Annotated in this window: 110 protein-coding genes, 2 tRNA genes and 6 pseudogenes (1 of these 118 running past the window's edge); 71 read left to right on the forward strand and 47 right to left on the reverse strand. The window is 71.8% G+C overall.

Translation table 11 applies throughout. The features are described from left to right. Positions 1 to 158 precede the first annotated feature (158 nt). From cofC to ACFYXS_RS31665, 3 genes are all read left to right on the forward strand, one after another. On the forward strand, positions 159 to 872 hold the full coding sequence (gene cofC, locus ACFYXS_RS31655) for a 2-phospho-L-lactate guanylyltransferase (protein WP_389254392.1): 714 nt from the start codon (positions 159 to 161) through the stop codon (positions 870 to 872). Continuing rightward, positions 859 to 1,569: an NADPH-dependent F420 reductase gene (gene npdG, locus ACFYXS_RS31660; RefSeq protein ID WP_389254394.1), complete on the forward strand. Its 711-nt coding sequence runs from the start codon at positions 859 to 861 to the stop codon at positions 1,567 to 1,569. Before cofC ends, npdG begins: the two co-directional genes overlap by 14 nt. Positions 1,570 to 1,664: 95 nt before the next feature. Beyond that, positions 1,665 to 2,075 (forward strand): SRPBCC family protein, encoded by a 411-nt coding sequence (locus ACFYXS_RS31665; RefSeq protein WP_389254396.1) that lies wholly within the window; start codon positions 1,665 to 1,667, stop codon positions 2,073 to 2,075. 57 nt (positions 2,076 to 2,132) lie between these two features. Here ACFYXS_RS31665 and ACFYXS_RS31670 read toward each other — a convergent pair whose 3' ends face one another. After that, a complete protein-coding gene (locus ACFYXS_RS31670) occupies positions 2,133 to 2,552 on the reverse strand; it encodes a winged helix-turn-helix transcriptional regulator (RefSeq protein ID WP_389254398.1) in 420 nt (139 codons plus the stop codon). 235 nt (positions 2,553 to 2,787) lie between these two features. Between ACFYXS_RS31670 and ACFYXS_RS31675 the strand changes: the two genes are divergently transcribed. The 3 genes from ACFYXS_RS31675 to ACFYXS_RS31685 all read left to right on the forward strand — a co-directional run bounded on the left by ACFYXS_RS31675 (position 2,788) and on the right by ACFYXS_RS31685 (position 5,105). Further along, positions 2,788 to 3,687, forward strand: coding sequence for an LLM class F420-dependent oxidoreductase (locus ACFYXS_RS31675; RefSeq protein WP_389254400.1), 900 nt, complete (start codon positions 2,788 to 2,790; stop codon positions 3,685 to 3,687). Further along, the gene (locus tag ACFYXS_RS31680) at positions 3,684 to 4,310 is read left to right on the forward strand and encodes a DUF309 domain-containing protein (protein ID WP_389254402.1); all 627 of its coding nucleotides are present in this window, start codon (positions 3,684 to 3,686) and stop codon (positions 4,308 to 4,310) included. Before ACFYXS_RS31675 ends, ACFYXS_RS31680 begins: the two co-directional genes overlap by 4 nt. Positions 4,311 to 4,439: 129 nt before the next feature. After that, positions 4,440 to 5,105, forward strand: coding sequence for a GntR family transcriptional regulator (locus tag ACFYXS_RS31685; RefSeq protein WP_389254741.1), 666 nt, complete (start codon positions 4,440 to 4,442; stop codon positions 5,103 to 5,105). A gap of 58 nt (positions 5,106 to 5,163) precedes the next feature. Here the strand turns inward: ACFYXS_RS31685 and ACFYXS_RS31690 are convergent, their stop codons facing one another. Then, positions 5,164 to 6,177: an NAD(P)-dependent oxidoreductase gene (locus ACFYXS_RS31690; protein ID WP_389254404.1), complete on the reverse strand. Its 1,014-nt coding sequence runs from the start codon at positions 6,175 to 6,177 to the stop codon at positions 5,164 to 5,166. Continuing rightward, positions 6,120 to 6,521, reverse strand: a complete 402-nt coding sequence (locus ACFYXS_RS31695) for a hypothetical protein (protein WP_389254406.1) — start codon at positions 6,519 to 6,521, stop codon at positions 6,120 to 6,122. Before ACFYXS_RS31695 ends, ACFYXS_RS31690 begins: the two co-directional genes overlap by 58 nt. Before the next feature lie 93 nt (positions 6,522 to 6,614). Here ACFYXS_RS31695 and ACFYXS_RS31700 point away from each other — a divergent pair, with 93 nt between their 5' ends. The 3 genes from ACFYXS_RS31700 to ACFYXS_RS31710 all read left to right on the forward strand — a co-directional run bounded on the left by ACFYXS_RS31700 (position 6,615) and on the right by ACFYXS_RS31710 (position 10,129). Continuing rightward, entirely contained in the window at positions 6,615 to 8,075 is a 1,461-nt protein-coding gene (locus ACFYXS_RS31700) for a PLP-dependent aminotransferase family protein (RefSeq protein ID WP_389254408.1), read from the forward strand. A 300-nt stretch (positions 8,076 to 8,375) separates the two neighbouring features. Then, positions 8,376 to 9,188 (forward strand): thioesterase family protein, encoded by an 813-nt coding sequence (locus ACFYXS_RS31705; protein ID WP_389254410.1) that lies wholly within the window; start codon positions 8,376 to 8,378, stop codon positions 9,186 to 9,188. Further along, on the forward strand, positions 9,185 to 10,129 hold the full coding sequence (locus ACFYXS_RS31710; RefSeq protein WP_389254412.1) for a patatin family protein: 945 nt from the start codon (positions 9,185 to 9,187) through the stop codon (positions 10,127 to 10,129). Before ACFYXS_RS31705 ends, ACFYXS_RS31710 begins: the two co-directional genes overlap by 4 nt. Before the next feature lie 25 nt (positions 10,130 to 10,154). Here the strand turns inward: ACFYXS_RS31710 and ACFYXS_RS31715 are convergent, their stop codons facing one another. Continuing rightward, the gene (locus ACFYXS_RS31715; protein ID WP_389254415.1) at positions 10,155 to 10,643 is read right to left on the reverse strand and encodes a hypothetical protein; all 489 of its coding nucleotides are present in this window, start codon (positions 10,641 to 10,643) and stop codon (positions 10,155 to 10,157) included. Positions 10,644 to 10,704: 61 nt separating this feature from the next. Then, a complete protein-coding gene (gene mca / locus ACFYXS_RS31720; RefSeq protein ID WP_389254416.1) occupies positions 10,705 to 11,586 on the reverse strand; it encodes a mycothiol conjugate amidase Mca in 882 nt (293 codons plus the stop codon). 205 nt (positions 11,587 to 11,791) lie between these two features. Between mca and ACFYXS_RS31725 the strand changes: the two genes are divergently transcribed. Then, positions 11,792 to 12,739, forward strand: coding sequence for an ornithine cyclodeaminase family protein (locus tag ACFYXS_RS31725; protein WP_389254418.1), 948 nt, complete (start codon positions 11,792 to 11,794; stop codon positions 12,737 to 12,739). A gap of 184 nt (positions 12,740 to 12,923) precedes the next feature. On the opposite strand, the gene ACFYXS_RS31730 is transcribed toward ACFYXS_RS31725, so the two are convergent. Then, positions 12,924 to 13,412 carry a MarR family winged helix-turn-helix transcriptional regulator gene (locus ACFYXS_RS31730; protein ID WP_389254420.1) on the reverse strand — a complete coding sequence of 163 codons (489 nt, stop codon included), beginning with the start codon at positions 13,410 to 13,412 and terminating at the stop codon, positions 12,924 to 12,926. Positions 13,413 to 13,551: 139 nt separating this feature from the next. On the opposite strand from ACFYXS_RS31730, the gene ACFYXS_RS31735 reads away from it, so the two are divergent. Next, positions 13,552 to 14,115: an NADPH-dependent FMN reductase gene (locus ACFYXS_RS31735; RefSeq protein WP_389254422.1), complete on the forward strand. Its 564-nt coding sequence runs from the start codon at positions 13,552 to 13,554 to the stop codon at positions 14,113 to 14,115. Between the two features lie 102 nt (positions 14,116 to 14,217). Here the strand turns inward: ACFYXS_RS31735 and ACFYXS_RS31740 are convergent, their stop codons facing one another. The 7 genes from ACFYXS_RS31740 to ACFYXS_RS31770 form a co-directional block, all read right to left on the reverse strand. Further along, the gene (locus ACFYXS_RS31740) at positions 14,218 to 14,832 is read right to left on the reverse strand and encodes a TetR family transcriptional regulator (protein WP_389254424.1); all 615 of its coding nucleotides are present in this window, start codon (positions 14,830 to 14,832) and stop codon (positions 14,218 to 14,220) included. After that, the gene (locus ACFYXS_RS31745; RefSeq protein WP_389254426.1) at positions 14,829 to 16,322 is read right to left on the reverse strand and encodes an MFS transporter; all 1,494 of its coding nucleotides are present in this window, start codon (positions 16,320 to 16,322) and stop codon (positions 14,829 to 14,831) included. The genes ACFYXS_RS31740 and ACFYXS_RS31745 overlap by 4 nt, the downstream gene beginning before the upstream one ends. Positions 16,323 to 16,514: 192 nt before the next feature. Continuing rightward, entirely contained in the window at positions 16,515 to 17,420 is a 906-nt protein-coding gene (locus tag ACFYXS_RS31750) for an SDR family oxidoreductase (protein ID WP_389254429.1), read from the reverse strand. Between the two features lie 129 nt (positions 17,421 to 17,549). Further along, positions 17,550 to 18,356, reverse strand: coding sequence for a phosphatase PAP2 family protein (locus tag ACFYXS_RS31755; RefSeq protein ID WP_389254431.1), 807 nt, complete (start codon positions 18,354 to 18,356; stop codon positions 17,550 to 17,552). Positions 18,357 to 18,390: 34 nt separating this feature from the next. Further along, positions 18,391 to 19,344 carry a YihY/virulence factor BrkB family protein gene (locus ACFYXS_RS31760; protein WP_389254433.1) on the reverse strand — a complete coding sequence of 318 codons (954 nt, stop codon included), beginning with the start codon at positions 19,342 to 19,344 and terminating at the stop codon, positions 18,391 to 18,393. Positions 19,345 to 19,378: 34 nt separating this feature from the next. Continuing rightward, positions 19,379 to 21,115, reverse strand: coding sequence for a diacylglycerol kinase family protein (locus ACFYXS_RS31765; protein ID WP_389254435.1), 1,737 nt, complete (start codon positions 21,113 to 21,115; stop codon positions 19,379 to 19,381). Positions 21,116 to 21,396: 281 nt separating this feature from the next. After that, entirely contained in the window at positions 21,397 to 22,905 is a 1,509-nt protein-coding gene (locus tag ACFYXS_RS31770) for an FGGY-family carbohydrate kinase (protein ID WP_389254437.1), read from the reverse strand. Between the two features lie 147 nt (positions 22,906 to 23,052). Between ACFYXS_RS31770 and ACFYXS_RS31775 the strand changes: the two genes are divergently transcribed. From ACFYXS_RS31775 to ACFYXS_RS31790, 4 genes are all read left to right on the forward strand, one after another. Continuing rightward, positions 23,053 to 23,493, forward strand: a complete 441-nt coding sequence (locus ACFYXS_RS31775; protein ID WP_389254439.1) for a MarR family winged helix-turn-helix transcriptional regulator — start codon at positions 23,053 to 23,055, stop codon at positions 23,491 to 23,493. Positions 23,494 to 23,625: 132 nt separating this feature from the next. Continuing rightward, entirely contained in the window at positions 23,626 to 25,302 is a 1,677-nt protein-coding gene (locus tag ACFYXS_RS31780) for an MFS transporter (RefSeq protein WP_389254743.1), read from the forward strand. Positions 25,303 to 25,358: 56 nt separating this feature from the next. After that, positions 25,359 to 25,928, forward strand: coding sequence for an isochorismatase family cysteine hydrolase (locus ACFYXS_RS31785; protein WP_389254441.1), 570 nt, complete (start codon positions 25,359 to 25,361; stop codon positions 25,926 to 25,928). Beyond that, complete coding sequence (locus tag ACFYXS_RS31790; RefSeq protein ID WP_389254443.1) at positions 25,925 to 26,497, forward strand: YbhB/YbcL family Raf kinase inhibitor-like protein; 573 nt, start codon at positions 25,925 to 25,927, stop codon at positions 26,495 to 26,497. Before ACFYXS_RS31785 ends, ACFYXS_RS31790 begins: the two co-directional genes overlap by 4 nt. An 86-nt stretch (positions 26,498 to 26,583) precedes the next feature. On the opposite strand, the gene ACFYXS_RS31795 is transcribed toward ACFYXS_RS31790, so the two are convergent. Continuing rightward, positions 26,584 to 27,186 (reverse strand): cadmium resistance transporter, encoded by a 603-nt coding sequence (locus ACFYXS_RS31795; protein ID WP_389254445.1) that lies wholly within the window; start codon positions 27,184 to 27,186, stop codon positions 26,584 to 26,586. 272 nt (positions 27,187 to 27,458) lie between these two features. On the opposite strand from ACFYXS_RS31795, the gene ACFYXS_RS31800 reads away from it, so the two are divergent. The 4 genes from ACFYXS_RS31800 (at position 27,459) to ACFYXS_RS31815 (ending at position 30,639) form a co-directional block, all read left to right on the forward strand. Beyond that, positions 27,459 to 27,734, forward strand: coding sequence for a hypothetical protein (locus ACFYXS_RS31800; RefSeq protein ID WP_389254447.1), 276 nt, complete (start codon positions 27,459 to 27,461; stop codon positions 27,732 to 27,734). 310 nt (positions 27,735 to 28,044) lie between these two features. Then, entirely contained in the window at positions 28,045 to 28,494 is a 450-nt protein-coding gene (locus ACFYXS_RS31805) for an NAD(P)H-dependent oxidoreductase (RefSeq protein ID WP_389254449.1), read from the forward strand. Between the two features lie 469 nt (positions 28,495 to 28,963). Next, entirely contained in the window at positions 28,964 to 29,977 is a 1,014-nt protein-coding gene (locus ACFYXS_RS31810) for a pyridoxal-phosphate dependent enzyme (protein WP_389254451.1), read from the forward strand. A gap of 317 nt (positions 29,978 to 30,294) precedes the next feature. After that, positions 30,295 to 30,639, forward strand: coding sequence for a hypothetical protein (locus ACFYXS_RS31815; RefSeq protein ID WP_389254773.1), 345 nt, complete (start codon positions 30,295 to 30,297; stop codon positions 30,637 to 30,639). A 281-nt stretch (positions 30,640 to 30,920) separates the two neighbouring features. Here ACFYXS_RS31815 and ACFYXS_RS31820 read toward each other — a convergent pair. The 4 genes and pseudogenes from ACFYXS_RS31820 to ACFYXS_RS31835 form a co-directional block, all read right to left on the reverse strand. Then, positions 30,921 to 31,111: pseudogene (locus tag ACFYXS_RS31820) on the reverse strand (NADPH-dependent oxidoreductase); the annotation flags it as partial. A 92-nt stretch (positions 31,112 to 31,203) separates the two neighbouring features. Next, positions 31,204 to 31,434, reverse strand: coding sequence for a hypothetical protein (locus ACFYXS_RS31825; protein WP_389254454.1), 231 nt, complete (start codon positions 31,432 to 31,434; stop codon positions 31,204 to 31,206). 282 nt (positions 31,435 to 31,716) lie between these two features. Further along, complete coding sequence (locus ACFYXS_RS31830; RefSeq protein WP_389254456.1) at positions 31,717 to 32,247, reverse strand: YceI family protein; 531 nt, start codon at positions 32,245 to 32,247, stop codon at positions 31,717 to 31,719. A gap of 310 nt (positions 32,248 to 32,557) precedes the next feature. Then, positions 32,558 to 33,472, reverse strand: a complete 915-nt coding sequence (locus tag ACFYXS_RS31835) for an NADP-dependent oxidoreductase (RefSeq protein WP_389254458.1) — start codon at positions 33,470 to 33,472, stop codon at positions 32,558 to 32,560. 169 nt (positions 33,473 to 33,641) lie between these two features. Between ACFYXS_RS31835 and ACFYXS_RS31840 the strand changes: the two genes are divergently transcribed. The 6 genes from ACFYXS_RS31840 (at position 33,642) to ACFYXS_RS31865 (ending at position 40,279) form a co-directional block, all read left to right on the forward strand. Then, positions 33,642 to 34,964 (forward strand): LuxR C-terminal-related transcriptional regulator, encoded by a 1,323-nt coding sequence (locus tag ACFYXS_RS31840; protein WP_389254460.1) that lies wholly within the window; start codon positions 33,642 to 33,644, stop codon positions 34,962 to 34,964. Positions 34,965 to 35,076: 112 nt separating this feature from the next. Further along, positions 35,077 to 35,262 (forward strand): CsbD family protein, encoded by a 186-nt coding sequence (locus tag ACFYXS_RS31845; protein WP_389254462.1) that lies wholly within the window; start codon positions 35,077 to 35,079, stop codon positions 35,260 to 35,262. A 290-nt stretch (positions 35,263 to 35,552) separates the two neighbouring features. Then, positions 35,553 to 36,713, forward strand: coding sequence for a polyprenyl synthetase family protein (locus ACFYXS_RS31850; RefSeq protein WP_389254746.1), 1,161 nt, complete (start codon positions 35,553 to 35,555; stop codon positions 36,711 to 36,713). A gap of 46 nt (positions 36,714 to 36,759) precedes the next feature. Next, positions 36,760 to 38,277 carry a phytoene desaturase family protein gene (gene crtI / locus ACFYXS_RS31855; RefSeq protein ID WP_389254464.1) on the forward strand — a complete coding sequence of 506 codons (1,518 nt, stop codon included), beginning with the start codon at positions 36,760 to 36,762 and terminating at the stop codon, positions 38,275 to 38,277. Next, entirely contained in the window at positions 38,274 to 39,269 is a 996-nt protein-coding gene (locus ACFYXS_RS31860) for a phytoene/squalene synthase family protein (RefSeq protein ID WP_389254466.1), read from the forward strand. The genes crtI and ACFYXS_RS31860 overlap by 4 nt, the downstream gene beginning before the upstream one ends. Then, positions 39,266 to 40,279: a DUF5914 domain-containing protein gene (locus ACFYXS_RS31865; RefSeq protein ID WP_389254468.1), complete on the forward strand. Its 1,014-nt coding sequence runs from the start codon at positions 39,266 to 39,268 to the stop codon at positions 40,277 to 40,279. Before ACFYXS_RS31860 ends, ACFYXS_RS31865 begins: the two co-directional genes overlap by 4 nt. Positions 40,280 to 40,341: 62 nt before the next feature. Here the strand turns inward: ACFYXS_RS31865 and ACFYXS_RS31870 are convergent, their stop codons facing one another. Both ACFYXS_RS31870 and ACFYXS_RS31875 read right to left on the reverse strand, forming a co-directional pair. Beyond that, positions 40,342 to 41,910 carry an FAD-dependent oxidoreductase gene (locus ACFYXS_RS31870; protein WP_389254470.1) on the reverse strand — a complete coding sequence of 523 codons (1,569 nt, stop codon included), beginning with the start codon at positions 41,908 to 41,910 and terminating at the stop codon, positions 40,342 to 40,344. Then, a complete protein-coding gene (locus tag ACFYXS_RS31875) occupies positions 41,901 to 43,121 on the reverse strand; it encodes a lycopene cyclase family protein (RefSeq protein WP_389254472.1) in 1,221 nt (406 codons plus the stop codon). Before ACFYXS_RS31875 ends, ACFYXS_RS31870 begins: the two co-directional genes overlap by 10 nt. 185 nt (positions 43,122 to 43,306) lie before the next feature. On the opposite strand from ACFYXS_RS31875, the gene ACFYXS_RS31880 reads away from it, so the two are divergent. Beyond that, entirely contained in the window at positions 43,307 to 44,038 is a 732-nt protein-coding gene (locus ACFYXS_RS31880; protein ID WP_389254474.1) for a class I SAM-dependent methyltransferase, read from the forward strand. 126 nt (positions 44,039 to 44,164) lie between these two features. On the opposite strand, the gene ACFYXS_RS31885 is transcribed toward ACFYXS_RS31880, so the two are convergent. From ACFYXS_RS31885 to ACFYXS_RS31895, 3 genes are all read right to left on the reverse strand, one after another. Further along, on the reverse strand, positions 44,165 to 44,410 hold the full coding sequence (locus ACFYXS_RS31885) for a hypothetical protein (RefSeq protein WP_389254476.1): 246 nt from the start codon (positions 44,408 to 44,410) through the stop codon (positions 44,165 to 44,167). A 135-nt stretch (positions 44,411 to 44,545) separates the two neighbouring features. Beyond that, positions 44,546 to 44,749 (reverse strand): cold-shock protein, encoded by a 204-nt coding sequence (locus tag ACFYXS_RS31890; protein WP_389254478.1) that lies wholly within the window; start codon positions 44,747 to 44,749, stop codon positions 44,546 to 44,548. Between the two features lie 219 nt (positions 44,750 to 44,968). After that, the gene (locus tag ACFYXS_RS31895; RefSeq protein ID WP_389254480.1) at positions 44,969 to 45,628 is read right to left on the reverse strand and encodes an HAD family hydrolase; all 660 of its coding nucleotides are present in this window, start codon (positions 45,626 to 45,628) and stop codon (positions 44,969 to 44,971) included. Positions 45,629 to 46,016: 388 nt separating this feature from the next. On the opposite strand from ACFYXS_RS31895, the gene ACFYXS_RS31900 reads away from it, so the two are divergent. Then, positions 46,017 to 46,883 carry a SigB/SigF/SigG family RNA polymerase sigma factor gene (locus ACFYXS_RS31900; RefSeq protein WP_389254748.1) on the forward strand — a complete coding sequence of 289 codons (867 nt, stop codon included), beginning with the start codon at positions 46,017 to 46,019 and terminating at the stop codon, positions 46,881 to 46,883. 49 nt (positions 46,884 to 46,932) lie between these two features. On the opposite strand, the gene ACFYXS_RS31905 is transcribed toward ACFYXS_RS31900, so the two are convergent. The 3 genes and pseudogenes from ACFYXS_RS31905 to ACFYXS_RS31915 all read right to left on the reverse strand — a co-directional run bounded on the left by ACFYXS_RS31905 (position 46,933) and on the right by ACFYXS_RS31915 (position 50,414). Then, on the reverse strand, positions 46,933 to 48,117 hold the full coding sequence (locus ACFYXS_RS31905) for a PP2C family protein-serine/threonine phosphatase (protein WP_389254482.1): 1,185 nt from the start codon (positions 48,115 to 48,117) through the stop codon (positions 46,933 to 46,935). Positions 48,118 to 48,308: 191 nt separating this feature from the next. Next, positions 48,309 to 49,932: pseudogene (locus ACFYXS_RS31910) on the reverse strand (phytoene desaturase family protein). 26 nt (positions 49,933 to 49,958) lie between these two features. After that, positions 49,959 to 50,414 carry an SRPBCC family protein gene (locus ACFYXS_RS31915; RefSeq protein ID WP_389254484.1) on the reverse strand — a complete coding sequence of 152 codons (456 nt, stop codon included), beginning with the start codon at positions 50,412 to 50,414 and terminating at the stop codon, positions 49,959 to 49,961. A gap of 117 nt (positions 50,415 to 50,531) precedes the next feature. Here ACFYXS_RS31915 and ACFYXS_RS31920 point away from each other — a divergent pair, with 117 nt between their 5' ends. From ACFYXS_RS31920 to ACFYXS_RS31935, 4 genes are all read left to right on the forward strand, one after another. Further along, positions 50,532 to 51,398 (forward strand): SDR family oxidoreductase, encoded by an 867-nt coding sequence (locus ACFYXS_RS31920; RefSeq protein WP_389254486.1) that lies wholly within the window; start codon positions 50,532 to 50,534, stop codon positions 51,396 to 51,398. Positions 51,399 to 51,524: 126 nt separating this feature from the next. Beyond that, complete coding sequence (locus tag ACFYXS_RS31925; RefSeq protein ID WP_389254488.1) at positions 51,525 to 52,715, forward strand: zinc-dependent alcohol dehydrogenase; 1,191 nt, start codon at positions 51,525 to 51,527, stop codon at positions 52,713 to 52,715. A 280-nt stretch (positions 52,716 to 52,995) separates the two neighbouring features. After that, positions 52,996 to 53,556 (forward strand): hemerythrin domain-containing protein, encoded by a 561-nt coding sequence (locus tag ACFYXS_RS31930; RefSeq protein ID WP_389254490.1) that lies wholly within the window; start codon positions 52,996 to 52,998, stop codon positions 53,554 to 53,556. A gap of 90 nt (positions 53,557 to 53,646) precedes the next feature. Continuing rightward, positions 53,647 to 53,949: a carotenoid oxygenase family protein gene (locus ACFYXS_RS31935; RefSeq protein WP_389254750.1), complete on the forward strand. Its 303-nt coding sequence runs from the start codon at positions 53,647 to 53,649 to the stop codon at positions 53,947 to 53,949. A 166-nt stretch (positions 53,950 to 54,115) separates the two neighbouring features. Here ACFYXS_RS31935 and ACFYXS_RS31940 read toward each other — a convergent pair whose 3' ends face one another. After that, positions 54,116 to 55,318, reverse strand: coding sequence for an MFS transporter (locus ACFYXS_RS31940; protein ID WP_389254492.1), 1,203 nt, complete (start codon positions 55,316 to 55,318; stop codon positions 54,116 to 54,118). A gap of 47 nt (positions 55,319 to 55,365) precedes the next feature. Between ACFYXS_RS31940 and ACFYXS_RS31945 the strand changes: the two genes are divergently transcribed. After that, entirely contained in the window at positions 55,366 to 56,772 is a 1,407-nt protein-coding gene (locus tag ACFYXS_RS31945; RefSeq protein WP_389254494.1) for a PLP-dependent aminotransferase family protein, read from the forward strand. 424 nt (positions 56,773 to 57,196) lie between these two features. Here ACFYXS_RS31945 and ACFYXS_RS31950 read toward each other — a convergent pair whose 3' ends face one another. From ACFYXS_RS31950 to ACFYXS_RS31960, 3 genes are read right to left on the reverse strand one after another with little or no spacing between them, the layout of a single operon-like run. After that, positions 57,197 to 57,559 carry a hypothetical protein gene (locus tag ACFYXS_RS31950; protein WP_389254496.1) on the reverse strand — a complete coding sequence of 121 codons (363 nt, stop codon included), beginning with the start codon at positions 57,557 to 57,559 and terminating at the stop codon, positions 57,197 to 57,199. Further along, positions 57,556 to 58,245 carry a hypothetical protein gene (locus ACFYXS_RS31955; RefSeq protein ID WP_389254498.1) on the reverse strand — a complete coding sequence of 230 codons (690 nt, stop codon included), beginning with the start codon at positions 58,243 to 58,245 and terminating at the stop codon, positions 57,556 to 57,558. Before ACFYXS_RS31955 ends, ACFYXS_RS31950 begins: the two co-directional genes overlap by 4 nt. Beyond that, positions 58,236 to 58,829, reverse strand: coding sequence for an RNA polymerase sigma factor (locus ACFYXS_RS31960; RefSeq protein ID WP_389254500.1), 594 nt, complete (start codon positions 58,827 to 58,829; stop codon positions 58,236 to 58,238). The genes ACFYXS_RS31955 and ACFYXS_RS31960 overlap by 10 nt, the downstream gene beginning before the upstream one ends. Positions 58,830 to 59,056: 227 nt before the next feature. Here ACFYXS_RS31960 and ACFYXS_RS31965 point away from each other — a divergent pair, with 227 nt between their 5' ends. The 6 genes and pseudogenes from ACFYXS_RS31965 to ACFYXS_RS31990 all read left to right on the forward strand — a co-directional run. Further along, positions 59,057 to 59,542 (forward strand): Asp23/Gls24 family envelope stress response protein, encoded by a 486-nt coding sequence (locus ACFYXS_RS31965; protein WP_389254753.1) that lies wholly within the window; start codon positions 59,057 to 59,059, stop codon positions 59,540 to 59,542. Between the two features lie 88 nt (positions 59,543 to 59,630). Continuing rightward, positions 59,631 to 59,810: pseudogene (locus ACFYXS_RS31970) on the forward strand (hypothetical protein); the annotation flags it as partial. Between the two features lie 113 nt (positions 59,811 to 59,923). Further along, complete coding sequence (locus ACFYXS_RS31975) at positions 59,924 to 60,325, forward strand: Asp23/Gls24 family envelope stress response protein (RefSeq protein ID WP_389254502.1); 402 nt, start codon at positions 59,924 to 59,926, stop codon at positions 60,323 to 60,325. A gap of 286 nt (positions 60,326 to 60,611) precedes the next feature. Then, positions 60,612 to 61,079: a DUF6286 domain-containing protein gene (locus ACFYXS_RS31980; RefSeq protein WP_389254504.1), complete on the forward strand. Its 468-nt coding sequence runs from the start codon at positions 60,612 to 60,614 to the stop codon at positions 61,077 to 61,079. Positions 61,080 to 61,117: 38 nt separating this feature from the next. Further along, the gene (locus tag ACFYXS_RS31985) at positions 61,118 to 61,729 is read left to right on the forward strand and encodes an alkaline shock response membrane anchor protein AmaP (protein WP_389254506.1); all 612 of its coding nucleotides are present in this window, start codon (positions 61,118 to 61,120) and stop codon (positions 61,727 to 61,729) included. Positions 61,730 to 61,842: 113 nt separating this feature from the next. Continuing rightward, positions 61,843 to 61,926 (forward strand): annotated as a pseudogene (locus ACFYXS_RS31990) (DUF6131 family protein); the annotation flags it as partial. A gap of 594 nt (positions 61,927 to 62,520) precedes the next feature. On the opposite strand, the gene ACFYXS_RS31995 reads toward ACFYXS_RS31990, so the two are convergent. Next, entirely contained in the window at positions 62,521 to 63,528 is a 1,008-nt protein-coding gene (locus ACFYXS_RS31995; protein ID WP_389254508.1) for a serine protein kinase RIO, read from the reverse strand. 408 nt (positions 63,529 to 63,936) lie between these two features. Continuing rightward, entirely contained in the window at positions 63,937 to 64,794 is an 858-nt protein-coding gene (locus ACFYXS_RS32000; protein ID WP_389254755.1) for a SigB/SigF/SigG family RNA polymerase sigma factor, read from the reverse strand. A 254-nt stretch (positions 64,795 to 65,048) separates the two neighbouring features. On the opposite strand from ACFYXS_RS32000, the gene ACFYXS_RS32005 reads away from it, so the two are divergent. The 8 genes and pseudogenes from ACFYXS_RS32005 to ACFYXS_RS32040 all read left to right on the forward strand — a co-directional run bounded on the left by ACFYXS_RS32005 (position 65,049) and on the right by ACFYXS_RS32040 (position 69,803). Next, positions 65,049 to 65,492: a hypothetical protein gene (locus tag ACFYXS_RS32005; protein ID WP_389254510.1), complete on the forward strand. Its 444-nt coding sequence runs from the start codon at positions 65,049 to 65,051 to the stop codon at positions 65,490 to 65,492. 505 nt (positions 65,493 to 65,997) lie between these two features. After that, positions 65,998 to 66,411, forward strand: a complete 414-nt coding sequence (locus tag ACFYXS_RS32010) for a hypothetical protein (RefSeq protein ID WP_389254757.1) — start codon at positions 65,998 to 66,000, stop codon at positions 66,409 to 66,411. 63 nt (positions 66,412 to 66,474) lie between these two features. Continuing rightward, positions 66,475 to 66,657, forward strand: a pseudogene (locus ACFYXS_RS32015) (alpha/beta fold hydrolase); the annotation flags it as partial. Beyond that, on the forward strand, positions 66,657 to 67,928 hold the full coding sequence (locus ACFYXS_RS32020) for a PP2C family protein-serine/threonine phosphatase (protein WP_389254759.1): 1,272 nt from the start codon (positions 66,657 to 66,659) through the stop codon (positions 67,926 to 67,928). The pseudogene ACFYXS_RS32015 and the gene ACFYXS_RS32020, both read left to right, overlap by 1 nt. Continuing rightward, complete coding sequence (locus ACFYXS_RS32025; RefSeq protein ID WP_389254512.1) at positions 67,925 to 68,284, forward strand: STAS domain-containing protein; 360 nt, start codon at positions 67,925 to 67,927, stop codon at positions 68,282 to 68,284. Before ACFYXS_RS32020 ends, ACFYXS_RS32025 begins: the two co-directional genes overlap by 4 nt. A gap of 295 nt (positions 68,285 to 68,579) precedes the next feature. Then, a pseudogene (locus tag ACFYXS_RS32030) lies at positions 68,580 to 68,890 on the forward strand (DUF4097 family beta strand repeat-containing protein); the annotation flags it as partial. 97 nt (positions 68,891 to 68,987) lie between these two features. Continuing rightward, the gene (locus ACFYXS_RS32035) at positions 68,988 to 69,398 is read left to right on the forward strand and encodes an alpha/beta fold hydrolase (RefSeq protein WP_389254514.1); all 411 of its coding nucleotides are present in this window, start codon (positions 68,988 to 68,990) and stop codon (positions 69,396 to 69,398) included. Positions 69,399 to 69,410: 12 nt separating this feature from the next. Further along, positions 69,411 to 69,803, forward strand: coding sequence for a hypothetical protein (locus ACFYXS_RS32040; RefSeq protein ID WP_389254516.1), 393 nt, complete (start codon positions 69,411 to 69,413; stop codon positions 69,801 to 69,803). A 114-nt stretch (positions 69,804 to 69,917) separates the two neighbouring features. Here the strand turns inward: ACFYXS_RS32040 and ACFYXS_RS32045 are convergent, their stop codons facing one another. Continuing rightward, positions 69,918 to 70,121, reverse strand: a complete 204-nt coding sequence (locus ACFYXS_RS32045; protein WP_389254478.1) for a cold-shock protein — start codon at positions 70,119 to 70,121, stop codon at positions 69,918 to 69,920. Positions 70,122 to 70,388: 267 nt separating this feature from the next. Here ACFYXS_RS32045 and ACFYXS_RS32050 point away from each other — a divergent pair, with 267 nt between their 5' ends. Continuing rightward, positions 70,389 to 71,564 carry a serpin family protein gene (locus ACFYXS_RS32050; RefSeq protein WP_389254518.1) on the forward strand — a complete coding sequence of 392 codons (1,176 nt, stop codon included), beginning with the start codon at positions 70,389 to 70,391 and terminating at the stop codon, positions 71,562 to 71,564. A 68-nt stretch (positions 71,565 to 71,632) separates the two neighbouring features. Here ACFYXS_RS32050 and ACFYXS_RS32055 read toward each other — a convergent pair whose 3' ends face one another. Beyond that, entirely contained in the window at positions 71,633 to 72,148 is a 516-nt protein-coding gene (locus tag ACFYXS_RS32055; RefSeq protein WP_389254520.1) for a GNAT family N-acetyltransferase, read from the reverse strand. A 193-nt stretch (positions 72,149 to 72,341) separates the two neighbouring features. On the opposite strand from ACFYXS_RS32055, the gene ACFYXS_RS32060 reads away from it, so the two are divergent. The 4 genes from ACFYXS_RS32060 (at position 72,342) to ACFYXS_RS32075 (ending at position 76,031) form a co-directional block, all read left to right on the forward strand. Beyond that, positions 72,342 to 74,483 carry a PQQ-binding-like beta-propeller repeat protein gene (locus ACFYXS_RS32060; protein ID WP_389254522.1) on the forward strand — a complete coding sequence of 714 codons (2,142 nt, stop codon included), beginning with the start codon at positions 72,342 to 72,344 and terminating at the stop codon, positions 74,481 to 74,483. A gap of 103 nt (positions 74,484 to 74,586) precedes the next feature. Then, positions 74,587 to 74,958 (forward strand): alcohol dehydrogenase catalytic domain-containing protein, encoded by a 372-nt coding sequence (locus ACFYXS_RS32065; protein ID WP_389254524.1) that lies wholly within the window; start codon positions 74,587 to 74,589, stop codon positions 74,956 to 74,958. Continuing rightward, positions 74,955 to 75,488, forward strand: coding sequence for a GNAT family N-acetyltransferase (locus ACFYXS_RS32070; protein WP_389254526.1), 534 nt, complete (start codon positions 74,955 to 74,957; stop codon positions 75,486 to 75,488). Before ACFYXS_RS32065 ends, ACFYXS_RS32070 begins: the two co-directional genes overlap by 4 nt. Positions 75,489 to 75,644: 156 nt before the next feature. Continuing rightward, positions 75,645 to 76,031, forward strand: coding sequence for a nuclear transport factor 2 family protein (locus tag ACFYXS_RS32075; RefSeq protein ID WP_389254528.1), 387 nt, complete (start codon positions 75,645 to 75,647; stop codon positions 76,029 to 76,031). Between the two features lie 28 nt (positions 76,032 to 76,059). Here ACFYXS_RS32075 and ACFYXS_RS32080 read toward each other — a convergent pair whose 3' ends face one another. Further along, a complete protein-coding gene (locus tag ACFYXS_RS32080; RefSeq protein WP_389254530.1) occupies positions 76,060 to 76,749 on the reverse strand; it encodes a DUF6082 family protein in 690 nt (229 codons plus the stop codon). Between the two features lie 234 nt (positions 76,750 to 76,983). Between ACFYXS_RS32080 and ACFYXS_RS32085 the strand changes: the two genes are divergently transcribed. Beyond that, the gene (locus tag ACFYXS_RS32085; RefSeq protein WP_389254532.1) at positions 76,984 to 80,070 is read left to right on the forward strand and encodes a discoidin domain-containing protein; all 3,087 of its coding nucleotides are present in this window, start codon (positions 76,984 to 76,986) and stop codon (positions 80,068 to 80,070) included. Positions 80,071 to 80,160: 90 nt separating this feature from the next. Here the strand turns inward: ACFYXS_RS32085 and ACFYXS_RS32090 are convergent, their stop codons facing one another. After that, complete coding sequence (locus ACFYXS_RS32090; protein ID WP_389254534.1) at positions 80,161 to 80,988, reverse strand: SDR family oxidoreductase; 828 nt, start codon at positions 80,986 to 80,988, stop codon at positions 80,161 to 80,163. A 193-nt stretch (positions 80,989 to 81,181) separates the two neighbouring features. Between ACFYXS_RS32090 and ACFYXS_RS32095 the strand changes: the two genes are divergently transcribed. Beyond that, on the forward strand, positions 81,182 to 82,081 hold the full coding sequence (locus ACFYXS_RS32095; protein ID WP_389254536.1) for a helix-turn-helix domain-containing protein: 900 nt from the start codon (positions 81,182 to 81,184) through the stop codon (positions 82,079 to 82,081). 40 nt (positions 82,082 to 82,121) lie between these two features. Here the strand turns inward: ACFYXS_RS32095 and ACFYXS_RS32100 are convergent, their stop codons facing one another. Both ACFYXS_RS32100 and ACFYXS_RS32105 read right to left on the reverse strand, forming a co-directional pair. Next, positions 82,122 to 82,889 (reverse strand): SDR family oxidoreductase, encoded by a 768-nt coding sequence (locus ACFYXS_RS32100; protein WP_389254538.1) that lies wholly within the window; start codon positions 82,887 to 82,889, stop codon positions 82,122 to 82,124. 71 nt (positions 82,890 to 82,960) lie between these two features. Then, on the reverse strand, positions 82,961 to 83,869 hold the full coding sequence (locus ACFYXS_RS32105) for an NmrA family NAD(P)-binding protein (protein ID WP_389254541.1): 909 nt from the start codon (positions 83,867 to 83,869) through the stop codon (positions 82,961 to 82,963). Positions 83,870 to 84,025: 156 nt separating this feature from the next. Here ACFYXS_RS32105 and ACFYXS_RS32110 point away from each other — a divergent pair, with 156 nt between their 5' ends. Beyond that, entirely contained in the window at positions 84,026 to 84,616 is a 591-nt protein-coding gene (locus ACFYXS_RS32110; RefSeq protein WP_389254543.1) for a winged helix-turn-helix transcriptional regulator, read from the forward strand. Here ACFYXS_RS32110 and ACFYXS_RS32115 read toward each other — a convergent pair. Both ACFYXS_RS32115 and ACFYXS_RS32120 read right to left on the reverse strand, forming a co-directional pair. Further along, positions 84,610 to 85,491, reverse strand: a complete 882-nt coding sequence (locus ACFYXS_RS32115; protein WP_389254545.1) for an aldo/keto reductase — start codon at positions 85,489 to 85,491, stop codon at positions 84,610 to 84,612. The two genes, ACFYXS_RS32110 and ACFYXS_RS32115, sit on opposite strands and share 7 nt — an antisense overlap. Next, on the reverse strand, positions 85,488 to 86,045 hold the full coding sequence (locus ACFYXS_RS32120) for a MarR family winged helix-turn-helix transcriptional regulator (RefSeq protein WP_389254547.1): 558 nt from the start codon (positions 86,043 to 86,045) through the stop codon (positions 85,488 to 85,490). Before ACFYXS_RS32120 ends, ACFYXS_RS32115 begins: the two co-directional genes overlap by 4 nt. 126 nt (positions 86,046 to 86,171) lie before the next feature. Here ACFYXS_RS32120 and ACFYXS_RS32125 point away from each other — a divergent pair, with 126 nt between their 5' ends. The 4 genes from ACFYXS_RS32125 (at position 86,172) to ACFYXS_RS32140 (ending at position 89,281) form a co-directional block, all read left to right on the forward strand. Beyond that, positions 86,172 to 87,101 (forward strand): NADP-dependent oxidoreductase, encoded by a 930-nt coding sequence (locus ACFYXS_RS32125; RefSeq protein WP_389254549.1) that lies wholly within the window; start codon positions 86,172 to 86,174, stop codon positions 87,099 to 87,101. Between the two features lie 195 nt (positions 87,102 to 87,296). Then, positions 87,297 to 87,998, forward strand: coding sequence for a hypothetical protein (locus ACFYXS_RS32130; RefSeq protein WP_389254551.1), 702 nt, complete (start codon positions 87,297 to 87,299; stop codon positions 87,996 to 87,998). Between the two features lie 194 nt (positions 87,999 to 88,192). Then, positions 88,193 to 88,681, forward strand: coding sequence for a hypothetical protein (locus tag ACFYXS_RS32135; protein ID WP_389254553.1), 489 nt, complete (start codon positions 88,193 to 88,195; stop codon positions 88,679 to 88,681). Positions 88,682 to 88,783: 102 nt separating this feature from the next. Then, the gene (locus tag ACFYXS_RS32140) at positions 88,784 to 89,281 is read left to right on the forward strand and encodes a signal peptidase II (protein ID WP_389254762.1); all 498 of its coding nucleotides are present in this window, start codon (positions 88,784 to 88,786) and stop codon (positions 89,279 to 89,281) included. Between the two features lie 45 nt (positions 89,282 to 89,326). Here ACFYXS_RS32140 and ACFYXS_RS32145 read toward each other — a convergent pair whose 3' ends face one another. Both ACFYXS_RS32145 and ACFYXS_RS32150 read right to left on the reverse strand, forming a co-directional pair. After that, complete coding sequence (locus tag ACFYXS_RS32145; protein WP_389254555.1) at positions 89,327 to 89,890, reverse strand: TetR family transcriptional regulator; 564 nt, start codon at positions 89,888 to 89,890, stop codon at positions 89,327 to 89,329. Further along, positions 89,887 to 91,389, reverse strand: coding sequence for an MFS transporter (locus ACFYXS_RS32150; RefSeq protein WP_389254557.1), 1,503 nt, complete (start codon positions 91,387 to 91,389; stop codon positions 89,887 to 89,889). The genes ACFYXS_RS32145 and ACFYXS_RS32150 overlap by 4 nt, the downstream gene beginning before the upstream one ends. A gap of 167 nt (positions 91,390 to 91,556) precedes the next feature. Here ACFYXS_RS32150 and ACFYXS_RS32155 point away from each other — a divergent pair, with 167 nt between their 5' ends. Both ACFYXS_RS32155 and ACFYXS_RS32160 read left to right on the forward strand, forming a co-directional pair. Continuing rightward, positions 91,557 to 92,117 carry a hypothetical protein gene (locus ACFYXS_RS32155; RefSeq protein ID WP_389254559.1) on the forward strand — a complete coding sequence of 187 codons (561 nt, stop codon included), beginning with the start codon at positions 91,557 to 91,559 and terminating at the stop codon, positions 92,115 to 92,117. A 105-nt stretch (positions 92,118 to 92,222) separates the two neighbouring features. After that, positions 92,223 to 92,750, forward strand: a complete 528-nt coding sequence (locus tag ACFYXS_RS32160; RefSeq protein WP_389254561.1) for a GNAT family N-acetyltransferase — start codon at positions 92,223 to 92,225, stop codon at positions 92,748 to 92,750. Between the two features lie 213 nt (positions 92,751 to 92,963). Here ACFYXS_RS32160 and ACFYXS_RS32165 read toward each other — a convergent pair whose 3' ends face one another. Continuing rightward, positions 92,964 to 93,980, reverse strand: coding sequence for a multicopper oxidase domain-containing protein (locus ACFYXS_RS32165; protein WP_389254764.1), 1,017 nt, complete (start codon positions 93,978 to 93,980; stop codon positions 92,964 to 92,966). Positions 93,981 to 94,180: 200 nt separating this feature from the next. Between ACFYXS_RS32165 and ACFYXS_RS32170 the strand changes: the two genes are divergently transcribed. Next, the gene (locus tag ACFYXS_RS32170; protein ID WP_389254563.1) at positions 94,181 to 96,661 is read left to right on the forward strand and encodes a ThuA domain-containing protein; all 2,481 of its coding nucleotides are present in this window, start codon (positions 94,181 to 94,183) and stop codon (positions 96,659 to 96,661) included. A 47-nt stretch (positions 96,662 to 96,708) separates the two neighbouring features. Further along, positions 96,709 to 98,874 carry an OmpL47-type beta-barrel domain-containing protein gene (locus ACFYXS_RS32175; RefSeq protein WP_389254767.1) on the forward strand — a complete coding sequence of 722 codons (2,166 nt, stop codon included), beginning with the start codon at positions 96,709 to 96,711 and terminating at the stop codon, positions 98,872 to 98,874. 192 nt (positions 98,875 to 99,066) lie between these two features. On the opposite strand, the gene ACFYXS_RS32180 is transcribed toward ACFYXS_RS32175, so the two are convergent. Then, on the reverse strand, positions 99,067 to 99,444 hold the full coding sequence (locus ACFYXS_RS32180; protein WP_389254565.1) for a nuclear transport factor 2 family protein: 378 nt from the start codon (positions 99,442 to 99,444) through the stop codon (positions 99,067 to 99,069). A 203-nt stretch (positions 99,445 to 99,647) separates the two neighbouring features. Here ACFYXS_RS32180 and ribB point away from each other — a divergent pair, with 203 nt between their 5' ends. The 5 genes from ribB (at position 99,648) to ACFYXS_RS32205 (ending at position 102,108) form a co-directional block, all read left to right on the forward strand. After that, positions 99,648 to 100,304 carry a 3,4-dihydroxy-2-butanone-4-phosphate synthase gene (ribB, locus tag ACFYXS_RS32185; RefSeq protein WP_389254567.1) on the forward strand — a complete coding sequence of 219 codons (657 nt, stop codon included), beginning with the start codon at positions 99,648 to 99,650 and terminating at the stop codon, positions 100,302 to 100,304. Positions 100,305 to 100,308: 4 nt separating this feature from the next. Further along, complete coding sequence (locus tag ACFYXS_RS32190; RefSeq protein ID WP_389254569.1) at positions 100,309 to 101,001, forward strand: HAD family hydrolase; 693 nt, start codon at positions 100,309 to 100,311, stop codon at positions 100,999 to 101,001. A 136-nt stretch (positions 101,002 to 101,137) separates the two neighbouring features. Beyond that, a complete protein-coding gene (locus ACFYXS_RS32195) occupies positions 101,138 to 101,557 on the forward strand; it encodes a GNAT family N-acetyltransferase (RefSeq protein ID WP_389254572.1) in 420 nt (139 codons plus the stop codon). Positions 101,558 to 101,640: 83 nt separating this feature from the next. Beyond that, positions 101,641 to 101,715: transfer RNA gene (locus tag ACFYXS_RS32200), tRNA-Met, on the forward strand. A 99-nt stretch (positions 101,716 to 101,814) separates the two neighbouring features. After that, the gene (locus ACFYXS_RS32205) at positions 101,815 to 102,108 is read left to right on the forward strand and encodes a hypothetical protein (protein ID WP_389254574.1); all 294 of its coding nucleotides are present in this window, start codon (positions 101,815 to 101,817) and stop codon (positions 102,106 to 102,108) included. Positions 102,109 to 102,121: 13 nt separating this feature from the next. Here ACFYXS_RS32205 and ACFYXS_RS32210 read toward each other — a convergent pair whose 3' ends face one another. Further along, complete coding sequence (locus ACFYXS_RS32210; RefSeq protein ID WP_389254769.1) at positions 102,122 to 104,332, reverse strand: HelD family protein; 2,211 nt, start codon at positions 104,330 to 104,332, stop codon at positions 102,122 to 102,124. 253 nt (positions 104,333 to 104,585) lie between these two features. Between ACFYXS_RS32210 and ACFYXS_RS32215 the strand changes: the two genes are divergently transcribed. Together ACFYXS_RS32215 and ACFYXS_RS32220 are read left to right on the forward strand one after the other, a co-directional pair. Continuing rightward, positions 104,586 to 104,657, forward strand: a tRNA-Glu gene (locus ACFYXS_RS32215). Between the two features lie 3 nt (positions 104,658 to 104,660). Then, the gene (locus ACFYXS_RS32220; protein ID WP_389254576.1) at positions 104,661 to 106,949 is read left to right on the forward strand and encodes a hypothetical protein; all 2,289 of its coding nucleotides are present in this window, start codon (positions 104,661 to 104,663) and stop codon (positions 106,947 to 106,949) included. 85 nt (positions 106,950 to 107,034) lie between these two features. On the opposite strand, the gene ACFYXS_RS32225 is transcribed toward ACFYXS_RS32220, so the two are convergent. After that, positions 107,035 to 108,273: a hypothetical protein gene (locus ACFYXS_RS32225; RefSeq protein WP_389254578.1), complete on the reverse strand. Its 1,239-nt coding sequence runs from the start codon at positions 108,271 to 108,273 to the stop codon at positions 107,035 to 107,037. 137 nt (positions 108,274 to 108,410) lie between these two features. Here ACFYXS_RS32225 and ACFYXS_RS32230 point away from each other — a divergent pair, with 137 nt between their 5' ends. After that, complete coding sequence (locus tag ACFYXS_RS32230; RefSeq protein WP_389254580.1) at positions 108,411 to 109,220, forward strand: hypothetical protein; 810 nt, start codon at positions 108,411 to 108,413, stop codon at positions 109,218 to 109,220. A gap of 52 nt (positions 109,221 to 109,272) precedes the next feature. Next, positions 109,273 to 110,034 carry an SMI1/KNR4 family protein gene (locus ACFYXS_RS32235; protein ID WP_389254582.1) on the forward strand — a complete coding sequence of 254 codons (762 nt, stop codon included), beginning with the start codon at positions 109,273 to 109,275 and terminating at the stop codon, positions 110,032 to 110,034. A 69-nt stretch (positions 110,035 to 110,103) separates the two neighbouring features. On the opposite strand, the gene ACFYXS_RS32240 is transcribed toward ACFYXS_RS32235, so the two are convergent. After that, positions 110,104 to 110,624: the 3' portion of an alpha/beta fold hydrolase gene (locus ACFYXS_RS32240; protein WP_389254585.1), read on the reverse strand. The gene runs 367 nt beyond the window's last position; only the last 521 of its 888 coding nucleotides appear in the window; its start codon lies beyond the right edge, outside the window — the gene reads right to left on this strand; it ends in the stop codon at positions 110,104 to 110,106.

A 110,624-nucleotide genomic window follows, 5' to 3' on the forward strand; every position in this document is an offset into this window, starting at 1 on the left:
CCCGCCCGCCAGCGCACCACCACCTACGGCGAGGTCCCCGCCGAACGCATCACCACCGGCCTCGCCTCCGACGGCCACCTCCCCGAACTCCTGCCCCTGGCCGAGACCGACTCCGTGACCCCGCACGCCGGTCATGCGGCCACCGCAACGGCCTCGCGGTGAGTTCCATCGCGCCACCCGCCTGGACTCTCGTGCTGCCGGTCAAACCCTTCACGCAGGCCAAGAGCCGCCTTGCCACTCGGCACGGCATCCGCCGCAGCGACCTTGCCCGTGCCTTCTTCGAGGACACTCTGGGGGCTGTACGCACGACCACCGGCGTCGGTTCCGTCCTGGTGGTGACAGCCGACCGGCAGGCGGCGGCGATCGCGCGATCCGCCGGTGCCCTGACCGTGCCCGACGAGCCGCAGGCGGGGCTCAACGCGGCCATCCGCACAGCGGTCCGCCACGCGCAGCACATGGGCGCGGACGGCCCCATCGCGGTCCTGACCTGCGACCTGCCCGCGCTGCGCGGGGCCGAACTGGCCGAGGTGCTGGACGCTGCCGCCGGACACGCGCGGGCGTTCCTCGCCGACCACACGCGCCGCGGCACCACCCTGCTCGCCGCGGCACACCCGCGGTGGCTGGAACCGTCCTTCGAAGGAGGCTCCCGCGACCGCCATCTCGCAGCGGGAGCGTTCGAGATCACCGATCCGCAGGTGCCAGGCGCCCGGCTGGACGTGGACACCCTCGACGACCTCCGGCGTGCCCGGCAGCTCGGCCTCGGCCGGCACACCCGCGCCGTCCTCGGACAGACCGGCACGGCCGTGCCGCGCTCCCCCGGCCTCACTTACACCCCCGTACGCGAAGGGACAGCTCCCCATGGCCTCCACTGACATCCCCCCGACGCCGGCCTCGCCCGGGCACCCGCGGCCCGAGGCCGCCGACATCTCCGGCCGGACCGTCGCAGTACTGGGCGGCACGGGTCCGCAGGGCCGCGGCCTCGCCTACCGGCTCGCCCTCGCCGGGCAGAAGGTGATCATCGGCTCGCGCGCCGCGGGACGCGCCGAGACCGCGGCCACCGAACTCGGTCTGGGCATCGTCGGCCTGGACAACGCGGAGGCCGCCCGGCGCGGTGACATGGTGATCGTCACCGTTCCCTGGGAGGGCCACGCCGTGACCCTGAAGGCCTTGCGCGAAGAACTCGCCGGCAAGCTGGTCATCGACTCGGTCAACCCGCTCGGTTTCGACGCCAAGGGGGCGTACGCCATCCGCCCCGAGGAGGGCAGCGCGGCCCAGCAGGCCGCGGCACTCCTGCCGGACTCCCGGGTGACGGCCGCCTTCCACCATCTGTCCGCGGTCCTGCTCACCGACCCGGACGTCGAGGTCGTCGACACCGACGTCATGGTCCTCGGCGACAGCCGCGCCGACACCGACACCGTCCAGGCCCTGACCGACCGCATCCCCGGCATGCGCGGCGTCTACGCCGGCGGGCTCCGCAACGCCCACCAGGTGGAGGCCCTGGTCGCCAACCTCATCTCGGTCAACCGCCGTTACAAGGCCCACGCCGGACTGCGCATCACCGACGTGTGAGCAGGCGGTTCACGCAGCGCGGCGGTGATCCTCGCTTCCCCTGTCCCCCACCCAGTTCGGTCGGCTCGTCCGACCGCCGACCCGAGAACGGGCACATGACGACCTTCAGCAAGACGCAGCACTACCCGGCAGCCGCATCCGCCGTGTGGGACCTCATCGGGGACTTCTACTCCGTGGACTGGATGCCCGGTGTCGCCGGCGCCGTCCCGGACACCGGCCTGCGGACCCGCACCGTCACCATGCACGACGGCGGACGCCTCGTCGAGCGGCTGCTCGACGAGGGGAAGAGGTTCCACCACTACTGCTTCGAGGACCCCGGCCCCGTCCCGGTGACGGGCTTCAGCGCCCGGATCGCGGTCGTCGAGGACGGGCCGGACCGGTCGACGGTCGAGTGGACGGCGTCCTTCGAGCCCGTTCCCGGTGTCCCCGCCGAACAGGCCGCCGGCGCGGTGGGCGGCTTCTACCGGGCGTGCCTGGACCGCATCGCAGCCCTGCTCGACGCCTGACCGTCCGCCGAGGGGTCCGTCCGCACGGCTCCCGACACCTCGGGCGCCGAGGCGGGCTCAGACTCCCTGGTCGGAACCGTGCCGCCGGTCGTAGGCGACGCGGGCCGCGTGCACATGCGCGGCCCGCTTCTCGGTCCAGACACACAGGGCCCTGGTCTCGTCGGCGATCTCACCGCCGAGGTCGGTCAGCCCGTACAGCACCAGGGGCGGCGACGCCTCGGGGGTGACGCTGCGCAGGACCAAGCCGTCGCGCTCCAGCGTCCGCAGGGTCTGGGACAGCATCCTGCGGCTGATCCCGCCAAGGGAACGCTGCAGCTCGGAATACCGCTGGACGCCCCGCTCACGCAGGCTCGCCAGCATCAGCAGAGCCCACTTGTCGGCCAGGTCGACGAAGACGTCGCGACTGGGGCAGGCCGCATCGAGGATGTCCATCGGCCGGTCCGGATCGATGGTCACTGACTGCTCCCGCTCCTTCATGGTCGCATTCTATACCAGGAAACCCAAGACCACCTTAAACTCTTATGGAGTCCTGATCTCCGTGTGAGACTTATTTCAAGGGTCGCGCGCCCGACCCGGTCGAGTCTCCGGGTACGCCCCGCGCGCACCCGCGCTCCACCGACCCCTATGCGATGAGGAAGTACCCGCCATGGGCCAGGAAACCGCACGTCCCACCGACGCCTCAGGAGGGGTCCGCCCCGGCGGAGGCGTGCCCGTGAACGGGCTCAAAGAGGCCCTCGGGCCCATCGGGATCTTCACTCACGAACTGCGCTCCGAGGACCCGTCGCAGCAGGACCTGATCCGCCTGGCGGCCGCCGAAGTCGAGGACCTGGGATTCGGCGCGATCTGGCTCGGCGGCAGCAGCAGCGTGCGACACGCCGCCCACCTGGCCGCATCGACGGACCGCGTCGTGCTGGCCACCGGAATCCTCAACATCTGGTTCGAGGACGCCGACAGCGTCGCGGCGCACCGCGCCGACCTCGAACGGAGCCACCCCGGCCGGTTCCTCCTCGGCCTGGGCGCGAGCCACGCCGCACTGGCCCGCGATTACCGGCGCCCCTACTCCACGATGGTGGAGTACCTCGACCACCTCGACGCCGCCGTCCCGACCGTGCCGGCCGACCGCCGCGTCCTGGCGGCGCTCGGCCCGAAGATGCTGGGGTTGTCCCGCGACCGGGCCGCCGGCGCCCACCCCTATCTCGTCACGCCCGAGTACCTCGAACAGGCCCGCGGCATCCTGGGACCCGAGCCGCTGCTGGCACCCGAAGTCACCGTCGTCCTGGACGACGACCCCACGACGGCACGCGCGACCGCGCGCGGCTTCCTCCGCTACTACCTCGAACTCCCCAACTACGCCGCCAACCTCAAGCGCCTGGGCTTCACCGACGACGACCTCGCCGACGCCGGAAGCGACCGCCTCGTCGACGCCCTCGTCGTCTGGGGCCCCGACGAGACCGTCCGCCACCGCCTGCACCGATTCCTCGCCGCGGGCGCCGACCACCTCGCCCTCCAGGTCGTCACCGGAAACGGCGACTCCGCACCGCCGCTCGCCCAGTGGCGCCGCCTCGCCGAACTCACCGCCGCGCTCACGCAGGGAGCGACAATGGGGTCATGAGCGATGAACCTTGGCGCCAGGGCGGCGAGCCGGCCTGCATGCTGCATCTGGTGTGTCCCAAGTGCGGCCGCGTCCGGGAGCGGCCGGGCAGCGCCGTCTGCGAGCACTGCGGGGTACGTCTGGAGGAAGAGGCAGGCGACGGCAGCGCCGTGCCGAGCGCGGCCGGACCCGCCGCGCGGGACCGTGACAGCGCCGGCCGGGCGCGCAACGCCCGGCCGAGGGACGGTCTGGGCAGGCCGCTTCCCTACGGCACCGAAGGGGTCACCCGGCAGCCCGAGGGTGTCCTGCGATCGCCCGAGGAAACCCTGCGGGAAGCGCAACGGCTGCTCGACGCCGGAATGCCGTTCCATGCCCACGAGGTGTTCGAGGACAGGTGGAAGGCCTCGCCGAACGACGAACGGGCGTTGTGGCGCGCACTCGCCCAGCTCGCGGTCGGCCTGACGCACGCCGCGCGCGGCAACGCCAAGGGCGCGACGGCTCTGCTGTCCAGAGCGGCCGACGGCCTCGCCCCGTACGCCGGCACCTCACCTCACGGCGTCGACGCCGCCGCGCTGGTGACGTGGGCGAGAGCGCGGGCCGCCGAGCAGGACGGCGCGCTGCCGCCACCGCCGTTGCACCCGTGATGAGAGGGACGGTGGGCACGGAAAGCGATCCGGATCCACTTCTCACTCGTCGCCCACGGGTCGATACTCTGCCCAACGCCGGATGAGGTCCACACCGTGAGGCCGTCCCAGAGGCCAGTGGAGGCCGAGATGCTCTTCAACGGGCTGCCGCAGGGATCCCTGCGCAGGCTGGAGCGCCCCGGGCCGTTGCGCGAGCAGGTCTATCAGACGCTGCTGCAGTTGATCAGCTCACGGTCGCTGCCCCCGGGCCGGCACTTGGTCGAGAGCGAGCTCGCGGCCCGTCTCGGGGTCTCCCGGCAGCCCGTGCACGAGGCGCTGCAACGCCTGAGCACCGAGGGGTGGGTGGACCTCCGGCCCGCGCAGGGTGCCTTCGTCCACGACCCGACCGGGGAGGAGACCGACCAACTCTTCGTCGTCCGCGCGTTGTTGGAGACCGAGGGAGCTCGCCTGGCAGCGGTCGGCCCCTCGGCCGAAGGACTGGAGCGGCTCGACGAGCTGTGCGCGACCGGCGAGGCCGCGGTCGCCGCCGACGACGTGGACGCGGTGGTGGCCGCGAACGCCACGTTCCACGCCTGCGTCATGGACTTGGCCGGGAACGCCGTGCTCGCGGATCTGGCGTCCCGCGTCGAGCACAGGGTCCGCCGCTACTACACGCCGATCGTCCGTCAGGCCTGGGTGGAGCACCGCGAACTGATCGCGGCGATCGCCGCGCGCGACGACACCCGTGCCCAGCAGGTGATGCGCGCCCACACCCAGGACGCGAGGACGCGCTTCCCTCCGAGGCCGGCCGGCTGACCGCAGGCTTCGCAGGCTGCGCGGGACTTCCGGTGACTGTCGCCCCCGCGGCGGGACATCATGCCGGGGGCTGGGCCGGATGGCGCAGCAGCCTCCCGGCCTTCTCTTCGAGCAGCGCCACCGCGAGCAGTTCACCGTCGGCGGGACCGTAGCGTTCGAGTGCCTCCTCGTGGAGGCCACGAACGGTGTCGGCTATCGCGTACGGCGTGCCGAAGTGCGCCGCCAGAGCCGTCACCGCGGCGAGTTGGTCACGGATGTGGTCCAGGCCGAAACTGGCGAGGTAGTCGCCGGCGAGGAGAGCGGGCAGATCCCGCCGGATGAACGCGGTCGAGGCCGGGCTCTCGGCCAGGACCTCGCTGAGCACGCCCACGTCGATTCCCGCGCGATCACCCAGCAGCAGCGCTTCGGCGGTGGCTGCCGCCTGGCCGAACCACAGCAGGTTCACCAGCAGTTTGGCGGTGTAGCCGGTGCCGAATCCCCCGACGTGGGTGATCCGGTCGGCAACCGCGGAAAGGAGCGGGCGATGACGGTCCAGGAGAACGGCGTCACCTCCGACGAACAGCCGCAGCCGTCCCGCGGCGGCATCCGCGGGCGAACCGCCGATGGGCGCCTCGAGAACGCCGAGTCCGCGCGCGGTCGCCCGGTCCCTGCAAGGAGCCGCCGCTGTCGGCGTGTTGCTGCTCAGGTCGATCCAGACGGCCCCTGGCGCCAGCGCCTTCAACACGCCGTCGTCGATCGCCTCCGCCACCTCGGCCGGCCCGGGCAGCACGGTGAGCAGGACATCCGCCCCCGCCGCCGCGGCCGGCGCTGAACCGGGCCACTGGGCCCCGCGGGACAGGACCGCCTCCCGGCGCTCCGGCCGGACGTCGAAGGCCCGCACCTCGTGTCCCGCGCGGACGAGATTGCCGCACATGGGTTCACCCATGCGCCCCACACCGAGAAGACAGACCGTCGACACGGGCGGATCGTATCCCGCCCGCGACGCCGCCTCGGCCGGGCCTGCGAAGGGAACCGTCACAGGTGGTACGGGTACAGGCTGACGCTGTCCCGTGCGACGCGGACCTCCACCCACGCGCCATCGGCGCCCCGGGGCGGTGGCGGGTCCGCGAGGTCGAACAGGATCGATACGGCACCCAGGTCCAGAAGAGCCGCTCCGTCCACGGTGAGGAGCAGTCGACCGCGGAGAACGATCCGCTCGTCCTCATTGCTCAGTCCCGGCGCGGTCACGGAAGCCGGCCACGTGTTGACCGCCCAGGCGATGCCCTCGTCGACGGTCCATTCCACATGATGCCGACGGCCCAGGTCCGCGGGGGCGCCCTTCCAGAGCGCCACCACGCTGCCGACCTGCGAACGCACCCGTACCCACACGGGCCCCGGCCGGGCCTGTTCCACTGCTTCCGCGCAGATCAACACCACGCCATGATCCAGGACCTCGCGGTCAGCCGGCCATGGCCGCACAAGCGCGGTGGCCTGAGCCCAACCAGGGTCGAGAGCGTTATCGTTTTTGACATGAAAAGAAGTAGCAGGTCCGGGAGCATCGCCGCGACGCTGCGCCAGGAGCTCGAGCGCTACTCCCCGGGCGAGCAACTGCCGTCCAGCCGGGCCCTCGTCGAGCGCTTCGCGGTGAGCCCGGTCACCGTCTCCCGCGCGCTGGGCGCGCTTGCCGCGGAAGGGCTGGTGATCACCCGGCCTGGGGCAGGTGCCTACCGGGCGCAGCACAGCGTCATCGACACCAGGGCGATCGACACCTCCTGGCAGCAGATCGCGCTCACCGCGGAGGACCAGCAGCACGGTGAGCCCGCCCCGCGGATCGTCGATGCCTCCAGTGTGTTCGCGAGCCTCGTGCCTCCCCCTCCAGGCGCGATCGCCTTCAACGGCGGTTACCTTCATTCCTCGCTGCAGCCGCAGCAGGCTCTGGGAGCGGCCTTCGCCCGCGCCGCCCGCCGTCCAGGCGCATGGGACCGGCCGCCCCTGGAGGGCCTGACCGCGCTGCGCTCCTGGTTCGCCCGCGAGGTGGGCGGACCAGGCGGCGGCGTCATCCCCTCGCAGGTGCTCATCACCGGAGGGGGTCAGGCCGCGCTGACCACCGCCCTGCAAGCACTCGCTCCCCCGGGCTCCCCCGTGCTCGTCGAGTCGCCCACCTACCCCGGCGTGCTGGCCGCCGCCCGGGCCGCCGGGCTTCGCCCCGTGCCGGTCCCCATGGACGGCGACGGCGTGCGCGTCGACCTCCTGGAAGACGCGCTCGCCGCCACGGGTGCCCGCGTCTTCTACTGCCAGCCGCTCTTCCACAACCCCACCGGCGCGGTCCTCGCTCCCGACCGGCGCCGCCGCATCACCGAACTCGCCCACACCGCGGGCGCCTTCGTCATCGAGGACGACTTCGCGCGCCATCTCGGCCACGGCGGCCGGCTCCCGCCGCCCCTCGTGGCCGATGACGCCTACGGCACCGTCGTGCACGTCACCTCGCTCACCAAACCGGCCTCACCGAACCTGCGCGTCGGGGCGCTCGTCGCCCGCGGCCCGGTCATGGAGCGCCTGCGCGCCATCCAGTTGGTCGACAGCTTCTTCGTACCGCGGCCGCTCCAGGAGGCCGCCCTCGAACTCGTCGGCACCCCTGCTTGGCCCCGTCACCTGCGCACCATCTCCTCGGCCCTTCAAGAGCGCCGCGAGGCCATGCTCGCCGCGCTGCACCATCACCTGCCGAGTGTCGCGGCCACCGTCCGGGCTCCCGCGGGTGGGTACCATCTGTGGCTCCGCCTGCCCGACGGCACCGACGAGGCCGCCCTCGCCGCGGCGCTTCTCCGCGCCGACGTGGCCGTGTCCCCCGGACGCCCTTACTTCGCCGCCGAGGCGCCGGCTCCGTACATCCGGCTCAGCTTCGCCGACATCGCGGGGACCGAGGAGATCGCCGAGGGCATCCACCGCATCGCTGCCGTATGCGCCGACTCCGGCATGGCGACCGGTATCTGACCCGACGGCCGGTTCCCGGCCTCGCACTCGCCGCGCATATCGCTACGCCAAAATTTGGGTAGCGCTACCGAAAACCAGACATTTGACAGTAGCGGTCTGGTGGTCAACACTTCTCGAAGCGCGCGTTACCCACGAGTAGGTTCATCCGCTCGGACGCCGACCCGCCATCGCCTGCCGGCACGGTCGGCCGATGAGCCGGGGAAGCCGCGCCGCTGCCTCCGGCCGTCCGGGCGCCGGTCCCGACGTGGCGAGCCCTGTCCCACCCGCTCGCCCCTCAGCTTCAGGCGAGGAGAACATCCGTTGACCCCGACCACCACTCCCACTCAGAGCTACTACCAGCGCACAGGCGGGAATCGCTACCAACCCACCGCCCACGCGGGGGGCGCCTGGAACGCGGAGGAGCACCATTTCGGCCCCCTGGCCGGACTCGTCGTCCACGCCCTGGATCGGCATCGAGCCGCCCGCTCCGCCAACGGCCTGGTCCTGGCCCGGATCAGCTACGACATCCTCGGCTTCCTCGCCCTCGACGAGTGCGAGATCACCGTGGAGAGCATCCGCCCCGGCCGCACGGTCGAACTGCTGGAGGCCGTCGTCGCCACAGCGGACCGTCCGGCCGTCCGTGCCCGTGCCTGGTTTCTCACGGCGCTCGACACCACCGCGGTCGCCGACACCCCCTTCGAGGGGCTCCCCCCGCCCGGCACCTTCACTCCCTGGGCGATGAGCGATCTGTGGGACTGCGGTTACGCCCGCTCCCTTCATGTCCGCCGACGGGCGTCGGGCCGGGCAGGCCGTGCCGCCGCGTGGGTCACCAGCGATGTCGGCCTCGTCGCCGACGAACCGAGCAGCGCGCTCGCCTCCTTCGTCGCCCGCGTGGACGTCGTCAACGGCATGGCGGTGCAGCAACCCCCCACGAAGTGGACCTATCCCAACGTGGACATGACCCTCCACTTCCACCGCCGCCCCGAAGGCAGGTGGACCGGCCTGGACACCACCGTCAGCTTCGGCCCCGCCGGGCACGGCCTCACCAGCGCCGTCCTCCACGACGCCAACGGACCGGTCGGCCACGCCCAGCAGATCCTCACCGTCCGCCCGCTGGAAGGCAGCCACCGGTGAGCCAGACGGTGCTTCAGTTGCTGCGCGACCGCATGCGCCAGGGAAGCGCCCCCGGGCAGCGCCGCGATGACGCACGCCTGGTCCTCCTGGTCGAAGGCGGGAGTTCCCGCGGCGCCTACTCGTACGGCATGGCCATCACCATCGAACGACTGGGGCTGCTGCCCCTGTTCGACGCCGTCTACGGCAGTTCCGCGGGGGCGCTCAACGCGGCGTGGCTGCTGTGCGGTCGCGCCGAACGCAACATGCACGCGTGGTGGACTCCGACGATCATGAGAACGACCATCGATCCGCGGCGCGCCCTGCGGCGCCGTCCCGTGGTGGACACCCACTTCCTGGTCCACACCGTGTACACCGAGATCATGCCCATGGGTTTCCAGGAAATCCTCGACAGCGCTGTGGAGTTCCACCCGATCGCCACGGACGCCCTCACGGGCCGGTCCACCGATCTGCACGAGCAGATCCATGACCAGGCCGGTCTGCAGGCCGCACTCCGTGCGTCGGCCGCCATGCCCCTCCTCGCGGGCGAACCCGTCGAAATCAACGGTCGGTCCTTCGTCGACGCCGGCGTGAGCGAGGCGGTGCCCGTACGGACGGCCCTGGCGCAACGGGCCACCCACATCGTGGCCCTCCGTACGCGGCGCACGGACGAGACCGCGTCCGCTCCGCCCGCCGTCCAACGCCTCGTGATGTCGCGCTGGTTCGCCCGGCGCGCACCAGGAGCCCTCACGCCGTGGCTGCAGCGCGAGGCCATCAGAGGGGAGGAGGAACGGCTCCTGGCCTCGCACCCCGCGACCCTGCAGATCCGCCCGCCCCTCGGCAGTACGGTGATCGGCCAGACCGAGCGCCGTCCGGATCCGCTGCGCATGGCGGTCGACATCGGCCGACAGGCGGCGCTGGAGGCACTGGCGGGCTGTTGCGACAAGCCCCTGGCCGTGGGTTGAGCCGGTTCATCTCGCGCGTGGCGGGTCAGTCGCCGGCTTCGAAGTCGAGTCGCCGGGCGTCGACAGGGAGCCAGGGGGACGGGGGGCCGTTGCGCCAGGTGTCGTGGCAGGCGAGGACCGCGCCAATGAAGGCCATGGGAGGCAGATAGCTGTGCGCCCGGACGTAGTGGCCGATGAGGAAAGGGGCGGCGAAGACCTCGATGGGCGAGGCCGGGACGCGGATTTCGCTGCTGCCACGGGGAGCAGCCGGCGTGTCCTCGTCCGCGGCGTCGCACAGGTCGCACGGGTGCGACCCCAGGGCGGCGTTCACGTACTGGCCGTGCAGGATGCGGTCGAGCTGTTCCACGAAGCCGGGAGGCGGTGGGCCGACGTCGAAGGGGTGGTCTGCCGCGAGCCAGCCCACGTTGATCCGCGAGTAGCGGGGGGTGAAGAGCACCACGCGGGTTCCCTCACCCTCCCAGAAGGCGTCTTCGGGCTCTTCGGCGTAGAGGCTCATGTCTGCGTGGAACGTCACCCGTCCACTTTGGCATGCCGGTGTCGGCGGCCCCTTCCGCACGGACGACGCACGACCAGGGTCAGACGATGACGTCAGCGGTGATGCCGGCGAACAGGTCGTCCTCGGGGAGGCGGGTGTCGACCAGTGAGCGGGCGAGCTCGTACCCCTCGGTCGGCCAGACCTCGCGCTGGGCGTCGAGCGGTACCCGGAACCACGGGCCGTCCGGGTCGATCTGGGTGGCGTGGGCGAGCAGCGCCCGGTCGCGCACCTCGAACCAGTCGGCGCAGGGCACCCGGGTGGTGAACTCGCGCTCCTCGAGTCCGTCCCTCTCCCATACGGCGATCCACTCGCCGTAGGGCGAGTCCTCACCGTGCTCCACGAGATAGGCGTGGAGGGCGCGGATCCGGGCCATCGACATGCCGTGGTTGTAGTACACCTTCAGCGGCTGCCAGGGCTCGCCGGACTCCGGGTAGGCCCCGGGATCACCGGCCGCCTCGAAGGCCGCCATCGTGATCCTGTGGGTCATGATGTGGTCGGGGTGCGGGTACCCGCCGTTCTCGTCGTACGTGGTGATCACCTGCGGGCGGAACTCCCGGATCAGCCGGACCAGCGGCTCGGCCGCCTTCTCCACCGGCTCCAGCGCGAAGCAGCCCTCGGGCAGCGGCGGCAGCGGGTCGCCCTCCGGCATGCCGGAGTCGACGAACCCCAGCCAGGCCTGCTCGACGCCCAGGATCTCGCGGGCGGCGTCCATCTCCTTGCGCCGCACCTCGTGGATGGTGGCCTCGATCTCCGGGTCGCTCTGGAGTCTCGGGTTGAGAATGGAACCGCGCTCGCCCCCGGTGCAGGTGGCCACAAGGACGTCCACGCCCTGGGCGACGTACTTCGCCATGCTGGCGGCGCCCTTGCTGGACTCGTCGTCAGGGTGCGCGTGGACGGCCATCAGCCGCAACCGCTCTGTCAACGCATCTTCCTTCCGCATCGCCCCGTTGCGGGGCGGGAGAGCTTGGCCGGGGACCCCAACCCCGGCTTCCTGCGGGGCATCTGAGCGTGCGTCTCCGTCGACGCAACTCCGGCGCCCACGTGCCGTTGTCGTACCCTACGACGGCGACTCATGAAATTTCAAATGCGAAGGCCATGCGGGCCAGGCACGATGAGAGCATGGATGGGTGACCCGTCTACTGACGCGAAGCGACTTGCAGGCCGTGCTGGAGCCGGTGTCGTGCATCGCCGCGCTGCGCAACGGTTTCCTTTCCTCGGCCGCTTCCCCCACAGCCGGTCGGCGGATCCGCACCGATCTGCCGTTCCCCGGAACGGCCACGGCCTTGATCCCCGGCCTGCTGCCGGGCATCGAGGCCTACACCGTGAAGGCCAACGCCAAGTTCCCGGGGGCCCGACCGGCTCTGCGCGGGGTGATCTGCCTGCACAGCGGTCATGACGGCGAGCTTCTCGCGCTGATGGACTCCGCCACCGTCACCGCATGGCGCACCGGACTGGCCGCGGCACTGGGGACCCACCTGCTCGCCGGCCCCCCGCCCGCGGAGGGCTCGGTGCTCGGAGTGATCGGCGCCGGCGCGCAGGCCGAGCTCATGGTGCGGGGCCTCACCACCCTGCGACGGCGCGGCGAGCTCGTGGTGCACGACTCGGATCCGGAGCGTGCCAGGGCCTTCGCCTCCCAGCACAACGGCCGCGTCCTCCCGTCCGCCCAGGAGGTCGCCGAAGCCGCGGACATCGTGCTGCTCGCCACCTGGTCGCGCTCACCGTTGCTCCGGCTGGCGGACACGAGGCCGGGGCAGCACATCACGAGCCTGGGGGCCGACGAACCCGGCAAGCAGGAACTCGCGGCCGACGTGCTGGAATCCGCACTCCTGGTCGTGGACGACCGGGAACTCGCCGCGGACATGGGCGCCCTGGCGGCCGCCGGCCTTCCCGCCTCGGCTGCCGAGGCCACACTCGGCGAAGTCCTGCGCGGTGAGCATCCGGGACGCACCAGCGCGACGACCCGCTCCGTGTACGCGCCCGTCGGGCTTCCCTGGCAAGACCTCGCGCTGGCGTGGATCGCCTACCAGCAGGCGGAGCGGCGTGACATCGGGCAGAAGACCGACCTGCTCTCCTGACCCCGCGGGCCGTGCCCTCCGGCCCCATGCCCCCATGCCGACACTTGTACGTCGAGGACCACATCACCGACCCCGGCCGGCAGGGCGGCGAGGGCGTCGCGGACGAGGTGGCGGTGCCGGTGGCGCTCTTGGTGACGAGCCGCGCGATCTCGCCGGGGGCCGTCTGTCCTCGACGGGGGCGGGCCTACCGCTCCCCGCGGTCGATCCTGGCGCTGATCTTCTCGGCGGCGACGCGCAGGACGTCGAGCTCGGCGGGGTCGAGGACGTCGAAGACGAGGTCGCGCACCCGAGCCACGTGTCCTGGGGCGGCCTCGGTGAGGTGGGCATGGCCGGCGTCCGTCAGGATCGCCTGCGTGTAGCGGCCGTTGGTGGGGTCGGGTTCGCGGCGGACGAGACCCCGGCGCTCCAGCCTGCTCATCATGTGCGAGAGACGGGACTGCTCGGAGTTGGCGCGAACAGCCAGGTCGCTCATCCGCATCCGGTGTCCCGGCTGCTCGGACAGGCCGGCGAGCACGTAGTACTCGATGTAGCTGAGGTGCGCGTCCCGCTGCAACTGCGCGTCCAGCGCGGTGGGCAGCCTGTCCAGCATCAGGCCGAAGTGCTGCCACGTCTCAAGCTCTGCCGGGGTCAGCCAGCGGGGCTGGTCGTTCGAGTGCGGAGGCTGTTCAGGCATGCCCGGAGTCTATCCGGCATGAACGTTCACGAGTCCTGATCGACGCTTGAACTTTCATGCATGGGCGTCCTAGGGTGTGACATGAAAATTCAAGTCAAGGGTCGGCCCCGCATCGGCGGCCCGTCAAGGAGAAGACCACATGAGTGACCTGAAGATCGCCGTCATCCTCGGCAGCACCCGGCCCGGCCGCAACGGCAAGGCTGTCGCGGACTGGGTCCTGGACCGGTCCGGTGCCCGCACCGGCGCCGAGTACGAGCTGGTCGACCTCGCCGACTACCCGCTCCCCCACCTCGACGAGGCCATCCCGCCGGCCATGGGCCAGTACCAGGGTGAGCACACCAAGGCATGGGCGGCCAAGATCGCCGAGTTCGACGGGTACATCTTCGTGACCCCCGAGTACAACCACTCCACCTCCGGCGTGCTCAAGAACGCGATCGACTACCTGTACGGCGAGTGGAACAACAAGGCCGCTGCCTTCGTCTCCTACGGTTCCCTCGGCGGCGCCCGGGCCATCGAGCACCTGCGGACCGTGGCCAGCGAACTGCAGCTGGCCCACGTGCGTCAGCAGCTGTCCTTCTCGCTGTTCACCGACTTCGAGAACTTCTCCGTCTTCAAGCCGAGCGAGCAGCACGACGCCGCCACGACCACCCTGTTCGACCAGCTGGAGTCCTGGGCCGGCGCACTGAAGACGGTCCGGGGCTGACGCGTCGCCCGCCCGAGGGCGGGTGACGGGCGGACCGGTTGGGTGAGGTGCGTCCCGGAACCTGACCACGGTCAGGTTCCGGGACGCGGCCGGGGTGCGGCCTCACTCGGAGCAGACAGCGCCGGGTGTCAGCTGAGCCTGCACCAGGGGCCCGTATCGCGCGACGAGATCCGCGGTGTCGGACTCCCGCATGACCGGGCCCCGCGCGATGCCGTACATGACGCCGAACCCGAGCAGCGCGCCGAGGGCGAGCTCCGCGCGCAGCCCGGCATCGGGGCCGGGCAGGCGGCGGGCGAGGCGTTCGGTCACCTGCGCATGGAAGTTGGCGCGCAGGACGTCCCCGGAGTCGCTCTGCAGGGACGCGAAGACGATCCGCAGGACGGGGTCCGTGCCGTGGTGGCGCTGGGTCTCCAGCACATGGCGGACCATGTGGTGGCCCAGCCGGTCCAGCGGCGCGTCCAGGAGTGCTTCCGCGTCGCTCTCGAAGGACAGCACCCGGGCGAACAGTGCCTCCTTGCTGCCGAAGTACTTCAGGACCAACGGGGGGCTGACGCCCGCCCGTTCGGCCACCGCCTTCAAGGTGATGTCGGCGTGCGCCTGCCGGGCCATGAAGTGGCGCACGGCCCGCAGGATCGCGGCCTTGGTCGCCTCCGCGTCCCGGCGCCCGCCAGGGCCCGCGCCGTGGGAAGCGGCACCGCCGGGAGCGCCGGCGGTCATGCGTCCTCCCTCGCCTGGGTCAGGGCCGGCTCCACCTGCCCGGCCGGCCGGCCGGCACGGCGCTGCGCCCGGTCGCCCGGGATGGACAGCGCGGCCGCGACCGCGGCGACCGCGACGACGCCGGCCAGTGTGAAGGCGAGTTGGTAGCCGGGGAGCGTCGGCACGGGAAGTCCCGCGACCGGGCTGGTGTGGTGGACGAGTACGGCGGCCACCGCCGCGCTCGACGCCGCCTGGCCGATGGTGCGCATCAGCACGTTGACGCCGTTGGCGGAGGCGCTCTGCTCGGCCGGCACGGCACGCAGGATCAGGGTGGGCAGTGCCGAGTAGGCCAGCGTGGTGCCGCTGGAGATCACCGTCGCCCCGACCAGGATCACCCACAGGTCGCGGCTGTCCACGACGCGTATCACGTAGCCGAAGGCGATGACGGCCGCGCCGAGGGCCAGCGTGATCCGCGGACCGCGGGCGGCGGAGATCCGGGCCGAGACCGGTGACAGCAGCAGCATGGTCAGGCCCGCGGGCAGCAGGCACAGGCCGGTCTCGAAGACGGTCAGGCCGAGGCCGTACCCGGTCGCCTTGGGCGCCTGCACCAGTTGAGCGGTGACAAGGGAGTTGGCGTAGAAGGCGAAGCCCGTAAGCATCGCCGCCACGTGGGAGAGCCCGACCCGGGGGCGGGACGCCAGGCGCAGGTCGACCAGCGGATGCGCGGTGCGCAGCTGCTGCAGCCACCACAGGGCGAGGACGATCAGCGCGGCGACGAAGAGTCCGACGATGCGGCCGCTGGCCCATCCCCACTGCCCGCCCTGGGAGACGCCGAGCAGCAGGCAGATGAGCCCCGCCGCCAGCCCCACCGCCCCCACGACGTCGAACCGGCCGCTCCCGCGATCCGGCGAGTCGGCGATCGCCCACCAGACGCCTGCCACACCCAGCGCGCCGAGGGCGCTGGTCAGCCAGAACATGGTGTGCCAGTCGGCGTACTGCACGACCAGCGCGGCGAGCGGCAGCCCGAGGGCGGCGCCGATGCCGACCGTGGAGCTCATCATCGCGACCGCCGAACCCCGCCGCTCGGGCGGCAGTTCGTCACGCAGCACGCTGATCGACAGCGGCACCACGGCGGCCGCGGCACCCTGGAGTGCCCGGGCCACGATCAGGATCCCGATCTGCGACGACAGGGCGCACATCACCGAGCCGAGCGTCATCAGGGCCAGGGCCCCGGTCAGGACCCGGCGCTTGCCGTACAGGTCACCGGCACGGCCGAGCACCGGGGTGAGCACGGCGCCGGACAGGAGGGTGGCCGTCACCATCCAGGAGACGGCACCCGCCGAGGACCCGGTGAGCCGGGGCAGGTCCGGCAGCAGGGGGACGACCACGGTCTGCATGACGGCCATGAGGATGCCGCCGAAGGCCAGCACCGGCACGGTCATACGTTTGCGCAGACCGTCCGGGACGCGCCCGGTACTGGTCGTGTCGGGTATCGGGGCGGGCTGGGCCATCACGTCTCCAGACGAGCCGAACGGTCGGTGAATCAGAATTCACCGTAGCGGGTGAATTCTGATTCACCAACACGGCTGAGCCTGGTCAACCGGCCGGGAAATACCACCGTTCGGTGCGCGACATACGCACCGCAGGGGACCGCGGCTCCTGCGCGGGGAAGAGGGGGATGGGGAGACGAGGCGGCGGCGTCCTCACGTGACCGGCGCGGGCACCGTGGCTGCCGCCCGCGTCGTCGAATCCGGCGACCCGGTGTCCTCGGCGAAGGCACGGGCGGCCGCGAACTCGGCGCGCGCCGACTCCTCGATCGCGCCCACGAGGGCGTGGGCATCCGCCCCGATCGGCACTCGCACCGGTGCCGCGTCCGCCGCCACCAGGCGCAGGACTTGGGCGGCGAACAGCTCGGGGCGGTTGAGGGCGGGATTGTCCTCCATGCCCCGCAGACCCGCGCGCACCTCCCCCGTGCTCTGCGCGTAAGCGGACAGACGGGTGCCGGTCTCGGCGAGGGCGGCTCCGTACCCGGTCGCGAACTGGCCGGGCTGCACCACGGTCACCCGGATCCCGAACGGCGCGACCTCCGCCGCGAGTGCCTGGCTCATCCCCTCCAGCGCGTACTTCCCCGCCACGTACGCGGACAGGCCCGGGAACCCCATGCGTCCGGCCAGGGAGGACACGTTGACGATGTGGCCGGAACCCTGGCGCCGCATCAGTGGAAGCGCCAACCGGACCAGGCGCCACGGTGCCACCGCCAGGACCTCCAACTGCGCGCGCAGTTCGTCGTCGGTCACTTCTTCCACGGCGCCGAACAGGCCGGCCCCGGCGTTGTTCACCAGAACGTCGAGTCCGCCGAAGCGTGCGACGGCGTGCGCCACCGCCGCTTCGCACTGCCCGGGATCGCACACGTCCAGGGCCGCCGTCGTCACCCGGTCCGGGAACCGGGCCGCCAGGTCCCGCACGGCCGACGGATCACGGGCCGTCACCACCACCAGGTCACCTGCCTCGGCGACAGCGGCCGCCAGCGCCCGCCCCAGTCCCGAGGAACACCCCGTCACCAGCCATCGCCGCGTCATGCGTCCCCCGTCGTCCACGGTCGCCGTCACGGCCGCGAGCCCGGCCGCCCGCGTCGATGGTGGCAGGCGGGCGCTCCGCCCACAGGAGCGCACAGAGGCAGGAGCAGGGGCGCGCCGGGGCGCGCGGCGCGCGCCGGCCGAGCCCCCGGACCCGGAGGTTCACGGCCGCCAGGTGTCGGACGGTGGTTCGGGGCGGGCCCGGATGAGCTCCGGCTCGAGGCCTTGCGCGGGCGTGGTGAGGGGGCGTCCGATGTCGGCGCGCCAGGCCTGGAAGGTGAGTGTGGTAGCGGTGACGACGACCAGGCCCAGCAGCCAGCCGCCCATCACGTCGCTGACCCAGTGCACGCCCAGGGCCACCCGCGTCCAGCCGACGCCCAGCACCGTGGTCCCGGCCAGGGCCCACGGCAGCGGGCGCCAGGCCCTGGGCACCAGGGGGAGCAGGGCCAGCAGCAGCACGGCGCAGGAGGTGGTGGCCGTCATTGCGTGGCCCGAGGGGAAGGAGAAGCCGGGAGCGTGGGCGACCGGGTCCGGCAGGTGGGGGCGGGCGCGTTCCACGGTGTTCTTGGCGAGCAGCCCGGTCAGTCCGCCGGCGACAGCGGTGACGGCGGCCCAGGCGGCGAGTCGCCAGGCCCGGCGGGTCAGCAGCCACACCACCAGGACGGCGACCAGCGTGCGCAGGGTGACCGGGTTCCAGACGACGTCGGTGAGGAACCGCAGGATACGTACCAGGCCGGGATGGTCCAGGGCGGTGCGGTGCAGGTGACCGGCGGTGCCCTGGTCCAGGCGGCGCAGCGGCGGCCACCGTGATTCCACGAGCAGAACGGCGAGAGCGAAGGGCACGGCCGCGACGGCGGTGGCGGTCGTGACGGCCACCAGGCGGGCGCCGAGCCGGGCGTCGGGGCCGAAGTGGCGGGTGAAGTTCCAGGTGAAATGGCGGGGGAAGTGGCGGGGGAAGTGCGGTGTCATGGGCGCGGAGTCCTTCGCTGTCTCGGGCGGTTCGTCACACACCGGGGTCGTCGCCGGCCGGTGGCGCGACGCCGGCTCGCATCGCCTCCAGTTGCGCGGCGAACGCCAGCCCGAGGAAGAGCGCGACCGATGTGAGGTAGGACCACAGCAACAGGGCGACGAAGGCGCTGAGGGGCCCGTACATGCTGGTGAAGGATCCGCTCGCCCCGACGTACAGGCTCAGGGCCCAGGTCGACGCGCTCCACAGCAGCAGGTAGACCGTCGCCCCGAACGCGAGCCAGGTGTAGCCGGGTTGGGCACGGCGCGGTGAGCGTCGGAAGATCGCGCTGGTGGCGAGCATCGCGAGAAGGATGCCCAGGGGCAGGCGCAGGACGTCCCAGGCGTGGGTGGTGGCCGTGCCCAGGTGGTAGACCTCCGCGAGGGCACGGGTCAGGTCGGCGCCCAGCACGGTGAGGACGAAGCTGAGGCCCAGCGGCGCGCCGGCCAGCAGGGCCATCACCAGCCCGCGGCTGTACTTGCGCAGGAAGGGACGGTCGCGTTCCACGCCGTAGATGCGGTTGGCCCCGCGTTCGACCTGGCACAGGCCGGTGGTGACGTTGACGACGGAGAACAGCAGCCCGAGCCACAGGGCCGCCTGGCCGCCGCTGTCGGTGTGCTCGTGGCTCTGCCGCAGGGCGTCGTCGATCACGTCCTGGCTGGGTCCGCCGGCGATCCGGCGGATGGTCAGTTCGGCGACGCGGCCGATGTCGTCGGTGTGCAGGACACCGGACAGACCGATCACGGCGATGGCCAGGGGGACGATCGACAGGACCGTCTGCAGGGCCAGCGCCCGCGAGTGGCTGAAGCCGTCGGCGTAGCGGAACCGCACGAAGGAGTCGCGCAGCAGGGCCCAGCCGCCGTAACGGCGCAGCGCGGCCCATGCCTCGTCGCCGGACAGTTCGTCGCCCCGGACATCGGCTCGTTGCGGGACGCGGGTGGCTGTGCCCATCGTTCTCCTTGGTGCCGGTGGCGGTGGGAGGGGTTCAACTGCCGGAGGTGAGGGCCCGGTCGGCCGGGGTGCGGGCGTCGGCAGGCGTGGGAGCCGGGCCGGAGGCGGGGAGGTGGATGCGCAGGGCCGCCGGTTGCACCTGGACGGTCAGCCGGGTGCCGTCGGCGACGACGTCCCCGTCGAGTTCGCGTGCCTGGGGTGTGGCGAAGGCGATGTCGATCCGCCGGGCCCGGTGGTACTCCAGCGCCCCGTGGGCCACCAGCGGGCCGGTCGTGGTGCCGGTACCGCGGGCCTCCGCACGGCGGCGGGGCAGCATGCGCGCTCCGAGATATCCCGCGGCAGCCGCCCATCCCGCGGGGCCACGGGGGTTGAGCAGCACCAGGTCCAGGAATCCGCTGTCGGGTTGGGCCCGGGGCAGCAGCGGCAGCCCGCCCTGGAGGGCGCCGACATTGCCGATCAGGACCATCCGCGCGCGGCGCCGCAGCACCGGGCCACCGTCCAGTTGGATCGTCAGACGCATGCGCGGGTCGGTGAGATGACCGATTCCCGACAGGACGTAGGCGCTCCAGCCCAGGTGCGCCTTGAGGCGGTCGGACGCGTCGCGCACCATGGCGGCGTCGAGGCCCGCGCCCGCCATGACGGTGAAGCAGGTGGCGGGCAGCCCGTCGCCGTGCACCCGGCCCACGTCGATGCCGGCGGGCTCCCCGGCCAGCGCCTGCTCCAGCGCGGCGGCCGCGTCGGTGGGCAGGTGGAGGTTGCGGGCGAGCAGATTGCCGGTGCCGCAGGGCACGACGGCCATCGCGGTGCCGGTGCCGACCAGGGGGCCCGCGCAGGCGCGTACGGTGCCGTCGCCGCCGCAGACCACGACCAGCGCGGTCCCGGGCACCGCGGCCAGCGCCGCCAGTTCACCGCTGGGGCGCTCCACGGTGGTGGACGTCCACTGCTGTTCGGTGTAGCCGTGGCGGTTCAGGACGGCGCGGACCCTCGCGGCCAGTTCGTCGGGGCAGGCGTGCGGATGCCGTACGACGACGGCCCGGCGGCCGCCGGGCCCCGTGGCGGCGGCCGCGGCGGCCGCGTCGGCGGGGAGGCGGGGGCCGGGTGGCCCGAAGGTGAACCGGCCGGCAGACGGCACGGCCCGGGTCATGACGAACAGGGTGCAGGCACCGTTGAGGAGACCGCCGAGGACGTCAGTGGGGTGGTGCATCCCCGCGTACAGCCGGGAGACCGCCACAGCGGCCGGAACGAGCAGCGGCGCCACCACCGCCGGCAGCCGCCACGGGCCGCGCAGAAGAGCCGCCGCGAGCAGCGCGAGTCCCCCGTAGAGGGCGAGCGCGGCGCCCACGTGCCCGGAGGGAAAACTCGAGGTCGGCGGCGCCTGTTCCAGGTGCGCGACGTCCGGGCGGGACCGGTTCACGCACAGGGTGACCAGGACGAAGACCGCCGACTGCGCGGCCACCGCTCCCGCGAGGAACAGCGCGTCGCCCCACCGCGGGCGTCGCGGGAGCACGAGCAGCGCCACCACGCAGACGAGGGTCACGGCGATGACGCCCTGGGTTCCGGCGATCGTCGACAGCGCCTGTGAGGCGGTGTTGCCGACTTCGGTGCGGTGTGCGGCCAGGGCCCGGTTCACCCCGTTCTCCGCCGACAACGGCCGGCGAGCTGCCCACGGGGCGGTGACCAGCGCACCCAGTCCCACGAGCAGCGCCCACTGCAGGGGCAGCAGCAGGAACCACCGCGGCCGGATCACGGCCGCACCGCTATCAGTCCTCATGGATGGCGTCTTACCCGCCCTCGTCAGGTAATGGCGGTCCCCCTGGCGCGGGTGCAGGCATGGCCGTCGCCGTGTCGGGCGACGAGGAGGCCACGGCTCCTGCCCGAAGTCGCGGATCGTCAGGGCGCCCTGAACCCCAGGAACACCCACGGACGCTCCAGGGCCTTGGGCGCATGGTGCCGCGCACGACCGCGAGCAAGCACGGGCCCCCGGTCGCCGCCTTCCGAATCGCCCACGCCGGCGCGCGGCCGGCAACCCCGCCGGCCGCACCTTGACAGTCATCACCCGCCGATCCTCTGACCGTTCGGAGCCGAGCCCCCCTCGCCTCCCCGCTGGAGCCGCGCCAGGGCATGGACCGTGTCGAGCGTCGCCGGATACAGGTCCCGGTACAGGCGGTGCAGCCCGTCGTACCCGGCCTCCGCGGCCGCGTCCGGTACGCACCGCTCACGTACGGGGTTCCACGTCGCGGTTGCCGCGTCATCGGTCAGCCGGGCGGCAAGCCGGGCAGCCCCGTAGCTCGCGCCGACCGTGACGGAGGGGATGTCCTGGGGCAGTCCGGTGACGTCGGAGACGATCTGGGTCCACAACCCGCCCCGCGTGCCCCCGCCGACGGCGACGACCCGCTCGACTTCGGCACCCGCCTGCCGCATGGCCTCGATGTTGTGGCGTACGCCGTGCGCGGTGGCCTCCAGCGCGGCCCGGTAGAGGTCGCCGCGGGTGTGCTCGACGGTGAGACCCGCGATCACCCCGCGAGCGTCGGGGTCGGCGATCGGGGTGCGCTCGCCGGCGAGGTACGGGAGCATCGCGAGGCCGCGGGCACCGATGCCGCTGTCGGCCGCCTCCGCCAGCAGGACATCGCGGCCGGGCGAGCCGAACAGGCTCCGCATCCACTCGGTCACCGCTCCGGAGGTGGCCATGCCACCGGCCAGCGAGCGGGTGCCGGGGAAGGCTCCGGCGGTGCTCCACAACTCGGGTACGCGCAAGTCCGCGGCGACGGTGGCGATCAGGAACATCGTCGTGCCGTACATGAGCATCAGGTCGCCCGGCCGGGTCGCGTCGACGCTGACGGCCTCGGTCCAGGCATCGACGGTTCCGGCGAGGACGGGCGTGCCCTGCGCGAGCCCGGTCGCCGCGGCCGCCTCCGCCGTCACCGTTCCGGCCTGGTCACCGGGCCAGCACAGCTCGGGCAGCTCCGCGTGCGGCCACACCGCGTGCACCCATGGGCGGTACCAGTCCTGCGCCCGGGCGTCGTAGAACGGCACGGACTGGCTGGCCGAATGGTGGTCGAGCACATAGGCGTCGGTGAGCCGGTGGGCGAGAAAGGAGGCCGGCATGAACAGCCGCCGGGCGGCCGAGAACACCTCCGGCTCGTGTTCTGCCACCCAGGCCACCTTCGGCCCCACCGCCTGGGTGGACAGCACGCTTCCGCATCGGTCGAGGACGGCCGCGCGGCCGAGCTCGGCGTCGAGGCGGGCGATCTGCGCGACGGCCCGCGTGTCCACACCGTAGAGAATGGCCGGACGCAGCGGCCGGTTCGAGGAGTCGGCCAGGCAGACGCACGGGCCCATGCCGCTGACTCCGATCGCCTCCACCCGCCCACCGGCGGGAAGGAGTTCGCGCGTGATGCCGCAGAACTCCCACCACCACCCCTCGGGATCCATCTCGACGTGTCCTGGTCGCGGGCGGGAGACGGTGTGCGTGCGCGCCGCGGTCGCGATCACCTCGCCGGAGGCGTCGACAAGGACGCCCTTGCTGCTGGATGTGCCGATGTCGACACCGAGAAACGTCACACCTCACGGTAGGGCGACCGGGCCAGGTGCCGGCTCCCCGTGCCCGCCGGGGCGGGCGCCGAACGACGTGGCGGATGAGGGCGCCCCCCTCCCGGTCGGACGGTGGGGCGAATTCCCTAAGGCTGATTGATAAAGTAGCCTTAGCATATGAACGATGATCTGGACCCCGCCGTCGTCGCCTCAGCCTTGCTGGCGAGCCTCAGCGTGTTGTTGCGGCGGGTACGTCAAGTACCCACCGAGGGCGGGCTCACGATGCCGGAGCGGACCGCTCTGTCGCATCTGGAACGCTCGGGCCCCACCACCTCCTCCGCACTGGCCCGGGAAGTGCAGATCACCGCGCAGGCCATGGGGGCGACGCTCAGCGCCCTGCGGGTCCGCGGTCTGGTCGAGCGCCACCCGGATCCGGAGGACGGCAGGCGTGCGGTGCTGACGGTGACCGCCGCCGGCCTCCAGGCGCTCAAGGACAAGCGCAACGCGCGGACCGAACTCCTCGCTCGCGCCCTGACCGGCGGCACGTTCACCGCGGCCGAACTGGAGCAGCTCGCCGCGGCTGCCCCGCTGCTGGAGCGGCTGGCCCAGAACATCTGACGCCGGACGAAGAACCGAAACCCGGAGGAAAGCGCGTTGATACCTGACCCTCCCGAGGCGCACACCGCCCGCCGGGCGGCCGGCGACCGGTACAAGTGGACGGCGCTGACGAACACGACGGCGGCCGTCTTCATGTCCGCGCTGGACGGCTCGATCGTGCTGATCGCGCTGCCGGCCATCTTCCGCGGCGTGCACCTGGACCCGCTGGCTCCGGGCAACATCGCCTACCTGCTGTGGATGATCATGGGGTACCGGCTGGTCCAGGCCGTCCTGGTGGTCACGGTGGGCCGTCTGGGAGACATGTACGGCCGGGTCCGGATCTACAACTGCGGATTCGCGGTCTTCTCCTTCGCCTCGATCCTGCTGTCCTTCGACCCCTTCGACGGGGGCCACGGAGCGATGTGGCTGATCGCCTGGCGCGTGCTGCAGGCCGTCGGCGGCTCAATGCTGACGGCCAACTCCGCCGCGATCCTGACCGACGCCTTCCCCAAGGAGCAGCGCGGCTTCGCCCTGGGCATCAACCAGGTCGCGGGCCTGGCCGGGATGTTCATCGGCCTGGTCGCCGGCGGTCTGCTGTCGGCCTGGGACTGGCGTGCGGTGTTCTGGGTGAACGTGCCCGTCGGCGTGTTCTTCACGGTGTGGGCCTACCGCACGCTGCGCGAGACCGGCAGGCGAGGCGGCGGCAGGATCGACTGGTGGGGCAACATCACCTTCGGAGTGGGCCTCAGCGCGACCTTGATCGCGGTCACCTTCGGCCTGCAGCCCTACGAAGGCCACACCATGGGGTGGACCAACCCGCTGGTCGACGGGCTGATCGTCGGCGGGCTGGCCCTCCTGGCGGCATTCGTCGTCATCGAGAGGCGCGTTCCCGCGCCGATGATCCGGCTGGGACTCTTTCGCCAACGGGCCTTCACCTTCGGCAATCTGGCCGGCCTGGCCATCTCGATCGGCCGCGGCGGGATGCAGTTCGTACTGATCATCTGGCTGCAGGGCATCTGGCTTCCGTTGCACGGCTACGACTACGGCGACACTCCGCTGTGGGCCGGCATCTTCATGCTGCCGCTGACCGCCGGATTCCTCGCCGCGGGCCCCGTCTCGGGGTACCTGTCGGACCGGCTCGGCTCGCGGGGCCTGGCCACCGGCGGCGCGCTGCTGTTCGGCGCCAGCTTCCTGGGCCTGATGGCGCTGCCCATCGACTTCAGCTACTGGGTCTTCGCCCTGCTGATCGCGCTCAACGGGATCGCGAACGGCATGTTCGCCTCCCCCAACTCCTCCTCGATCATGGGCAGCGTTCCCGCAGAACTGCGCGGTGTCGCCTCCGGTATGCGCGCCACCTTCCAGAACTCCGGCACCGCCGTCTCGATCGGCGTGTTCTTCTCCCTCATGATCGCCGGACTGGCCGGCAGCCTCCCGCACACCCTCACCGCCGGCCTGCAGGAGCAGGGTGTGCCGGCCCACGTCGCCACCCAGGTCGGTGGCCTGCCACCGGTCTCGTCCCTGTTCGCCGCCCAACTGGGCGTCAATCCGATCCAGCACCTGCTCCAGCCCAGCGGCACGCTCGCCCACCTGACCGCGGTACAGCAACAGAGCCTGACCGGCCGCGAGTTCTTCCCGGGGCTGATCGCCGGCCCCTTCCACTCCGGCCTGGTGATCGTGTTCGCCTTCGGCGCCACTCTCGCCCTCCTCGCCGCCGTCGCCTCCCTCCTCCGCGGCGCCGGGCGGGCCGCCCCGTCCTCGAAACCGCGGCGGCCCTCCACCGACGCCTTCGCCCCTGCGACCGAAGGCCTGACAGGGACGCCGGGCAGCTGAGACGGCCACGCTTCCGCCCCCGCAACCAGCCGACATCCACAGGAGCACCCACCTCCATGACACTCACAGCGATCGACCCCGGGTCCGCGCTCGTCGTGATCGACCTGCAGAAGGGCATCGTCTCCGCGCTGGACGCTCCCGCGGTCACCGACGCCGTCGAGCACGCCGCCCGCCTGGCCACCGAATTCCGCCGGCACCGCCTGCCCGTGGTCCTGGTCAACGTCACCGGCCGCGCCCCGGGGCGCACCGACGGCGGGCGGTCCGCGCGCCGAACGGCCGCACTGCCGACCGGCTGGGCCGACCTCATGGACGAACTCGACGTCCAGCCGACCGACCATCTGATCACCAAGCGGCGCCGCAGCGCGTTCCACGACACCGGGCTCGACACCCTCTTGCGCGACCTGGGCGTCACGCAGATCGTGCTCGCGGGGATCTCGACCGGTTCGGGCGTCGAGTCGACCGCACGCGCGGCGTCCGACCACGGCTACCACGTCGTCCTGGCCACCGACGCGATGACCGACCCCGATGCCGAAGCCCACCGCCACAGCGTCGAGCGCGTCTTCCCGAAGATCGGCGAGACCGCCACCGCCGCCGAGGTCGTCGACATGATCGAGGCGACGCGATGAGCCTGCTCGGCAGACTTTTGACCAACCGCAGGGCGGGCGAGGCCCACACGGCCTGGAACCTGCCCAACCTGCGGGGCCCCGACCTGCTGACGCTCACCAGCAGGCACTTCGGCGACGGCGGATCTATGCCGCTGGAACACTGCGCGAAGCACATTGGCGGCGCCGACCTGTCCCCCCACCTTGCCTGGTCCCCGCTCCCACCCGGTACCGCACAGCTCCTGCTGGTCGTCGAGGACGTCGACGTCCCCCTGGCCAAGCCCGCGGTCCACTGCATGGCCCTGATCGACCCGGCAGCCGGACACCTGGAACCCGGCGCCCTGGCCTCGCGGCAACCCGGCCCCGGGGTGCGGGTGCTGCGTTCCACCATCGGACGGGGCTACCACGGTCCCGCGCCCATCAAGGGCCACGGGCCACACCGCTACGTCTTCGAGCTGTTCGCCCTGTCGACCCCCGTGGGCGACACACCTGACACAACGTCAGTGGACCGCGTACGGCCCCGTGTCCTCCTGCGTGCCGTCACCGCCCCGGTCCTCGGCCGCGGCCGGCTGACCGGCGTCTTCGAACGCTGAAGCCAGGGCCGGGCCGCCCCCGGGCGGCGCGCGCCGGGGCTGTGTGGTCTCCGGCACTACCGGAGACCACACAGCCCCCGTCCGGGTCAGAGCCCGAAGGCTCCGCCTTCCACGAGGATGAGCAGGCCGATGGCGACGAGAACCAGCGGCAGCAGGATGTGACCCCGGCGGGCGAGGCCCCTGGCGACAACCGGACGGGTCGCGAAGTAGCGGCCCGCGGAACACCACACCGCCGCCAGCACCAGGAACACCACGGCGTACACGCTCATCCCGCCGGCACCCGCGGTGGCGAAGACCGGAACGTACACGCCGATGTTGTCGCCGCCGTTGGCGAAGGTCACCGCGGCGACCTCCAGCGGCGTCGGACCGCCCCCCTCGGCCCGCGCCTTCTCCTCCCCGCCGCCCTCGCGGGGGTCCTTCCACGCCTGCCACGCGGACTTCAGACCCAGTGCGAACGGCAGCAGACCGAGGTAGGGGACGGCGGACCCGGGCAGGAACGTGGCGCCGAACGCGGCGGCCACGGCGACCGCGAGGATCGCGGCGAAGCCCAGGTACTGACCGAGCACGATGCGGCCGGTGGAGCCGCGGTGTCCGGCGCCCTGGGCGAAGAACAGCGCCAGGACCAGGATGTCGTCGATGTTGGTGACGGCGAACAGTCCGGCCGGCTGTCCGATGATGCCTGGACTCACGGGCAGGTCGTCCTCCTCTCGAAGCCGGGGACCATGCGACGGTACCCGGTGCGGGTGACGGTGCCGCCACCCGGATCACGCCTCCCGCCCCGCGACGGGAGGCAGCGCCCTCGCCCGTGGGCGGCGCCGGCCGTCGGCATGCGTTCCGTTCCGCACAGCCACCGGTCGCCAAGCGGCCGTCAGCGTCCTGTCGAAAAGCCGTGCATAGGCCGGTCGCGCACGCTCCCAGGCGCCTACCTTCGCCGTGTTCGGGCAATGTGGGAGGTGGAACAGTGCGCGGCTTCGCGGGAGCGACCTTGGTCGCGATCCTGGCCGTCTGCGCGATGGTCGGGCTCGGCTGCTGCCTGGTGGTGATCCCCGCACGGACGACCCGCTTCCTCAACGAAGCGTTCGTCGTCGTCCCCATGGTCGGCGGCAGGCACCACTGGCTGAAGCGGGCGATCGCGACGGCGTTCGGCGCGACCCTGATCGTGTACGGCCTGTACTTCGGCGACCATGTCCTGATGGGCGGCCGGATTCTCTGGGGTCACGTCAGCACCAGCACCTGAACCGCACAGCGCCCGGGGCGCGCGGCGGGCCGCGGGCGCTGCCGGACCCGGCGCGTGTCGCGCCGACGGCATGCCGTCCAGCAGCGTCCGACCGCGTCCTGAGGGGGCAGGGCCGGCCCGACCCTCAGGGGATAGGTGCGTACGCGCAGTCCGCCGAACTGATCCGCCGGCAGGGCCGGATCCCCACGATCCAGGTGATCGAACTGGCTCCGATCGCCGTCGACATCGCGCAGGCCATCGTCTCCGGCTTCCCGGGCGAACAGCTCAAGGCGGCCATCGGCAACTGGCCGCCGCGGACGGTCTGATCACCGTGGCGCCGGTCTACACCGCCGGTGTCAGCGGGTTGTTCACGTCGTTCTTCGACGTCATCGACAACGACCTGATCGTCGCCAAGCCCACTCTGGCGGCCGCGACCGGCAGTTCCCGCCACGCGTTGGTCGTCGACGGGCAACTGCGCCCGGTGCTCGCCTTCCTGCGTGCGTTGACGGTGCCCACCTCGGTCTTCGCCGCACCCGAGGACTGGGGCGCCTCAGCGCTCGGCGAGCGCATCGCGCGGGCGGCCACCGCGCTCGCGACGTTGATGACCACCGGCGTCAGCACCGCCATCACCGACAACGCCTGGTCCGGCTACCAGCACCGCTTCGGCGGGAACGCCACACGCGCGGAACGCACCGCGGCGGACGTCGACTTCGACTCCCCGCTGATGAGGCCTGCCGCGGGCGGCGCGCCACCGCGGCAGGGCGGCCCGTCAGGTACGTGACGCGGCGCACCGCCGCCGTCGTGGTGGCGGTGCGGCGGCACCCCGCTCCCGATCACGGGGAGGAGCGGGGTGCCGTCGTCCCGGCGTCGCCGGGACGAACCGAGGATCCGGCCGAATCCGTACACCCACTTCCAAGGACGCAACCGTCGGACCCTGATGCACCCAGCATCCGTGATACCTGGGGACGAACGGAACGATCGTTTCGCTCACGTCCGTGTGACCGCGGCGGTCACACCGACGGCGCGGACCGCCTGCCGCTGCCACGACGGAAACGGACGGGAAGGCCCGGGCTCCGGGGCCCCGCTCGCACCCGGGCCCCGGTTCACCGGCGAGGTGCGACGTCGGCGGACCTCCGATACCCGGCGGGGTGATCCTTCCGGTCAGCCGGGCTGGGGCGCGATGGCAGGATGGCCCGGAGGCGATCACACCGGTGGTCGCGCGCAACGGCCAGGGGGAGACGGGGACGGCGATGAGCTCGGCAAGTCAGCCTGCGCCTCGGGTCGTCCTGGGGACGTGGCCCACTCCACTGGAACCGATGCCGCGACTGGCCCTCGCCGTCGGCCTGGGACCCGACGACCTGTGGGTGAAGCGGGACGATCTCACCGGGCTGGGCGGCGGCGGGAACAAGGTGCGCAAACTCGAATGGACCTGCGGTGAGGCACTCGCCAACGGCGCGAGCGTCCTGGTCACCACCGGGGCACCACAGAGCAACCACGCGCGCCTGACCGCTGCCGCGGGGGCACGGCTGGGACTCGACGTCGTCCTCGTGCTCGCCGGGACACCCGGATCCTCGACGTCCGGCAACCTCGCGCTCGACAGTCTGTTCGGCGCCACGGTCGTCTGGGCCGGCGACGTCGACGACCAGGAACTCGCCTCCGTCGCCGAAGACGTGGTCGGGCGTCTGCGGCGACAGGGCGCCGTGCCGTCGTTGATCCCCTTCGGGGGTTCGAGCGTCTCCGGCGCCCGCGGATACGAGGAGTGCGGACGGGAACTGCTGGTACAGGCACCCAATCTGGCGACGGTCGTCGTCGCGGTCGGTTCCGGAGGCACCATGGCGGGCCTTCTCGGTCCGCTGGGCACGGCACGCGTCATGGGAGTCCACTGCGGAGCCGTCACCGATCCCGGACGTGTGGTGGCCGACCTGGCCTCCGGTCTGTCCGGCATCGGCTGTCCGCCCGAAACGCTGCGGCTCAGGCTCGACCAGGTCGGCAAGGGCTACGCGGCCCTGACCGAGGCCACGCTGGCGGCTCTCACCGTGACCGCCCGCACCGAGGGCATCGTGCTGGACCCGATCTATACCGGGCGGGCGATGGCCGGCCTCCTCGCGGCGATCGAGGAAGGCGACGTACTCCCGGGGCAGCGCACGATCTTCCTGCACTCGGGGGGAATGGCCGGCTTCTTCGGGCACGGGGCGACGCTGGCGAAGCTGCAGGAAACGCTGGCGGTCTCGACTCCACGGACCGTGCGACCCTCGATCTCGTAGCGCGCGACGCGACCGTCCGCGCCACCGGCCCGCCGGGCCAGGCGGGCATGACAAGCACCGCCCGTGTGTTGAGGTCCATGAAGGGTCACACCACATCCCGTGGAGAACCCGCCCACCGGACCGAACCAACGGGAGACACCATGCCTGTCTGCGGGGAGTGCAAGCACCCCGTGTACGCCCATGCCGACACGGCACAGGGCGGGACCGCCCCCTCGCGGCCCGGCTGTCACGACAGCTGCGGCACCTGCCGGGGTCAGGAACTCTCGCGGTCGGCAGACGTGTTCGAAACGGTCCAGACGGGTCCGACCCACGCACGGATGGTCCTGCTCACACCGCACGGCGTCTCCACGGTCGAGTTCGCCGTGGAGCCTTCGGTGAGCCTGCGATGCACCGCTGACGAAGGCACCGCGGCCCTGGCCCTGGGTGCCTGGCTGTTCACGACGGACCGCGCCAGGTACGGCGAGCTGGAGATCCCGCTGCTGCAGTTCGCCTGCAACCCGGGCCGGGAATCCTTCGCCGCGGACGAGATCCCGGCCCTGCGCGCCTTCCTCGCCGAGCAGCAAGGCACCGCGCGCTGGAACGACGCCCTGACCGCCTTGCTGGACAGACTGAGGACCGCCGAGGCAGCGCTCCGCCACGCCGCCGACGGGACACCCGGCTGAAGTGCCCACGGCGACCGCGACGGCGGCAGCGCGCAAGCCCTCAGCCCTGGACCGTGCCTGCTCCGGCCGTGCCGCCCGTTGGCAGCCGCGTGGCCAGGAGAGGGCCTGGGCGGCGTGCAGAGCCGTCCGCCGCCACGGTCCGAGAGGGCTCGGCAATCATGCCGAGGCGGTGTTCCACGGCCCTGACGGCGGTGGTGTCCAGCGCCGCCGGTCGGGCCTCCGCCTCGGCGGCACGGACCGCGGAAGCAGCGACGCCACCGCGTCGGGCGTCGTGTCCAGGACCTGAACCCGTCCGCACTGACCTTGTCCGCGCCGCCCTCGTCGCCGACCGAACACACCGCCGCGACCTTGCCGTACGTCAGCGGGCGGCCCTGGTCGCCGGATTCGGGGAGAGCTCACCGTCCGGGCGTTCCAGCACCCGCTGGGCGACGCCGCACGGGCGGCCCAGCCGGATCGGGGTGGACAGCACCAGGACTGCGCGTGCAGAGCAAGGCCGGCGCGCGCAGCGGAGTCTTGTCCATGGCACACGGCCAACCCGCGGAGCACGGAGCACGCATGGAATGATCAGCGGGCCTGGCCCCCGCTGATGCGGAGCTGCCGCAGCCGGGCGAGAAGCAGCTGGATGACCGGAGTCCGGTCCCGGTGTTCGCGTTCGTACCGGAGCACCTTTTCCGCGCCGTCCTGATCCAGCCTGCCCACCCGGTCCTCGACCGAGATCCGCGGGAGGTGCTTGTAGTCGGCAATCGGAAGCTCCAGCGTCACCGGCGCCGGAGTTGTGTCATCAGGCAGATCCACCGGAGTCACTCCTCACTGTGTCCTCGTTCGGCTTCCCGCCGAACGGGGCACAAAACAGCCCGAGCGGGCACAGTCGGAGCAATCCACTTGCCCGGCGGACCTGCTCGCCGAGTTCGTTGAGCGGTTCCGGCGAGCGGACCTGTGCCGGGGCTCGTCCTCCTGGCGGCGGGCTCCGCCAGGAGGGTGGACGGAGCCCGCCACTACCGGCGAGCCGGTACGCACAGGCCGGGGCGGGCCGGGCGACCGGCCTCCCCCCAAACCGTGTCGCTGTCCCCGAGGGCTCTACTGGAAGAGGACGGCTCTGACAGCGACCGTGGTGCGGCCCTTGATCATCCCCAGCTGGTTCCAGTCCATCCCGAACCGAGCACGGTCGATCCCCGTCTCGACGGTCAGGGTCACCGCATCGGCCGAAAGCCGGTCGACGGTTCCCGTGAGGGGGACATCTCGCGTCACGCCCTTGATCGTGAACTCGGTCCGGAAGTCTACGCCGGCCCCCCGGACGGTACCCCCGGCCACCCGGACCGTGAACTCGGGGTAGTTCTCGACGTCGAAGAAGTCCGCGCCCCTCAGGTGCTTGTCGCGCTTCGCGTGACCCGTGCTGATGGATGCCGCGTCGATGGTGAGCACGCCGGAAATGGAGCCGTCAGGCCCGACGTGACCCTGACCGGAGACCCGGTCGAATGTGCCCTTGACGTTCACCAGGCCCCACATCGTCCTGGTTGCCAGTCGGACGCTGCTCGCCTTCGGATCCAGCGTCCACACTCCCCTGCCGGCCGCGGTATCGAGAAACTGCTGGACTGATGACTGGTTCATGATCTTCCTTGACGAGAACAAATCCGAAGGATTGCTTCGGACCGCTGATTCTTGATCGACCGGCGAAAGGGCGGGAAATACGCAGGCCGGCGGAGGAGCAGTCGCGCCCATGCGCATTCGTCACGGGGCCAGGCGACCGCTGTACGTGGGGCGGTTGATGATCGAGCAGGACCGGCTCAGGCCGGCGGGCGTCGCGGTGCCGGTCAGCCGTTCGTTTCACGCCGTGGCCGACGCGCGCCGGCCCGCCTGCAGCCGTACCGAAACCTCGCTGACGCCTCCGGTAGGCCGCTGCCCGGGCCACGGGACGCCGTCAGGGCTTGAGCACCAGCTTGCCGCGAGCGTGGCCGCCCTCGCTCCTCTGCTGGGCCTTGGCCGCTTCCGCCAGCGGAAGGACCGAGTCGCTCCGTACGCGCAGTGTGCCGTCGGCGATTCCTGCGAGCTGCGTGCGGATCACTGCGGCTGTCTCCTCGGGCGTCGTCGTGGGCGCGGGCGACATGGCGACGCCGAGCCGCTGGGCCGACATGTCGGCGATCGTGACGATGCGGTCCGTGCCGCCCCGCAACTCGATCGAGTCGGGCAGCGCCCCAAAGCCCGCGGCGTCGAACACCGCGTCCACACCCTGGTCGGCGACGGCCCTGACACGCTCGACCAGTCCCTCGCCGTAGGCCACCGGGACGGCCCCGAGTTCACGAAGGTAGTCGTGATTGGCGGAGGAAGCGGTACCGATGACAGCGGCGCCGCGTGCCACGGCGAGCTGCACGGCGAGTGAGCCCACGACGCCGGCGGCACCGTGCACCAGCACGGTCTCCCCCTTCTTCACGTCGAGTTCGCGCAGCACACGGTCGGCCGTCTCGCCTGCCAGGGGCAGCGCGACGGCCTGCTCCCAGCTGACTCCCGCGGGCTTGCGCACGACGTTGGCCGCAAGGGCGTACTCGGCGTAGGCACCGCCCCTCACCCAGCCCACCACCTCGTCGCCGCGGGCGAAGCCGGTGACCCCCTCCCCGACCTCGTCGACGACCCCGGCCGCCTCGAGACCCGGCACGGCCGGCAGCGGCGTCGGCATGAATTCCTCGAACCAGCCGCGACGCAGCTTGAAGTCCACGGGATTGACGCCGATCGCCCGCACGGCGATGCGGACCTCGCCCGGACCCGCGTGGGGCTCCTCGATCTCCTTGAGCCGGAGCACCTCGGGCCCACCGAATTCCTCGAACACTATTGCCTGCATGGGTCAGCCTCCAGCGTGAGTAGCAGCACATCCGGTCGGCGGGACACGTCGCCGGCCGGGTGCATTCATGGTGGAACGGAGGCGGAGCGATCCTGCCGGCCTTTCGGACGGTTCCGCCCCGGCCGATCGGACAGGTGCGCCCAGTGAGCCAGGTCGTACGCTGCACCTCATGGAGTACGCCGGATTCGCACAGCCGTCCTCAGCCCTGGTCACGGCCGCGCACATCATGTACGCCCCGGCATCCGAGATGGCCGCTCATCTTTCCGCGGCCCTCGCCAAGGACCTGCCGCACCGCGCGATGGCCCTTCTGGCGACCCAGTGCGCGTCCTCGCCCGTCGAGGCGGTGGGCGACGAGGAGCTCATCCATGCGCTCGGCAGCGCGGTACTCGGCGCGCTTGTCGCCCAGGTAACGCCGGGCCATCCGTGGCAGGGAACGGCACAGCTCGCAGGAGCCCCATGGCCTGTGCTCGCTGTCGCGAGCGATCTGACTCCCCAGGGCGCGGGCATGGTCATCATCCTCGACGAGGACACTCCCCTCCCGGCGGACATGCTCTCGACGGTGCAGGCGCTGGTGGACCTGTTCACCACCCATCTGGAGCGGCTCGTCACCGACGCCGCACCGAGCACCCTGGCCCAGTCCCGCGCGGTCGCGCAGGCCAGGTCACACGCCGTCGCCGAACTGAGCGACGCGCATGCCACAGCGCTCTCCGGGATCTTGGGGGTCCTGCGCAGTCACCGCCTGGACGATGCCGTCGCCCGGTCGACCGCCGTCGACCTGGCTGTCAACGCACTCATAGAGCTGCGCAACGAATCCCAGCGGGGCACCACACCGGTGTGGGAGGAGCCGGCCAGGCAGGCCTTCGGCCTCCTGTCCGATTCGCTCAGGACGCTGCTCAGCCACAGCGCGATCCACCTGGAGCTGGATCCCCCCGGGAACGACAGGTCCCTGACGTCGGCCACCGCGCACGCCGCCAGAGCGTTCGTTCGGGCCGCGGTCCTCGCGGCACTCACGCAGAGCGAGGTCCGGCGGATCAGGGTCGGCTGGCAGCTCGGGCTCGCCGAGCTGGTCGCGACCGTACGCGACGACGGTCCCGGCGAGCCGCATGACGATGCCGGCACCGGCCGGATCGCCCAACGGGTCGAAGCCCAGGGCGGAACCTTCGAACGGGACGCGGTACCCGGCTGGGGGACGACGACCAGACTGACGCTCCCCCTGGCCATGTCCGAGGCCGCCACCACGAAGATCTCCCGGCCCGTGTCCGTCCACTCGCAGCCGGTGACACCGGGCGCGGACCTGCTGTCCGCACTCGGGACCCGGGAACTCGACGTCCTCGAGCGCCTGGCACTCGGTCACCGCAACAAGGCTATAGCACAGGAGCTTCACATCAGCGAGTCCACCGTGAAATTCCACGTCGCCAACATCCTGTCGAAGCTTGCGGTCGGTTCCCGGGGTGAGGCGGCGGCGTTCTTCCATTCGGCTGCGGCGGTATGAGGCGTGGTTGCCCGGCTCCGGGGCCGGTTCACTGTCCGGCATGTTTGCGGCACTTCGCAGCGGTCGGACGAAACCACAGCAGACGACCTCAACGCCGGGGAAGGTGGGCAGCATGACTGCCAACGAGAAGGCCAAGGCAAAGACCGAGCAGGCCGTCGGCAAGACCAAGGAGACCGTCGGCGAGGCCGTCGGCAACGAGAGGCTGACCGCGGAGGGCCGCGCCGAACAGGCCAAGGGCGACGCCCGCGAGGCCAAGGAGAAGATCAAGGACGTCGGCGAGGACATCGTGCATCCCTGAGCCCGCCGGCGCTCACAGGTCCGCATGCGTGTGGGGCCGCCCCTCTGAGGGGCGGCCCCACACGCATGCGGCGGTGTCGGAGTCGGACCGTTGGTGTGCAGGCAGACGTCCGTGCAGGTGATGCACGGTTGGTCCGCTCGGCTGCCAGCGGATGCGGAGTCACGGGGCCGGTGTCAGAGTCGGACGACAGTGATCACCAGTAGCCAGGAAAGCCTGCCTGGCGGATGTGTCCTCGTCCCAGGTGGGGTTGCATCCGCCGGGGCTTCGGAGGTGAAGGGCGGTTGTCCGGAGTGGAGCCGCGGTCGCTCCCGCCGAGTGAGGCCGCCCGGGTCTTCGACCGGCGGGCCGACCCGCCGAACCCCAAAGCAGAACCGGACACCGACGTGGCGGCTCGGGTCGAGGCCGAGTTGGTCGCCTGTATGGCGGAGCGGCGGCTCGTCGACCTCGATGTCGCACCCGGCGGTGTCGATCTGGCTGACGCGCTGATGGCGTTCGTGCTGCGGGGAGGATCCCGGCTGCGTGCGCGATGCGTGTGGTGGGGCTGGCTCGCCGGTGGCGGTGCGAAGGCTGGGGAAGCGTCCCGGTTGCCGTTCAGGCTGGCTGCGGCGCTGGAGCTGTTGCAGGCGTCCGCGCTGGTGCACGACGACGTGATGGACGGCTCGCGGACACGGCGCGGCGGTCCGGCGCTGCACGTCCTCTTCAGTACGGAGCACCGCCGTGCGGGGTGGGGCGGGGACGCGGCGGCCTACGGTACGGCGCAGGCGGTGCTCGCCGGGGACCTGGCCCTGATGTGGGCTGAGGACTCGTTCCGGTCGGTTCCGCTGGACGTCCCGGTGCGACGCCGCGCCGACCGTACGTGGCGGTCCATGCTCTCCGAGATGGTGGCGGGTCAGCACCTCGACCTGCGGCTGCAGGCGGAGGGCTCGGAGTGCCCGGAGGCGGCCCTGCGGACCGCGGAACTCAAGTCCGCCCTCTACAGCGTCGCCCGCCCGCTGGAACTGGGCGCCGCGGCGGCGGGCGCCGCGGACGACGTGACGCGCATCCTCCACGAATACGGCCGTCGGATCGGGCTCGCCTTCCAGCTCCGGGACGACCTGCTGGGTGTCTACGGGGACCCCGCGAAGACGGGCAAGCCGTCGGGCGACGACATTCGTTCGGGCAAACGGACCTACCTGACGGCCATGGCGTTGCAGCTGGCCCGGAAGGCCGCGTCGCCGGATGCCGAGGACAGGATCCGCACCACGCTGGGTGATCCCCTGGCGAGCGGCACGGCACTGCGGGCTTTCCGTGAACTGCTGTTGCAACTGGGCGCGGTACAGGCTGTCGAAGCCCGTATCACCGCTCTGACCGACGAGGCCGTCGCCCTCCTCCGGGACGGGGCCCTCGCCCCGGGGAGTGCTCTCCACCTGGAGCGGCTCGCCCGCCGCGTCGCCGACGTCACCGTCCCGTGATCCCGCACGGGAGCCCGCCGCACCCGCGAAGGAGGAGGCACCGCCGATGAAGACCGTCCAGGGCCCCACCGACCGCGTCGTCGTCGTGGGAGCGGGGCTGTCGGGGCTCTCGGCCGCCTTGCATCTGCTGGGCGCCGGACGCCGTGTGACCGTACTCGAACGTGCCACTGTTCCCGGCGGCAGAGCGGGCCTGCTCGAAATCGACGGTTACCGCATCGACACCGGCCCGACCGTCCTGACCATGCCCGACATCCTCGAGGAGACGTTCGCGGCCACCGGCGGATCCCTCGCCGACCGCCTGGAGCTGCAGCCCCTGCACCCCGCGTACCGAGCGCAGTTCATCGACGGTTCCACCCTCGACGTGCACACCGATCCCGCCGTGATGGAGTCCGAGATCAGCCGGTTCGCCGGCGGGCGGGAGGCCCTGGGGTACCGGCGCCTGCGTACGTGGCTGAGCGAGCTGTACCGGGTGCAGATGCGTAGCTTCATCGACTCCAACTTCGACTCACCGCTGTCGCTGCTCACCCCCGACCTGGCCCGCCTCGCCGTGCTCGGCGGCTTCGGCCGGCTCCAGCCGCGCATCGCCCGGTTCGTCGAGGACGAACGCCTCCAGCGCGTCTTCTCGTTCCAGTCCCTGTACGCCGGAGTGCCGCCCGCCCGCGCGCTTGCCGCCTACGCCGTCATCGCCTACATGGACACCGTCGCCGGCGTGTACTTCCCCCGCGGCGGCATGCACGCCGTCGCCGCGGCCCTCGCCGCGGAAGCCGTCCACGCCGGGGGCGACATCCGCTGCGGCACCGAGGTCACGGCCCTGGAACGCACCGGCGGCGGCCGTGTCACGGCAGTACGCACGGCACACGGCGAGCGGATCAGCTGCGACGCCGTCGTCCTCACCCCCGACCTGCCGGGGGTGTACACGCTGCTGGGCCGCGCACCCCGGCGGCCGGTCCCGCTGCGCTGGTCCCCCTCCGCGTTCGTGCTGCACGCCGGGACCCGCCGGACCTGGACCCACCTGGCCCACCACACCCTCTCCTTCGGCGGCGCCTGGGGCCGTACCTTCGCCGAACTGACGCGGTTCGGACGCCTGATGAGCGACCCTTCGGTGCTCATCACCCGTCCCACCACGACCGACCCCTCCCTCGCCCCCGAGGGGCGCCACCTGCACTACGTACTCGCGCCCTGCCCCAATCTCGAGACCGGCCCCATCGACTGGGACCGGACCGCCCCCGTCTACCAGGAGCGACTGATGGAGGAGCTGGAGAAGCGCGGCATGGAGGGCTTCCGGGCCTCCGTCGAGACCCAGCGGGTGGTCACACCCGTCGACTGGGCGGCCGAGGGGCACGCCGCGGGAACCCCCTTCTCCGCCGCGCACACCTTCGCCCAGACCGGTCCCTTCCGCTCGCGCAACCTCGTCCCGGGTGCCGAGAACGTGGTCCTTGCGGGCTGCGGCACAGTACCGGGCGTCGGAGTGCCCACCGTGCTGATCTCAGGAAAGCTCGCCGCCGCCCGCATCGCCGGGGATCGAGCGGTCTCCCGGCGCCGCATGCGAAGGAGCCTGCCGTGACCGCCCGGGAACTCGACGCCGCGGGCATCACCGATCCCCGGGCGCGCGCCGCCTACACCCGCTGCCGCGTCCTCAACGCGCAGCACGGCAAGACCTACTTCCTGGCCACCCGCCTGCTCACGCCGGATCGGCGCCCCTTCGTGCACGCCCTGTACGGCTTCGCCCGCTGGGCGGACGACATCGTCGACGACGACCCCGGCGGCGTCACCACCGCCGCCCGGCAACGGGTGCTCACGGAACTGGAAACGGTGCTCCTGGCCGGTCTGCGCAACGGCCACGCCGACCATCCCGTCGTCACCGCCCTCGCCGACACCGTCCGCCGGCACCGGCTCGACCACGCGCTGTTCACCGACTTCATGGCATCCATGCGGATGGACCTGACCGTCACCGCCTACGCCACCTATGCCGACCTCGCGCGGTACATGCACGGCTCGGCCGCGGTGATCGGTCTCCAGGTGCTGCCCGTCCTCGGCACCGTGGTGCCCCGCGAGGAGGCCGAACCCGCGGCCGCCGCGCTCGGCGTCGCCTTCCAGCTCACCAACTTCCTGCGGGACGTCGGCGAGGACCTGGACCGGGGCCGTGTGTACATCCCCGGCGACATCCTGACCGCCCACGACGCCGACCACGCGCTGTTGACCTGGTGCCGCGAACGCCGCTCCACCGACCCGAGGGTCCGCGCCGCACTGCGCGAGACCACCGCCCTCACCCGCGCCCTGTACCGGCGGGCGGCGACGGGGATCCCGTTGCTCGCGCCCGTCTCGCGCCCCTGTGTCCGCACGGCTCTCGTGCTCTACCAGGGCATCCTCGAGGAGATCGAGGCCGCCGACTACCCGGTACTCCACCGGAGGGTGGCCGTGCCGCGCCGCCGCCGTGCGCGTGCGGCCGCGCGCGGACTGCTCGCCGTCGCATCGAGCCGCGTCGTCCTGCGGGTCCACCCGCACGCAGGGGCGTCCGGGACCGCTTCCGACACGCGCCAGGAGTCGCCGGTATGAGGCGTTCGAGTCGTCCGCTCACTCCGCTTGCCCGGCTCGGCGGTGGCCGATGGGAGGATCAGCGGTCCACATGGCGCGAGGCCAAACCGGCCCTGATCGCGTCGGCTCTGCAGAGGGCCCAGGGCCGCCCGTCCGGCAATTGGTACGTGGTGGCGGCGGGCTCCGAGGTCGGCAGCCGCCGGATCACCGGTCGGACCGTGGCGGGCCTCGAAATCGTGCTGTGGCGGGACTCCGGGGGGACGGTGCACGCCGCGCCCGGCGCCTGCCCCCATCTGGGTGCGCCGCTGTGCGAGAGCGTCCTACGAGAGGGCACGATCGTCTGCCACTGGCACGGCCTCGCCCTGAAGCCCGGTGGGATTCCCGGTTGGGCACCCTACCCCGTCCACGACGACGGGCTGCTGGTGTGGGTCCGTCTGGACGCCGCCGGCGGTGAGACCCCCTCATCGGCGCCGTTCGTCCCCGAGCGCCCCGCCTCCGACGTGTCGCTCGCGACCGTCATGACAGTCGTCGGTCGCTGCGAGCCCGAGGACGTCGTCGCGAACCGGCTGGACCCCTGGCACGGCGCCTGGTTCCATCCGCACGCGTTCGCCGACCTGACGGTGCGCCAGACGCCTGCCGCCGCTGAGGAGGCGCAGAACGCCGCCGCGGACCGTTTTCTCGTCGACGTCGCCTTTCGGGTGCGCGGGCGGCTGGGGGTGCCCGTCCGAGCGGAGTTCACCGCACCCGAACCCCGCACCGTGGTGATGCGCATCGTCTCCGGGGAGGGGACCAGCAGCGTGGTCGAGACCCATGCGACCCCCCTGGGCGCAGGCGCCGACGGAAGGCCGCGTACCGCGGTGATCGAGGCCGTCGTCGCCCACTCGCGGCGTCCGGGGTTCGCGGTGGCGCGCCAGGCGGCGCCCTTGCTGCGCCCGCTGGTCCGGCGCACCGCCGCCCGCCTGTGGCGCGACGATCTCGCCTATGCCGAGCGCCGCTACGACCTGCGCAGTCAAGGCCGTTTTCCGGGTTGAGGACTTCCCGCAGTGCGTGCCCCGGCGGCGGTCCCGTGGGCGCTCACCGGCGCCTGACGACTTCAGCCGCATCGGGCCAGGGCGCGCAACAACGCGTTCCGGCCCCCCAGGGGGACCGACCACAAGGGGTGGCCCCGGACTCCCCAGGTGGACAGGAGGGCGTTCGCCGCCTGGAAGCCCGTGGTCGCGGCGCGTTCCATCAAAGCCACCGGCAACGCGGTGCGCACCAGGTCGCCGGCGAGGGTCAGACGAGGATGGGCGGTGCGCACGGCGGGCCGGTCCTGGTAGCCGCCGACGGGGAACAGGGGACAGTCCTGGCGCCACTCGTGGCGCACGTCGACCACGGTCGCGCCGGCGCACTCGGGGTAGATCCGCGACAGTTCGCGGAGCATCGCCGTCTCGACGCCGGTCCGGTCGGCAGCGGGGTCGACGGCATAGGCGTGGAGTTCGACCACGGAGCCGCCGGTCGCCCGCGCCCACCGTGCCGCCTCTCCCTCCCAGTGGTTCAGGACGCTGACGTTGTCGACCGGCCCGTAGCCACTGGTCCCGAGAAAGCCCGGGCGTTCGCGGCGCACGGGGCGGTCCAGCCAGTAGCGCGAGACCAGGAAGGGGGGTGCCTGCCGGAGCTGTTCGATTCCCGTCCGCCAGCACGCGTCGCCCAGTCCCGGGGATGCCCCGACCACGGATCGCAGACCGGCGCCGTCCAGGGCCAGGACCACGGCGTCGTACCGGTCCTCCTGGACCCCCTCGGACGAACCCGGGACGGTGCGCGCAAGGCGGAAGCCGTCCGCGCAGGGGGTCACGGCGAGGACCGTGGTGCCGGTACGGACCGTGGCGCCCAGCCCGGTCAGGTAGTCGGCGAGCGGGTCCCACAGTGCTTGCGGATAGGGCTCTCCCGGAACGTCGAAGAGCAGCCCCTCGGCGGATCCGAGGAAGTAGATGTGGAACATCAGCACCAGTTCCGCGGCCGACAGTTCGCCCGGATCGGCGAAGAAGCTGCGGGAGAACACCTCGAACGCCAGGTCCCGGGCCTGCTCGGGGAAGCGGATGTCGTCCAGGAACTTCTGCGCGCTGATCGTGTCGAGCCGCTCGTACACCTCGGGTACCCGTACGTCCAGCAACGGGAGGGCGGCCCGCGGGTTCATCCGCGTCAGGCCCGACCAACTGAAGCTGGGACTGAGCGCGACGAAGCCCAGGACGCTCCACGGGGGCGTCCGCGGCACGTTGCGGAAGCTGTCGCCGGCGCCATCGGCTCGCCGCAGCGGGTAGTCGGTCAGCGGCCGCAGTGAGCCGAGGGCCGGGTCGACCCGGCGCAGCAGTCCGCGCAGGTTGTAGTACTGACGGAAGAAGGCATGGAAGCCGCGGCTCATCGTCGCCGTCGAACCGTCGGCCAGAGTGGTCGGCCATCCCGCGGCCCGGCCGCCCAGCGTTCCCGCCCGCTCCAGCAGGTCGACCTGAACACCGCATTCGGCGAGTCCGGTGGCCGCCGCGAGTCCGGCGATCCCCCCGCCGACCACGGCCGCGCTCGGCCCGGGAGCCGCGGCGCGTTCAGTGCCGCTCGCCGCCCGCCACAGGGCGGCTTTGGCGTCGCGGCCCGGACGGGACGGCCGGTGCGAGGAATTCAGGAGCATGCTCTGCCCTTTCGCCGTGGGACCGCGGGGAGCTCCCCCAGGGCGCGGAGCATGGCCGGCACCGGGGTGTTCAGCCCGATCGCCCACTCGTCGCGCAGGGTTGAGGTGCCGTCGAGGAAGCGAAGCACCCGGTCCGGGGGATTGCGGCCGAACAGTCCCTCGAAGAACGCCGCCCCACCCGCCCGGCCGGTCGCCAGAGCGCGCAGCATGACGGCGTCCATGAGCCGGTGCCGCGCCGCGTGCGGCTGCGGAGGCTGCGGGGTGCGGCCGGCATGCCACGCGGCGGCGACGGCGGCCGTCTGCCGCTGGATCGCCGCGAAGGCATACCCCGTCGAGGGGCGGGTGGCGCCGCCGGCCACGCCGATCCGGAACACACGTTCTCCGGCGCGGCGCGCGAAGACCCCGTCCGTCATGGGAATCACCCCCTGTTCGACGCCGGTGACGAGCAGGGCCCCCAGCGGGCGTGCCGTGCGGACGTAGGCGTCCAGCGCCGCGTCGTAGGCGGCTTCCGGCAGCGGCTCGGCGGAGAACACCGTGTACTCGACCAGCGCCTCTCGCGGGGTGAAGGGCAGGACGTAGGCAAAGGACAGTCCGCGTTCGGGCTGCCGGGTGCGGAAGTCCATCAGATCCGCGACACCGGGCTCGAAGCGGTCGTCGCGTGTGGTGACGAACCACCCCCGGAAGTGCTGCAGGAGTGTGGTGCGCGCGGCCGGAAGGTCGTGGGGAGGCCTGGAGTCGAAGACCCAGCCGCCCCTCAGCCGTACCGGGCGTCCTCCGGCGTCCCGCCCGGTCACCTCGGCGCCGCCGGGTACGTCACGGACACGGGTCACCGTCGCCTCCACCGTCCGTACACCGGGTCGCTGCGCGAGTTCGGCACCGACCTCGCGCAGGAAGTCGGTCGAACGGATCATCTTGTAGGTGCGGGGGAACGCAGCCGACGTCGTGCGGCCGTCCCGCGCCGTGATCCGCATCCTGCGCCAACGGGCGGCGACCAGGGAGTCGTACTCGCCCGGGTCGTTCTCCCAGAAGCACCAGGTCCGGTCCGGGGAGCGCAGGGAGGAGCCGGCCGGCGGCTCGATCACGACGACCGATGCGGGCCCTCCCTCCGCGACCTGCGGCGCCGTCAGCCGACGGGCGAGCGACAACCCCGCGGCGCCCGCGCCGACGATGACGACGTCGGCACCACCTTCGATGGGGGCCTGGGGGGGCACGAATCCTCCGGGAGCCGGCGGTGTGAGCGGACCGTTGTGGCGATCATCGCCTCTCCCGCCGCCAAGCGCATGGAAGACGCCCCGGACACGCTGCTCATGGCCGGACTCCCGGTCGCGGGCATCCGGTGGGGACGGTGCAATGAGCGGGTGACCGCAGCGTTCCCGTCCCGCGGAGGTGTGTGTCGATGTCACTCATGCACGACGCCGAGCTCGCGTCGGCTTTCGACCACGCGTCCGACCTGTACGACCGCATGGTCGCCGCCAATCCGGGCTACCACGCCCATCTGCGGCGTTCTGCCCGGCGCTTGCGACTCCCCGCCGGAGCCGCGGGGATGCGGCTGCTCGATCTGGGCTGCGGCACGGGCGCGTCCACTGCCGCACTGATCCGCGCCGCTCCACGCGCGCAGGTCGTCGCGGTCGACGCCTCGGCCGGCATGCTCCAGGTGGCTGCCGCCAAACGATGGCCCCCCGGCGTCACGTTCGTCCACGCGACGGCCGAGCGGCTTGCCGAGGTGGCAGCAGACGGTCGGTTCGACGCCGTCTTCGCCGCCTATCTCTTCCGCAACGTGCTCGACCCCGACATCGTTCTGGCGCACGTCCGCGATGCCATGGCCCCTGGCGGGCGCATCGCCGTCCACGAGTACACCCTCAGTGGGCGTCCGGAGCATCGCGCGGTGTGGACGGCGGTGTGTCGCGCGCTGCTGCTGCCGGTCGCGCGCCGGACCGGGGACGGCCCCCTCTACGAGCATCTGTGGCGCAGCGTTCTCGCTTTCGACACCGCCGACGGCTTCGCGGAGCGAATGGAACGCGCGGGATTCGCACAGGTGCGCGTCCTGCCGCTTCCCGGCTGGCAGACCGGCATCGCACACACCTTCGTCGCGCGGGCGCCAGTCGGCAGGGCGCATTCGTGCGTCTGACCACGCAGGACCGGCGAAGGACACAGCACTGGACGTACCCCGGGCGCTGCCCTCCGTTCCCGGTCGCGGACGAACACGCGGCCGACGGCCGGGGAACAGCGGGACCGGGCCCGGAGGAGTGGCGGCTCAGGGCTGCTGGATGGCGCGTTCGGCGGCCTTGCGGGCGGCCTGCCGCTCACTGTCGCCGGGGCTCACGCTCAGCATGCCGCGGGGATTCTCCAGGTGCGCGCGCACGAACCACTGGAACGACTCCAGCCGGCGAAGATGCCCGATGAGCATGTCCTGAGTGACCGGGTCCAGTTCCTCGGTGGCCCGCACCGCCTTGCGGTGGTCGGCGATCACACCGCTGTAGACCATGTCGAGGGCCCCCACCTGCCGCGCTCTCCGTCCGCACCCGGACCTTGGCCACCGCGGCCGACCACGCGCGATGCGTGAAGCGCAACGGGGTCGCCCCCGAAGAGAGCGACCCCGCTTGAAACGGTCCGTGCCGTACCGGCAGGCCGGAGATCAGCCGCGGACGATGTTCTCCGCCTGCGGGCCCTTCTGTCCCTGCGTCACCTCGAAGGTGACCTGCTCACCCTCGACGAGCTCGCGGTAGCCGTTGCCGGAGATGTTCGAGTAGTGGGCGAACACGTCCGGCCCTCCCCCGTCCTGAGCGATGAAGCCGAAGCCCTTTTCCGAGTTGAACCACTTCACGACGCCAGATGCCACTGTGTTCGTCCTTCACATGCTGCTGCTGCGGCGCGCCACCGGCGCGCCGGCAAACCTCCGATGCCGGGCTGCCGCCCCTTGCATACCCGATGATCCGATGCCTTGGCCAGCGAATACCCCCACGTCGGCGCAGATGTCGCGTTCGTGGCGTCTGTCCAGGTGCCCGGCAGCGGCAGTGGTCGCCTTCGGGCGGTGGGCCCGCCTGTCCGCGCTCGAGGGTCAGCGCGCCTCCGTGTTCCACTTCGCCACTTCTTCCGGAAGCACCGAGAGACCCTCCACGCGGAACGTGGGCAGTCCGGCTTCCGGGTCCCTCCATTGCGTCAGGGCCCAGGGTCCACGGCGCACCAACGCGGTCCGCATCCCCGCCGCGGCCGCCGGCACGACGTCGTGATCCAGACGGTCACCGACGTAGAGGATCTCCCCCACCGGGAACGGGACGGCCTCGCCCACGCGGGCGAAGAACTCGGGATCGGGCTTGCCGACCCCCCAGCCGGCCGAGGTGCCGATGGCGTCCACGTCCCCGGCGAACAGGCCGCGCAGGAGGCGCTCGCCCCGGACGGTCTGGTTCGCGGCTATGCCGAGCCAGAGCCCGGCGCCGCGCAGAGCCGCCAGTACGGACCGGACGTCCGGGTACAGGTCCTCCTCGCCGAAGAATTCCGGCTTCCCCGCGGCAGCGCGTTTCTCGCGCTCCTCGTCGAGGTCCGATCCGGGCCGGAACAGATGAAAGACGGCGCGGTGATCTCGGCCCTGCGCGATGAGCACGCCGAACATCGCGTGGAAGGTGTGACGGGGAACGCCGAACCAGTCGGCCCACGACTCGTATTCACGGGTGTCGTCCACGAGGCACTCACCCACGTCGAACACCACGGCGCGAATCATGACCGGTAGCCTACGGTCCGCACACTGAAAAAACGTACACACGAACGGATTTCGGCCGAATCCGGGATGCCGGCGGCCGGACACCGGCCGGACACCGGCCCCCTCGGCTCCTTCTCCGCACTGCTCGCGCATTCATGGTCGAAGTGCGGAGCCGGCCTCAGAACGGCCCCTGCCGCGGGCGATCGGCCTCCCGATCGGCCCGCTGCCGGAGGAATTCGCAGGCCCTCTCCCACAGCCAGGCGTAGCCGGTGCAGGGCAATTCCCCGAAGAACCACGGTCCCTGTGTGACCGAAAGCGGCCGAAGCCGCGACGGTCGCAGCGTGGTGCGCCATGTGCCGGGTAGGCGGCAGATGCCCATGCGCACGTCCAAGGAGCGCGAGACATGACGATGATCACTGAGGAAGGCACGAGAAACGCGCGATCGGGCATCGGGAACCCAGTCACCGCAGAAACTCGTCTCCCGGTACTGGAGGACCCTACGAAGGTGGCCGCCCGGGACGCCCGCGAACTGTCGCGGGTGTTTCTCGGCAGGCTCGGCGCCCTCGAAGAGGGGACGCCGGAGTTCCAGTACATCAGGAACACGCTGATCGAACTGAACCTCTCACTCGTTCGTTTCGTGGCGACCCGATTCCGCAGCCGCGGCGACGAGATGGAGGACATCGTCCAGGTCGGCACGGTCGGTCTGATCAAGGCCATCGACCGCTTCGACCTGACCCGCGAAGTCGAGTTCACCACCTTCGCCATCCCGTGTATCGCCGGGGAGATCAAACGCTACTTCCGCGACACCGGCTGGGCGGTTCACGTCCCCCGCCGACTGCAGGAACTGCGGATCACTCTGGCCAAGGCCGTGGACGAGCTGGCCCAGGTCCTGGACACCGACCCCACACCGGCGGAGCTGGCGGCATACCTGGGACTCAGCGAGCAGGAGGTCCGCCAGGGCATCGTCGCGTCCAACGGCTACACCGCAAGCTCCCTGGACGTTCCCCTCGACCGGGACGACGAGGCCGGCGGCAGCTACGCCGAGCACCACGGGGGCACCGACCCCGCCCTGGACGGCGTCGAGGACATGGCGGCCCTGAAACCGCTGATCGCCCGACTCGGCGAGCGCGACCGCCTGCTCCTGAGAATGCGGTTCCGCGAGGAAATGACGCAGTCACAGATCGGCCTCGCCCTCGGCCTCAGCCAAATGCACGTGTCCCGTCTGCTGTCGCACATCCTCACCCGCCTGCGTGGCCACCTGCTCCTCGACGCATAGCGCCCGGGACGTCCACGGCGCAGGGCGGCCCCGGTGACCCCGGTCGGCGTCAGTGCGCGCGCCGCTCCCCCGTGCGCGGTCCCCGCCAGTCCAGGCAGAGGATCGTGGCGTCGTCCTGCAGTTGCCCGCGGCACGCCTCGAACACGGCGGCGGTGGCCGCCCGGACCACCTCACGCGGGTGCTCGGTGGCGGTCTCGCGGATCACGGCCGCCAAGTCCACCGCCGTGGCCCGGCGTTCCTGCATGCCGTCGGTGTACAGGATCAGCCGGTCGCCCGCCCGCAGATCGAGTGGCTGAACGCGGAAAGGCGTACGCGAAGGGACGCCGAAGGGCAGGTGGACGTCGAGGCGGACCTCCTCGACCGCGCCGCCGCGCAGCCGGAGCGGCCACGGGTGCCCGGCGTTGATCACCTGGGTGCCGGCTCCGTCCATGGCGATGCGGAGGAGCTGACCGGTGGCGAGACCGTTGTGGCCGTGGTCCAGGAGCGTGCGGTGCATCCGCAGCGCCTGCTCGGCGAGATCGCACCCGGCCCGGCGGGCGCCTCGGGAGGCGTTGACCGTGAGAGTGGCCAGCAGCGCGGAATCGACGTCGTGCCCCATCGCGTCGGTGATGGACAGGTGCAAGGTGTCGTGGTCGACCGCGTAGTCGTAGGTGTCACCGCCGACGGAGTCCGCGGGCACGAGCGCGCCGGCCAGCGTGAACCGCTCCCCTTCGTAGCTGGCGGCCGAGGGCAGCAGCCCACGCTGGATCTCGGCGGCCAGACTGACGGACGTGGTCCGTTCGAGCCAGTGGTAGAGATCGGTGAAGCGCCGGTCCATGACGATGAGGAACGCGAGTGCGTGGGCGGCCTCGCCGACCTGCTCCAGGACGCTCCCCGCGGCTTCGGGAAGCGTGAGTTCCAGCAGGCCGATGGCGTCGCCCCGGTTGGTGACCGGCACGATCACGCGCAGGTCCCGGCCGGCGCCTGGTTCCTGCACGAGCCGCTGGCCGCGCAGCGCCCGCTCGTACAAGGTGCCCGACAACGGGATCTGCTCCGCGCCGCGGCCCTGCCGCGACACGTCCTGGTCACCGATCCGCACCACCCTCCGGCCGATGACGTCGGCCACGAGGAACGACACGGACCGCGCCCCGAACCGGTCGCGCAGGTTGCGGGCGATGACCTCGACGGACTCCGCCGGCGCGGCCGCCTCGGCCGCCGCGAGAACCTCGCTCAGTCGAAGCTGCTCGTGGGCCACAACGGTCTCCCTGCTGTCGGCGCGCCCGGCCCCGTCCCTGCCGGGGCTTCCGCCCGTCCGACCCGACTTCCTGCCTCGGTCCACCGCCTATGGCCCATGCTGGCACGGCACCCGCGTGCACGCCGGGCGGCCGGAGCGCCCGACCCGGCCGCCTGCCCGGTTCCCGGGACACACCGGGGCCACGCCGCGTGTCAGGTGCGTTCCCCGAAGCGGTTACGGCGGGTGAGGGCGCGCTGAGTTCCGCTGAGCAGCCGGCTCGGTGAGCGGAAGCGCAGCGCGGCGCGGGCCGCGTTGGCGCCGGGGGCCCCGTGGACGCCACCGCCGGGATGGGCCGCCGCGGAGGCCAGGAACAGCCCGGCGACCGGGGTTTCCGGGCGCCCGGTGCCCGGAACGGGCCTGAACACCAGTTGCTGGTGCAAGGCCGCGGTGCCGCCGTTGATCGCGCCGTCGTGCAGATTGGCATCGGCCGATTCGATGTCGGGTGGGGCCAGGGCACGACGGGCGCGGATCAGTGCACGGAACCCGGGGGCGTACCGCTCGACCTGTTCCTCGAGGCGGTCGGCCATCCGCTCCCGGTCGCCCGAGCGCCACGCCCCCGTGATGCCTCCCTCGCCCGCGTCGCCGCGGATGTGCTGCGGGAGGTGGGTGTAGGCCCAGGCCGACTCCGTTCCGGCCGGCGAACGCGTGCCGTCGGCGGTGGTCATCTGCCCGAACACCACGAAGGGCCGCTCGGGCACCTCCCCCATGGCGATCTGCGCGGCGAACCGCGTCAGCCCGTCGACCCCCTCAGCCAGGTGGACCGTGCCCGCGGCCCGCGCGGCGTCGGCGGTCCACGGCACCGGGGCGTCGAGCGCCCAGTCGACCTTGAAGGTCGCGAAGTCCCACTGGAACCGCCGCAGGTCCTCCTGGACACGTGCGGGAAGGTCGGCCGGGTCCAGCAATTGTGTATAGAGCGCCGGCGCGGACACGTCGGCCAGAACGGCGCGGGTGGCCGGGACGACCCGGCCGTCCGCGGTACGGACGCCGATGGCCCGCCCGGAACGGACAACCACTGACGTGGCGCGGGCCCCACAGCTCACCGTCCCTCCGTTGCGCCGCAGACGGGCGACCAGGGCGGTGACCAAGGACTGCGCGCCGCCGACGGGGACCGGAAACCCGTACGCCTGCCCCAGCATCGCCATGAGCCAGCCGAACCCACCGCTGCCGGCAGCTTCCGGGGCCAGGTCGGCATGCAAGGCGTTGCCGGCCAGGAGCAGCGGACCCAGCGCGCCGCGGAACTCCTCCTCCCCCAGCCTGCGGACCGGAAGGACCAGGGTGCGGGCCAGGCGGAGTCCCCCCGCGGTGCGCAGCCGGCCGGCCAGCCGCAGTCCGGCCCGCACCGGCGGGAAAGGCGTGAACAGCGCGTCCAGGATGTCGTCACCGAGCCGGTCCCACAGAGCGCACAGGCGCAGCCAGGCCTCGCCGTCGCCGGGCGTGTCCCGGTCGAGGAGCGCCGCGGTGTCTCCGGCGCTCCGGTGGAGCACAGCGCAGCGACCGTCCAGCAGCGGATGCGCGACCACGGCCGGGGCGTGGCTCCAGCGCAGGCCTTCTCGTTCCAGCTCGAGCCGGCGAATGACCGGAGAGGCGGCGGCCAGCGGGTAGAAGGAGCTGAACAGGTCGTGGACGAAAGTCGGGGTGGACGGCACGGTCGGAGCGGACCCCGCCGCCGGGCTCGTCCTGGGCCTCCAGGACCTCCACGGCCCATCCCGCCTCGGCCAGGAAATTCGCGGCGACAAGGCCGTTGGGGCCCGCACCGATCACCACCGCGTCCGGCATCCGATCGCCTTCCGTAGAGTCACCGCTCATGTCCCGGAGACGGTCCGGTCCACGCGCTCCTCGACCATGCGCGCCAGTCTGTTGAGCATGCTGCGGTGGCGCAGTTGGAGGAACGCGTCGAGCAAGGAGTTGTGCAGCATGCCGCCGGGACCGCGCAGCGGATGCTCGTCGACGATGACGAGGGTGTCCTCGGCCCAGGGCCGCAGCTCGAGGGCGATGCGGGCGCTGCCGAGCCATCCGCTCATGGCTTCCAGCTCCAGTTGCCTACCTGGCCGGCTGATCCGCACGACCGTGGTTCCCTTGAGCTTCATCGGCCCGAGTTCCACGGTGTACCGGATGCTGGATCCGACCTGCGGCCAGTCGCCGTCGCCCCGCTCGGACCCCGACGGCCCGACGACCCATTCCCCGTAGCGGTCGACGTCGGCCAGCACGGCCCAGACATCCTCCGCCGTGCCGGCCACCAGCCGGTGCCTCACGGCCATACGTCCTCCCGATCCCGGACCGGCGCGCCGGCACTCGCCGACGCCGGACAGCCGGCACACCACTGATGTCACTATCGTCACTTTCATCACATTTCACCTCCGGAAGGGGATGGTCCGATGGCAGGCTCCAGGTCGGTCCTGGCGGGCCGCACCGCCGTGGTGACCGGCGCCGCACGCGGCGTCGGTCGGGCCGTGGCCGACGCCCTGATGGCACGCGGGGTGAACGTCGCGCTTCTGGGCCTCGAGCGGGACGAACTGATGGCCGCAGCGGAGTCCGGTCCCGGCTCGGCGAGGGCATGGCACGTGGACGTCACGGACGAGAGGGCCCTACGGGACGCGGCCGACCAGGTCACGCGGCGGTTCGGCCCGGTGTCCGTGGTCGTCGCCAATGCCGGTGTCGCCACGGTGGGACCGTTCGAGGATTCGGACATGACGGTCTGGCGGCGCGTCGTGGAGGTCAACGTCATCGGCAGCGCGCTGACCGCCCGCGCCTTCCTCCCCGGACTCCTCGCCGCCCGCGGCTACTACCTGCAGATCTCGAGTCTGGCCGCCATCGGCGCCGCCCCGCTGATGTCCGCGTACTGCGCGTCCAAGTCGGGGGTCGAGACCTTCGCCCACGGTCTGCGCAGCGAGGTCGCGGGCCGTGGAGTGGGCGTGGGCATCGCCTACCTCAGCTGGACGGACACCGAAAGGATCCGGGACGCCTGGCGCCACGGGCCGCTGCGGGAGGTGCGTGCACTGATGCCGTGGCCGGCCAACCGAGCCCACCCCGTGGAACCCACGGCGGAGCGGCTGGTGCGCGGCATCGAACGGCGATCCTCCTCCGTGTACGTCGAGCCCTGGGTGCGCGGAGTGCAGGCCGCCCGCGCACTCCTGCCCGGTCTGGTCGCCTGGCGGTCCCGGCAGGTCCTGGGCAGCGCGGGACCCCGTCCGGAGACCGCCTTCCCAGGGCTCCTCGGCCCGGGCGGCCGGGCCGCCGGCTGATGCCGGCGGGGGCCGCGGTCCCGGACGTCCTCGGCTCCGGCGACCGCCGCGTGGTTCGCGGGCCGCCCCTCGGGTAGCCGAACCTTCTGTCCTGCCGGACGTCCACGTTCGAAAGGAGTGATCGACATGCGCGCGACGGTGTGGCACGGAAAGCGTGACGTGAGGGTCGAGACGGTGCCCGACCCGCGCATCGAGAAGCCGACGGATGCGGTGGTGCGCATCACATCGACCGGCCTGTGCGGCTCCGACCTGCACCTGTACGAAGTCCTGGCCCCCTACATGACGCCTGGGGACATCCTCGGTCACGAGCCGATGGGCATCGTGGAGGAGACCGGTTCCGATGTCCGCAACCTCTCCCCCGGCGACCGGGTCGTGGTGCCGTTCCAGATCTCCTGCGGCACCTGCTACATGTGCCGGGAGGGACTGCCGACCCAGTGCGAGACCACACAGGTCACCGAGTTCGGCAGCGGTGCCGCACTGTTCGGCTACACCAAGCTGTACGGCCGGGTCCCCGGCGCCCAGGCCGAGTACCTGCGGGTGCCGCAGGCCCAGTTCGGGCCGATCAAGGTGCCCGACGGCCCGCCGGACGACCGGTTCGTCTACCTCTCGGACGTGCTGCCCACCGCCTGGCAGGCCGTGAAGTACGCCGCCGTCCCGGACGGCGGGTCCGTCGTCGTCCTGGGCCTCGGGCCGATCGGTGCGATGAGCTGCCGGGTGGCACGTCATCTGGGCGCCGGGCGCGTGATCGGCGTCGACCACGTGCCCGAGCGGCTGACCCGGGCGCGGCAGGACGGGGTCGAGGTGTACGACCTGGAGGAGTTCGACGACGCGGACGGCCTGATCACCGCCGTCCAGGACGCCACCGGCGGCCGCGGCCCGGACGCGGTGATCGACGCCGTCGGCACCGAGGCCCACGGCAGCACGCTGGGCCGGGTCGCGCAGCAGGCGGCCGGTGTGCTCCCGCGGCAGTGGGCCGCCAAGCTGATGGAGTACGCGGGCGTCGACCGCCTCGGTGCGCTGCACCTGGCCATCGACATGGTCCGGCGCGGCGGCACCGTATCGGTGAGCGGCGTCTACGGCGGGATGAGCGACCCCATGCCGATGATGACCATGTTCGACAAGCAGATCCAGCTCCGCATGGGCCAGGCCAACGTCCACCGCTGGAGCGACGAGATCCTGCCGCTGCTCACCGACGCCGACCCCTTGGGCGTCGACTCTTTCGCCACACACCACATACCGCTTGAACAGGCGGCACAGGCCTACGAGATGTTCCAGAAGAAGGCCGACGGCGCCATCAAGGTACTGATGCGGCCCTGAGGGGGCGAGTCCGTGCCTCCGAGCGGTGAGTTCCGACGGCAAGGGCACTTCCCCGCGGGCCTCAGGACGCGGGCGCGACGGGAGCGGGCTGCGGGGCGCTGATCGGCCCGGTGTCCATCGACCACCAGGTGCCGGGGACCGATCACACCCGAGGCGGTCCGCGGTCCGCTCACCGTCGACTGGCCGTCGTGGCTCCCGTCCGACCGCGCGACGCACGCGCGACCGCGGCAGGACCGGGCAGCCGAGCGATGAAGACATTCGCTCGCAAAAGGAGATTCTCATGGGACACGGCGGCAACATCATCGCAGAACTCACGGCCGACCACCGCGAGGTCGTGCAGTACTTCGCCCGCCTGGGAGCTCTCCCCGCGGGCGACAAGCAACGACGCGACGTCCTGGACGGCGTGACCATCGAGCTCGTGCGGCACTCGGTCGCCGAGGAGATGTACCTCTACCCGGCGGTGCGCGAGCACGTCCCCGGCGGTGGCCCGCTCGCCGACAAGGAGATCCAGGAACACGCCGAGGTCGAACAGGTCCTCAAGGACCTGGAGAGCGTCGACGTGGACGACGCGCAGTTCGACGTCCTCGTGCAGAAGCTGATCACCGACGTCGCGGAGCACCTTCGGGAGGAGGAGCGGCTGCTCTTCCCCAGCCTGGCGCAGGCCTGCTCGCCCGAACGGCTCATGGAGCTGGGCGACCAGGTCCGCCGGGCCAAGAAGGTCGCCCCGACGCGGCCGCACCCCAGTGCGCCGGACACGCCTCCCGCCAACAAGCTGCTCGCTCCCGGCACGGGCCTCGTCGACCGGGCACGGGACCTGATCACCGGACGCGGCAAGTCCTGAACCAGGCGCGAGCGCAGAGGGGGCCGGCCACTGCCGGCCCCCTTCGCCGTCCGTGTCCCGGCCCGCTTCGGAAACGCACGAAGATCGGCCCTGCCCCCCGCTTCGAGTTCGAGCGCACGATTTCCAGTCGGCACCGGAAACACCGGGCTCCACGACTACGGCCCCTGCCGGGTCACGATGGAGCCCGCGTTCGTACCCCGCCCGGACGCCGTGTGCGAGGACGACGGCTGGATCCTCTCGGTCGTCCACGACGCCAACGCCGACCGTGCCGAACTGGTCGTCCTCGAAGCGGCCGACCTCGACGCCGCCCCGGTCGCGAGGGTGCACCCGCCCGGCCGTGTGCCGTTCGGCTTCCACGGGAACTGGATCAACGACAACGACCTCACGAGTTGACCGCCCACCGGCGGCCATCGCTCCTTCAACCGCTCGGCCTTCGCCGGACCGCCCTCCCGAACCCGGCGATCCGGCGCCACCACCGCGCAGGCGCGTGAGCCCGAACCCGTCGCCCGCTGCGCACCCCGGATGCGACCGGGCGGACCGAAACGGCGCGGCCGGCAGCTCAGCGGTCACGCCACGCCGGAGCGAGGGCCACCAGCATCACGGCGGCGGCGAGCGCGAAGGCAGCCGGGTAGCCGGTACGGGCCGCCGTCGCCCCGAAGCCGACGGCGCCCAGGCCCATCCCGCCGTCGTAGGCGACGTTCCACAGCGCGCTGACCGTTCCGTACCCGGATTCCGGCACCCGCGCGTACATCAGCGTCAGCGTGGCGTTCTGCGCCACCCCGAAGCCCGCGCCGAAGAGCGCGACCCCGGCCAGCACCGCCACCGGACTGCTCGTCACCGCTGTCACCAGCAAGCCCGCCGACGACGCCAGCAGGCCTGGGAGCACCAGGCGGCCCGGGCCGTGGCGGTCGCCGAACCGCCCGGCGAACCAGCGGGCCGCGGTGGCCGTCGCGGGCTGGGCGAACAGCGCTGCGGCCACCAGCCCGGACAGCGCCGCGGGGACGGCGACCGGTAGGAACGTGACGATGATCCCCGCACCCAGCGCGGTCGCCGCGAACACGGCGGTGGGACGGGCCAGGGCCCCGTTGCGCAGGCCCGCGACGACCCCGGTGTCCCGGTCCGCGCCCGCGGCCCGTTCCCGCCCGGGCAGCCCCGGCACCACCACCATCGCGGCCAGGGCCGCCACCCCGCCCCCCACGCACACCGGCGTGAACCCCACGTGCGAGGCCAGCCACACGCCCAGCGGCAGGCCCACCAGGGACGGCACACCCGACACGATCCCGACCAGCGCCAGCCCTTCGCCGCGCCGTTCGGCCGGGATCAGCGAGGCCGTCAGAGCGCCGCCGGCGACGACGGTGAGCGCGAAGCCCAGCCCCCGCAGCAGGCACACCGCAGTGATCCACGCCATGCCGTGCCCGAAGGTCAGCACCAGTGCGGGCGCACCGAGCAACGCCAGCCCCGCGGTGAGCGCCAACCGGTAGCCGTACCAGGCGACGAGGCGCGGCGTGGCCAACTCGCCGCCGACTGTGGCGAGCATCAACGCGCCTGTGGCCAGGCCCGCGTCACCGCCGCTGCGCTGCGCGTACAGCGGCACCACCGACAGCAGCAGGAAGAAGCTCGCGGAGGCGCCGATCACCGTCACGAAGCGCAGCAGCAACTGCCGCGTCATCAGCGGAGGACGGGCAGGCGCGGCGAGTGCGCCCGGCAGGCGTGCGGTCCCCGCGGCCGTGGCGGCGGGTCGGTGACTGGGTGGCTGGGTCATGCCGTTGACGCTAAAGGCCGGCCGGCCCCCGGCTAAGCTCCAATTCCATGCCGCTGGAGTGGTCCGGTCTGTCCCCGGAACTGCTGCTCGCCCTGGACCGGGAGAGCGCGGAAGGGCTGCGCGCGCAACTGGAGCGCCAGATCAGGGACGCCATCCGGGCCGGCCGTCTCCAGGTCGGCGAACGGCTCCCGTCCTCACGGGAACTGGCCCGCCGACTGGGCACATCCCGCGGACTGGTCCAGGACTGCTTCGCCCAGTTGCGGGCCGAGGGCTACCTCACCACCCGGGTCGGCGCGGCCACCACCGTCGCGGCCCGCGCCTGCCCGCAGCCCGCCCCGGACCCTGAACAGCCCCCCGTGCCCCGGCTCATCGCCGACTTCCGGTCCGGCGTCCCCGACCTCGGCTCCTTCCCACTCACCGACTGGCTGTGGGCGATGCGCGAGGCCGGCCGCGCCCTGCCGACCGCCGCGCTCGACTACGGCGAGCCCCGTGGCGCGCCCGCGCTGCGCGAGGTGGTCGCCGGATACCAGCGACGGGTGCGCGCCGCCGCGGCCGACCCCGCGCGGACCGTCATCTGCTCCGGCTACGCCCAGGGACTGAGGCTGGTCCTCCGCGCGCTGGCCGCCCACGGTGTCCGCACCCTGGCCCATGAGGACCCCGGCGCCGCCGGTGCGACGTCCCTGGCTGCCGCGCACGCCGGGATGACCGCCGTACCGGTGCCCGTCGACGAGGACGGCATCGACGTGCGCGCACTGGAGGCGACCGGCGCGCGGGCGGTCCTCGTGACCCCCGCGCACCAGTGGCCGACGGGGGTCGTCATGGCCGCCGGACGGCGCCGCGCGCTGATCGCCTGGGCGCAGCGCCGTGACGCCTTCGTCATCGAGGACGACTACGACGCCGAATTCCGCTACGACCGTGAGCCGGTCGGCTCGCTGCAGGGCCTCGCCGCCGACCGCGTCGTGGCCATCGGCACGGTGAGCAAGTCGCTCGCGCCCGCACTCCGGCTGGGCTGGCTGCTGTGCCCGCCGGCGCTGATCGAGTCCGTCGTGGCCTTCAAGGACTGGGACGACCGCGGATCGCCGACCCTGGACCAGGTCGCGCTCGCCCGACTGCTCGCTTCCGGGCGCTACGACCGTCACCTGCGGCGTATGCGGACGGTGTACGCGGCCCGGCGCGCCGCCCTGGTCGAGGCGCTCGCGGCGCACGCGCCCGGCGTACGCCTGACCGGCCTCGCTGCCGGCTTCCACGCCGTGGCCCATCTCGGTGCGGGCTGCGACGAGGCACACGTAGTGGCGGAGGCCCACGGTCGGCGGGTGGGCCTGTACGGGATGGCGGCCAACCGCTCTGCGCCGGCCGGCACCGGCGGGGCCCGTCTCGTGCTGGGGTTCGGGAACGTGAGCGAGCGCGCGATCGCGGTGGGCATCGCCGCCGTGGCCGACCTGCTGGCCGGCTGATCCCCGCTCCCCCCCGGGCCGTCCCACGGCCTCAGCAACGTGGGCGCGGGCGAGGCCGCGTCATCGCGTGCTGACGCGGTTGCCCGTGTATGCGCCCGCTGGAGGGATGGATCGCTTCGGCGCCCGGCCGATGCTCCGCCTCACGCCCCGCAAGCCGGCCCGGCGATGGCCGCGATCACCGGAGAAGTCGACGCCGTGCACGGCAGACCTGGAACGCCGCGTCACCAGGGCACCGCGCGCCTGTCCAGGGGGCCGGGGCCTGCTTCGACCGGGCGGGCTTCAATGCGCTGATCACAGCCCGGCAGGCCGCCGCCTGGCCACGCACACGATGAGCCCCCGGGCCCCCCGCGGCCGAAACTGACGGACAGTCGGGATCTGCTCACGCCCTGGCCATGACCCCTGGATGCCGCGAACAGCCGACGGGTCATGGCGTCGAACCGGTGACGGTCACCAGGATGGTGACCGGTTCCGGTGTGCCCTTGCGGGCCAGGTGTTCGGTGACCGCGGACCGCACCTGTCGACGGACGTCGCGAGCGGTGTCCAGCGCGCGGCGCTCTTGGTTGAGAATGCAGCGCACTTCCACGTGCCAGCCTGACGGCTGGAGTGTGCGTTCGACCCGGATGCCCGCTTCGGGGGGCCGGGCGGCGACGCCGATGTGCCGCTGGGCGCGGGCGGCGGCATTGGCGAGCCGGTAACCGAGGCCGGGCTGCAGTCCGGCCACGCCGGGAACGGCGAGGGCGGCATGGGCCGCGGCCTGGTTGAGGTTCATCGCTTGGAGGAGGGTCATCGGAATTCGCCTTCCGGGAGATCGGCTTCGCCGCGGGCCGTGGGGACGTCGGGCTCCAGCAGGTCCGTGATCGTGACATCGACGCCGCTGATGGCCAGGCCGAGCGTCCGGTGCGCTGCGTGGAGGACGGCTTGGCGTACACGGGCGGCGTACTCGGGCAGGGGCCGGTCGGGCGTGGCGGCCAGAGTGAGGGCGATGTGCACGGCCGGGCCCTCTCCCGAGGGAGTCATGCGCAGACTGGCGATCTGCGCGCCGATGACGGTGTCGGCGGCCCGGCGCAGGACTTTCGCCGCCGCGGTCTCGGCGATCCGAAGGTCTCCGGCGGGGTCGTCCAGGGGCAGCATTCGGCCGAGGCGGATTTCGGCGCGGACGGTGCGGATCACCCGGTCGGCGATGGCCTGGGCGCTTGGGCGCTCCTGGGCGCAAAGGGCGTCGATCGCCTCGTCCAAGGCCGCAAGGCCCTCGACGGCCTGCCGGCAGTAGGGGCAGGCGGCGGTGTGCGGATCGGTGGTGGAAGTGGCATCGCGTGCGAGCTCCCAGGCGCGGCTGAGGGGACGCCCGCAGGGCAGCAGTTGATCACCGGTGAGCAGGGAGGCGTCAGCGCCCCGAGGCGGGTCGGCACCCTCGGCGCCGGCCGGCGGCGGCTCGGCCGCGGAGGGCCGCGCATTCGGGTCTTCTAGCGCCATGGGGCCATCTCCTTCATCAGGGAGCGCCTGGCTCGAAAGAGCCTGCCTCGTACGGTCTGTTCACTGGCGCCCACGATCTGTGCGATTTCCTCGTAGTGCAGGCCGTGCAGTTCGCGCAGCACCCAGCAGGCGCGCTGCTCGGGGTTCAACCGGGAAAGCGCGTGGGCCAGGGCGGCGGTGGCGGCGGCGCTCTCTGCGGCGCCAGGGGGTCCTGATCCGGTATTGCCGGTGGCGGGCTCGGGGACGGTGTCCAGGGGCACGGCGGTCGTCCGGCGGCGGAGAACGTTGAGGCACCTGTTGGTGACAATGCGATACATCCACGTACGGAACGCCGCGTCGCCCCGGAACTGCGGCAGCCGCCGCCAGGCACTGATGAAGGCGTCCTGGACGGCGTCCTCGGCGTCCGAGGAGTTCCCGAGCAGATGGTGGGCCAGCGCGAGCATGGAGGCGCTGTGCCGACGCACCAGGACGGCGAAGGCGTCGTCGTCGCCTTCACCGGCCCGTACGGCCAGCACCCAGTCCGGTCCACCCTGCGCATCGACGTCCGGCCGCTCGGGTGGCGTGGGTGCCTCCTGTTCCTGCACGGCCGCTCCCCTGGGTGTCGGGGGCCGTCCAGCGGCTGTCCCGAGAAGCGTGCCCGTTCGGTCGGCACGGTCAGCGCCGGAACGCGCACGGCGAACCTTCGAAAACACCGCACCATTCAGTCTATATGACATGAATTACGAAATTCCGTGACGATTGCCGCTGGAGCGGGTCCAATCCTTTGACGGGCACCGATCCGGTGCCCGCATTGACCAAGGAGTTCCTCATGATGGACACGACCAGCCGCCCGCTGTTCGCCAACGACCAGGCCGCCAGCGCCGGATCGATCCTCCAGGGCGGCCGCGGCGGCGACTGCCCGGCCGACAGCCGGGGCCAGACCACCATCACGGACAGCGTCGTGGAGAAGATCGCGGCGATGGCCACCCGGGAAGTACCGGGCATCCACAATCTCGGCACCGGGATGGCCAGGGCCATCGGAGCCGTACGGGACCGGGTCCCGGGCGGACGCCCCGGCGTCGGCCGCGGCGTGACCGTGGAGGTCGGCGAACGGCAGGCCGCCATCGACCTCGACGTCGTCGTCGAGTACGGCATTTCCATCGTGGACGTGGCCGCCGAGGTCCGCACCGATGTGATCACGTCGGTGGAGCGCATGACCGGCCTGGAGGTCGTCGAGGTGAACATCACCGTCGACGACGTCCACCTCCCTGACGAAGAGGACGACGAGCCGCCCCAAGCCGAAGGCCGCGTGTCGTGAACTGCCCGGCGCATTCGGCCGGTCGCGGCCTGCGTCGCGCCGGACCGTGTGCCGGGACGACACACTCGATGAAACGGGTGAGTGAGAGATGAGCACAGCAGCACTGGGCCTGGTGTCAGGTATGGCACTCGGCTTCGCCGGCTACTTCGGCGGTTTCGGAGCGTTCTTGGTCGTGGCCGTCCTTGGAGCACTCGGTCTGATCATCGGCTGCTTCGCGCAAGGCGACCTCGTGGTCGGCGACTTCGTCCACCGCCGTGACGGAAGGCGTGACGAGGGAAGCCACCGGAGCGAAAGAGACCTCCCGCGCCCGCGCAGCAGCACCGGTCACCAGGCTTTCAGGCGCCCCAGGAATGACTCGACGCCGCCTCGGAGTCGGGTGCTATGACCGCGCAGCCGACCCTTCCGGTCCATGACTCCAATCGGCACCGGGACACGGGAACAGACTCCCTGCCCCCACCGGCCGAGCGCGGCTCGACCGACATCCCCGAAAGGGTGGTGGAACGGATCGCCGCCAGAGCGGCGCGCGAGGCCACGACCCGACGGACGGGCCGCAGGGCCCTCGGTTCCCCCAGCGCATCGGCCGCCGTGCACCACGGATCGGCACGGTTGGCCCTGTCCCTGGATCTGCCCTATCCCCTCGACCTCGCGCGGACCGGATCGCAGATGCGCGATGACATCGCCGAACGGGTCGCCCGGTTGACCGGGCTGAACGTCGACGAGGTCACGCTGACCGTGCGCCGGCTCGTCCCGTTCGAGGGCCCGGAAGGCGGAAGAGTCCGATGACACGGCGGGTCGCCCCCGCCGAACAAGGAGCGATGCAAGGAGTGTCATGAATCCCCGACAAGAATCCGCGGTCCCCGCCCCCGTCCCCGAACCCCGTCCACCGCAATCCCCCGCGGCGACCTCGAAGACGCGGCGCGCGGCGACCGTGGGGCCCGGGCGTGACTTGTCCCCGCCCGGCCGCGGCCCCGCGGGAACCGCCGCGAGGCAGAAGCCCTCGCGGCGGCTGTGGTCCGCGCGCCGGACACCTGCCACGCTCGCCGCGCTGGTGATGGTGTTCTGCGCCGGGATGCTGTTGTTCGACGTCGTACAGGTGCGGGCCGGACAACCGGCCGCGGCCTGGCGCAAAGGGCTCTTCGACGAGCTGGCGAGCCGTCCTCTTGACGATGTGTGGATGCTCGCCGGCGCTGCCGCCGCAGCCGCCCTCGGCCTGTGGTTGATCGTGCTCGCGCTCACTCCCGGCCTGCGGCGCGGGCTCCCGCTCCAAGTGCCCGCCGGCCGCGGCCGGACCCTCGCCGCACTGGACCGCGACAGCGCGGCCCAGTTGCTGCGTGACGCCACCCTGCGGGTCCCCGGAGTGAGTCGGGCCCGGGTCCGGGTGCGCCGGCACCACACCAAGGTGCGAGCGGACGTGCGCTTCCGCGACCCGCATGACGTCAAGGGCGAGATCGTCGCCGCCGTCAGGGACGAGCAGCGCAATCGACTCGCCCTGGCCCACAGCCCGAAGCCGAGAGTCCGCGCACGGCACATGAAGTAGCCGGCCGCACAGCCGAGACCACGTGAAATGGAGGACGGATGATGGACACACAAGCCAAGGTCAACCGGACGCTGCTCGCCACGGCAGGCTTCGTACTGCTGACCGGAGGGCTTTTGGTGCTCGCCGCAGGACTCAACGCGTATCGCAGATGGGATCTCGCACCCCCCGACGGCTGGCCCCTGACCTCCCCGCACCAGGTCCTGCTCAGCCACGCGGACCGGATCGCCTGGTCCGGGCAGGGATGGTGGTGGTGGCCGGCCGTCATCGCCGCCCTGATCGTCGCCGTTCTGCTCGGCCTGTGGTGGCTGCTGGCGCAACTGCGACGGCACCGTCCCGGTCCCGTCTCAGTGGGCGGAGCCTCCCCCGCCGAAGGTGTCCGAGTAAGGGACAGGGCACTGAGCGACGCACTCGCGACCGACGCCGGGCGCCTGCCAGGCGTCCGCAAGGCCACGGCACGGATGGCGGGCAGGGCCGCACACGCCGAGGGCCGCATCGATCTCACCCTCGATCCCGACAGCACCCCCGCCCAGGTACTGGCCGGCCTGCACGACGGACCGGTGGAACGAGCCCGCCGATCCGCCGGCTGGGAACAGCTGCCCACCCGCACCCGTCTGTACGTCGCCCGCCGCCGGCCGCACCGCGTCGAGTAGGCCGAGGCCGTCCCAGGAAGACTGAACGTCTCGACTCCCGTCGCTGCCACCTTTGCCGGCGGGAAGGCGTTCAGCTGAGGCGACACCGTCCGACGGAGAACGCCATGATCGTTCTCGGAGTCATCCTGCTCGTCATCGGCGCCATCGTGTGGGTCCTGGGCGCGATGGGACACGCCGTCGCCGGTCGACGCCACTACGGGGAGTCGGGATCGTCCGCGGCTGAGATCGCCCTCGCGAGGACGGTGCGGCGGTCCGAGCGCATCTTCTCATGGCTGCCCCGCCGCACCCTCGAACCGTCAGTGCGCGAGCGGGTACGCGAACGGCAGCGCGACCGCAGCTCCGCCCACCTCTGTAGCGGACGGGGCCGCGCCCGTGCGACGCCTGGGGAATCACCACCGCGGCGGACCCGCGGCATCGTCGCACTCTGAACGGCTACCCCCGCCGTCTGCTCCCACACCGGCACGCCAGAAGGGGCCTCGCAAGTCGCGGCAGCCGACGACGCGACCGGCGCCGCCGTCCTTTCCCCGCCCGGCAGTTGGGATCCCGGCGATTCCGTCGGTGTACACGCCTGCGGCCGACGCCTCATGATCGCCGAACTCGAGAACTCGCCGCGGCCCGCCTGTCCGTAGCGCCCGAACCGCACCTGCCCGGGCGGACTCCCATAAATCGTGCGGCAGCGGTCGGCCGCCCGGCGGCTGGCGGTGCGCCTGCCCGGACCCGGGAGTCGCTCCCGGGTCCGGCTCGCGTCGGCGTGCTCGGCCGCCGCGAACACGCCGTTGTGGCAACGGCGTTCAGTCGAGGCGTGCGTCGAAGGCCAGCGTCTGCGCCAGTTCCTCGACGCGTCGCTCCGCGAGGCCCCTGGAGACGAACCAGGCGCCGACGTTGCGGACATCGCGCTCCAGGAAGGATCGGCCCCGCGGGTTGGCGATGACGTCGACGATCTGGGGCACGTCGATGACGACCAGGCGGCCCTCGTGGACCAGGATGTTGTAGGCGGACAGGTCGCCGTGCGCGTAGCCGTCACGCGCGAGCAGCGACAGACTGCGCCCGAGCTGCTCCCACAGGTCGTCCAGATCGGCTTCGTGCGGGCGTACCTGGGCGAGGCGCGGTGCGGCCGTCCCCGACCGGTCCCCGATGAACTCCATCAGGATCTCGGTCCCCAGGATCTGCACGGGGTAGGGCACGGCCGCCCCCGACGACCACAGCCGGCACAGCGCCCCGAACTCGGCGCCGGCCCACTGTCCGGCGATGGCCTCCTTGCCGAAGGCCGTGCGCTTGGCCATGGCCCGGCTGACCCGGGACTCCTTGTGGGAACGCCCCTCCAGGTATCCGGAGTCGCGGTGGAACATGCGGTGCTGCCCGTCGCGATAGCGCTTGGCGGCCATCAGGGTGCGGCGGTCGGTCCCGGGCACGGCCCGTTCGATCAGGAACACGTCGGCCTCCTTGCCCGTCTTCACGATGCCGAGTTCGGTGTCGACGGCGGCCAGGTCCGTCACCACCCACGCGGGGCGCGGCTCGGGGCCCTTCTCAGTCGGCGTCGACTGATCCCAGGTGGACCAGCGGTCGCCCTGGGGAGGCCCGTCGGGCGAGGTGTCGGCGTCCGCGTCCTCGCAGGTGTCCTCGTCGGCTTCGGCAAAGGCGTCCGGCGTGCTGCGGGCACCGCCGACGTCCGGGGTCCAGCGTGCCGCGTACTCGGAGAAGGCCTCCTCGAAGGCCTCTTCGTCGCGGTGATTGTGTCGGTTGTTGCCCTTGGGGCGGATACGGGCGAAGGACTCGCCGTCGGCAAAGCGCTCACGCACTGGGGTGATCTCCTGTGGGAAGGACCCACCGCGAGGCGCGTCGGCGAAACGCGCGCCGTCAGCCGGTGGGAAGGTAACGAGACAAGGCGTCTGGCGCGCACACACGAGCGCGCCGCGTCACGGCGGCATCCACGAGGACGCACCTCCTCTCTCGTCACCACCGGGCGGTTCTCCACGCCCGGCACTCCAGGAACGGCAAGATCTTAGCGAGCACCGCACGCCGCGCAACCGATTTCTTTCGGCCGACGGCGGCCAGCCCCGGTCAATCCGTACGGCTGGGGTCCGGTCTGCCCGGAGCCGCCCAGAGACTTCTACCTGGGCTGAGCCGTCCCGGCACAGGCCGGTCCCGCGACAGCAGTCGTCGCGGGACCGGCCTCAGGCGTTCACGGCTCATGCCGGAGAGCGGGCTCAGGCTTCGGCGAGCATTCCGGCACGCAGCTTGGACAGCAGTCGCGAGAGCAGCCTGGAGACGTGCATCTGCGAGAGCCCCAGTTCGGCACCGATCCGGGCCTGGGTCATCTCCTGGCCGAAGCGCATCTCCAGGAGGACACGTTCACGTTCGTCCAGATCATCCAGCATGGGGGCGAGTGCCCGGATGTCCTCGACCTTATCCATCGCCGGGTCGCAGGCACCGATGGTGTCGGCGTAGGAGTGGCCGCCCTCGTCGCCGTCGTCGCCGACGGGCAGGTCGAGGGAGCCCGCCGTGTAGCCGTTGGCGGCGACCATGCCCTCGATGACCTGCTCCTCGCCGATCTCCAGGTATGCCGCCAGTTCCGCCACAGTGGGCGGGGCGTCCAGGACGGTGGTGAGGTGGTCACGGGCCTTGGCCAGCTCCACCCGCAACTCCTGCAGGCGTCGCGGCACATGGACGGCCCAGGAGGTGTCGCGGAAGAACCGCTTCATCTCGCCGACGATGTAGGGGACGGCGAAGGTCGTGAACTCCACCTCGCGGCTCAGGTCGAACCGGTCGATGGCCTTGATCAGGCCGATGGTGCCGACCTGCAGGATGTCCTCCTGCTCCCCGGGGCCACGGCCGCGGAAGCGACGGGCGGCGAAGTTGACCAGGCACATGTTCATCTCGATCAGCGTGCTGCGCGCGTAGCCGTACTCCGCTGTGCCTTCTTCAAGGCTCTGCAGCCGGTCGAAGAACAGCTTCGACAATTGGCGGGCGTCCTTGGGCGCCACATTGCCGGCGTTCTCGATCCAGGGCAGACCCGTTTCCTGAAGGGCACGCGTGCCGAGGAGTCCACCGGAGCGTTCGATGATGCTCGTGGCCTGCTGCGTGGATTCCGTCACGTCATCACCTTTGAGTTGTCCGCCCCGTCCGTGGCCTTCTGCCCCCGAAAGCCGACCTCACGCCCCGCACGAACGGTTCCCAGAAGCGATCCGCCGGGGCGGCCGCAACCACGCAAGGGTCGTACGACGTCCCTACGGAAGTCTGCACCTGGGCGGAAGCGCGCGCTCTCGCCGCGCCGCCGAGCCCGGTCAGCGCGGCATCGTGTCCGGAGGTGAGGGGGCGCATGGACATCGAGCTGGCTTATGACATGGCCGGGACCCGTTTGTGCGGCATCGGCGGCGTAGTTGTCAGCTACGACCGGCTGGGGACCCGGCCTCGGACGCTGGGTGCGTGGCCTCTCGCGTACGAGCAGCTCGGCACGCGCCTGTCCGCCGTCGGCGCCACCGACATCACCTACAGCCGGTGGTCCGGCGTGCCGCACACCGTCGGCCAGTGGACCTGCGAACACACCAAGTTCGCAACCCGCCTGCTGCGCATCGGCCCGTACGACCTGAGATACGACCAACTCGGCAACCGGGTGCGGGGGATCGGCCCGCTCGAGATCTTCTACGACCAACTGGGCGTGCGCCCCCGTCGAGTGCGTCTTCCGGGTGAGGGTGGCCTGCTGCCGGACGACCTCCTCCTCACGCTCTTCCTCGTGCTCCACTGGCAGGAGCAGCAGGGCTGACGGGACTGTCGAGCCAGCTGCCGGTTCACGGAGGCCTCGGCGGCGGCTGATCGACGGGACGCCGTGCCGTCACCGATGCCGGGTTTCCCAGGGGGCGGACGATGGGCGGACGATGGGCGGACGGCTGCTTCGGCCCGACCTGCAGGCGCCCGACGCCGCCGCGTTCCGCGGTACGGACGCGCCGATGCGCGGCGGTCACAGACCCGCTGGACACCGAGAAGCGGCTGGGCGGCATCGCGGCAGGCGACAGCGACCCTCCTCCCAGGGCAGCTCGCTTCGGCGCGGGAAGGCCACGGCACCGTCGGACGTGACGGCGCCGACAGTTTTTGACCGAACGGTCCAGGTTCTCCCGCACCTGGGCCCATGAACTCGCGGCCCGGCGGATGCGTGCGAACACCCTCGTCCCCGGCCCCATCGACACACCTGGCGACTCCGGCCTGACCCTGACCCGGAGGAGGCCGGCAAGGTGCAGGCCTTCTTCGCGAGCCGGATACCCCTGTCCCGAATGGGCCGCCCTGAGGTGGTCGCTGCCGCCGCGCTCTTCCTCGCCGGCGACCGGAGCACCTTCACCACCGGAACGGATTTCTTCGTCCACGGCGGTCTCAACCAGGTCCGATCGCGCCCCGACGCCCCCGGCATGAAGTGCCACCCGGGGTGTCGGGCCGAGCGGACACGGGTGGGCCGGCCCGTCCGCGACCCGCCACGCATGATCACGCCGCCGGCGAGGCGTCCCTGCCAGTCCCAACGCGTCCCGGAAAGCGCCGTCTTGGTCGCGAGCCGGCCGTCGCCCACCCGGACCGGTGTGGCCCGTGCGCATGGACCCCGCCGTACGGGGCAGGCGGCCCTCCCGGCAGCGCGGACGGCCGAGAGTCGATCCGTCGTCTGCGAGGATGGAGCGTATGGACGTCCGGAGCAGTAACCACGTGGCGGTCACCGGGCGACCCGGCGAGCCGGTGGTGATGCCGGCCCACGGGTTCGGGTGGTGCCCACGCCGGTCGCGCAGGGCTCTCGGGATGCCATCGCCCCGCCGGAGGTGGGGGCGTTCGCCCATGCGCAGATCCCGGGAAGCCGGCTGGTCACACTGAACGCGACCGGGCACTGTCACCGGCTCGCCGCCGAGGAAACGGCCGCGGCGATCGCAGCGTTCGCGGGAGCCGCCGGATGATGTGCGAGACGGACGACGAGGGGGGCCAGGGCCCTCGGGAGAACCCGGTTCCGGCCGATGAGCAGGCACAGTTCTCCGCGTTGCTGGAGGACAGTGCCGAGGATCTGTACGAGCACGCGCCCTGCGGCTATCTGTCCACCCTGCTGGACGGCAGGATCGCCAAGGTCAACACGACGCTGCTGGACTGGCTCGGCTACGAGCGCGGCGACCTGGTGGGACGCAGACACTTCTCCGACCTGCTGACCGTCGGCGGCCGGCTCTACCACGAGACCCACTTCGCCCCGCTCCTGAGAATGCAGGGCGAGATCAGCGGCATCGCCCTGGAATTCACGACCGCCGACGGCTCGCGCCTGCCCGTCCTGGTCACCTCGACGGTGAAGACCGGCCGGGACGGGCAGCCGCTGCTGATCCGGACCACCGTCCTCGACGCCCGCGACCGCCGCGCGTACGAGACAGAACTTCTGCGCGCCCGCAAGGAAGCCGACCTGGAGCGCGACCGCCTCCAGCGGCTGGCCACCACGCTGCAGAAGACGCTGCTGCCCCCGACGCTGGCGAACGTGCCGGGCCTGGACGTCTCCGCCTACTACCACATCGCCTCGGTGGACGAGGTCGGCGGCGACTTCTACGATCTCTTCCCCCTTGCCGCCGGCACCTGGGGGATGTTCCTGGGCGACGTGTGCGGCAAGGGCGCCGCGGCGGCGGCCGTCACCTCGCTGGCCCGCTACACCCTGCGCGCCGCCGCCGTCTACAACCCCGACCCCGCCGCCGTGCTCACCAACCTCAACACGGTCCTGACCCACGAGTACAACGGCACCGACCCCCGCTTCTGCACCGTCATCTTCGGCCTGCTGACCCCGGACCACGACCGGGGCGGCTTCCACGTCACCCTGGCCAGCGGGGGCCACCCTCCCGCTCTGCTGATGCGTGCGGACGGTACCGCCGACTACCTGCCCACTCCCGGCGGACAGCTCATCGGCGTCCTGACCGACGCCCACATCGCCACCAACGCGATCCGATTGGCCCCCGGTGACACCCTGCTGCTGCACACCGACGGGCTGACCGAAGCCCACATCAACGCCACCGTCGGCGGCGAGGAACGCTATGGCGACGATGCCCTCCTCGACTTCGGTCGCGCCCTGGCCCCGACCACCGCATCGGCCACCACCGAGGCGATCCGCGACCTGCTCGACACCTTCGGCACCGGCGTGGACGACGACACCGCCGTCCTGGCCATCCACGTGCCCCGACGCACCAGCGGAGAGCAGCTGTGAACGGAAATCTGATCGTCCAGGTCCGCGCCACCGCCGCGGGGGCGGTCATCGAACTCACCGGGGAACTGGACCACCACACCTCGCCCGAGGTTCGCGCGGCACTGCCCGGCATCGGGCTGCGCCGAGGGCAGCAACTCGTCCTCGACCTCGGAGGCCTCACCTTCTGCGACTCCAGCGGGATCACCGCGCTGCTCGCCGCCCGCAACCACGCCCTGGCAGCCGATGCGGGCATCGCCCTTGCCGCTGTCCCCGGCCGCGTCAGCCGGATCTTCCACATCGTCGGCCTGGCACAGGTCTTCCCCACCCACCCCACCGCCTTGGCGGCCGAGGCCGCTTGGCAGCCCACCGCAAGCTGATCGGCGGGCGTCGACGGGGCCGGCCGAACCGGCGCCGCAGGCGGTGGGGCGCCGCAGGACCTCTCCTCGCGCGTGAGCGTATGGCGTTCAACTCCCCACCATTGCAATGAACAGAACCAAGACCGTTGCATGCTCTTTACGGCTGTTGCAATAAATTCAAGGCACTGAGCTGCACACCTATCAATCAGATGCAACGGGAGTGTTGTCGAGAGACGGCAGCTGGGCGCCCTGCGAGACGTCCTCCACGGTGTCCTCGTCCTCCTCATCGGCATAGGCGTTGGCCTCGGCGTCGGACATCGACCGGGCCGCGAGCGTCCGCCTCACCGCGATCGACGGCGACATCGAGGTCGGCCGGCTGGGCGGCCCCGCGAAGATCAGCACCGCGAGGGGCGACACATCACCATCGCCGAGGCCGTCCACGGCGCGGTCGTGCTCCGCACCCGGTCCGGCGACATCACGGTCACCGCCGCCGCCGGCGTCTCGGCCGCCCTGGACGCCGGCACCGGCCACGGCCGCATCAACAACGCCCTGAAGAACGACGGAGTCGCCGACCTCGACATCCGCGCCACCACCGCCCGCGGCGACATCACCGCCTGCAGCCTCTGAGGAACCGGAACCAGGATCATCCGTCCGGGCCCACCATGATCGGCAGACAGGGCCCGGAGACGTCGTACACGACCGCCCGACAACACCAGGGGGAACCATGGCGCGGAACAGCACCACCTCGACCGACCCGCAGTGGACCGGCATGGTGCCGGTCGACGACACGGCCCTGGCCGTCACCGACACCGGCGGCCCCGGCATCCCGGTGCTGTACCTCAACGGCCAGTTCGCCACCCAGGGGTACTGGCGGCGCGTCATCGCCGAACTCGGCCCGCAGTGGCGGCACATCACCTACGACGAGCGTGCCCGCGGCAAGTCGAAGCGCTCGGCGGACTACTCCTTCGAGGCCGCCGTCCGGGACGTCGACGCCGTCCTCGCGGCCCGGAACGTCGACCGGGCGCTGGTGGTGGGCTGGTCCCACGGGGCGGTCGTCGGCGCGCACTGGGCCGACCGGAATCCGGAGCGTGCCGTGGGCGCGGTCCTGGTCGACGGCGCGTTCCCCCACGACTGACTGGACGAGGCCATGGAACTACGGCTCCGGAAGCTGTTCCGGCGGATGAGCTGGTTCCTTCCGCTGCTGCGTCCGACCGGCCTGGCCCCGCGGATGACCGCAGGACAGCAGGCCGAGAGCAACATCGAACTCGGCAAGCTGTCCCGTGAACGCGAACTGCGCCCCGTGCTCGACGACGTCACCGTCCCCATCCGCTACGTCGTCGCCTCCGGCACGTCCTTCGGCAGCCGCGGCGACGAACAGGAACGCATCCGCGCCGGCCTCGACACCGTAACCGCCCACAACCCGAACATCCGGATCGGCGCCAAGGTCTGCGGCAACCACGGCGCGATCCTCAAGAGGGACTACCCGGCCGTCGCCGAGGCCGTGCGCGTAGTCGCCGCCCGCGACGGCGGGAGTCGCTGAAGACGCCGACGACGGCGTCGAGCGTGCGGCCCGCCCGAACGCATGGAGCAGACGTGGGGCCGCCCTTCCGAAGGGGACGGCCCCACGCCAGGTACTCGCCTGGAAGGGCAGGAGTCAGCCGCGGACGATGTTCTCCGCCTGCGGGCCCTTCTGTCCCTGCGTCACCTCGAAGGTGACCTGCTCACCCTCGACGAGCTCGCGGTAGCCGTTGCCAGAGATGTTCGAGTAGTGGGCGAACACGTCCGGCCCTCCCCCGTCCTGAGCGATGAAGCCGAAGCCCTTCTCCGAGTTGAACCACTTCACGACGCCAGATGCCACTGTGTTCGTCCCTCACATCATGCTGCTGCGACACACCGGAAGGGTGCGTCGGCGGACCCCGTTGCTGGGCCCCCGGGTATCTACTTACCCGATGATCCAGTTCCTCCGCCACCACATACGCCGCGTCGTGCCCCACACTCGCCGCAAAAGCCTCGAACGCCACGGCCCCCAGGGGCAGCGACAGCGCGCCGCCGGATACAGGTGGTGTCGCTCCGATTCCCGGCAAGCCCGGTGAGCGGCTCCGACGTGCTGCCATGATCGCGAGCCATGGGAGATGCGACGACGGTCCGCGCGGTCAACGCGCTGACCGCGGGGTGGGCAGGTCAGGCACTACAACGGGGCCGGGAGACGGTGTTCTCGGCCGCGGGGGTGTGGCCGCTCCTGGCCCTGCTGGCGGCGGGATCGGGCGGGGCCGCGCGGGACGACCTCGAACGGGCCACCGGAATCGGGGCCGGTGAAGCCGCCGAAGCCGCGGGCCGGCTGTTGGCGCGCATGGACAGGTTGCCGGGCGTGGCCGGCGCTGTCGGACTGTGGAGCAAGGCGACCCTGCCGCTGGAGCCCGATTGGGTGGGCATGCTTCCCCCGGCCTCGCACGGCGTGCTCAGCGGAGATGTGGCCGCCGACCGCGCGGCCATGGACGCCTGGGCCGACAAGCGGACAGGTGGTCTGGTCCCCGAGCTGCCGATCCCCTTCGACGACAAGACCGAGCTGGTCCTGGCCGGCGCGCTGACGGTCAGGACGGACTGGCTCGCCCCGTTCACCGAGCACGGCGGAGTCCTGCACCGCACGACCTCGCTGCTGGACCGGGCCGGGGTCGTGCGGGCGCCGTGCGGGCGGGTGACCGTACTGAAGGTGCTGGGCACCGGGGGGATCGACGTGCACCTCCTGCGCGGTGAGGCGGGTGTGGGCGGCGGTGAGGTGCTGGCGGCTGGGATCGGTGCGTTGCGGCATGCGTATCCGGCCGTTCCCGGGGACCTTCTGCCGTACGGCGAGCCGGGCCCGGGGGCCACGGTCTCCCGCGTGCCCAGCTCGGACAGAAAGCCGTACCTGACGGTGACCGCGGTGCCGTTCGAGGTGACCGCACATCACGATCTGCTCGACCACGCCGGACTGTTCGGGCTGGCCTCGGCCACGGACTCCTCCCGTGGGCACTTCCCCGGCATCAGCCGGGCGCCTTTGGCCATCGGCGCCGCGGGCCAGACGGTGACGGCCTCCTTCTCCGCGCTCGGCTACCGCTCCGCCGCCGTGACCGCTCTCAGCGCCATGGCGGGGTCGGGGCGTATCCCGCCCGGGAGAGCGAAGCGCGTATCCGTCGAGTTCGACGGTCCGATCGGCTTCCTCACAGTGCACAGGACCTCGCGGCTGGTCCTGAACGCCGGGTGGGTGTGCACGCCGACCGTCGACGAGGTGTGGTGCGGGCTCGACGAGGACGACCAGGACTGAGACGGGACGCCGGCGCTTCCGCCGCGCGTGGTGCGCAAGGCCCGGCAACGGCCCGCAGGCGCAATGAGCTAGAGCTTGATCGAGTAGCGCCGCACAGCGCCGTGTTCGGTGTCGCCGAGGGCGTCGAAGGTGCCGCCACTGTGCTCGATCGTCCTTGCCGAGGCGATGTTGGCGGCCTCGCAGACCAGCAGCACCTGGTCCAGGCCGAGGGCGCGAGCCTCGTCGAGCATGCGGGTCAGCGCCCAAGTGGCCAGCCCACGCCGGCGGGAGGACGGCCGGATGCCGTAGCCGATGTGGCCGTACTGGAGCACGAAGTCATTGGGGCCGTGCCGGAACGCGATCCCGCCGTGCACCAGGTCGCGCTCGACGATCCACCGGTACGTGCAACCCCGGCCGGTTTCCCGCGCCTCGGGGCCGGACTGGGCGGCGAGCATCGCCACCCAGTCCGCGAATCCGTCCGGCGAGTCGACGTCGTCGGACGGGCCCAGCCCGAAGCCGTCCTCGTGCTGACCGGGACCCCACTCCTCGTGCGCCTCGAGCCACGCCGCGTGCAGACGCGTGGTGGGCGCGATCAGCTCGAACATGGGGCCGACGATACCGTTCCGGACCATCGCCTGGGCCACCGTACCGCCGTGACCCATGTGCCATGGGGCCATGGGAACTGCGCCGGCCGGCTGTCCGTCCTGGAGGTCCTTCTGGACAGGTTGGCCGATAGCATGCCCTGGTCCGGCTTCCGAGTCCGGTGGAGCTGGACGGGGGTGACCGGTGGGGGTTGGTGTGGGGCGTGTTCTGGCGGGCCGCTACGAGTTGCGGGCCCAGTTGGGCCGTGGCGGTATGGGCGAGGTGTGGTCCGCCCATGACCGGGTCATCGGCCGTGAGGTCGCGGTCAAGTTGCTGCAGTCGCATCTGACGGGGGACGACGCGGCGCAGTTGTTCTTCCGTGAGGCGCGGACCGCTGGTGCGCTCAACCATCCCGGTGTGGTCACGGTCTTCGACCTGGGCCAGGACGCCGATGGGACGTTGCTCCTGGTGATGGAGCTCGTCGGGGGTCGCAACCTCGGGCAGGTGCTGAGGGAGACCGGGACTCCCCCGATCGCCGAGGCGGTCGAGTGGACCGCGCAGATCGCCGACGCACTGGCGGCAGCCCATAAGGCCGGAATCGTCCATCGGGACCTGAAACCGGCGAATGTGATGCTCACCGGGTCGGGAGGCGTGAAGGTCCTGGACTTCGGCATCGCCCGCCACATGGACACGGGCACGCTGTCCAACACCCGGATCATGGGCACTCTGGCGTACATGCCGCCCGAGCGGTTCGACAAGGGCCCGCAGGACGCCCGGGGTGACCTGTACGCGCTGGGATGTGTTCTGCACGAGCTGCTCACGGGCAGCAGTCCGTTCGGCGAGCTGTCGACGAGCGCGTTGATGTTCGCCCATGTGCACCGGGAACCGGACGCGCCGAGTGTCCAGCGGCCGGACGTGCCCGAGGTTCTCGATGCGCTGGTCGCGCAGCTGTTGGCGAAGAAGCCGGAGGACAGGCCTGCTTCCGCCGCCGAGGTGCGGGACCGGCTTCGGGCCGTGGCGTCCGCGTCCATGGACGACGCGACGCGGACCACCGGGTCGGTGAAGGCGCTCGCGGATACCGCGCCGCTCACCGAGGTGGATCCGGACGCGGCCCGGGGTGACACGGCCGGCGACGACGAGCCGGACGGCGTGCCGACGGACGAGTCGGGGTCGTCGACTTCCGGCACTGACGAGATGCCGCCCGACGCGGAGCGAACGGCACGGGACCGTTCCCCCTGGCCACCCTCGCGTCGCCTCGTCGCGGCCGGCGTCGCGACGCTCTTGACAGTCGGTGCGGGTGTGGGCGTCGCCGCCTGGGCCATGGGGGGCGATCACCGCGAGAGCGACCGGCCCGGCGCCGTGGACACTGTCAAGAAGCCGCCCGTGAAGAGACTCTGGGCCACCGCCCTTGAGGGCAAGGTGACGGCCAGGCCTGTGGTGACGGGTGGAGTCGTGTACGCCAACAGTGACGACGGCAAGGTGTACGCGCTGGACGCGGCGACCGGTCGGACGAAGTGGTCCTACGACGCACCCAGTTGGCGCGAGGCGTCACCTGCGGTGGACGACGGAACCGTGTACGCCGGCGGCAAGGACGGGGACGTGTACGCCTTGGACGCCGCGACCGGTCGGCTGAAGTGGAAGTTCTACACGGGATTCGGGGTCTACTCGACGCCTGCCGTCGCCGACGGTGTCGTGTATCTCGGCACCGAGGACGGCGTGCTCCACGCGGTGGACGCTGCCACCGGCAAGGAGAAATGGTCCTACCGCACGGCCAAGAAGATCGAGTCCTCGCCCGCAGTGGCGGGTGGCCGGGTCTACATCGCCAGCTTCGACCACCACCTGTATGCGCTGGACGCGGCCACGGGCGAGAAGAAGTGGTCGTACGACACCCGCAGTTATCTCGACGCGACCCCGACCGTCGCGGACGGGACCGTGTACCTCTGGAGCGACTACCGTCACACCTCGTACGCGCTCGATGCCGCCAGCGGGCACCTCAAGTGGACGAACGACGGCGTCAAGGTCCAGGTGGGTACCGGCGGCGCGCTGTTCGGCTGGGCAGCCGGGCCGGCCGACAGCACGGCGGCCGCAGGGAAATTCGGTGCGGTCGACGCCGCCACGGGCACCAAGCGGTGGCTCGCGCGGCTCACGGACGACAACCGCCCGACGGGCCCCGCAGTGGACGCCGGCACGGTCTACGCGGGTGACGTCGAGCTGTACGCGATGAATGCGGCCTCCGGAAAGGTCCGGTGGTCCTACGCGCTCGACGGTGATGTCACCTCGCCCCCCACCGTGGCCGACGGGATCGTCTACGTGGCCGGCGAGGACGGGAAGGTCTACGCCCTGACCGTCGAGGACTGACCCGCAGAGCGCCGGAGCCGGGCCGTGACGAACCCGCCGACGTCGAGCAGGCCCGGCCGGGCGAACGAGGCAGCCGGGGGACACCCCTCAGGCCCGCTCAAAGGTGCCGTGCATCATCTTCCTGGGCAACGGCGTGCCGAAGACGGTGGGCCACGCGGAGCGCGACCTCGTGGTGGTCAACCCCGGTTGGGGTGACATCACGTGCCGCCAGTGCCGCGAGGGCAACGAGCAGTTGTGCAGCGGCATCGCCCGCTGGGTGGGCTCCGGCCCTCCCGGAGGCTTCGCTGAGTACATGGCTGTGGAGTACCACCACGCGATCCCGGTGTCGGAGGAGGCCGCCACCACACCCGGGCTCCTGGCCCCCATGACCGACGCGGGCATGCCCCTGTCGGGCGGGCGGCATCGGCTGGCGGGCGGCGCCGGTCGCCGTGCCGATTACCGTTGCGGCTCCGCCTCAGACAGGATGAGCCCATGAGCGAGATCCAGACCCCCCGCCTGCTCCTGCGCCGCTGGCAGGACGACGACCTGGTCCCCATGGCCGAGATCAACGGCGACCCGCAGGTGATGCGCTGGGTCGGCGACGGCTCCGTGCGCGACCTGGAACACACGGCGGAGGCCATCGAGCGGTGGGAGGAGGAGTGGGACGAGGAGGGCTTCGGCCTCTTCGCCGTCGAATTGCTCGTCTCGGGGGAACTGGCCGGTTTCACCGGTCTGACCCTGCCGGAGTTCCTGCCGGAGGCGATGCCCGACGTGTCCGTCTGCTGGCGGCTGGGCCCGCAGTTCTGGGGACAGGGCTACGCCTCGGAGGCCGCCCAGGCCTCCATGGAGTTCGCGCTCCAGGACCGCGGCCTGGACCGCCTGGTCAGTATTGCCCGCATCGGCGACAACGCCTCGGAGAACGTGCTGCGCAAGCTCGGCATGGCGCCGGAGCGCGACACCACTCACCCCGAGTACGGCTTCCCGCTGCGCATCCACGCCATCGACCTGACGGAGTTCGAGGCCTGAGCCGGCGCCCACCGCGTGGGGCGATGCGGCGTGCGCGGCGCCCCCGGGGGTGCCGCGCACGCCGATGCGATTTCGGCGAGGGTAGGCTGGTTCGCGGAGAGGCCGGGACATCGGGGCTGGATCTCGTCCGACACCCGGGTGATCGGAGGGAACGCGATGGGCGACCAGGAGACTCGCGCGGCGCTGGACCGGCACTGGGCAGCGTCCGCTGCCGGGGATCAGGACGCCGAGCACGAGATCTACCACGAGGACGTGATCACCGACTATCCGCAGTCCGGTGAGCGCATCCACGGCCGCGCCGATCTGCAGGCGCTGCGGTCCCACCATCCGGCGAAGCTCGAGTTCACCCTCCGCAGGATCCTCGGCAGCGGGGACCTCTGGATCACCGAATACGTGATCGACTACGACGGGAAACCCGCCTCCACCGTCAGCATCATGGAATTCCGCGACGGCAAGGTCGTCCACGAGACCCAGTACTTCGCGGACCCGTTCACCCCGCCCGCCTGGCGGGCCCAGTGGGTCGAGTCGATGCCCGGCTTCTGACGCGGTGCCGAATGCCGCCCATCACGCTCTAACGGTGCAGGCGCAGCCGCGATCCGAGGGCCCATCCGGCGCCCAGGCCGAGCAGGGCGCCGGCCGCCGTTCCCCAGACGTGCGATGCCCCGGGAGCGGACGCCGGCGGCGGGTCGGTGGCGAGGGGCGAGGGGCGAGGGGCGAGCGTGACGGAGGTCCGGCGGCGAGCGCGCGCAGGTGTTCCTCGCCCACGATGGCCACGAAGCGACGACCGGCACGGCTGCCCGACGTACGGGCGGTCCACGAGGGTGGGCCCTGCTCCAGTAGTCGCGCCCGGACCGGCCGGTGAACATCCCGGTGAGCATGTCCCGCAGCAGGTTCTCGCCGAGGCTCCCGCCGTGTCGCCCCAGACCGGCCGGAACAGCGCCATGTCGTCGAGCTCCAGACGCACCAGCTCCAGGTAGTAGGTGCGGATGCCCTGGATCTGCTCCGCTCTGGCCTGCCGGTTCCGGACGATCAGTGACGCCGCGACGCCGGCCAGTGCCAGCGCGGAGACGATGGCCGACGTGAAGCCGTAGGCCGCGCCGATCCGGCCCGGCGGACCCCGGGTCGTTGACGAGCTATCAGGTCGACCACCCCCAGGCAGGCCTGCCCTCGTGACTAGTCCGGGCCGGGGCAGCGTACTTGCCACCGCGTCGCCCGGCATCACCGCCCGCTCCGGTGAAGTCGCGGACGTGCCGGGGTTCATGGCGAGGCGGCGCTCTCGCCGATCCCGCCTGGGTGTCAATCTTTCATTGATGTGCCGGGATTTTGCTTTGCTCGCTCAGAACCTTGCGGGGTCCGACGGTGGTCTGTACGTTCGGGGCGCCGGTTCTCCACGTTCCTGAAGGAGCTTCAGATGCGGGCGATCCCCAGACCGTCGCGTGCCCCCCACCACGCCGGGCGCAGGTTGGCGGCGATCGCACTCGCAGCGGTCGCCGCTGTGTGCGTTTCGGCGTTACCGGCGGGCGCCGCACCCCAGCGCGCCCCGGCGCCCGAGACCCCGCGGGCGGGCCATACGGCATCCGCGGCCCGGCAGGCGTCGGACGCCGCCGCCGCGGCCGGCGCGACCACGGCGTTCAGGATCTACGAGGCCGAGGCGGGCACGACGGGTGGTGGCGCCACCGTCACGTCGCTGTCGGCACCGCCCACGACGCAGTACTCCAGCGCCGCCCTCGAAGCATCCGGTCACGCGTACGCGCACCTGACCGGCACCGGCAGCTCCGTGCAGTGGACGAACACCACCGGAGCGCCCATCAGCTTCCTCAACGTCCGTGCGAGCATCCCCGACTCCGCCTCCGGCGGTGGCACGACCGCGACGCTGAACCTCTATGTGAACGGTGTCTTCCGGCAGGCCCTCAACCTCAACTCCAAGCAGACCTGGGTGTACGAGGGCAACAACAACTACAACACCAGCGACAACCAGAACCCGGCCGACGGCAGTCCCCGCGTCTTCTGGGACGAGTCGCACGCCTTCGTCACCGGCGCGCCGATCCCGGCCGGAGCCACCTTCTCGCTCCGCAAGGACGCCGCCAACGGCGCGTCCTTCTACGACGTGGACTCCGTCGACGTGGAGAACCCCCCGGCGCCGCTCCCCCAGCCGGCGAACTCGATCTCGATCACCAGTTGCGGCGCGGTCCCGGACGACAACCCGACCAACGGTGCGGCCGACAGCCAGGCCGTGGACAGCCGGGCCGCGATCCAGAACTGCATCGACCAGGCGCAGTCGCAGGGCAAGATCCTCTGGATCCCGCAGGGCACCTTCTACGTGAAGGGCACCACCGGCCTGACCGCGCGGGGGATCACCGTCGCGGGCGCGGGCATGTGGTACAGCACGGTCTACCGCGACGTACCGGTCCCCAACAGCACACCGCTGGCCGCCCTGTTCGACGTGACCTCCTGCACCGTGCGGAACTTCCACGTCGACGCCAACGCGATCAGCCGCAGCACCATCGGCGGCGACGGCGGCGCCATGGACACCACCGGCACCGACTGGGTGGCCGACGGCATCTGGACCCAGCACACCATGTCCGGCTTCTGGGCCTCGGGCACCGGCGGCACCGTCCGCAACAGCCGGCTGACGGCGATCTGGGCGGACGGCATCAACGTCAACAACGTGTCGCTCGGGGCCGACACCGGCAACAACCTGACCGTCACGAACAACTTCGTCCGCGGCACGGGGGACGACGCCATCGCCATCAACTCCGTGCACTACAACACCAACGGCGACGGCTCCCAGACGCTCTACCAGCCCATGACGAACGTCACCGTCAGCAACAACACCTCGATCGCGCCCTGGGGCGGCAAGGGCATCGGGATCTACGGCGGCAGCGGCCACCACGTGACCGGCAACTACATCAGCGACACTGCCCGCTACATCGGCCTCGGTGCCGGCCGGTTCGGTGTCAACGGCAGTGACCTGCTGTCCGCGACGGTCTCCGACAACACCGTCGTCCGCTCCGGCGGCAACGCCTACAGCCAGGGGCAGCCGGCCCTGCACATCGGCAATGGCGGCGACGGGCAGAACTCCGGCGTCGTCGACCACGTCACCGCCACCGGCAACACGGTGACGGACTCGCTCTACGACGGGATCGGCTTCTCCACGTCGACGAACACCCTGCTGCAGGGCAACACCGTCACCGCCCCCGGCCGCAACGGCATCGCGATCTCGCCGCCGTTCTACCCCGCGCCGGCCGGCTCCGCCGCTGTCACCGGCAACACCGTCACGGGCCTGCACACCGGTGCCACGGCCTTCGTCAACAACTCCGCCGGCTTCTCCGCCACCCTGAGCGGCAACAACTGGGAGCCCTCCGCACCCCAGGGCCCCTACGGCGGCACCCCCGCGGCGATCCCCGGCACCGTGCAGGCGGAGAACTACGACACCGGCGGCCAGGGCACGGCCTACAACGTCACCAGTGTCAACGGCAATGCCAACGGCTACCGCGCCGACGGCGTCGACCTCGAGGCCACCTCGGACACCGGCGGCGGTTACAACCTGGGCTGGACCGGCAGCGGGCAGTGGTTCCGCTACACCGTCGACGTCGCCACGGCGGGTACGTACACGGTGGGCCTGCGGCTGGCGGCCCCCTCGGCGGTGGCCGGTGCGCTGCACCTGTCCAATGCCTCCGGTGCCGACCTCAGCGGTGCCGTCGACGTGCCGGCCACCGGCGACTGGCAGATCTGGGCCACCGTCAACGCCCGGGTCACGCTGCCCGCGGGCCGCCAGGTCCTGACGCTCAACCAGGACAACGGGGGCTGGAATGCCAACTCCCTCATCTTCACGGCGGCAGGAGGCCCCCCGCCGGCCGGTCTGTCGGCGTCCCCCGCGTCGCTCACCTTCGGCGGCCAGGCGCTGAACACCACCAGCGCCGCGCAGTCGGTCACCGTCACCAACTCCGGCGGCGCCGCGGCGTCGATCGCCTCGATCACCGCCGGCGGTGACTTCGCACAGACCAACACCTGCGGCTCGTCCCTCGCCGCCGGAGCCTCCTGCACCATCAGCGTCACCTTCGCCCCGACGGCCACCGGCACCCGCACGGGTACGGTCACCGTCACCAGCAGTGCCACCAACAGCCCGACCACCATCGCCCTGTCGGGCACCGGAACCGGCGGTACGGGCGGCAACCTGGCCGCGGGACGGCCGACGAGCGAGTCGAGCCACACCGACGTCTATCCCTCGTCGAACGTGACCGACGGCTCCCGGTCGACCTACTGGGAGAGCGCCAACAACGTGTTCCCGCAGTGGGTCCAGGTCGACCTGGGGTCGGCGCGCAGCGCCTCCCGGATCGTGCTGCAACTGCCCGCCGGTTGGGGCGCACGGACCCAGACGCTGTCCGTCCAGGCCGGCACCGACGGCTCGAACCTCAGCACCGTCAAGTCCTCGGCGGCCTACACCTTCGACCCGGCGGCGGACAACACCGTCACGATCACCTTCCCCGCCACCACCCAGCGCTACTTCCGCCTGACCATCGGCGCCAACACCGGCTGGCCGGCCGGTCAGCTCTCGGAGTTCCAGATCTGGGCCACCTGACCGGCAGCGGAACCCACCAACGGGCCCCTGTCCCCGGACGCCCCCGTGCGTCCGGGGACAGGGGCGCCCGCCGGCCCGGGCCGGCCCGCCTCAGACGGTCTGGCCGACCGGTCCGGTCGAGAAGGACTCCCAGCGTTCGAGTTCGGCGAGGCGGGAGCGCAGCGACTCCCGGATCCGCTCGACGGCGTCCGCGCCGACGGCCAGGCGCAGGGGCGGCTCCTCCATCGTCGCGACCGTCATGATCGCGTCCACCACCTTCTCGGCGTTGCCGTACGCCGACGGGGGCAGCGCGGAGAAGTCGGCGAGGAACTTGCCGACGGTCGGGGTGTAGGTGTCGTCGGGGAGGACGACCTGGAGGCTGGTGGCGAACTCGGTGGCGAAGATGCCGGGTTCGACGATGCTCACCTGCACGCCCGTGGGGGCGAGTTCGTGGGCGAGTGCTTCGCCGGCGAGTTCCACGGCGGCCTTGGAGGCCGAGTACAGGCCCGATGAGGCCCATGCGCACTGGCCGTTGACCGAGGAGATCTGCACGATCCGGCCGCGGGACGCGCGCAGCGCCGGCAGGGTGGCGCGCAGGACGGCGAGATTCGCCAGAACGTTGGTGTCGAAGATCGCGCGGGCCTGGTCGGCATCGATCTGCTCGACGGAGCCGAACAGCCCGTAGCCGGCGTTGTTCACCAGGACGTCCAGCCCGCCCGCCGTCCGCGCGGCGTCGGCGATCACCTGCTCGGCTCGGGGCTCGGTGATGTCCAGCGGGATCGTGGTGACCCGCCCTCGCGGGGCGTGGTCCGCCAGTTCCGCGAGTCGGTCGCCGCGGCGGCCGATGGCGATGACGTGGGCGTCGCCCGAGAGCGCACGCTCGGCGACCATCCGGCCGAAGCCCGAGGTCGCGCCGGTGATGAGCCAGGTCGAAGTCATGGGGAACTCCCTGTGGAGGGCCGTGCGCTGCGCACGGCGGCGTGGAATGCGGGACCGCGAGCCGGCGTCCGCGCACTCCAGCAAAACGCCGGCGCACGCCCATGAGGGACGCCGAACCGGCCCGCCGCTTCCTGGGATCCGGAGGACCACCTTCGCCGGGACACGCCGCCCCGGCCCGAGGGACCATGGGGGTATGGAGCGGAACGAAGGGCTCAGCGAGTTCCTGCGCGCACGGCGCGCGGCGATGGATCCGGAGCGACTCGGTCTCGACATGGCGCCACGACGGGTCCCCGGGCTGCGCCGGGAGGAGCTCGCGGCGCTGGCCGGTGTGAGCGTCGACTACTACACGCGCCTGGAGCAGGGCCGGCCGATCACTCCCTCGGACTCCGTCCTCGACGCCCTGGCGAACGCCCTCCGGCTCGACCCGGCGGAACGCACCTACCTCGACGCGGTGGCACGCCCCGTGGCCGGCGGACGCCGCCGGGCCTCGCGTACCGTGCAGAAGGTACGCCCGGGGATCCACGCTCTCCTCGCCCGGCTGGAGAACACCCCTGCCCTGGTGCTGGGGCGCCGCACCGACATCCTGGTGGTCAACCGGATGGGGCGTGCGCTGCTCGCCGACTTCGACGCGATGCCCGCCCGGGAGCGCAACGCCGCGCGCTGGATGGTGCTCGACGAGACGGCGCGATCGCTGTTCGGCGAGCGCTGGGAGAAGGTCGCCTCCGAGTTCGTGGGCACGCTGCGCATGGATGCCGCCCGCTACCCCGACGACCCCCGTACCGCCGAGTTGGTGGGCGAGCTGTCGATGAAGAGCGACCGCTTCCGCCGGTGGTGGGCCGCGCAGAAGGTGGTGCAGTTCAGCCACCACACCAAGCACTTGCACCACCCGGTCGTCGGCCACCTCGTCCTGCGGACCGAGGCACTGTCCTTCCCCGGCGACGCGGACCAGACCCTGCTGGCGTTCCTCGCCGACCCCGGCTCACCGTCGGACGAGGCCCTGACGGTGCTGTCCGCATGGGCCGCCGACCACGGTCGCACGGGGGACGGGAAGGCGCCCACCGTTTCGGGTGTCGCCCCCCGTCCCCGCCGCTGAACCGCAACCGGCGCGGTGCTCCTCAGCTCCGGCCCGGCCGTTACCAGTCGATGGCGACCGGCATGAACGGCTCGTTCTCGGGCGCCTCCTTGCGGGCCTTCAGGGCTCGTTCGGCGGGAGCGCCGGCGGGCACACGCAGGGCGGGCTCGGGCTCCTCGATCGTGCCGGCCACGACCGCGGCGACCTCCTTGGAGGTGATGACCTCGCCGCGCAGAGAGGCGAGCTGCCGGTACAGCGGCGCGTACGGGCTGTCCTCCGCGATGAACGACTGGGCCTGCTGGGCACCGTTCGTGGACACCGCGCCCGGCTGCACGATGCTCACCTTGATGCCGAAGTGGCCCGTCTCAATGGCCAGTGTCTCCGCCATCGCCTCCAGCGCCCATTTGCTCGCGCCGTAGGGGCCGATGATCGGCAGCACCAGTCGTCCCTGGATGCTGGAGACGAAGACGAGGCGGCCGGATCCTCGTTCCCGCATCGCGGGCAGCACTCCTTGGACGACGCGCAGCGCGCCCAAGGTGTTGAGCTGGTAGAGCCGTTCGACCTCCGCGAGCGGGACGCTCTCCAGCGGCGCGCGGACCGTCGATCCGGCGTTGCTGACCAGCACGTCGACCTCGCCGGCGGCCTCGAGGGCCTGGTCGACGCTGTCCTGATCGGTGACATCGAGGCGCAGGCGCTGGTCCACGGGGAGGTCGGCCAGCGTTTCCGGCCGGCGAGCGGTGGCGATCACCCGATGGCCACGACGGGCCAGTTCGACGGCGATGGCCCGGCCGATTCCCTGGGAAGCGCCGGTGATGAGCACGGAAGACATGGTTTTCTCCTCATGGACACGTTCGTAGTTCCCGCGACGGGGGTGACGCGGGTGACGTCGTCCCGCCCCGGTCAGGAGGCCGGGACGTAGTAGGGCCCGCTGACCTCGAAGTCGTGCTGGTGCGCGACGGTGAACTGCTCGACGGACAGCGGCACACGATGACCGATCCGTTCGACGTTGTCGTTCGTGCCGGCGAAGACACCGTTCCGGTAGTCGACGGCGACGTTGCTCAGGTGCTGAACGGTGTGCGGGTGCATCCCGCGTTCGGTCATGGCCGAGGCGAACTCCTCGACGCTGATCGGCTCGTAGCGCACCGGGATGCCGAGCGTCCGGGACATGGTCCGGGCGATGTCGTGGTGGTCGAGTTCGATCGGGCCGTGCAAGGTGTGGACGGCGCGGTCGTGCGGCTCGGGGTCGAGCAGCAGAGCGGCGATCACATAGGACTGGTCCACCGCGGCGATCGGGGCGTGACGCCCGTCGCCGAACGGGAGACGAAGGTGGCCCTCGCCGTCCCGCCGCTCCCACCACAACGAAAGCCACTCGGCGAAGAAGGTCGGCCGGATGTGCGCGGTGAGCAGGCCGGTCCGGTCCAGCAGGCGCTCGCCCTGCCAGTGCTCCCGAGCGGCGTCGCTGCCCGCATCGGGGCGGGCGGAGATCTGCGACATGTTGACCACGGACCGGACACCCGCCCCCGTCGCCGCCCGGGCGAAGCAGGCGGTCGCCTCGATCAGGCCCGGGAGGATCGGGTGGCAGAGGTAGGCGCCGGTGACGCCCCGCACAGCCGCGGTCACGGCGTCGAGGTCGTGCAGGTCCGCCACGGCGATCTCGGCGCCGGCGTCCGCCAGCGCGCGGGAACGCCCGTCCTCGCGGTGCACCAGGGCGCGGACGCCGTGTCCGCGCTCGAGCAGCAGGTTGACCGTCCCGACGCCGGTCCTGCCGGTCGCGCCGGTGATCAGGAACAGCCTGTCGTCGTTGGTCATCAGAACACCTTTCCGGCTGCCGGCCGAATGCTTCGGTGCCCGCAGCCCCTGGCCTGGTTCTGAGGGGAGAGGGACATTGGCAGTTCAGTCACTGAACTTCCTTACCGTAACCCCAGACAGTTCAGTGAGTGAACCATGGGGCGGTAAAGTGGGTGCATGACCCTTCCCAGCACCTACCCGGATTCCAATTGCTCGCTGGCCCGAGCGCTGGAGGTCATCGGCGAGCGGTGGACCCTCCTCATCGTCCGCGACGCCTTCTACGGGGTGAGCCGGTTCGGCGACCTGGCCACGCAGCTGGGGATCCCCCGCGCCGTCCTGACCAACCGGCTCAAGCTCCTCGTCCGGGAGGGCGTACTCACCCGGGACGACGACGGAGCGGGAAGCGTCGAGTACCGGCTGGCCGACAAGGGCATCGCCCTGTGGCCGATCGTGCGCGCGATGATGGCCTGGGGCGACGCCTACTACTCCCCCGCCGGAGCCAAACGCGCCCTGCGCCACGACGTGGACGGAGGCCCGCTCGACCACGAGGGTCGCTGCCAGGTGTGCGGCTCCGTCGCGCCGGTCCCGGAGATCCGGATGGAACCCGGCCCCGGCTTCGACGCGGCGGCGGACTCGGCGCCCGATCCCGTGTCCGCCCGGCTCAACCTTCCGCGGCGACTCCTCGAACCACTCGCACCGGCTCGTACGCGCCAGACGGGCGAACCCGGCGAACCCCACGGCACCCGTGACACCCGCGCCGCTCAGTAGCCGGGGCCTGCCGGCCCTGGTCCGTCGGCGGCCCCGTCCAGCAGCTGGAGGTGTTCGGGCGCCAGGGTGATCAGTGCAGCGGCCGCCGAGTCCCGCACGGTCTCCGGCCGGGTGGCGCCGGAGACGGCGACCAGGGACGGGGACCGGGCGAGGAGCCAGGCCAGGGCGATGCGCGCCGTGGTGGCGCCGTACTGTGCAGCCACGCCCTCCAGCGCCCGGGTGAGACGGGGCCCGGCGGTGCTCATGCCCCGCAGTGGGGAGTAGGCGAGGAAGGCGATGCCGCTTCGCCGGCAGAACGCGAGGACCTCGTCGTCACCGGGGTCGAAGAGCGACCAGGGATTCTGCACGGTGGCGATGTCCGCCTCGCCCCGGGCCAGGGTGAGTTGCCCCAGGTCCACGTTGGACAGGCCGATCAGGCCGATCTTCCCCTGCTGTCGCAGTTCCGCCAGTGCGCCGACGCTGTCGGTGATCGGAACCTGCGGGTCGGGCCAGTGAAGGTGGTACAGGTCGATCCGTTCGACCTCCAGGGCGCGGAGGCTGCCCTCGCAGTGGCGATGGAGCGTCTCGGCCCGGCCGTCCACGGGGAAGGTGTCCCCGCTGCGGTAGTGGCCGCCCTTGGTGGAGACCAGCGGGCGGTCGCCCGCGGGGACGCCGCGCAGCGAGCGGGCGACGAGGCGTTCGTTGTGGTGGTCCTCGGTCGCCGTGGTGTAGGCGTGGGCGGTGTCGAGGAGCCCGATGCCCGAGTCGAGGGCCGCCGTGATGGTGTGGGCCGCTCTGTCGGGATCATGAGCCCGGTCGAAGGACAGCGCCGCGAGGCCGAGGCCCACGGGGTGGACCCCGGTCGCGCCGATGCGGCGCGGCGGCGTCGGGTTCACGCCGTCCTCTCCGGCTCGCCGTGACCGGTCGGCTCGGCGGTACCCGCTCCGCGCGCGGTGCGGGCCTTCTTGCGGGGGGCGGCGGAGCGGGGTGGTCGAGCGCGCATGTGGTCGCGGACCCGGCCCATGATGTCGTGCAGATGACGCAGGTCGTCCGGGCCGAGCGGGGCGAAGAACATCTGCTGGGCGACCGCGATATGGCCGGGCAGGACATCGGCGAGACGGGCGCGGCCGGCATCGGTGATCGTGACGAGGGTGGCGCGTTCGTCGTCGGGGCTGGGCGCGCGGGTGATCAGACCGGCCTTCTCCAGCAGGGCCGCCTGGTAGGTGAGCCCGCTGCGGCTGTAGACGACACCGTCGGCGAGCTCGGTCATCGTGAGGCTGCCCTCGGCGTCGGACAGCCGGGCCAGCAGCTGGAACTGCACATAGCTGAGGTCGCCTTCGGCGCGGAGCTGCTGGTCGATGGCGTGTTGCAGCATGCTGACCGCCTCGGTGAGCGCGAAGTAGGCCGCCAGCTGCTCCGGCTGGGGCGCGTCGTCTCGATGATCGGCCACCTTGCCCACCCTATGTGCCGCCGGGACGCGAGACACAGGTCACACGACCGTCCGGAATCAATTCGAATTCGAAGCAGGTTGAGGAGGGTGTACTTCGAACTCGAAGCAAAGAGAGAAGGGGAGACCATGAAGGCAGTGCGATTCCATCAGTACGGCGGCAGCGACGTGTTGGTGCAGGAGGATGTCCCGGTCCCGGTCCCCGGTGCCGGACAGGTGCTGGTGAAGGTGGCCGCGACATCGTTCAACCCGGCCGACGCCATGCTGCGGACCGGCTACATGCGCGAGATGTTCCCGCTCGACCTGCCGCATGTGCCGGGGATGGACATGGCCGGTCGGGTGGCCCGGGTCGGCGAGGGCGTGACGGGCTGGGCGGAGGGTGACGCGGTGGCGGCGTTCCTGCCGCTGACCGGTGCCGGCGCGTCCGCGGAGTACGTACTCGCACCCACCGAGGTGCTGGCCGCCGTCCCCGAGGGGGTCGACCTGGTCCAAGCGGCGGCGCTGCCCGCGCCCGGACTGACCGCCTGGCAGGCGTTGTTCGAGCACGGCCGCCTGCGGGCCGGCCGGCGGGTCCTGATCAATGGGGCAGGCGGCGCGGTCGGCGGATACGCGGTACAGCTCGCGCACCGGGCGGGCGCGAACGTCACCGCCACGGCGAGCCCGCGCAGCGCCGACCGGGTCCGCGGCTTCGGCGCCGACCAGATCATCGACTACACCGCGACGCCCGTCATCAAGGCCGCGGACGGCGGCTTCGACCTGGTCTTCAACCTGGCGCCGACCACGCCGGAGGAGACCGCCGCGCTCGCCGAGCTGACCGCCGACGGCGGAGTCTTCGTCAGCGCCACCACCCCGCCGCCCGCCGAACCCGGACGCGGCGTGGAGACGGTCCGCATGGCCACCCGCAGCGACGCCGCCCAGCTCGCCGAGCTGCTGGGCCGCGTCCGGTCCGGCGACCTGCGGATCGACGTCGCCGCCCGTAGGCCCCTGGCGGAGCTGGCCTCCGTCCACGCCCAGGCCGATCAGGGCACCCTGCCCGGCAAGACCCTCATCGTCATCTGACCCCGCGCCGGCCGGTGCCCGCTCGCACAGCGGTGCGGGCGCCGGCATCCCCGCGAGAGGGAAGTACACCTCACGGCGACGCAATGGCCCCCTTCTCATAACGGACCCGCCGCACGGAATCCAGCCACACGTGCCTAAGCTGCGCCGGCCAGCTCATTCCGCTCGACCGCACAGTCGCCACACGCTAGGAAACCGGTGTCCCACCGCAAGCACGTCCACGTCATCGGAACGCTCCTCTGCGCCGCCGCCCTGGCCGCCTGCAGCAGCTCCACGTCCCCGACCTCCGCGGGCGCGCCGGCCCCGGCTCCGCGCACCACCGGTTCCTCGGCTGCCGCCGCGTCCCCCGGCGTCTCCCCCAGCGTTGCCCCCGGACCCGGCATGCACTTCCTGGCGAAGGACACACTGGCCGCGGCCCTGCTGCCCGTCTCGGACCTGCCCGCCGGCTGGGCCGCAGGCAAGAGCGGCGAGTCGCTCACCGGCAGGAGCTTCTGCGACTACAAGCAGCCCCACGCGCCGCAGGTCGAGGCATCCGGCACCTTCCGGACGGGCACCGGGCACGACGCGTCGATCGCGGCCGTCGGCCTGCGGCAGTACGCCACCCCGAGCGACGCCGAGGAGGTCCTCGACGCGATGGAGCAGGCTCTGCAGACCTGCCGCAAGGAGACGTACAAGGGCTCCGTCCGCACGTACTCGCCCGTGCACGTCGACAAGCTCGGCGACCGTTCGCTGGGCGTGCGCATCGAGGGCGGCGGGTCGACCGTCCTCCAGCAGTTCACCCTCGACGGGCCCACGCTCGTCAACGCCGGCACCGACGTCACGGCGGACGCCGACGCGCACACCGCCGCGCTCCTTCTCCGCAAGCAGGTCGGCCGCTACGAGGCCGCGGCCGCCCGCTGACCACGCGGGACACCTCGGGCGCCGCGCGGCAGACCGACTGCCGGTGATTCGCCGTGCTCGAACGCGCGGAGCGTCCCGGCCTCGTGCAGGGGTGAGCCCGCGGCGTCAGCACGCAGACGGGCCTGCGGCGGCTCGCCCCGGCGCCCCCGAAAACCAGGTGCGTCCGGCTCCGCCCACCACCTACCGTTCCGGGCATGCGCGTCGTTTTCACCAAGGGACCGGGCACGAGCTACGACATCGCGGTGCATCGCGAGACCGGACCCGAGCTCGCCCCCCGCAACGGACCCGGCGGGCACCGGTATCTGCCGCACGACCTGGTGCACTTCCTGGTCGAGACGGAAGCGGGCATCGGGCTCGGGGTCTACGGGCGGCTGGCCGCCGGTGACAACGGCATGTTCTGGCCCGCCGATCCCGCGGAGCGCGCCAAGGCCGCACGGCGCCGCAAGTCGAATCCGGTGAAACCGTCCCCCCGGGCCCAGGCGGACATGGCCCGCTCCGAGCAACTGGCGGCCATCGCCCTGCCGGTGTGGGAAGTCCGGCAAGGCCACGCGCGGGAGCTGCCCGCGTACGTGCCGGCAGGCGAGGTCCCGGCAGAGGTCGAGCGGATCGTGTCCCGGTTCGACGAGTACGCGGACCGCTGGCACGCGCTGCCGGTCGGGGGTTCGCTGATCCTGACATGGTGAGGACTGCCCGCCGCCTCCCCTCGGGCGCCTCCCTCCCCGCCCCGAGCGGCGCGTACGCTCGACGGACGGCGGTCGGCGATCAGGAGGTGGGCGGTGCGGCGGATGTATCTGCTGTGGACGGTTGCGGCGGCCGGATTCGCCGTGGACCAGATCACGAAGGCGATCGCCGCGGTTGTCGTGGAGGGCCATGAACCCACGCACACCCTGGGCGGTGCGCTGACCTTCACCGCGTTCCGGAACCCAGGAGCGGCCGGCTCCTTCGCACCCCGGGCGACCCTGGTGTTCACGCTCCTGGCGATCGTCGTGCTCGTCCTCATCGCCCGGGTCGCCCCCTCCGTCCGGTCCACCGGCTGGGCCGCCGGTCTCGGGCTGATCTTCGCGGGCGCCGGCGGGAACCTCGCCGACCGGGTGTTCCGCACCCCCGGATTCGGTCGTGGCGCCGTGCTGGACTTCATCCAGCTCGGTGATTCAGGGATCTTCAACCTGGCCGACCAGTGCGTGACCGCCGGCGCGGTGATCGTGCTCATTCAGACGTTCCGCGGCATCCCGCTGCGCACCGTCGTGACGAGCCCTCCCGGCAGCCGTCCACTGGAGCAGTGAGCCCGCGGCGCACCCCGTCACCCCGGGCTTCCGCCGTCCCTGCCGTCAGCTGTCCAGCCCCTCCAGGGTCGCGCGCACCAGGGGCAACACTTCCTCCAGGTCCGCCGCCGCGAGCTCGTCGAGCGTCCCCGTGCCGCGCGCCAGCAGCACCCCGATGAAGGCGGCCACCGCGACCTCGGCCCGCAGTTGAGGCCGGTCCAGTCCGCTCGCCGCGAACCGCTCGCGCAACGGGTCGACCAGGCGCACGTAGAGCTGGGCGCGGGCGGCGTCCTGTACGACCGGGTCGCCCTCGGCCCGTACGGTCGACCGGAAGACCGGGCCCGCGCCGCGCCGGTCCGCACGTTCCAGGAGTGCGCGGAGCCGTTCGGGTCCGAGCAGGTCCGGCGGGGTGGCGTCGCCCAGCTCTGTGCGCAGTACTGCGGTGTACAGGCCGCTCTTGTTGTTGAAGTACCGGGCGATCAGCGCCGGGTCGACACCGGCGCGCTCCCCGATGTCGCGGATGGTGGTCCGGTCGAAGCCGCGCTCGCTGAAGAGCTCGCCCGCCGCCTGGAGCAGCAGTTCGCGGCTGCGCGCGGAGTCCCGCCTGCGGGACGGTGTGCCGTCGGTCATCGCACCGCCTTCTGCCGGGCCGCGTCCTCACCCTCGGTACGGGGCGCGGGGGCCGGCCCCGGTACCGTGGCCGCGACCGCACCGCGCCGGTGCCGCGGGGGCAGGACGGCGGTCACCAGGATCATGGCCACCCACACCCCGCAGGCCAGCAGCGCGGCCGTCCGGTAGCCGTCGCCCGTGGGCAGCACGCTCCCGGCGACGGTGTGGGCCTGCAGGACGGTGGCGCTCAGCACGCTTCCGGTGGAGTAGCCGACGTAGCGCAGCACCTGGTTGAAGCTCATCGCGCTGCCCGTCTCGTGCGCGGGCACCGAACCCACGATCATTCCGGGCATCACGGCGAACATCCAGCCGATCCCGAATCCGGCTACCGCCATGATGGCGAACAGCTCCCAGAGCTGTCCGCGGACGAGGGCGAACGCCAGCACGGCGGCCAGCGAGACCACGCACCCGAGCGGCAGCACGAGAGCGGTGCCGGCGCGCCTGATCAGCAGCGGCACCATCCGGCCGGCGGCCATGCTGGCGAGGGAGAACGGCAGGAGCACCAGCCCGGTGACGGCCACGGAGGCCCCGAATCCGTAGCCGGCCTCGCGCGGCGTCTGCACGAACCGGGTGACCAGGGAGAGCAGCAGGTACATCCCGAGGCCGGCCACCAGCGCGGTCACATTGGCGGTCAGCACCGTGCGGTCCCTGGTCAGGCGGAGATCGACCAGCGGCTGCGCGGTCCGCAGCTCGTGCACGACCCACACCGCGAGCAGCAGCACGCAGACGCCGACCAGGACGAGCAGCCGCGCCGAGTTCCAGCCCCAGAGCTCGGCCTCGCTCAAAGCGAGCAGCAGCCCGGCGAGTCCGGCGCCGAGCAGCGCCGCGCCGGCCACGTCCATCCGCGGTGCGGCGCGGCGCGGGGACGGCGGCAGGACCACGACGGCGGCCACCAGCGCGGCGACGCTCACCGCCGCCCCGAACCAGAAGCCGGCGTACAGACCGAAGGACTGCGCGATCAAGCCGGTGAGCGGGTAGCCCAGGCCGACGCCCGCCACCGTGGTGATCGACAGCAGCGCCACCGCGGGCCGCGACCGCTCCGGCGGCAGGGCGTCCCGGGCGGTGGCGATGGCCAGCGGGGTGAGGCACAGCCCGAGTCCCTGCAGCGCGCGCCCGGTCACCAGGAAGCCGAAGCCCAGCGGCAGCGCCGCCAGAACACACCCGGCCAGCACCGCGACCAGGGCGCCGAGGATCACCGGTCGCCGGCACGGCCCGTCGCCCAGCCGGCCCATCACCGGCGTGACCACCGCGCCGACGAGCAGCGTGACGGTCAGCGACCACTGGGCGTCGTTGAGGGAGACATGCTCCTCGGCGGCGATGGTCGGCACCAGCGGGGCGCCGAGGCTGCTCACCACGGCGACCAGCATGCCGAGCGAGACCAGCACGGGAACCAGTGCCCGCTGCCGCCCGGACCGCGGCTCCGTTGTTGCGGGATTGCCCACGACTCTCCTCGATGTCATCAGTCGACGTCATCAACTGAAGTCATCGCATGATGACATTTATTCCCGGCGCCCTCAAAACCCTGAACCCCGCCCCTGCGCACCGCCTTCAGCAGCCACTCGATCACTGTCCGGCCCCTCGGAAAAATCGGGTGCCGGGCCGACCGGCCGCTGGAACACTGACCGCCGTGACCAGGCCCGAAGTCTCCGAAGTCGACCACCTGCGCGAGATCGAGCGGCTTGCCTGTGCCGTCAGGGACGCCGCGTCGAGCGAGGGCCTGCTCTCGTACTCGTCCGAGGAAGGAAACGCCACCGCCTTGCAGCGGGCGGTCAACGCACTGGCCCGCGGGCTGCGCCACTACCACTTCCCAGGCGATGGCTGCCTCGACGAGGAGCCGGACCGGCCGCTGCTGAAGCTCGCGGGTGTCGTACTGCTTCGGCCGGAGGTCATGCCATCAGGGATGGGGGAAAGCTATGAGGAGGCATGCACCCGGCTCGGCGTCGAAGCGAGGCCGGAGGGCTGGGCTCTGTGGAACACCTGGGGTGACGACGATCGGCTGAAGGTGACGATGGTCGTCTCCGCGGTCGACACCACCGAGGGCCTGCTCGCGAACTGGTCACGCGGAAAGGCCCTGTATCCGGTGGTGCCGTTGCCGTCCCAAGTGGCGCTGATCCATGACGGCTGGGCCCGTCACATGGTCTTCTCGCCTTTCGGCGTGCGGAAACTGGGGCTGGGCGGACAGGGCTGACGCAGGAGGGCGGAGCGACGCTACGGCGAGTCGGACCTGATCGGCCCCGCACCGGCCGGAGCATTGGGCGATCACGGACGACGAACAAGTGCTAGCGTCCCGCGCATGCCTGAACTGATCGCCCCCACACGCCGGTTGCAGTCCTCATGGCTGGCGGCGCGTGACGAGTGGCCCGGTGTCCACCAGGACGGGTCGGGACTGCGCCTCGCGCCCGATGGCGACCTCGGCAGCCCCGAGGTCTTCTCGGAGTGGGTCGCGCGCCTGCGGAAGCAGTCGGACACGTCCGTTCCCGTGGGAGAGGAGCGCGTCCACGCCACGCATTGGTGGATCGTCGAGGACGACAGCTATCGGGGGGCCGTCGATCTGCGGCACTACCTGAACGCCTTTCTGCTCGACGTCGGCGGGCACATCGGCTACAGCATCCGGCCCTCCGCCCGGCGACGCGGACTGGCGACGTGGGCCCTCGGGGCGGTTCTCCCGGAGGCCCGTGCGCTCGGCCTGGACCGGGTCCTCGTCACCTGCGACGACGACAACATCGGGTCGGCGCGCAGCATCGAGCACAACGGTGGCGTCCTGGAGGACGTCCGCCCCACCAGCGGGGGCCTCAAGCGGCGGTACTGGATCACCCTGTAGGCCCGGCCGGCTCCGGCATGGCCAGGACCCCCGTCGCTTCCCAGCGGCGGGGGTCCTGGAGGCTACGGCACGGAAGGGCCCAGCCGGTGTGCCTGCCGTTCCCGAGCCTCTCCTGTCCCAGCGGCCGGCGCACGCCGGGGGCGCCTCACGGGTGACGCGGGGATCCCGGCCGGGATGTGGACCCGGGCCGTCCTGCCCGCTCCGGTCCCCCGCTCAGTGGTGCGCGTGGTGGCCCGCGGACGCGTTCGTGCCCTGCACGGCGGCGGCGTGGTCCGGGTGGTGCGGCTCGTAGCCCGGGATCGTGCCGTCCGGCTTGGCGACCAGGAACAGACCGGCCATTCCCATGTCCGAGTGACTCTGGACGTGGCAGTGGTACATCCAGGCGCCGGCGCCCACGTGTTCGCCCGCGATGATCTGGAAGCCGAAGGAGTCCGCCGGCCCGACGATCTTGTTGTCGACGACGCGGCTGGGGTCGTCCGGGCCGGTCAGGAGGCCCGTTCTGTTGTCGGCCCAGCGATGACCGTGCATGTGGAACGCGTGGTAGTACTCGCCGTGCGTGATCATGACGATCTCGACACGGTCGCCCACCGTCGCCTCGAAGTTCGGGGTCTCGTGAGCGGCCCTGTTGTTGATCGTCATGTCGTTGAAGACGATCGTGAACTGCTTGTCCGGCAGGATGTCGCCCTTCCTGCGCACCACGACCGGGCCGTGGAGGCCCTTGCGGATCCCGCCCGTTCCGTGGTCGGTGCCCACGACGTGGTCGTGGTAGTGCCAGTAACCGGCGCTGCCCGCCTGCCAGGTGCCGTCCTTGCGCCGGCCCGGTGCGTGCGTGCGCCAGGTGTACGTCCGCGTGCCGCCGGGCTCCACGTGGCCGTGGTTCATGCGGGTGCCGTCGCTGGCGACGTCGTAGTCCACACCGTGCACATGGAGGCTGGCGTCGACGTCCGTGGTGTTCTCGAACTCGATGTGCAGCGTGTCGCCCTCGATCAGTTCGATCAGCGGGCCCGGCACGGTGGCCCTGCCCTTCTCCAGGCCGTATCCCATCTGACCGTTCGGCAGGGTCTCGGCGTAGAGCCTGAGATGGCGGACCTGCCCTCCGGCCGGTGCGGTGGGCGGTGGCGATTCCGCGGACGAGGCCGGGGGCGCGGACGCCACGGCCAACGAGGCCGTCCCGGTGGCGGCGACCACGCCACCGGCCAGCAGCCGCCGGTTGAAGCTCCTTCTGTCCATGGCCATTCCGGACACTCCTGTGCCGTGAGGAGACGGACGGGGCGCGAGGACCCCCGGGGGACGGCCACACGGTAGAGCAGGGATCTTCGTTTATCCACACCCGGGACAAAGATGGTGGGATTCCGCCTATTGCCCTTGGCGAACCAGCGAAAGCCGTCTAGCTTCAGCCGCTGTTGCTGTGACACAGAGGGGCGTGAACCATGCAGAGCGCACCACATCACCGGTCGAGATCGCGGCGCGCCGCGGCCGCTGTCCTGGTGGTCGGGACCATGGCGGCGTCGCTGCTGAGCGGCACCGCCGCCACGGCGAGGCCGTATCCGGAGCCGGCACCGACATCGTTATCCCTGCCGTCCCCACCGGGCGGCAAGAACGTCAAGGTCCTGGTGTTCCACGCGTCGGCCACCGAGGAGTCTCCGACCGTCGACGCGGGCATCGAGGCGATCGAGGCCATCGGCCTGTCGGGGCCTGCCCCGCAGCGGTTCAAGACCGTGGCGACCGACGACGCCTCGGTCTTCACCAGCGCGAAGCGGCTGGGCACCTTCAACGCGGTCGTCTTCCTGACCGGCGGCGGCGATGTGCTCGATCCCGAGCAGGAGGCCGGCCTGGAGTCCTACATGGAGGCCGGCGGCGGCTTCCTCGGCATCTACGACGCGGCCAGGACGGAGCCCTACTCCGACTGGTTCGCCGGGCTGATCGGTGCCCGGCCCGCGGCCACCAGCCCGGCGGGCGTGCAGCGCGCGACCGTCGAGGTGCCCGACCGGGTCAATCCGGCCACCAGGAACCTGCCGGTGGAGTGGAAGCGGCCCGACAAGTGGATCAACTGGGCGAGCAACCCGACCGGCAAGGTGCACACCGTCGCCAAGGTCAGGGAGGCCAGTTATCGGCCGGGGGCCGGTGCCAACGGCGTCGACCACCCCGTGTCCTGGTGCCGGGACTACGACGGCGGCCGGTCCTTCTACACCGCGATGGGCGGTACGGCCGAGTCGTTCGCCGAGGCCGACTTCCGCGACCACCTGCGCGGCGCCCTCCAGTGGACGACCCGTCTCTCGCGCGCCGACTGCAAGGCCACCATCGACGCCAACTACAGCGCGGTGCGGGTCACCCAGCCCAACCAGGCCGGTCAACAGGACCAGATCGGCGAGCCGCACGGCCTGGTCGTGGCGCCCGACGGACGGGTTCTGTACATCGGCCGCGGCGGCGGGGTGAACGGCGCGCCGGTCGTGACCGACTGGAACAGCCCCGACATGGGGAAGGGTCTCGGCCAGATCCACGTCTACGACCCGGCGACCAAGAAGGTGACGCTCGCGGGCGCGCTGTCCGTCTTCGGCAACAAGGGCGGCGGCGACGAGCTGACCAAGGTCGAGGAGGGACTGCTCGGCATCGAGCTGGACCCCGCCTTCGAGACCAACGGATGGGTGTACCTGCACTACACGCCGCACTCCGGCCTCGACCGCGACCGGCACGTCGCCGAACGCCGCGTGTCCCGCTTCACGTTGGACCTCGCGACCGACAAGCTGGACCTCGCCTCCGAGAAGGTCCTGCTCACGTGGCCCGTCCAGGTCCACAGCTGCTGCCACGCCGGCGGCGGGATGGCCTGGGACTCCAAGGGCAATCTCTACATCGCGACCGGGGACAACAACTCGTCGGGATTCAGCGACGGTTACTCGGGCAACAACCCGCAGCCCAACTTCAAGGGCCTGTCGTTCTCGGACGCCCGGCGCACGGCGGGCAACACCAACAACCTCAACGGCAAGATCCTGCGCATCCACCCGGAGCCGGACGGCACCTACACCCTCCCCGAGGGCAACCTGTTCACCGGTACGGAGCAGGACGAGGGCGGCGGCAAGACCCGGGGCGAGATCTACGTCATGGGCGTGCGCAATCCGGCCCGCATCTCGGTCGACAAGAAGACCGACATCCTCTACGCGGGCTGGGTCGGCCCCGACGCGGGCGCTCCCAGCACCACCTGGGGACCGGCGAAGTACGACACGTTCGCCGCGATCACCAAGGCGGGCAACCACGGCTGGCCGTTCTGCATGGGCAACAAGCAGCCCTACCGGGACCGCAATCTGCCGGACCCGAGCAAGCCGCTGGGCTGGTACGACTGCGACGCCCCGAAGAACGAGTCGCCGAACAACGACGGTCTGGTGAACCTCCCGCCGATCACGGGCAACACCATCTGGTGCTCCCCGCAGGGCGGCGCGCCCGACTTCCCGCGGGACGCCAACGGGGTGCCCAGCTACAAGAACGAGGAGGCCACGTACCTCCTGCCGTGGCTCAAGGGCGGCGGCCAGGCCACCATGGACGGCCCGGTCTACCGCTATGACGCGAAGACCGCCGGCGCCGAGGCGTGGCCGGAGTACTGGGACGGCAAGTGGTTCGTCGGTGACTTCTACGACGCCGACAACCCGCGGCACGCGGTGCTGACCGACCCCAAGACCGTCGGCAAGGGCGGACTGCCGGTCACCGCCGAGTCGTTGAAGAAGATCATCCCGGTCGGCCAGGGCGGCATCCGGAACCTCATGGACTGGAAGTTCGCTCCTGACGGCTCGCTGTACGTCCTCGACTACGGGCGCGGCTTCTTCACCTCCGACTCCCAGTCCGCGCTGTGGCGTGTGACGTACAAGGGCGGCGAGGCCACTCCCGCCGCCGCGGATCTGGCCAGGAAGGCGGCACAGTGAGACAGCGACCCCTACGCCTGTGGACGGCCCTGCTCGGTACGTTGCTGATGATCGTGGGGCTGACCTCGACGGCCGCGTACGGGCGAAGCGGAGGCGCGGCGTCGTCCGACGGCACCGCGGCCGCGGCCCAGGTGCTGACCTGGACGGCGAGCTCGCGCACCGACCAGTACGCGAGCTTCCCGACCACGGCGGTGGCCGGCCCGGCGACGCTGGTCTTCGAGAACAGCGCCGCGACCGGCAATGACATCGGCATGCCGCACACGCTGACCTTCGACGTGTCGGACCCCGAGTACAACCACGACGTGCCGGTCAACATCCTGGCCAACCCCAGCGACGACAGCGGCGGCAGGCACACCGTCGACGTGACCCTCACGCCCGGCCGCTACCGCTTCTTCTGCAGCATCCCCGGTCACGGGCAGATGCAGGGCATCCTCACCGTGACCGAGCCGGGCGGCGAGGACACCACCGCGCCCACCACGGCGGCCGAGGTCACGGGCCAGAAGAACGCCGACGGCGCGTACGTCGGCTCGGCCACGGTCACCGTGACCGCGACCGATGAGGGCTCCGGGGTGAGGACCACCGAGTACGCGGTCGGCGCGGACGGCCCGTGGCAGCCGTACACCGCTCCGGTGGTCGTCGACCAGGTCGGCTCCCACACCCTCCGCTACCGCGCCACCGACCAGGCGGGGAACGTGGCGGCAGAGAAGTCCGTCGCCTTCGATGTGGTCGCACCGCCGACCGATGACACGACCGCCCCGGAGACCTCGGCGACGGTGAGCGGCGAGAAGGACGCGGCGGGCAACTACCTGACGATGGCCACGGTCACCGTCACCGCCTCGGACACCGGGTCGGGCGTCAACACCATCGAGTACGCCGTCGGGACGGGCGGCGCCTGGCAGGCGTACACCGGGCCGGTGATGGTGCATCAGCTCGGCGCCCAGACGGTCCGCTACCGGGCGGCCGACAAGGCGGGGAACGCGGCGGCCGAGAAGTCCGTCGCCTTCACCGTCGTGGCACCGCCCACGCAGGACACGACCGCGCCGGAGACCTCGGCGACGGTGGCCGGCACGAAGAACTCCAACGGTGCGTACGTCACGAGCGCCAAGGTCACCGTGACCGCGGCCGACTCGGGCTCCGGCGTGGACCGGACCGAGTACTCCCTCGACGGCGGCCCGTACCTCGCGTACACCACCCCCGTCATCGTCGACCGGATCGGTTACCACACGTTCTCCCACCGGGCGACGGACAAGGCCGGCAACACCTCCGCGGCCCGGCAGGTGACGTTCACCATCGCGCAGGGCGGCGGCGTTCCGGCGCCCGACTGCCCTGAGTACGACGAACGGCTGACCGTCATCGTGGGCACGGTGGACTCGGGGGTGCCGAACCGGCTCACCCGCGGCCGCTGCACGATCAACGAGCTGATCGAGGACGAGAGGGACTGGTCCTCGCAGGCCCTGTTCCTCAAGCACGTCGACGGCGTGCTCGACAAGCTGCTGGCCGACAACGTCATCGACCAACGGGAGTTCAACAAGATCACCAAGGCCGCCAAGCAGTCGAAGATCGGCAAGCCCGGCCGGACCGAGGGCTACCGCGATCTGTTCGACGGCACGGAGGCGTCCCTGGTCAAGTGGGAGCAGGTCGGTGGCGGACGGTTCACACTGTCCGGCGACGGCGCCATCACCAGCAGCACGACAGTGCCGGGCATGGGCATGCTGTGGTTCCCGGAGCGCAGGTACGGCGACTTCTCGCTCAAGCTCCAGTTCCGCGACGACGCCCCGGGCACGGGCAACGCCAACGGCGGTGTCTTCGTCCGCTTCCCCAACGTCCACGACCACCCCGAGGAGTCCCGCCCCGAGTGGGTCGCCATCAACTACGGGCACGAGATCCAGATCCTCGACCGCCCGGACGGCGACATGTACAAGACCGGTTCGGTCTACGGCTTCGACCGCGTGGGCCTGGGCGGTGCGGGCGTGACACCGAAGGGCACCTGGAACGACTACGAGATCCGCGCGGAGGGCCAGCACTTCACCGTCCTGCGCAACGGCGTCGTGATCAACGAGTTCGACAACGTGGGTGGACAGGTCTTCGCCCCGCCGCGCTCCGGTGACCCGGGCACCGACGGCCGGCGGTACGCCACCGGCTACATCGGCCTCCAGGTCCACAGCACGACGGACGTGATCTCCTACCGCGACATCCGCATCAAGGAGCTGTAGTCCGGCACCCCCACGGGGGCACGCGCCGTTGACGGACACCGCCCGCGCGGTGGCCGTCAACGGCGCGGACGCGTCCTGCGGCGTGCGCCGGGTGCTGTCCGTGATGCCTCGACGGCCAGGCCGTCGGGAAAAACGTCCAGCCCGCCGGGTGACCGGGCGGGCACGGGGCCGCGGATCCGCCGGCCGGCTCCTTCACAGCGGCTCGACCAGCCCGGCCCGCCACTCCGGCGAGGGGTCCGAGCCCACCTCGCTCCAGTACTCACGTCCGGCCGCGAGCTCTCCGTCCCGCACCGTCCAGAACGACGCCACTCGGTGCAGGCCCATCGTCTCGTGCGGAACCTCCACCTCGGAGACCACCTGGTCGCCGTCGGCGACGACGCGCAGCACCCGGATGGACCACCCCTCGGGATACTCCGCGTTGATGCGCACGTACCGCTCCGGCCCGACGATCCGCTCGCCGCTGACCGGCCACTCCACCACCAGGTCCTCGGCGAGCAACTCACGCAGCCCCGCCCAGTCCCGGTCCTGCATCCGCTCCCACAGCGCACGAACGATCTCCGAAGGGTCCATGGCCGCATCCTGACAGCCGCCACTGACAGGCGCCGGGTGTCAGCGACCCGCCGATGCCGTCTCCGGCACGGCTTCGCACCGGACCGCGCGGGTCAAACGCGGGACCCGGGGAATGCCCGTTCGGCGTACAGATTTCTCAAGCTTTCGTTTTCGGTTGCCGATGCACCCGGCAGGAAGGGGGGACTCGAGGAAGGTTGGTTCCTGTGACGTCAGCATCGACGCCGCAGTCAGTTGCGGGCCCGGACACGGTGGCGGCGGCCATCAAGGACCTGCAGGCCGGCCGGCCCGTCATCGTGGTCGATGACGCGGACCGTGAGAACGAGGGCGATCTGGTCATGGCGGCGCAGTTCGCCACCCCGGAGGCCCTGGGCTTCTTCGTCCGGTACACCGGCGGCCTGATCTGCGCCCCCATGGCGCCGGAGATCGCCGACGCGCTGAAGCTGCCGCTGATGGTCCCGCGCGGGACCGGCAGCGGCGCCGACACCCCGGCCTTCACCGTGTCCGTGGACGCCGCAGGTGTCGGGTCCGGGATCTCGGCCGCGGACCGGGCGCTCACCGCGCGGACGCTCGCCGCCCCCACCACCCACCCCGACCAGCTGATCCGGCCCGGGCACGTGTTCCCGCTGCGGGCCCGGCCCCGGGGCATCGCCGAGCGTCGCGGCCACACCGAAGCCACCGTCGACCTGCTGCGCCTGGCCGGGCTGTCGCCGGTCGGAATGATCAGCGAGGTGTGCACGGACGACGGCTCGGTCGCCGGACCGGACCGGCTGCGCACCTTCGCCGGCGAGCACGGCCTGACGCTCGTCTCGATCGAGCAGCTGTCGAGCCGGCTGCGGCTCGCCGGTGTCCCGACGGCGTGACCGGATGCACCGCGCGACGATCTTCGACCTGGACGACACGCTGATCGACAGCGGGCACGCGTGGTCACGCGTCTGCGCCGTTTTCGCCGCCCGCCACGGCCACCGCTGGAAGCCCGAGGACGACGTGGCCCTGCACGGCAACGGCGGCTGGGCGACGTTCGTCGCGGGCCTGTGCGGCGGAGCGGCGAGCCCCGCGGAAGTCGTCGAGACCTGCACCACCGCGATGACCGGCGAGGTCGCCGCGGGCCGTGTCCGGGCACTGCCCGGGGCGGTCGACCTGGTCCTCGAGGCCGAACGTCACGGGCCCGTCGGGCTGGCCACGGCCAGCCCGCGCCGCTACGTCCTGGCGGTCCTCGACACGCTGGGCCTGGCGGGACGGGTGCGTGCCGCCGTCTGCGGCGAGGAAGTGGTTCGGGGCAAGCCGGCACCGGACGCGTACCTGCTCGCCGCCGCCCGGATCGGCATCCCGCCGTCCGCCTGCCTGGCCGTCGAGGACTCCCCCAACGGCATCCGCTCGGCGACCGCGGCCGGCATGCCGGTCCTGGCCATTCCCCGCGGCGGAACGCCACTCCCCTCCGCTATCGCCCACCTGCCCGCCGCACAGGCCCCCGACGCGACGGCGGCCCTCCCCCTCCTGACCCGGCTCCTCACACCCCGCCCTCAACCCGGGCCCCTGGTCCACGAACGCACACCCTGAACCACCACCCGCCGGTCCGGAGCTCCCGCCCCGGGCCGGCGTGGGTGGGCTCCACGCGTGACAGAGGTTCGTCCCGCCCGTCCGGAGGACGGTGACGCGCTCGGCGAGATACACGCCACCGCGCGGGAGGCGTCCCATGCGCCCTTCTCCGCGCCCGAGTTCGCCGCGGACGCCGTCCGGAGCAGGCGTACGAGGTGGCACGAGCGGATCGTGGAGGGGACCGGGACGATCCTGCTCGCGGAGCGGGACAGTCACCCCCCTGGCGCTTTGCTGGCTGCGGCTCTCCCCGACGCGACCGGGTCCGGGAGAAATCTTCAGCTTCTACTGCCATCCCGACGGGTGGGGCGGTGGCATCGCCCACGCCCTGATGGCCCAGTCGCTCCGCCGGCTGCGCGACGACGGCCTTCCCCGGGTGCATCTGCGGACGCTCCGGGACACCCCGCAGTCGCGCCGCTTCTACGTCAAGTGCGGCTTCACCGAGTCCGGCAGCACACGCACGTACGACTACGGCGACGGCAATCCCGTCGACCAGGTCGAGTACGAACGAGCCTGCTGACCAGCAGGAGAACCCCGCGGGGACGGGTCCGCGCGCCAAATCCCCGCCCTCCCCGCCGCCATGGCGTAAGCTGATGTCACCGACGCGGGGTGGAGCAGCTCGGTAGCTCGCTGGGCTCATAACCCAGAGGTCGCGTGGTTCAAATCCCGCCCCCGCTACGAACCTTCGGCCCCCTTCGACGTCATGTCGAAGGGGGCCGTCGACGTCGTCACCTACCCTGTGGATCGTCCGATCGAGCAGAGCACGGCGAGGCATTCGTGACCCGAGAGCTGTACAACATCCGCATGGTGCCCGCGGAGGACACCCCCACGCCGCTGACGGAGGAAGAGGAACAGCGCGCGCGGACGACGCTGTTCTTCGACCTCGGTCGTGTGATCGCCGATCGCGGCTGGGTGCGCTTCCCGGCGTATTCGCGGGAAGAGCGGCGACGGCTGGTGGCCGTCGCCCAGCGTCTGAGCGCCCATTGGGGGTGCGAGGTCCGCGTCGAGGCCGAGGACCACTGCGCCCTGAGGCTCTTCCTCCCCGGTCACGGCCCGCAGGCACCCGCCTGACGGACCGCGGCGGTCAGCGGAGCGACGCGGGCAGCTCCTCGCGGTGGACGATGCCCAGGCGCTGCGTCGCGCGGGTCAGCGCCACGTACAGGTCACTGGTCCCGAACCGCCCCGGCTCCACGACCAGGACATGGTCGAATTCCAGGCCCTTGGCCTCCCGCGGGCCCAGCAGCACCACCGGACGGGTCAGGTCGGGTTCGGCGCCGGCCGTGACACCGTCGAGGGATGCCGCGATCTCCTCGTGCAGCTCACGCGGTGCGATCACCGCGAGCCGCCCCTGTTCGGGCGTGAGTTCCACGACGGCCCGCGCCACCGCGCCCGCCAGGTCCGCCCCGGCGTCGCGCGTCCACGGCTTCTCGCCGGTGGAGCGCACCGACCCGGGCGGCTCGAACGAGGGGTCCTTCGCCTGCACGACCCTTGCGGCGAGCTCCATGATCTCCGCCGGCGTGCGGTAGTTGACCCCCAGCCTGACGTGCTCGAAACGGTCGCCGACGTACGGTTCGAGAATCTTCTCCCACGAACCGACGCCCGCTTCCTCGGAGGTCTGCGCCGGGTCGCCGACGAGGGTCAGCGAGCGGGTCGGTGAGCGGCGCATCAGCAGGCGCCAGGCCATCGGCGAGAGTTCCTGCGCCTCGTCGACGATGATGTGGCCGAACGCCCAGGTCCGGTCGGCCGCGGCCCGCTCGGCCGCGCTGCGGTGGTCGGCCTCCTCGTGCCGCTCGGCCATCCGCTCGGCGTCGATGATGTCGTGGGCGGCCAGACGCTCGGACTCCTCGTCCTCGAACTCGTACGTCTCCGAACCCCGGGACAGTTCCAGGACGCCCTGGGCGTAGGCGACCCGCTCCTGGCGTTCGGCTTCGGCCGCCGCGCGGGCGGCGCTGTCGTCCGCCCCGAGCAGTTCGGCCGCCTCGTCCAGCAGCGGGACATCGGCCGGGGTCCACTCCCCCTCGTCGGGACCGCGCCGGACGGCCTCGGCGTCGCCCTGCGGCAGGTACACCGGCGCGGCCAGGTAGCCCGTGACGAACTCCTCGGGCGTGAGCAGCGGCCACAGGTCCGCGATGGCGGCCCGCACCTCGCGGCTCGCGGCGACGCCCTTGCCGAGCAGCGCGATGTCGTCCGCGCCGAGGAAGTTCGGTCCGCCGTACGGGTCCGCGCCGATGCGGTCGGCGAGCTGTGCGGTGAGGGCGTCGATCACGTGGAACGCGAAGTAGGGGCGCGCGAGGTTGTGCGGCAGCCGGGTCTCCCGGGCGGCTTCCCGGGCCTGGTAGGCGATCTCCCAGTCCAGGACGAGCTCGCCGTCGTCGTGCGCGATCACCACCGGCGCGCCGGGCTCGGGCAGCTGCTGCCGGTCGAGCACGGCCAGGGCGAGGACCTCGGCCATTCCCGCCCCGCCCTTGACCGCGGACGCGCGGGCGGTGTCGGTGCCGCGGGCGTGGACACCGGGGAAGAGCTCGGCCTGTGTGGCCAGCATGACCCCGGTCTCGCCGAGCGCGGGCAGCACCTCGCCGATGTAGCCGAGGAAGGCCGCGTTGGGGCCCACGACCAGCACCGCGCGCTTGGACAGCAGCTCGCGGTGCTCGTACAGCAGGTAGGCCGCGCGGTGCAGGGCGACCGCCGTCTTGCCCGTGCCGGGGCCGCCCTCGACGACGAGGACCCCGCGGTGCGGGGCACGGATGATGCGGTCCTGTTCGGCCTGGATGGTCCGCACGATGTCGCCCATGCGGCCGGTACGGGCGGAGTCGAGCGCGGCCAGCAGCACGGCGTCGCCACTGGGATCCTCGAAGCCGCTGCGTTCGGCGTCGTGGAGATCGAGGATCTCGTCGTGCAGTTCGGTCACCGTGCGGCCCTCGGTGGTGATGTGCCTGCGCCGGCGCAGGTCCATCGGCGTGTGACCGGTGGCGAGATAGAACGGCCGGGCGACCGGTGCCCTCCAGTCGATCAGCAATGGCGTGCGGTCGGGGTCGTCCTCACGAATTCCGATGCGGCCGATATGGTGCACGGCGCCGTCGCACAGATCAATGCGGCCGAAACACAGCGAACCGTCCACCGCGTTCAGGGCCGCCAGCAGCCCCGAACGCTCCGCGACCAGCACATCACGTTCGAGACGTGCCTGAAGACCGTTCCCCACCGGGGTCAACGCGTCCTCGACACCGTGCGCCGCGACCCCGCGCAGGATGTCGACACGGTCGTAGACCCGGTCGATGAATTCCTGTTCCCGCTGCAATTCGACGTCCCCGCGAGTTGACAAAACGGCTCCCTGCCCGATATGCTGTTCCTTGTAGCCCCCGGTGAGGGGCTTTTTCTGTGGGTGCACAGAACTACTCAATATACGTGACGCATTCCCCGCCCCGCAATTGCGGAGCGGGGAATTGCCGTTTCTGCGGGCCTCCCGGCGGCGACCGCCTTGCCGGGGACTCCGCGCACGCGCTCGGAAATCGCTTGGCCGCGTCCCGGGCGGGTTCTAGTCTCCCCTGCATCGGCGTGTAGCTCAGCAGCAGAGCACCGGGCTCTCAACCCGGAGGGCGCAGGGGCGGAACCTGCCACGTCGGCGTATGAACGATGACGCTGAGCAGCAGCTCCTCGCCGGGTCCGACGGATCCGTCAACTACCCGTACGGCAGGCTGACGCAGGCCTTCCTGACCGCGCTGACCCACCCTGACGCCGAGACCCGGAGCCGTGCGCGCAGCGGCGCCCGGCGCTGGCGGGCGGTGATCGACGGGATGGCCGACGGACGCCTGTCCATCGGCTCGCGCACTCCCGTGGCCGGGCTGCCCGCCTGGGTGACCCCGCAGGTGCTGCGGGGCGGATTCGCCACACCCGACGCGAGCGCCGGGGGTCCGCTGCTCGCGTACGAGCGTGAGGCGGCACGTTCGGCAGGGGTCCCGGCCGATCGCTCGGCGCTGTTCGCGTACTGCCTCACCGAGCGGGGACTGGACCGGTTGTACGCGCTGCTCGACAGCGGCCGCTACGAGGTGGCCGTGTCCGAGGAGGCCGCGCTGCTCACGGTGGCGTGGCTGGTGCGGACCGGTGACGTGACCGCCGCCGTCGGCCTCGTCCGCGTGCTGGAACCGTTCGCCGACCGGCTGCGCTTCACGCCGCGGCCGGCCGCACGGCCCGCGCCGGACCCCCGCGCCGTCCACCGCCGCACGGTCGGCGACGCCGGTGCGTCCCTGGCGCGCCGCCGGCCCCATGCCGGCGTCGAGGCGCAGCGCGAGGCACTCACCGTCTGGCAGCCGTTCGGCGACGAACTCCTCGCCCACTGGCTGGAGACCGCGGGCGCCGGCCGCGTACTGGACCACCTGCCCGACGACGTCTGGCGGGAACGAGGTGCGGCGCTCCTGCGCCGCTACCAGGAACTCGCCGCCGCCCACACCCGCTGCGGCAAACACCGCGACCCGAAGGAGAACCTGGGCATCCTGCGCGGCGCCCTGGAGGAGACCGCCGCCGGGCGGCCGCTGGACGCGCGCCGACTCGGCCTGCTGCGGCACGCGGCGGAGTCCATGGTGCGCCGGCGTGACCGTCCCGGCTCCGACCGGCACACACAACTGCGCGCCCGGCAGGCGGCCCAGGCGGCCCTGCCCTCGCACCACGCCCTGGCCCAACTCGTCCTGCGCAGGCTGTCCGCACTCCCCCAGGAAACCGGCGCGGCCGACACGGCACGGCTGGTCGCGAACGTCACGGAGCCCGAGGCACGGGACAGCGGCCTGCCCGCGGGCACGGTGATACCGCCGTCGGTCCGGCGCGTCGTGGAAGCGGCTCTGAGCGCGCCGATCGGCACGCTCGTGGAACGCGGGGTGGTGCCCTCGGCCGAGGTCCTGGCCGAACTGGTGCCGCAACTCGTCGCCGCGGCCGGAGCACAGGCCTACCCCGACCCGGCACTGCGGCACCTCGTGGCCGCGAACTACCGGGCGTTCCGGAACCGCCGCTCGCTGCTCCTGCTCGGCCTCGCCCATCAGGTACGGGTCGAGGAACTGCCCTGGGTCCGGGCGGTGGAGGGGCACCGCGCGACGAAGGGGGTCCGGGAGCCGGCGGAGATCGTCCTGCGTGAACTGGGCGAACTGGCCGTGCAGGCGTTTCCGGGCACGCTGCTGCCCAACCCGCTGGTCCGCGAGCTGGGCGTGCTGGCCCGGCAGGCCGAGACCGGTGCGCCGTTCGTCGAGGAACTGGCCGCTGACATCTTCGAGGGCACCTTCACCCCGAAGTTCCTCACGGCGGCGCGAGTGGCCGCGGAACTGCTCGGCGGCAGCCTCTACGAGCGGTATTACGCCATCGACTACGCGGCCGTCCGCAACCTCGCGATCACGGAGACGGGCACGGCGCTCACCCGTGCCGGTTCCCCACACGCCGCCGGTTCCACGGCATTCGCCGAGCTGTGCGCCCAACGGGCCGGCCGGCCCGGCGCGGGGGGCTGGTCAGTGGCGGCCAACGGCATGGTCATCGAGCAGGCCCAGATCCTCACCACGCACAATCTGGCCACCCTCGTCGGCCGCGTCGGCATCACGCCCGAACCGGGCTGGGACGACCTGGCCCGGCGCTGCTTCACCACCGTGTGCCGCACCACGGCCCGGGTCCACAACAACCCGCGGCCACTGCCCACGATCAAGGAAGCGGCCTACGCGTGGCGGCAGATGCTCTTCTACCTGTCGCTGTGCGGACCCGCCGCGCAAGGGGAATTCATCGCCCACCTGGACGAGGAAGCAGCCCACCACCCCGGCCATGTCGCGGCCCGCCTCGCCCCCGCCCTGACCGGCCTCCGGCACGTCGCCGCCGGCGGTGCCGCCGACAGCGGCACCGGACGCCACTTCCTGGGCTGGACCACCACGCGCCACTGGCTTCGATGAGCGGGACCGGGGCAGGGGACCGTGAGCGGCGGAACCCCACGCGTCCGCGGCGACATCCCGGACAGCGGGTGCGCGGCCGGCCGCGTCAGGTCGGCGGAGGCAGGGGGATGACGTCCGGCTTGCCTCGATGGTGCAGCGTGGCGGTGTCCGCGGCCGAGTGGGTGTGCAAAGTCCGGGTGATGACCTCGACGCCGCGGGCGAGGTCGTCACGGATCAGGATGCCGAGGTTGTACTGCACGAGGACGTAAGTGCCGTTCTGCGGGCGCAACGCGCTGCCCCCCAGGTCCGCGCTGCCGAGGTCCGCCTCCTGGAGAGCGGCGTTGAGCTCCTCCGCGACCTGTGGTCCGAAACGCCCCGGCCGTCCCTCGACCGGCAGGGTGAGCGACAACCGCCAGGACTGACTGCCCGACAGCGGACTCGGGCCGAACCACCGGGCCACGAGCTCGCCTTGGGGCATCCCGGCCAGGGTCTCCACGACCCAGCATGCCTCCGCCCGGTCTACGGGATCGCCGACCGCGCGCAGCAGCACGCGGTTGCCGTAGCCGGCCGCGGCAAGCGCGTCCGCGAGTGCCGGCAGGTGTTCGTGTCCGTCGGCGGCAAGGCAGCGGTCCAGGGCCTCGCGGACCGCAGGCTGCGCGAGGACGGGATCAGCGGCCGTCGCGGCCGTGCGCGCACGGGCGTAGGTCAGGAGCGCCGACCACGCAGCGAACGGGAACTGCTTCGAGGACGGCGTCCGCAGGGAGTACAGCGGCAGACCGTCGGTGCTGTCCTGGCCGACCGCTTCGTGCCCGTCGGCGCGGGTCGTCCACGCCAGCCCCGTGCCCCTCAGATCCCGCAGGTCGAACCAGTCACGCGTCTCCTCACGCACCCTGCCGCTGCCGCCGACGCCGGGGCGCATGGACTCGAACGCGGCGTCCACCAGGGGCGTGATGGTGTCCAGGTCGTCGTTCTCGGCCAGGAAGGCGAAGCGGCACAGCAGCGCCAGCATCGGGCCGGGGTGACGCAGTTCCGTGTCGTGGAGGGCGACGGCCCGGCACAGCAGATCCAGTTCCCGCCAGGGCATCACATGCGGGTGGAAGTGTGCCTGGTCGTCCCAGCCGACGTTCGCCGGCTCCGGGAGGCCGGGTGCCTCCACAGCGAGTTCGACGTACTCGGCGGGGGTGAGGTCGAGGACCAGCGCGAAGCCCCCACCGGTCGGGAACCGGGTGATGTACGCCTCCTCGTCCTCCGCGTCGTGGACGTCGGGCGCATCGTCGTCGAAGAGATACCGGGGCCAGAAGTCCGGATCGGCCATGCGGGCCGCCAGTGCGTCATCGAGAGGCATGCGGGTCAGGTTAGAGCGCGGGTCCGACACGGCTCCCTGCGGATACGGAGAGGCCGGAGACGGTGGCCGCCGGCCCGGCGCCCTTCGCGGCCCTGGAGAACACGCAGGCGCCGACGGGAGAGGCGAAAGTGCGGGTCGTGTCGATCCGGAGCGTCGACGCGGCCCATCTCGTCCTGACGGATCTCGACCTGTCCGACTGTCGATTCGCCGGCGCCGTCCATCTCGACCAACTGCGGCTCGAAGGCCGGTGCGTCTTCGACACTCCGCCCTCGGGCATTCGGCGACGCGGAGTGGTTTTCGAACGGTGGACGCCGCGCCGCACACTCGCGGAGGAACACTACTGGCGCACGGGGCAGGGCAGGAGCGGCTGGAAGACGGCACCCGGTGGGGGCGACGTGCCGGGGCCGACGACGGTCGCCCCGCTGTACCGCCAACTGCGTAAATCCTTGGAGGACGGCAAGAACGAACCGGATGCCGCCGACTTCTACTACGGCGAGATGGAGATGCGCCGCAACGACCCCGACCGGCCCCGCGGTGAACGTTTCCTCCTCGCCGTCTACTGGGCGCTCTCGGGGTACGGGCTGCGTGCCTCCCGAGCGGTCGGGTGGCTGCTGGGCGCCATGGCGGCCACGGTCCTGGCGATGATGCTCTGGGGACTGGCGGCGCAGGACATGGACCCGGTGAGCCGTGGGACTGTGGACGGCCGGCGGGTTCAGCTGACCACGAGGACCCCCGACCCGGTCGATCCAAGCAGGCCCTACGCGCGGCGGCTGTCCGGCGACCGGTTCGAGAGGTCGTTGCGGGTGGTCATCGACTCGGTGGTGTTCCGGTCGTCCGAGCAGGGCCTGACGACTGCCGGTACCTGCATCGAGATGGCCTCCCGGGTGACGGAACCGATCCTGCTCGCTTTTGCCGCGCTCTCCGTCCGTAGCCGCGTGAAACGGTAGTGGCCGGCCGCCGGCGAGATCACCGGCTGCTGCCTTCCGATACGTTCGTGGGGTGATCGATGGCTTCGACGTGGCCCGTGCGCTGGACGGCGGAATCCACGACCGGGAGCGGGCCTGGGCGTTCGTCCGCAGCTTCGCCGCCGCTTGGGGCGAGCGGCTGAGCAAGGACGACGGCACTCCCACCGAGGAACTGACGCGGGCGGAGGCGGCGCTCGGCCTCCATCTGCCGACCGCGCTGCGCGAGTTCCACACCCTGGCAGGCGCCCGGCGCGACCTTGTCGCCAACCAGGACCCCCTGCTCCCGGCTCATGCGATGTTCGTGCACGAGGAGCCGGACGGTGTCCTGGTGTTCCGCGCGGAGAACCAGGACTGTGCCTTCTGGGGCGTGCGACTGACGGACCTCGACCAGGACGATCCGCCGGTGCTGGTCGAGACGCGGCAGGGCTGGGTTCCGTTCCTGGACAGGCTGTCCCTGGCCTGCGTCGAGCTCGTACTGGGCGAAGCGCTGTTGGGGGGCGGGGGGCGGCTCTACAACGCATGCGAGCTGCCCGCGGACCTGCTCGACACGGTGCCCGAACACTTTCGGCGGGCGCCGCTGCCGGACTACCCGTTGTGGACCGGGCCGGAGGACTCTCCCGTGCGCTGGTTCTCCGCGCCCGGCAAGCTGCTGCGTCAGGACGGCTCGGGCGCCCACAGTTGGCTGCACGTCCGGGGCCGGACCCGGGCGGATCTCGACGAGATCTGCGAGACGATCCCTGGGCGGTGGTCGCTGGGATACGACGAGACGCCGGGCTTCCGGCCGCTGCCCTCGTGAGCGGGAACGGGCGGAGGTCACCCCCCGCCCGTCACGACCGGAACGCGAACCCCGGCCGGCGCTGCCGGCTCAGGGTGCGGGCTGGGCCTGGTGCGGACCGGACCGGGCACCGGGTTCGCGGTGGAGGGCGCCGACCGCGTCCGGGTCCGACCAGAAGCCCGTGAGCAGGTCGACGACGGCGGGCGCGGCCTCCAGCAGGGGAGCGACGTGCCCGGCGCCGGGCAGAACCGCCCAGCCGCCTCGGGGCAGTCGGGCGGCGGCGGCCGCCGCGTCGTCGGGGGTCCAGGTCGTGTCGTCGGCGCCGGCGGCGAACAGCGTGGGTGCGGGGACCGAGGTCAGGGTCGGGGTCAGGTCCTGCCGGTCGAGGCTCGCCGAACGGATGGCGCGGGCCATTCCTCCCCGCTCGGGGCCGGAGAAGGCCTCGGCGACGAGGGCGATCGCCTCGGGATCGGCGGCCGCGCCCAGCAGCGCCGTGGTGAGGGCGCCGAGCACGGGGCGTACCGGGCCGACGGCACGGTACAGCGGGACGAGCAGGTTGATCTGGCGTCGTTCCGGGGCGGTCAGCGCGTGGACGGGCGCACCGATGGTCG

It is taken from the genome of Streptomyces sp. NPDC002574 (assembly GCF_042889545.1).
Taxonomy (GTDB): Bacteria; Actinomycetota; Actinomycetes; order Streptomycetales; family Streptomycetaceae; genus Actinacidiphila.

Bases quoted from the DNA above. Each gene is read 5' to 3' on its own strand.
- npdG (WP_389254394.1), top strand. From the start codon at position 859: ATGGCCTCCACTGACATCCCCCCGACGCCGGCCTCGCCCGGGCACCCG.
- ACFYXS_RS31665 (WP_389254396.1), top strand. From the start codon at position 1,665: ATGACGACCTTCAGCAAGACGCAGCACTACCCGGCAGCCGCATCCGCC.
- ACFYXS_RS31670 (WP_389254398.1), bottom strand. From the start codon at position 2,552: ATGAAGGAGCGGGAGCAGTCAGTGACCATCGATCCGGACCGGCCGATG.
- ACFYXS_RS31680 (WP_389254402.1), top strand. From the start codon at position 3,684: ATGAGCGATGAACCTTGGCGCCAGGGCGGCGAGCCGGCCTGCATGCTG.
- ACFYXS_RS31685 (WP_389254741.1), top strand. From the start codon at position 4,440: ATGCTCTTCAACGGGCTGCCGCAGGGATCCCTGCGCAGGCTGGAGCGC.
- ACFYXS_RS31700 (WP_389254408.1), top strand. From the start codon at position 6,615: ATGAAAAGAAGTAGCAGGTCCGGGAGCATCGCCGCGACGCTGCGCCAG.
- ACFYXS_RS31730 (WP_389254420.1), bottom strand. From the start codon at position 13,412: ATGCCTGAACAGCCTCCGCACTCGAACGACCAGCCCCGCTGGCTGACC.
- ACFYXS_RS31735 (WP_389254422.1), top strand. From the start codon at position 13,552: ATGAGTGACCTGAAGATCGCCGTCATCCTCGGCAGCACCCGGCCCGGC.
- ACFYXS_RS31740 (WP_389254424.1), bottom strand. From the start codon at position 14,832: ATGACCGCCGGCGCTCCCGGCGGTGCCGCTTCCCACGGCGCGGGCCCT.
- ACFYXS_RS31745 (WP_389254426.1), bottom strand. From the start codon at position 16,322: ATGGCCCAGCCCGCCCCGATACCCGACACGACCAGTACCGGGCGCGTC.
- ACFYXS_RS31755 (WP_389254431.1), bottom strand. From the start codon at position 18,356: ATGACACCGCACTTCCCCCGCCACTTCCCCCGCCATTTCACCTGGAAC.
- ACFYXS_RS31760 (WP_389254433.1), bottom strand. From the start codon at position 19,344: ATGGGCACAGCCACCCGCGTCCCGCAACGAGCCGATGTCCGGGGCGAC.
- ACFYXS_RS31765 (WP_389254435.1), bottom strand. From the start codon at position 21,115: ATGAGGACTGATAGCGGTGCGGCCGTGATCCGGCCGCGGTGGTTCCTG.
- ACFYXS_RS31775 (WP_389254439.1), top strand. From the start codon at position 23,053: ATGAACGATGATCTGGACCCCGCCGTCGTCGCCTCAGCCTTGCTGGCG.
- ACFYXS_RS31780 (WP_389254743.1), top strand. From the start codon at position 23,626: ATGTCCGCGCTGGACGGCTCGATCGTGCTGATCGCGCTGCCGGCCATC.
- ACFYXS_RS31785 (WP_389254441.1), top strand. From the start codon at position 25,359: ATGACACTCACAGCGATCGACCCCGGGTCCGCGCTCGTCGTGATCGAC.
- ACFYXS_RS31790 (WP_389254443.1), top strand. From the start codon at position 25,925: ATGAGCCTGCTCGGCAGACTTTTGACCAACCGCAGGGCGGGCGAGGCC.
- ACFYXS_RS31810 (WP_389254451.1), top strand. From the start codon at position 28,964: ATGAGCTCGGCAAGTCAGCCTGCGCCTCGGGTCGTCCTGGGGACGTGG.
- ACFYXS_RS31815 (WP_389254773.1), top strand. From the start codon at position 30,295: ATGGTCCTGCTCACACCGCACGGCGTCTCCACGGTCGAGTTCGCCGTG.
- ACFYXS_RS31830 (WP_389254456.1), bottom strand. From the start codon at position 32,247: ATGAACCAGTCATCAGTCCAGCAGTTTCTCGATACCGCGGCCGGCAGG.
- ACFYXS_RS31835 (WP_389254458.1), bottom strand. From the start codon at position 33,472: ATGCAGGCAATAGTGTTCGAGGAATTCGGTGGGCCCGAGGTGCTCCGG.
- ACFYXS_RS31840 (WP_389254460.1), top strand. From the start codon at position 33,642: ATGGAGTACGCCGGATTCGCACAGCCGTCCTCAGCCCTGGTCACGGCC.
- ACFYXS_RS31845 (WP_389254462.1), top strand. From the start codon at position 35,077: ATGACTGCCAACGAGAAGGCCAAGGCAAAGACCGAGCAGGCCGTCGGC.
- crtI (WP_389254464.1), top strand. From the start codon at position 36,760: ATGAAGACCGTCCAGGGCCCCACCGACCGCGTCGTCGTCGTGGGAGCG.
- ACFYXS_RS31865 (WP_389254468.1), top strand. From the start codon at position 39,266: ATGAGGCGTTCGAGTCGTCCGCTCACTCCGCTTGCCCGGCTCGGCGGT.
- ACFYXS_RS31870 (WP_389254470.1), bottom strand. From the start codon at position 41,910: ATGCTCCTGAATTCCTCGCACCGGCCGTCCCGTCCGGGCCGCGACGCC.
- ACFYXS_RS31880 (WP_389254474.1), top strand. From the start codon at position 43,307: ATGTCACTCATGCACGACGCCGAGCTCGCGTCGGCTTTCGACCACGCG.
- ACFYXS_RS31895 (WP_389254480.1), bottom strand. From the start codon at position 45,628: ATGATTCGCGCCGTGGTGTTCGACGTGGGTGAGTGCCTCGTGGACGAC.
- ACFYXS_RS31900 (WP_389254748.1), top strand. From the start codon at position 46,017: ATGATCACTGAGGAAGGCACGAGAAACGCGCGATCGGGCATCGGGAAC.
- ACFYXS_RS31915 (WP_389254484.1), bottom strand. From the start codon at position 50,414: ATGGCCGTGAGGCACCGGCTGGTGGCCGGCACGGCGGAGGATGTCTGG.
- ACFYXS_RS31920 (WP_389254486.1), top strand. From the start codon at position 50,532: ATGGCAGGCTCCAGGTCGGTCCTGGCGGGCCGCACCGCCGTGGTGACC.
- ACFYXS_RS31925 (WP_389254488.1), top strand. From the start codon at position 51,525: ATGCGCGCGACGGTGTGGCACGGAAAGCGTGACGTGAGGGTCGAGACG.
- ACFYXS_RS31930 (WP_389254490.1), top strand. From the start codon at position 52,996: ATGGGACACGGCGGCAACATCATCGCAGAACTCACGGCCGACCACCGC.
- ACFYXS_RS31940 (WP_389254492.1), bottom strand. From the start codon at position 55,318: ATGACCCAGCCACCCAGTCACCGACCCGCCGCCACGGCCGCGGGGACC.
- ACFYXS_RS31945 (WP_389254494.1), top strand. From the start codon at position 55,366: ATGCCGCTGGAGTGGTCCGGTCTGTCCCCGGAACTGCTGCTCGCCCTG.
- ACFYXS_RS31950 (WP_389254496.1), bottom strand. From the start codon at position 57,559: ATGACCCTCCTCCAAGCGATGAACCTCAACCAGGCCGCGGCCCATGCC.
- ACFYXS_RS31955 (WP_389254498.1), bottom strand. From the start codon at position 58,245: ATGGCGCTAGAAGACCCGAATGCGCGGCCCTCCGCGGCCGAGCCGCCG.
- ACFYXS_RS31965 (WP_389254753.1), top strand. From the start codon at position 59,057: ATGGACACGACCAGCCGCCCGCTGTTCGCCAACGACCAGGCCGCCAGC.
- ACFYXS_RS31975 (WP_389254502.1), top strand. From the start codon at position 59,924: ATGACCGCGCAGCCGACCCTTCCGGTCCATGACTCCAATCGGCACCGG.
- ACFYXS_RS31980 (WP_389254504.1), top strand. From the start codon at position 60,612: ATGCTGTTGTTCGACGTCGTACAGGTGCGGGCCGGACAACCGGCCGCG.
- ACFYXS_RS31985 (WP_389254506.1), top strand. From the start codon at position 61,118: ATGATGGACACACAAGCCAAGGTCAACCGGACGCTGCTCGCCACGGCA.
- ACFYXS_RS32005 (WP_389254510.1), top strand. From the start codon at position 65,049: ATGGACATCGAGCTGGCTTATGACATGGCCGGGACCCGTTTGTGCGGC.
- ACFYXS_RS32010 (WP_389254757.1), top strand. From the start codon at position 65,998: ATGGGCCGCCCTGAGGTGGTCGCTGCCGCCGCGCTCTTCCTCGCCGGC.
- ACFYXS_RS32020 (WP_389254759.1), top strand. From the start codon at position 66,657: ATGTGCGAGACGGACGACGAGGGGGGCCAGGGCCCTCGGGAGAACCCG.
- ACFYXS_RS32035 (WP_389254514.1), top strand. From the start codon at position 68,988: ATGGCGCGGAACAGCACCACCTCGACCGACCCGCAGTGGACCGGCATG.
- ACFYXS_RS32040 (WP_389254516.1), top strand. From the start codon at position 69,411: ATGGAACTACGGCTCCGGAAGCTGTTCCGGCGGATGAGCTGGTTCCTT.
- ACFYXS_RS32050 (WP_389254518.1), top strand. From the start codon at position 70,389: ATGGGAGATGCGACGACGGTCCGCGCGGTCAACGCGCTGACCGCGGGG.
- ACFYXS_RS32055 (WP_389254520.1), bottom strand. From the start codon at position 72,148: ATGTTCGAGCTGATCGCGCCCACCACGCGTCTGCACGCGGCGTGGCTC.
- ACFYXS_RS32070 (WP_389254526.1), top strand. From the start codon at position 74,955: ATGAGCGAGATCCAGACCCCCCGCCTGCTCCTGCGCCGCTGGCAGGAC.
- ACFYXS_RS32075 (WP_389254528.1), top strand. From the start codon at position 75,645: ATGGGCGACCAGGAGACTCGCGCGGCGCTGGACCGGCACTGGGCAGCG.
- ACFYXS_RS32080 (WP_389254530.1), bottom strand. From the start codon at position 76,749: ATGAACCCCGGCACGTCCGCGACTTCACCGGAGCGGGCGGTGATGCCG.
- ACFYXS_RS32090 (WP_389254534.1), bottom strand. From the start codon at position 80,988: ATGACTTCGACCTGGCTCATCACCGGCGCGACCTCGGGCTTCGGCCGG.
- ACFYXS_RS32095 (WP_389254536.1), top strand. From the start codon at position 81,182: ATGGAGCGGAACGAAGGGCTCAGCGAGTTCCTGCGCGCACGGCGCGCG.
- ACFYXS_RS32100 (WP_389254538.1), bottom strand. From the start codon at position 82,889: ATGTCTTCCGTGCTCATCACCGGCGCTTCCCAGGGAATCGGCCGGGCC.
- ACFYXS_RS32105 (WP_389254541.1), bottom strand. From the start codon at position 83,869: ATGACCAACGACGACAGGCTGTTCCTGATCACCGGCGCGACCGGCAGG.
- ACFYXS_RS32110 (WP_389254543.1), top strand. From the start codon at position 84,026: ATGACCCTTCCCAGCACCTACCCGGATTCCAATTGCTCGCTGGCCCGA.
- ACFYXS_RS32125 (WP_389254549.1), top strand. From the start codon at position 86,172: ATGAAGGCAGTGCGATTCCATCAGTACGGCGGCAGCGACGTGTTGGTG.
- ACFYXS_RS32135 (WP_389254553.1), top strand. From the start codon at position 88,193: ATGCGCGTCGTTTTCACCAAGGGACCGGGCACGAGCTACGACATCGCG.
- ACFYXS_RS32140 (WP_389254762.1), top strand. From the start codon at position 88,784: ATGTATCTGCTGTGGACGGTTGCGGCGGCCGGATTCGCCGTGGACCAG.
- ACFYXS_RS32145 (WP_389254555.1), bottom strand. From the start codon at position 89,890: ATGACCGACGGCACACCGTCCCGCAGGCGGGACTCCGCGCGCAGCCGC.
- ACFYXS_RS32150 (WP_389254557.1), bottom strand. From the start codon at position 91,389: ATGACATCGAGGAGAGTCGTGGGCAATCCCGCAACAACGGAGCCGCGG.
- ACFYXS_RS32160 (WP_389254561.1), top strand. From the start codon at position 92,223: ATGCCTGAACTGATCGCCCCCACACGCCGGTTGCAGTCCTCATGGCTG.
- ACFYXS_RS32165 (WP_389254764.1), bottom strand. From the start codon at position 93,980: ATGGACAGAAGGAGCTTCAACCGGCGGCTGCTGGCCGGTGGCGTGGTC.
- ACFYXS_RS32170 (WP_389254563.1), top strand. From the start codon at position 94,181: ATGCAGAGCGCACCACATCACCGGTCGAGATCGCGGCGCGCCGCGGCC.
- ACFYXS_RS32175 (WP_389254767.1), top strand. From the start codon at position 96,709: ATGATCGTGGGGCTGACCTCGACGGCCGCGTACGGGCGAAGCGGAGGC.
- ACFYXS_RS32180 (WP_389254565.1), bottom strand. From the start codon at position 99,444: ATGGACCCTTCGGAGATCGTTCGTGCGCTGTGGGAGCGGATGCAGGAC.
- ACFYXS_RS32190 (WP_389254569.1), top strand. From the start codon at position 100,309: ATGCACCGCGCGACGATCTTCGACCTGGACGACACGCTGATCGACAGC.
- ACFYXS_RS32195 (WP_389254572.1), top strand. From the start codon at position 101,138: ATGCGCCCTTCTCCGCGCCCGAGTTCGCCGCGGACGCCGTCCGGAGCA.
- ACFYXS_RS32220 (WP_389254576.1), top strand. From the start codon at position 104,661: ATGAACGATGACGCTGAGCAGCAGCTCCTCGCCGGGTCCGACGGATCC.
- ACFYXS_RS32225 (WP_389254578.1), bottom strand. From the start codon at position 108,273: ATGCCTCTCGATGACGCACTGGCGGCCCGCATGGCCGATCCGGACTTC.